The 105,022-nt window shown below is 64.8% G+C and carries 88 protein-coding genes, 1 tRNA gene, 1 pseudogene and 1 riboswitch; of the genes and pseudogenes, 62 read left to right on the forward strand and 28 right to left on the reverse strand.

The window, feature by feature from the left end:
- The 7 genes from A39O_RS32190 to A39O_RS42085 form a co-directional block, all read left to right on the forward strand.
- On the forward strand, positions 1-873 hold an 873-nt coding region (locus A39O_RS32190), incomplete at its 5' end, for an IS91 family transposase (RefSeq protein WP_020503789.1).
- A 425-nt stretch (positions 874-1,298) separates the two neighbouring features.
- Complete coding sequence (locus tag A39O_RS37930; protein ID WP_211211543.1) at positions 1,299-2,054, forward strand: hypothetical protein; 756 nt, start codon at positions 1,299-1,301, stop codon at positions 2,052-2,054.
- Between the two features lie 236 nt (positions 2,055-2,290).
- On the forward strand, positions 2,291-2,734 hold the full coding sequence (locus A39O_RS37935) for a PIN domain-containing protein (RefSeq protein WP_083924536.1): 444 nt from the start codon (positions 2,291-2,293) through the stop codon (positions 2,732-2,734).
- Positions 2,735-3,137: 403 nt separating this feature from the next.
- The gene (locus A39O_RS0106010; protein WP_020503791.1) at positions 3,138-4,109 is read left to right on the forward strand and encodes an Rpn family recombination-promoting nuclease/putative transposase; all 972 of its coding nucleotides are present in this window, start codon (positions 3,138-3,140) and stop codon (positions 4,107-4,109) included.
- Positions 4,110-4,279: 170 nt separating this feature from the next.
- Positions 4,280-4,465, forward strand: a complete 186-nt coding sequence (locus tag A39O_RS37940) for a type II toxin-antitoxin system HicA family toxin (RefSeq protein ID WP_083924537.1) — start codon at positions 4,280-4,282, stop codon at positions 4,463-4,465.
- A gap of 9 nt (positions 4,466-4,474) precedes the next feature.
- Positions 4,475-4,687, forward strand: a complete 213-nt coding sequence (locus A39O_RS32195; protein ID WP_040527267.1) for a type II toxin-antitoxin system HicB family antitoxin — start codon at positions 4,475-4,477, stop codon at positions 4,685-4,687.
- Positions 4,688-4,890: 203 nt separating this feature from the next.
- Entirely contained in the window at positions 4,891-5,061 is a 171-nt protein-coding gene (locus A39O_RS42085) for a hypothetical protein (RefSeq protein ID WP_211211544.1), read from the forward strand.
- 293 nt (positions 5,062-5,354) lie between these two features.
- Here A39O_RS42085 and A39O_RS0106035 read toward each other — a convergent pair whose 3' ends face one another.
- A complete protein-coding gene (locus A39O_RS0106035) occupies positions 5,355-6,596 on the reverse strand; it encodes an anion transporter (protein ID WP_020503794.1) in 1,242 nt (413 codons plus the stop codon).
- Between the two features lie 627 nt (positions 6,597-7,223).
- Here A39O_RS0106035 and A39O_RS0106040 point away from each other — a divergent pair.
- The 17 genes from A39O_RS0106040 (at position 7,224) to cobJ (ending at position 28,699) form a co-directional block, all read left to right on the forward strand.
- Positions 7,224-8,105 (forward strand): RnfABCDGE type electron transport complex subunit B, encoded by an 882-nt coding sequence (locus A39O_RS0106040; protein ID WP_020503795.1) that lies wholly within the window; start codon positions 7,224-7,226, stop codon positions 8,103-8,105.
- Between the two features lie 349 nt (positions 8,106-8,454).
- On the forward strand, positions 8,455-13,374 hold the full coding sequence (locus A39O_RS0106045) for a 2-oxoacid:acceptor oxidoreductase family protein (RefSeq protein ID WP_020503796.1): 4,920 nt from the start codon (positions 8,455-8,457) through the stop codon (positions 13,372-13,374).
- Positions 13,375-13,376: 2 nt separating this feature from the next.
- On the forward strand, positions 13,377-14,837 hold the full coding sequence (gene rsxC, locus A39O_RS0106050; RefSeq protein WP_020503797.1) for an electron transport complex subunit RsxC: 1,461 nt from the start codon (positions 13,377-13,379) through the stop codon (positions 14,835-14,837).
- A 6-nt stretch (positions 14,838-14,843) separates the two neighbouring features.
- Positions 14,844-15,893 (forward strand): RnfABCDGE type electron transport complex subunit D, encoded by a 1,050-nt coding sequence (locus tag A39O_RS0106055; protein ID WP_020503798.1) that lies wholly within the window; start codon positions 14,844-14,846, stop codon positions 15,891-15,893.
- Positions 15,894-16,050: 157 nt separating this feature from the next.
- Positions 16,051-16,758: an FMN-binding protein gene (locus A39O_RS0106060; protein WP_020503799.1), complete on the forward strand. Its 708-nt coding sequence runs from the start codon at positions 16,051-16,053 to the stop codon at positions 16,756-16,758.
- Positions 16,759-16,762: 4 nt separating this feature from the next.
- Positions 16,763-17,425, forward strand: coding sequence for an electron transport complex subunit RsxE (gene rsxE / locus A39O_RS0106065; protein ID WP_020503800.1), 663 nt, complete (start codon positions 16,763-16,765; stop codon positions 17,423-17,425).
- The gene (locus A39O_RS0106070; protein WP_020503801.1) at positions 17,415-18,005 is read left to right on the forward strand and encodes an electron transport complex protein RnfA; all 591 of its coding nucleotides are present in this window, start codon (positions 17,415-17,417) and stop codon (positions 18,003-18,005) included. The genes rsxE and A39O_RS0106070 overlap by 11 nt, the downstream gene beginning before the upstream one ends.
- Positions 17,998-18,174, forward strand: coding sequence for a hypothetical protein (locus A39O_RS41610; protein WP_020503802.1), 177 nt, complete (start codon positions 17,998-18,000; stop codon positions 18,172-18,174). The genes A39O_RS0106070 and A39O_RS41610 overlap by 8 nt, the downstream gene beginning before the upstream one ends.
- 204 nt (positions 18,175-18,378) lie before the next feature.
- A complete protein-coding gene (locus A39O_RS0106080; protein ID WP_020503803.1) occupies positions 18,379-19,239 on the forward strand; it encodes a ferredoxin reductase domain-containing protein in 861 nt (286 codons plus the stop codon).
- 80 nt (positions 19,240-19,319) lie between these two features.
- Positions 19,320-19,542, forward strand: a riboswitch (cobalamin riboswitch).
- A 296-nt stretch (positions 19,543-19,838) separates the two neighbouring features.
- The gene (gene cobM / locus A39O_RS0106090; protein ID WP_020503805.1) at positions 19,839-20,669 is read left to right on the forward strand and encodes a precorrin-4 C(11)-methyltransferase; all 831 of its coding nucleotides are present in this window, start codon (positions 19,839-19,841) and stop codon (positions 20,667-20,669) included.
- Between the two features lie 154 nt (positions 20,670-20,823).
- Positions 20,824-21,633, forward strand: coding sequence for a sirohydrochlorin chelatase (locus A39O_RS0106095; protein ID WP_020503806.1), 810 nt, complete (start codon positions 20,824-20,826; stop codon positions 21,631-21,633).
- Between the two features lie 23 nt (positions 21,634-21,656).
- Complete coding sequence (locus A39O_RS37950; RefSeq protein WP_083924538.1) at positions 21,657-22,028, forward strand: four helix bundle protein; 372 nt, start codon at positions 21,657-21,659, stop codon at positions 22,026-22,028.
- A 156-nt stretch (positions 22,029-22,184) separates the two neighbouring features.
- A complete protein-coding gene (locus tag A39O_RS0106105; RefSeq protein WP_020503808.1) occupies positions 22,185-22,889 on the forward strand; it encodes a precorrin-8X methylmutase in 705 nt (234 codons plus the stop codon).
- On the forward strand, positions 22,886-24,028 hold the full coding sequence (locus A39O_RS0106110; protein ID WP_020503809.1) for a cobalt-precorrin-5B (C(1))-methyltransferase: 1,143 nt from the start codon (positions 22,886-22,888) through the stop codon (positions 24,026-24,028). The genes A39O_RS0106105 and A39O_RS0106110 overlap by 4 nt, the downstream gene beginning before the upstream one ends.
- The gene (gene cbiE, locus A39O_RS32205; RefSeq protein WP_020503810.1) at positions 24,021-25,349 is read left to right on the forward strand and encodes a precorrin-6y C5,15-methyltransferase (decarboxylating) subunit CbiE; all 1,329 of its coding nucleotides are present in this window, start codon (positions 24,021-24,023) and stop codon (positions 25,347-25,349) included. Before A39O_RS0106110 ends, cbiE begins: the two co-directional genes overlap by 8 nt.
- 304 nt (positions 25,350-25,653) lie before the next feature.
- Positions 25,654-27,747, forward strand: a complete 2,094-nt coding sequence (gene cobI / locus A39O_RS42570; protein ID WP_245561790.1) for a precorrin-2 C(20)-methyltransferase — start codon at positions 25,654-25,656, stop codon at positions 27,745-27,747.
- Entirely contained in the window at positions 27,740-28,699 is a 960-nt protein-coding gene (gene cobJ / locus A39O_RS32215; RefSeq protein WP_020503813.1) for a precorrin-3B C(17)-methyltransferase, read from the forward strand. The genes cobI and cobJ overlap by 8 nt, the downstream gene beginning before the upstream one ends.
- A gap of 118 nt (positions 28,700-28,817) precedes the next feature.
- On the opposite strand, the gene A39O_RS0106135 is transcribed toward cobJ, so the two are convergent.
- Positions 28,818-30,146 (reverse strand): hypothetical protein, encoded by a 1,329-nt coding sequence (locus tag A39O_RS0106135; protein ID WP_157639706.1) that lies wholly within the window; start codon positions 30,144-30,146, stop codon positions 28,818-28,820.
- Between the two features lie 568 nt (positions 30,147-30,714).
- Here A39O_RS0106135 and A39O_RS0106140 point away from each other — a divergent pair.
- On the forward strand, positions 30,715-32,403 hold the full coding sequence (locus A39O_RS0106140) for an alpha-keto acid decarboxylase family protein (protein ID WP_020503815.1): 1,689 nt from the start codon (positions 30,715-30,717) through the stop codon (positions 32,401-32,403).
- A 292-nt stretch (positions 32,404-32,695) separates the two neighbouring features.
- Here A39O_RS0106140 and A39O_RS42105 read toward each other — a convergent pair whose 3' ends face one another.
- Complete coding sequence (locus tag A39O_RS42105) at positions 32,696-36,802, reverse strand: thrombospondin type 3 repeat-containing protein (RefSeq protein WP_211211545.1); 4,107 nt, start codon at positions 36,800-36,802, stop codon at positions 32,696-32,698.
- A gap of 555 nt (positions 36,803-37,357) precedes the next feature.
- Positions 37,358-38,356, reverse strand: coding sequence for a GNAT family N-acetyltransferase (locus A39O_RS32230; protein WP_020503817.1), 999 nt, complete (start codon positions 38,354-38,356; stop codon positions 37,358-37,360).
- A gap of 603 nt (positions 38,357-38,959) precedes the next feature.
- Here A39O_RS32230 and A39O_RS0106160 point away from each other — a divergent pair.
- A complete protein-coding gene (locus tag A39O_RS0106160; RefSeq protein ID WP_020503818.1) occupies positions 38,960-39,451 on the forward strand; it encodes an SRPBCC family protein in 492 nt (163 codons plus the stop codon).
- Positions 39,452-39,673: 222 nt separating this feature from the next.
- Positions 39,674-40,135 carry a PAS domain-containing protein gene (locus A39O_RS0106165; protein ID WP_020503819.1) on the forward strand — a complete coding sequence of 154 codons (462 nt, stop codon included), beginning with the start codon at positions 39,674-39,676 and terminating at the stop codon, positions 40,133-40,135.
- Between the two features lies 1 nt (position 40,136).
- Here A39O_RS0106165 and A39O_RS0106170 read toward each other — a convergent pair whose 3' ends face one another.
- Complete coding sequence (locus tag A39O_RS0106170) at positions 40,137-41,933, reverse strand: ABC transporter transmembrane domain-containing protein (RefSeq protein WP_020503820.1); 1,797 nt, start codon at positions 41,931-41,933, stop codon at positions 40,137-40,139.
- A gap of 282 nt (positions 41,934-42,215) precedes the next feature.
- Here A39O_RS0106170 and A39O_RS0106175 point away from each other — a divergent pair, with 282 nt between their 5' ends.
- From A39O_RS0106175 to A39O_RS0106195, 5 genes are read left to right on the forward strand one after another with little or no spacing between them, the layout of a single operon-like run.
- Complete coding sequence (locus A39O_RS0106175) at positions 42,216-42,581, forward strand: NifB/NifX family molybdenum-iron cluster-binding protein (protein ID WP_020503821.1); 366 nt, start codon at positions 42,216-42,218, stop codon at positions 42,579-42,581.
- Entirely contained in the window at positions 42,581-43,441 is an 861-nt protein-coding gene (locus A39O_RS0106180) for an ATP-binding protein (protein WP_020503822.1), read from the forward strand. The genes A39O_RS0106175 and A39O_RS0106180 overlap by 1 nt, the downstream gene beginning before the upstream one ends.
- A complete protein-coding gene (locus A39O_RS0106185) occupies positions 43,438-44,340 on the forward strand; it encodes an ATP-binding protein (protein WP_245561793.1) in 903 nt (300 codons plus the stop codon). The genes A39O_RS0106180 and A39O_RS0106185 overlap by 4 nt, the downstream gene beginning before the upstream one ends.
- Positions 44,337-44,633 carry a metal-sulfur cluster assembly factor gene (locus A39O_RS32235; protein WP_020503824.1) on the forward strand — a complete coding sequence of 99 codons (297 nt, stop codon included), beginning with the start codon at positions 44,337-44,339 and terminating at the stop codon, positions 44,631-44,633. The genes A39O_RS0106185 and A39O_RS32235 overlap by 4 nt, the downstream gene beginning before the upstream one ends.
- A 1-nt stretch (position 44,634) precedes the next feature.
- Positions 44,635-45,018 carry a NifB/NifX family molybdenum-iron cluster-binding protein gene (locus A39O_RS0106195; RefSeq protein WP_020503825.1) on the forward strand — a complete coding sequence of 128 codons (384 nt, stop codon included), beginning with the start codon at positions 44,635-44,637 and terminating at the stop codon, positions 45,016-45,018.
- A gap of 164 nt (positions 45,019-45,182) precedes the next feature.
- Here A39O_RS0106195 and A39O_RS0106200 read toward each other — a convergent pair whose 3' ends face one another.
- Complete coding sequence (locus A39O_RS0106200) at positions 45,183-46,208, reverse strand: hypothetical protein (protein ID WP_020503826.1); 1,026 nt, start codon at positions 46,206-46,208, stop codon at positions 45,183-45,185.
- A 533-nt stretch (positions 46,209-46,741) separates the two neighbouring features.
- Here A39O_RS0106200 and A39O_RS0106205 point away from each other — a divergent pair.
- Positions 46,742-46,826, forward strand: a tRNA-Leu gene (locus tag A39O_RS0106205).
- Between the two features lie 215 nt (positions 46,827-47,041).
- On the opposite strand, the gene A39O_RS43100 is transcribed toward A39O_RS0106205, so the two are convergent.
- Positions 47,042-47,164, reverse strand: a complete 123-nt coding sequence (locus A39O_RS43100) for a site-specific integrase (RefSeq protein WP_020503827.1) — start codon at positions 47,162-47,164, stop codon at positions 47,042-47,044.
- Between the two features lie 61 nt (positions 47,165-47,225).
- Between A39O_RS43100 and A39O_RS37960 the strand changes: the two genes are divergently transcribed.
- The 4 genes from A39O_RS37960 to A39O_RS43470 all read left to right on the forward strand — a co-directional run bounded on the left by A39O_RS37960 (position 47,226) and on the right by A39O_RS43470 (position 48,723).
- A complete protein-coding gene (locus tag A39O_RS37960) occupies positions 47,226-47,435 on the forward strand; it encodes a DUF3368 domain-containing protein (RefSeq protein WP_083924539.1) in 210 nt (69 codons plus the stop codon).
- Complete coding sequence (locus A39O_RS32240; RefSeq protein WP_020503829.1) at positions 47,432-47,734, forward strand: helix-turn-helix domain-containing protein; 303 nt, start codon at positions 47,432-47,434, stop codon at positions 47,732-47,734. The genes A39O_RS37960 and A39O_RS32240 overlap by 4 nt, the downstream gene beginning before the upstream one ends.
- On the forward strand, positions 47,731-48,150 hold the full coding sequence (locus A39O_RS0106225) for a hypothetical protein (protein WP_020503830.1): 420 nt from the start codon (positions 47,731-47,733) through the stop codon (positions 48,148-48,150). Before A39O_RS32240 ends, A39O_RS0106225 begins: the two co-directional genes overlap by 4 nt.
- Positions 48,151-48,522: 372 nt before the next feature.
- A complete protein-coding gene (locus tag A39O_RS43470) occupies positions 48,523-48,723 on the forward strand; it encodes a hypothetical protein (RefSeq protein ID WP_407635628.1) in 201 nt (66 codons plus the stop codon).
- Between the two features lie 338 nt (positions 48,724-49,061).
- Here A39O_RS43470 and A39O_RS0106240 read toward each other — a convergent pair whose 3' ends face one another.
- From A39O_RS0106240 to A39O_RS0106255, 3 genes are all read right to left on the reverse strand, one after another.
- Positions 49,062-50,873 (reverse strand): vWA domain-containing protein, encoded by a 1,812-nt coding sequence (locus A39O_RS0106240; RefSeq protein WP_020503833.1) that lies wholly within the window; start codon positions 50,871-50,873, stop codon positions 49,062-49,064.
- A 3-nt stretch (positions 50,874-50,876) separates the two neighbouring features.
- A complete protein-coding gene (locus tag A39O_RS0106245; protein WP_020503834.1) occupies positions 50,877-51,947 on the reverse strand; it encodes an ATP-binding protein in 1,071 nt (356 codons plus the stop codon).
- A 432-nt stretch (positions 51,948-52,379) separates the two neighbouring features.
- On the reverse strand, positions 52,380-52,619 hold the full coding sequence (locus A39O_RS0106255) for a UPF0175 family protein (RefSeq protein WP_020503836.1): 240 nt from the start codon (positions 52,617-52,619) through the stop codon (positions 52,380-52,382).
- Between the two features lie 130 nt (positions 52,620-52,749).
- On the opposite strand from A39O_RS0106255, the gene A39O_RS36290 reads away from it, so the two are divergent.
- From A39O_RS36290 to A39O_RS36295, 3 genes and pseudogenes are all read left to right on the forward strand, one after another.
- Positions 52,750-54,144, forward strand: coding sequence for a toll/interleukin-1 receptor domain-containing protein (locus A39O_RS36290; RefSeq protein WP_020503837.1), 1,395 nt, complete (start codon positions 52,750-52,752; stop codon positions 54,142-54,144).
- 152 nt (positions 54,145-54,296) lie between these two features.
- Positions 54,297-55,997 (forward strand): annotated as a pseudogene (locus A39O_RS32250) (WD40 repeat domain-containing protein); the annotation flags it as partial.
- Between the two features lie 159 nt (positions 55,998-56,156).
- Positions 56,157-58,535: an AAA family ATPase gene (locus A39O_RS36295; RefSeq protein WP_169338410.1), complete on the forward strand. Its 2,379-nt coding sequence runs from the start codon at positions 56,157-56,159 to the stop codon at positions 58,533-58,535.
- Positions 58,536-58,691: 156 nt separating this feature from the next.
- Here A39O_RS36295 and A39O_RS0106270 read toward each other — a convergent pair whose 3' ends face one another.
- Positions 58,692-59,255 carry a hypothetical protein gene (locus tag A39O_RS0106270; protein WP_020503840.1) on the reverse strand — a complete coding sequence of 188 codons (564 nt, stop codon included), beginning with the start codon at positions 59,253-59,255 and terminating at the stop codon, positions 58,692-58,694.
- A gap of 578 nt (positions 59,256-59,833) precedes the next feature.
- Between A39O_RS0106270 and A39O_RS0106275 the strand changes: the two genes are divergently transcribed.
- The 4 genes from A39O_RS0106275 (at position 59,834) to A39O_RS0106290 (ending at position 65,937) form a co-directional block, all read left to right on the forward strand.
- Entirely contained in the window at positions 59,834-60,157 is a 324-nt protein-coding gene (locus A39O_RS0106275; protein WP_020503841.1) for a helix-turn-helix domain-containing protein, read from the forward strand.
- Positions 60,147-61,415 carry a type II toxin-antitoxin system HipA family toxin gene (locus A39O_RS0106280; RefSeq protein ID WP_020503842.1) on the forward strand — a complete coding sequence of 423 codons (1,269 nt, stop codon included), beginning with the start codon at positions 60,147-60,149 and terminating at the stop codon, positions 61,413-61,415. The genes A39O_RS0106275 and A39O_RS0106280 overlap by 11 nt, the downstream gene beginning before the upstream one ends.
- A 125-nt stretch (positions 61,416-61,540) precedes the next feature.
- Positions 61,541-63,508 (forward strand): DUF262 domain-containing protein, encoded by a 1,968-nt coding sequence (locus tag A39O_RS0106285; protein ID WP_157639712.1) that lies wholly within the window; start codon positions 61,541-61,543, stop codon positions 63,506-63,508.
- Entirely contained in the window at positions 63,505-65,937 is a 2,433-nt protein-coding gene (locus tag A39O_RS0106290; RefSeq protein WP_020503844.1) for a DUF262 domain-containing protein, read from the forward strand. The genes A39O_RS0106285 and A39O_RS0106290 overlap by 4 nt, the downstream gene beginning before the upstream one ends.
- A gap of 392 nt (positions 65,938-66,329) precedes the next feature.
- Here A39O_RS0106290 and A39O_RS0106295 read toward each other — a convergent pair whose 3' ends face one another.
- Positions 66,330-67,778: an NAD-dependent succinate-semialdehyde dehydrogenase gene (locus tag A39O_RS0106295; protein ID WP_020503845.1), complete on the reverse strand. Its 1,449-nt coding sequence runs from the start codon at positions 67,776-67,778 to the stop codon at positions 66,330-66,332.
- A gap of 212 nt (positions 67,779-67,990) precedes the next feature.
- On the opposite strand from A39O_RS0106295, the gene A39O_RS32260 reads away from it, so the two are divergent.
- The 4 genes from A39O_RS32260 to A39O_RS32270 all read left to right on the forward strand — a co-directional run bounded on the left by A39O_RS32260 (position 67,991) and on the right by A39O_RS32270 (position 75,199).
- A complete protein-coding gene (locus A39O_RS32260; protein WP_020503846.1) occupies positions 67,991-68,191 on the forward strand; it encodes a Txe/YoeB family addiction module toxin in 201 nt (66 codons plus the stop codon).
- A complete protein-coding gene (locus tag A39O_RS36300) occupies positions 68,191-71,553 on the forward strand; it encodes an EAL domain-containing protein (RefSeq protein ID WP_020503847.1) in 3,363 nt (1,120 codons plus the stop codon). The genes A39O_RS32260 and A39O_RS36300 overlap by 1 nt, the downstream gene beginning before the upstream one ends.
- 668 nt (positions 71,554-72,221) lie before the next feature.
- On the forward strand, positions 72,222-73,430 hold the full coding sequence (locus A39O_RS0106320; protein ID WP_020503849.1) for a lysozyme inhibitor LprI family protein: 1,209 nt from the start codon (positions 72,222-72,224) through the stop codon (positions 73,428-73,430).
- A gap of 5 nt (positions 73,431-73,435) precedes the next feature.
- Positions 73,436-75,199: an ABC transporter ATP-binding protein/permease gene (locus tag A39O_RS32270; protein WP_157639717.1), complete on the forward strand. Its 1,764-nt coding sequence runs from the start codon at positions 73,436-73,438 to the stop codon at positions 75,197-75,199.
- Positions 75,200-75,239: 40 nt separating this feature from the next.
- Here the strand turns inward: A39O_RS32270 and A39O_RS32275 are convergent, their stop codons facing one another.
- Positions 75,240-76,340, reverse strand: coding sequence for a linear amide C-N hydrolase (locus A39O_RS32275; RefSeq protein ID WP_020503851.1), 1,101 nt, complete (start codon positions 76,338-76,340; stop codon positions 75,240-75,242).
- 354 nt (positions 76,341-76,694) lie between these two features.
- Here A39O_RS32275 and A39O_RS0106335 point away from each other — a divergent pair, with 354 nt between their 5' ends.
- Positions 76,695-78,764, forward strand: a complete 2,070-nt coding sequence (locus A39O_RS0106335) for a thioredoxin domain-containing protein (protein ID WP_020503852.1) — start codon at positions 76,695-76,697, stop codon at positions 78,762-78,764.
- On the opposite strand, the gene A39O_RS0106340 is transcribed toward A39O_RS0106335, so the two are convergent.
- Positions 78,752-79,087 carry a TusE/DsrC/DsvC family sulfur relay protein gene (locus A39O_RS0106340; RefSeq protein ID WP_020503853.1) on the reverse strand — a complete coding sequence of 112 codons (336 nt, stop codon included), beginning with the start codon at positions 79,085-79,087 and terminating at the stop codon, positions 78,752-78,754. The genes A39O_RS0106335 and A39O_RS0106340 overlap by 13 nt on opposite strands.
- 451 nt (positions 79,088-79,538) lie before the next feature.
- Positions 79,539-80,807: a glycerophosphodiester phosphodiesterase family protein gene (locus tag A39O_RS0106345; RefSeq protein ID WP_026199208.1), complete on the reverse strand. Its 1,269-nt coding sequence runs from the start codon at positions 80,805-80,807 to the stop codon at positions 79,539-79,541.
- Between the two features lie 200 nt (positions 80,808-81,007).
- Here A39O_RS0106345 and A39O_RS0106350 point away from each other — a divergent pair, with 200 nt between their 5' ends.
- On the forward strand, positions 81,008-81,448 hold the full coding sequence (locus tag A39O_RS0106350; protein ID WP_157639719.1) for a hypothetical protein: 441 nt from the start codon (positions 81,008-81,010) through the stop codon (positions 81,446-81,448).
- A 172-nt stretch (positions 81,449-81,620) separates the two neighbouring features.
- Here the strand turns inward: A39O_RS0106350 and A39O_RS0106355 are convergent, their stop codons facing one another.
- Positions 81,621-82,874, reverse strand: coding sequence for a vWA domain-containing protein (locus tag A39O_RS0106355; RefSeq protein ID WP_020503856.1), 1,254 nt, complete (start codon positions 82,872-82,874; stop codon positions 81,621-81,623).
- Between the two features lie 218 nt (positions 82,875-83,092).
- Positions 83,093-84,136: an AAA family ATPase gene (locus A39O_RS0106360; RefSeq protein ID WP_020503857.1), complete on the reverse strand. Its 1,044-nt coding sequence runs from the start codon at positions 84,134-84,136 to the stop codon at positions 83,093-83,095.
- A 274-nt stretch (positions 84,137-84,410) separates the two neighbouring features.
- Here A39O_RS0106360 and A39O_RS0106365 point away from each other — a divergent pair, with 274 nt between their 5' ends.
- The 10 genes from A39O_RS0106365 (at position 84,411) to A39O_RS0106410 (ending at position 92,695) form a co-directional block, all read left to right on the forward strand.
- Positions 84,411-84,608 (forward strand): Alvin_2107 family globule sulfur oxidation protein, encoded by a 198-nt coding sequence (locus A39O_RS0106365; protein WP_020503858.1) that lies wholly within the window; start codon positions 84,411-84,413, stop codon positions 84,606-84,608.
- Between the two features lie 99 nt (positions 84,609-84,707).
- Positions 84,708-85,610 (forward strand): isocitrate lyase/PEP mutase family protein, encoded by a 903-nt coding sequence (locus A39O_RS0106370; RefSeq protein WP_020503859.1) that lies wholly within the window; start codon positions 84,708-84,710, stop codon positions 85,608-85,610.
- A 23-nt stretch (positions 85,611-85,633) separates the two neighbouring features.
- Complete coding sequence (locus A39O_RS0106375; RefSeq protein ID WP_020503860.1) at positions 85,634-85,948, forward strand: sel1 repeat family protein; 315 nt, start codon at positions 85,634-85,636, stop codon at positions 85,946-85,948.
- A 148-nt stretch (positions 85,949-86,096) separates the two neighbouring features.
- Positions 86,097-87,407, forward strand: a complete 1,311-nt coding sequence (locus A39O_RS0106380; protein ID WP_020503861.1) for an MFS transporter — start codon at positions 86,097-86,099, stop codon at positions 87,405-87,407.
- An 87-nt stretch (positions 87,408-87,494) separates the two neighbouring features.
- Positions 87,495-88,226, forward strand: a complete 732-nt coding sequence (locus A39O_RS32280) for an HsdM family class I SAM-dependent methyltransferase (RefSeq protein WP_020503862.1) — start codon at positions 87,495-87,497, stop codon at positions 88,224-88,226.
- A 567-nt stretch (positions 88,227-88,793) separates the two neighbouring features.
- On the forward strand, positions 88,794-89,816 hold the full coding sequence (locus A39O_RS0106390; protein ID WP_157639721.1) for a restriction endonuclease subunit S: 1,023 nt from the start codon (positions 88,794-88,796) through the stop codon (positions 89,814-89,816).
- Between the two features lie 167 nt (positions 89,817-89,983).
- Complete coding sequence (locus A39O_RS0106395) at positions 89,984-90,514, forward strand: REP-associated tyrosine transposase (protein WP_020503864.1); 531 nt, start codon at positions 89,984-89,986, stop codon at positions 90,512-90,514.
- Between the two features lie 93 nt (positions 90,515-90,607).
- Complete coding sequence (locus A39O_RS0106400; protein WP_020503865.1) at positions 90,608-90,955, forward strand: HVO_A0114 family putative DNA-binding protein; 348 nt, start codon at positions 90,608-90,610, stop codon at positions 90,953-90,955.
- 38 nt (positions 90,956-90,993) lie between these two features.
- Positions 90,994-92,055, forward strand: a complete 1,062-nt coding sequence (locus A39O_RS0106405; RefSeq protein ID WP_020503866.1) for a type I restriction-modification enzyme R subunit C-terminal domain-containing protein — start codon at positions 90,994-90,996, stop codon at positions 92,053-92,055.
- 199 nt (positions 92,056-92,254) lie between these two features.
- The gene (locus A39O_RS0106410) at positions 92,255-92,695 is read left to right on the forward strand and encodes a hypothetical protein (RefSeq protein ID WP_020503867.1); all 441 of its coding nucleotides are present in this window, start codon (positions 92,255-92,257) and stop codon (positions 92,693-92,695) included.
- A gap of 210 nt (positions 92,696-92,905) precedes the next feature.
- Here the strand turns inward: A39O_RS0106410 and A39O_RS40460 are convergent, their stop codons facing one another.
- The 8 genes from A39O_RS40460 to rsxA all read right to left on the reverse strand — a co-directional run bounded on the left by A39O_RS40460 (position 92,906) and on the right by rsxA (position 99,114).
- The gene (locus tag A39O_RS40460; RefSeq protein ID WP_157639725.1) at positions 92,906-93,313 is read right to left on the reverse strand and encodes a hypothetical protein; all 408 of its coding nucleotides are present in this window, start codon (positions 93,311-93,313) and stop codon (positions 92,906-92,908) included.
- Positions 93,314-93,573: 260 nt separating this feature from the next.
- On the reverse strand, positions 93,574-93,837 hold the full coding sequence (locus A39O_RS0106415) for an RnfH family protein (protein ID WP_020503868.1): 264 nt from the start codon (positions 93,835-93,837) through the stop codon (positions 93,574-93,576).
- A 42-nt stretch (positions 93,838-93,879) separates the two neighbouring features.
- Entirely contained in the window at positions 93,880-94,584 is a 705-nt protein-coding gene (locus tag A39O_RS0106420; protein WP_020503869.1) for an electron transport complex subunit E, read from the reverse strand.
- Positions 94,585-94,740: 156 nt separating this feature from the next.
- Positions 94,741-95,367, reverse strand: a complete 627-nt coding sequence (gene rsxG, locus A39O_RS0106425; RefSeq protein WP_020503870.1) for an electron transport complex subunit RsxG — start codon at positions 95,365-95,367, stop codon at positions 94,741-94,743.
- A complete protein-coding gene (locus A39O_RS0106430; RefSeq protein ID WP_020503871.1) occupies positions 95,364-96,455 on the reverse strand; it encodes an RnfABCDGE type electron transport complex subunit D in 1,092 nt (363 codons plus the stop codon). The genes rsxG and A39O_RS0106430 overlap by 4 nt, the downstream gene beginning before the upstream one ends.
- A 1-nt stretch (position 96,456) precedes the next feature.
- Entirely contained in the window at positions 96,457-97,938 is a 1,482-nt protein-coding gene (rsxC, locus tag A39O_RS0106435) for an electron transport complex subunit RsxC (protein WP_020503872.1), read from the reverse strand.
- An 18-nt stretch (positions 97,939-97,956) separates the two neighbouring features.
- Positions 97,957-98,490: an RnfABCDGE type electron transport complex subunit B gene (locus A39O_RS0106440; RefSeq protein ID WP_020503873.1), complete on the reverse strand. Its 534-nt coding sequence runs from the start codon at positions 98,488-98,490 to the stop codon at positions 97,957-97,959.
- A gap of 48 nt (positions 98,491-98,538) precedes the next feature.
- Complete coding sequence (gene rsxA, locus A39O_RS0106445; protein WP_020503874.1) at positions 98,539-99,114, reverse strand: electron transport complex subunit RsxA; 576 nt, start codon at positions 99,112-99,114, stop codon at positions 98,539-98,541.
- A 434-nt stretch (positions 99,115-99,548) separates the two neighbouring features.
- Between rsxA and nifL the strand changes: the two genes are divergently transcribed.
- Positions 99,549-101,189: a nitrogen fixation negative regulator NifL gene (gene nifL / locus A39O_RS0106450; RefSeq protein WP_026199209.1), complete on the forward strand. Its 1,641-nt coding sequence runs from the start codon at positions 99,549-99,551 to the stop codon at positions 101,187-101,189.
- A 217-nt stretch (positions 101,190-101,406) separates the two neighbouring features.
- Entirely contained in the window at positions 101,407-103,035 is a 1,629-nt protein-coding gene (gene nifA, locus A39O_RS0106455) for a nif-specific transcriptional activator NifA (protein ID WP_020503876.1), read from the forward strand.
- A 105-nt stretch (positions 103,036-103,140) separates the two neighbouring features.
- On the opposite strand, the gene A39O_RS0106460 is transcribed toward nifA, so the two are convergent.
- The 3 genes from A39O_RS0106460 to A39O_RS0106465 all read right to left on the reverse strand — a co-directional run bounded on the left by A39O_RS0106460 (position 103,141) and on the right by A39O_RS0106465 (position 104,727).
- Entirely contained in the window at positions 103,141-103,407 is a 267-nt protein-coding gene (locus A39O_RS0106460; protein WP_020503877.1) for a hypothetical protein, read from the reverse strand.
- A gap of 40 nt (positions 103,408-103,447) precedes the next feature.
- Positions 103,448-103,702 (reverse strand): hypothetical protein, encoded by a 255-nt coding sequence (locus tag A39O_RS40465; protein ID WP_157639727.1) that lies wholly within the window; start codon positions 103,700-103,702, stop codon positions 103,448-103,450.
- Positions 103,703-103,872: 170 nt separating this feature from the next.
- Positions 103,873-104,727, reverse strand: a complete 855-nt coding sequence (locus tag A39O_RS0106465; RefSeq protein WP_083924546.1) for a class I SAM-dependent methyltransferase — start codon at positions 104,725-104,727, stop codon at positions 103,873-103,875.
- Positions 104,728-105,022: the final 295 nt, after the last annotated feature.

The following is a 105,022-nucleotide window of genomic DNA, read 5'->3' on the forward strand; positions in this document are numbered from 1 at the left end:
CTGGTCTTCACCCTGCCCGACACCCTCAACGGCTGGGTCGAGGTCCACCCCGAGGTGATCTACGACCTGCTGTTCGAGACCGTGTGGGCGACCTTATCCACCTTCGGCGCGGACCCCAAGCGGCTGAACGGGCAGTTGGGAATGACCGCCATGCTGCACACCTGGGGCCAGACCCTGACGCGCCATGTCCACCTGCACTGCCTGGTGCCGGGCGGAGCCTTCGGGGCTGACGGCACCTGGCATCCGGCCAAGAGCACCTACCTGTTCCCGGTGCGGGCGCTGTCGCGCCACTTCCGTGGGGGATTGGTGAGCCGACTGCGCCGGGCGGGCAAGGAGGGGCGACTGGCGCGGATCACACCGCACGAGGTCGACCGGGTCCTCAACGCCCTCATGCAACCCGAGTGGGTGGTCTATTCCAAACCCTGTCTGGCCCGCACCGAGACGGTGATCGATTATCTTGGCCGCTACAGCCATCGCATCGCCCTGTCCGACCGTCGGCTACTGGGCTTCGATGAAGACGACGCCACGGTGGACGTGCGCTACAAGGACTACCGTGACGACAATCGCAACAAGGTGATGACCTTGAGCGGGGAGGAACTCATCCGCCGCTTCCTGCTGCATGTCCTCCCAAAAGGGTTCATGCGCGTACGGCATTTCGGCTTCCTGGCCAACCGCTGCCGGGTGCGCTGTCTGGCGCTGATCCGCACGGCACTCGCCGCCCCGGCACCGGAACCTGCCGCAGCACCGGCGGTCAGCGCACCCTTTGACGGCTATCCGTGTCCCACCTGCCGTACCGGACGGCTGCATGTGACCCTGCGCCTGGCCCCACAGCGGCGTGGGTCGGGGGTGATGAACGTGCCTGCCCCAGCCTAAGCACTACGGCGCATCCGTCACGCTGGACAGGCCGCGCGCGGCCTGCGCTCGCGCTCGCCCCCACGCTGGAAAATGGTCTACAATCGTCCCAACATCGCCCTCGCGTCAGCCCCGCGGCCCCCCTCGGATGCCCGCTTTGCGCCGCTCCGACCGTTGCCCACATGCTGAAAGACCGCCCGGCACCGGCCGGCGACCCTGGGCTCGGGGATACAATTCCCTATATATAAAGAACGCCGCACCCGTAGCGGGCACCGTGCCAGGATCGGATTAGTCCAACAAACGTTTATCCGTCGTGCGCGCCAGGCGCCGTGCCACGACCGGAGATCAGTGCGGCGCGCACGACGGATAAACGCTTAGTCGTTATCTTGAGTATTTGCATCCTAATCCAATGTCGAACACGTTAGTCGAAAAAGGAACCGTGGCAAGTGCCTATCAATAGACCATATCGAAGAAACTGCCGCCAGTTTGTTGATGGAAGCTACACCGAAGGCGGACGATCGGAGTACATGATTCACCCAAAATATGCAACAGCACCAGAACACTATGTTCGTGCTTTTCTAATCCTTCAAAAAGATCTACAAGAGCTATTTGATTTTATTGAACCTGCGGATAACAACCTTTCGTGCTATTCCTACAGAATACATTCCCTTCTGATTCGGACTTGTATTGAAGTAGAGGCAAACTGCAAGGCTATCCTCCAGGAGAACGGTTATGCTAGAGCTGGCGATTGGAACATGGGAGACTATAAAAAGATTGATAAAACACACTTCCTGTCGGCATACGCAGTGAAAGTACCCACTTGGAGCGGATCAAGAGAAATGTGGGTTCCATTTGCGGCTTGGGCAAATCACGGCTCGTTACCTTGGTATAAAGCATACAACGCTACCAAGCACGACCGTCATACAGAATTTCCTAATGCCACTTTCGAGCGCTTAATAGAAGCGATTTGTGGTCTACTTGTTCTTCTGTCTGCACAGTTTGAAACAAACGATTTTTCTCCGGGACCTACACTTATTGCTTTAGATTGGCCGGCCGATGGGATGAAAAGCGGTATTGGCAGTTTTTTCCGGGTCCGTTTCCCCCAAAACTGGTCAATGGCGCTACGGTACGATTTTGATTGGCAGAATTTACGCGGTGAGGAAGACCCATTTCAAAACGTCGATTATGAGAATATCGCCTAACAAATTGATATCAAGAAGAAAAGTTTTCAGACTTCTGCCAGTAGTTGTCTAATAAAGGGGGATGGTGTCAGGTCTCGCTTTGTAGCATTCCGGAGAGTTCTGAGTTCCAGGGGCAGTTTACTTATCTCCCCGCTGGCTACAGATACCGAATTGAGTAAACTGTCCCCGGAATTCGTCCCCGGAATTCGTTAGGCGTCACGTCTCCATAGCTAATTTGCGAAACAATGGGTTGTTTGATGCGAATATATTTGGATGTATGCGCTTTTAATCGGCCGTTCGATGATCAGAAGCACATCCGCGTACGCCTCGAGGCCGAAGCAAAATTGTATGTTCAAGGAAAGATTAAGGCGGGCGAAGTTGAGTTGGTGTGGTCATATATGCTTGATCTTGAAAATGATCAAAATCCATTTAAGGAAAAGAGGTTAGCGATTGAAGAGTGGCGTAAATACTCGATCACTTACATTGATGAGTCAGACGAAATTATAGACAAGGCAAATGAGTTGGTAAGAATAGGAGTAAAGCCGAAAGATGCATTGCATGTTGCATCAGCAATCGCAGGTGAAGCAGGTTATTTTATGACAACTGATGATAAGTTAGTCAAGAAAATGGCAACCGAGTCACAAATTGTAGCAATCAATCCCGTAGGTTTAGCAGCAATCATTGATGAACGCACTAACTGATACAGAGATTAGGGTCCAGGGAGTCAAAGCGCTGATTGATGCGCTAGGCGAGGTCATGGCTGAGAAATTCATTGCCCTGCTAAGTAGAGAACCGTTTGATTACACGGAGTGGCAGCGCGATTTGTGGCCTCAGATGAGCGTTGAAGAACTTAGCAAGTTAGCAATGGCAAGGCGCGGTCAGGCTAAGATCTCTGGCAGTTAACGGGGGATGGGATCACGTCTCGCTTTGTAGCATTCCGGAGAGTTCCGAGATCCAGGGGCAGTTTACTCATCTCTTGGCTGGCTAAGGCGCCTGAATTGAGTAAACTTTCCCCCAGAACTCGCCGCCGCTGCATTCCGCCGGGCGTGGTGCTGCCGGACCGCGCCCCTTGTCGCCTCGGCGACGGCTGCCTACATTGCCACCATGCGCCATCCCATCGATCCCAAGGTTGACTGCGTCTTTAAGGCCCTGCTGGGGGCAGAGTCCAATCGTGACTTGCTGATCCATTTCCTCAACGCCATCCTCGGTGCGGAGCTGCCCCGGCCCATTACCGCGGTGGAGATCCAGAATCCCTATAACGAAAAAGAATTTCTCGACGACAAGCTCACCGTGGTCGACGTCAAGGCCCGCGACGCAACCGGGCAGTTGTATCAGGTCGAGATCCAACTCCTCAATCACCGCGACCTGCCGGCGCGCATCCTCTACGGTTGGGCCGACCTTTATAGCGCGCAGATCAAGGCGGGCGAGAGCTACCGCAAGCTGCGCCCCACCTATGCGATCTGGCTGTTGGGTCAGACGCTGTTGCCGGATGCCCCGGAGTATGCCCATGAGTTCCGGTTGCGCGACCTGCACGGTCGCGTCTTTCTGGACCACGGCGGTATCTGGCTGCTGGAACTGAGCAAATTCGCCGCCGACGCGGTCGAAACCGAGCAGCAGCGCTGGCTGAAGTTCTTTAACGAGGCGGAGTGTCTGGATGAGGACGCCCTGCCGGCCTGGATGCAGACCCAAGAGATGAGGCGAGCCATGAACACCCTGAAGGCTTTCTCCGAGAAAGAGCACGCCTACCATGCCTACCAGGCGCGGCAGGATTATCTGCGCGAACAGCAGAGCATCCAACTCGAGTTCGACGATCTACGTGCGGAGGTCGAGCAGGCGCGGGCGGACGCTGAGCACGAGCGAGCGGCGAAGGAGCAGGAGTGCGCGGCTAAGGAGCGAGCGCAGGCGGATGCGGAGCAGGAGCGGGCGGAAAAAGCACAGGAGCGAGCGGCCAAGGAGCAAGAGCGGGCGGCCAAAGAGCAGGAGCGGGCCGCCAAGGACGAAGCGTTGGCCGAGATCGAGCGGCTGAAGCGCTTGCTCGCCGACCAGCCGGAACCGTCCGACCCCGAGACGCGGTAGTGATCGTGGCCCGTCGTCAATTCCTAGTTCCGCAGAAAGCCCGGTCGCCTCAATAGCGAGGCGCGCCACGATCGTTTTCTCCGGTCTGCAAGTTTTGAGTAGGCGCGCCCGCTTTAGGCGGATCGTTATTCTCCTGGCCCCTTATTCTCCTTTCTCGCTATGCGGTAAGAATGAAAGTCAAAGACCTCATTGCCCGAATCGAGGCTGACGGCTGGGTACAGGTTCGCCAGAAAGGTAGCCATCGTCAGTTTCATCATCCAAAGAAATCGGGAACCGTCACGATTTCCGGCAAGTCAAGTGTTGATGTCCCACCCGGTACACTGAACAACGTATTGAAACAGGCCGGGATCAAGTGAGGCGCTTACATGCGTTACATGGTTGTCATTGAAAGGGGTGGCAGTAGTTTCGGGGCATACGTCCCTGATCTTCCTGGCTGTATCGCGGCGGGGGAAACAGCGGAAGAGGTACTTCTGCTGATTCACGAAGCCATCGAGTTTCATCTTGAAGGCATCAAAGAAGAAGGCGCGCCAGTGCCCCAGCCACTTTCTTACAGCGAATTTATCGAAGTTGAAGCCTAACCTTGGGCTCAAAAGCGAGCGAGCGCCACGGGCGTCGTGCTAATTCGAGGAACCGGATGCGGGAAAGCTGCACGTCCGGGATTGCGCTGGGGGCGCCGGGCAACCGGCGTTCCTACGGCGGAGGCGCCTTGGCTTCACGGCTCCGTGGAGGCAGGCGTACCCATTTGGTTTTAGGTTCAAGCGCCCGAAGATCGGCTTCCAAGATGCACACTCTGGATTTCAGTTCCTGGGAGGCGGTGATTACGACATTGCTCGGGTTGGTAGTCGTTACCGTCATGATGGTGGGTATCCGCCTGCTGGTCATGGAGACGGTGCAGCAGCGCCGTAATCGCGAGAACCGTCAGAACCGACGAATTGGTGGTCTCGCTGCGTGACTTCATTCGCAAGGTGCTTGACCTGGAGCCCGTGCCAACGCAGTTGGCGATCCCGAAGCAGGGGCCGACTCGCCCCGGTGGCGGAAAGGGCAAGGGGGACACAGGGGGTGGTGACCGGGCCGGCACGAAGCAGGACGGCAAGGGGGGCGGTGGCGGTGGCGCCGCCGGGGGAGGACTGGGCCTGGGACTGGGTGGCGGCCTGGCGCAGGACGCGGAGGGCGATCCAGGGCGCGAGGCCGAGTCGAGTCCCTGGCGTGGGTAACATGATCGCCCCATGCCCAGCGGGCGTCTGATCACCGCACCCCAAGCCACAGGCTGACCGCGGCCACCGCGAGGGTGCACAGGGTTACCGGCACGCCGATGCGCGCATGGCGCCGCCAATCGATCGGGATGCCGCGCCGCTGCGCGGCCTGGACCACGATGATGTTGGCGATGCTGCCGACGATGAACAGATTGCCGGCCAGGGTGCTGGAGAGCGCCAGCAGGGTGCCGCCCAACGGGTGGGTGGCGGTCGGCAGCAGCAGCATGACGGCCGGGACGTTGGAGACCAGATTGCTCAGCAGAAAGCCGGCGGCGAACAACGGCGCCGGGTCCCGCAGGTCGATGCCGACGGCGGCGAGTTCAGTCACCGCCTGTGCCGGGAGACCGGTCGCCTGAAGCGCATGGTTGACGACGAACAGCCCCATGAAGAGCACCAGGAGTTCCCAGTCGACCAGCCCGAGCATACGCCGGGAGTGCAGCTGCCGGCTGGTCAAGAGGAATCCGGCTCCGGCGAGCGCCAGCAGGTCGCGCGGCCAGGGCACGAACAGGAAGGCGGCGAACAAGAGCGCGGCGACCGCCAGCCCTTTGGCACTCTGCCAAGGGTCGAGCCGTCGGCCGGGCTCGGCCTGCGGCTCCGTGGCGGCAACGGCCGTGAGCAGTCCGTCGGGCAGTGCCCAGCGCCCGCGGGTGAGAACCAGGATCAGGCCCCAGGTGACGGCTAACCCCAGGCCGGTCGGCAGGGCGGCTTGGGCGAGATAGTCGGCGAATGACAGGTGCAGTGTTTCCCCGATCAGCATGTTCTGGGGGTTGCCGATCAGCGTCGCCGCCGAGCCGATGTTGGCGGCACAGGCGAGCGCCAGCAGGAAGGGTACCGGGTCCAGTCGCCGCGCGAGACAGAGTTCCGCCAATACCGGGGCCATGGCCAGGCACACGATGTCGTTGCTGAAGACGGCCGAAAGTCCGCCTGCCACCGCGATCAGTGCGCCGAGAAGCAGCGGCGGCTGCACCGGCAAAGCGCCCAGGCGCCGCGTCGCCCAGTCATAGAAGCCGCCCAGCCGCAGTTGGGCGGACACCACCATGAACGAGAACAACAACGCCAGCGTCGGCGTGTGGATCGCCGCGCGCGCCGCCTCCTCGGTCACCGCCCCGCTCGCCACCAGGACGATGGCCCCGAGCAACGCGACCCCGGTCCGATCGAGCTTCAGGAATGGCAGTCCGCCCAGGATCATCCCGAGATAGACCAGCAGGAACACGGTGAGGACAAGGGGAGTCATGACGCGGCGGTCGGCGATGAAGAAGCGCGGAGTTTACTCCCGCGCTACGCATACCGGACTCGCGGTAGCGACTAAACCGCGCCCAGCACGGTATGCGATGTTGTTGGATGGGATCGGCACCGGCAGACTCGACGATTGCCGGAACTGGCGCGGTTTACAGTTTCGGAAAAAATAACTCTTAAACCGCGTCGCTACCGAAATTAATGAACTCCCCAAGGCCGAACACATCATGGAAATTTCGGATTTTGCGCAGGACGCGGTTTAAGAGGCGTCGATTGAGATTAATAAGCACTCTCGAATATAAGCGCACAGTGGATTTTTCGGTTCCGGACTCGGCGCCGTGTGATCGTTGTTGGCGATAAACCATGTAAGAAAAATGGTTGACATTTCGACCATCCATTGATCTCTAGGGTTCATCGGGCCGCGACGGATAGCTTCTGCTGATTTCTATACTCACCATTAACGAAAAGGACAATTTTGGTGTTGATAAAACATTACCATCCCGAGTCATTCAGTTACCGACTTGGCTGACGTTCCCAGCGCCCGGTTATCAGGCCCGTCCCGCGGGTCGGCGCAGGTGACGTAGCGTCCGGCGGTTCACCGTGATCGGGTCATACTCAAGCCTCTATGGAACCCATTCTGATTGAACCTATCCTGACCGCCGTCGGTTTCATGACCGTCCTTGGTCTGACCCTGGCGGGCATCCTGGTTGTCGCCAACAAGCGACTCTATGTCTTTGAAGATCCTCGCATCGATCAAGTGGAGGACTTGCTGCCCAGGGCCAACTGCGGGGCCTGCGGCAGTCCGGGTTGCCGGCAGTTCGCCGAGTCCGTGATCCGCGGCGATGCCGCCCCCGGTGCCTGCACGGTCAACGCCGGGTCCATGAATCAGCTCATCGCCGACTTCTTGGGTGTCGCCGTGGGTTTTGCAGAGCGGCAGGTCGCGCGTCTCGCCTGTGCCGGCGGCAGCCACGTGGCCTACACCAAGGCGTCCTACCGCGGCGTCAAGTCCTGCCGGGGCGCGGCCCTGGTGTCGGGTGGCGGCAAAGGCTGCTCCTGGGGTTGTCTGGGGTTTGGCGACTGCATGACGGTCTGTGATTTCGGCGCCATCAAACTCGATAGCTTCAGTCTGCCGATCGTGGATACACAGAAATGCACGGCCTGCGGCGACTGTGTCGAGGTCTGCCCTAAGAATCTGCTGAGTCTGCACCCGGTCAGCCATCGCCTCTGGGTCTCCTGTCTCAGTCATGGTGTCGGCGACGTGGCCGAGGCGGACTGCGACGTGGTGTGCACCGCCTGCGGGCGTTGTGCTCAGGATTCGCCCGAGGGTCTGATCGAAATCAAGGACAATCTGGCGGTGATCGACTACTCGAAGAACGCCCTCGCGTCCCATGTGGCGATCGAACGTTGCCCGACGGGAGCGATCGTCTGGCTTGAGGCGGACGGCTCCAAGCTCAAGGGGCGGGATGCGAAGAAGGTCATCCGTAAAGCCGCCTTGCCGACGGCCTGATCGACGGTCTGTATTGATCAAGTGCCCGGCGATGCCCCCGGCGTCATCCTGTTGGTGTCGTTTGGCGGGCCGAGGTGGATGCGCAACATGATCGGATCGGACTGCCGGTCATGCGCCCCCTGTGGGTGCGCCTTTCGAGGAAGCGGCCGGCGTCTGCGCAGACGTTGCCCGTATCCCCCCAGTTTGCTCAATTCGGATGGTTGCGGCGCCGTTGACAACGCAAGCGCGGTGCTTGCGGCCGGTCGACACGCGACCGCGACAGAGATCCTTGGCGCATTTGGCGCCTTGACTTTTTTATCAGTTGAAGGCTGGCAATCGATCGCCGACAGCCCACCACACGAGAAGCCCCATGTCCGCTAAGAAAGACGAAAAACAGTTCAAATACCCCGGTATTCGTATGGCGATGGACGGCAACACGGCCGTGATCATGTGCGAGCGGGAGGCGTCGGACGCCGCGGGGGCCTATCCGATCACGCCATCGACTCAGATGGGTGAATACTGGGCCGAGGAGGTGGCAGCCGGCCACATCAACATTTCCGGCAATCCGCTGATCTTCGTCGAACCTGAATCCGAGCACGCCGCAGCTGCGGTGACTGCCGGCATGTCGATGACCGGCCTGCGGGCGGTGAATTTCTCTTCCGCGCAGGGCGTGGCCTTCATGCACGAGTCGCTCTATGGGGCGGTCGGCAAGCGGCTGCCCTATGTGCTCAATATCGGCGCCCGCGCCATCACCAAGGCGTCACTGAACGTCCACTGCGGCCACGATGATTACCACTGTATCGACGATACCGGCTTCTTTCAGGTCTTCGGCAAGAGCGCCCAGGAGGCCGCGGACCTGAGTGTGATCGCGCGTAAGGTGGCGGAACTCTCGCTCACCCCCGCCGCGGTCGGCCAGGACGGCTTTCTGACCACCCACCTGATCGAGCCGCTGCGTGTCCCGGAGCGTGAACTGATCGCCGAATACCTGGGTCGTCCGGACGACATTATTCCTTGTCCCACCCCGGCGCAGAAGATGATCTACGGAGAAACCCGGCGGCGCGTCCCCATGCTGTGGGACGTGGACAATCCGGCGCTGTCCAGCCCGGTGCAGAACCAGGATGCTTATATGCAGGCGGTGGCCGCCCAGCGTCCCTATTTCTTCGATCACATCGAGGCGATCGCCGATCGGGCGATGGACGAATACTACAATCTCACCGGTCGGCGCTACCGGCGGGCCAGCGGCTATTCCATCGATGACGCCGAGTATCTGATTCTGGGTCAGGGCAGTATGGTGACCCAGGCCGAGGCGGTCACGGACTATCTGCGCGACACCCGCAAGCTCAAGGTCGGCGTGGTGAATCTCACCATGTGGCGCCCCTTCCCGGGCGACCTGATCGCCCGTCTGCTCCAGGGCAAACGCGGGGTGGCGGTGCTCGAACGGACCGATCAGCCGTTGGCTGAAGATTTGCCGATCATGCGCGAGGTTCGCGCGGCACTCGCCAAAAGCCTGGAAAACGCCGCCGTCGGCAAGGGCGAAGCACTCCCCTATCCGGCGTATCCCACCTACAAGCAGGGCGATATGCCCAGACTCTATTCCGGCTGCTACGGCCTGGGGTCGCGCGATCTGCAGCCGGAGGGTCTGATCGCCGCGGTGGAGAATATGCTGCCGAACGGCAAGCGCCGCAGCTTCTATTATCTATCGGTCGATTTCGTGCGCGAGGCGGCCAATCCCAAGGATGAAATTCGCATCCATCGGCTCACCGATGCCTATCCCGGCATCGGCGATCTGGCCCTGCGCGGCAGCGAGAATCCCAATCTGTTGCCCAAGGGTGCGATCACGGTGCGGATGCACTCGGTCGGCGGCTGGGGCGCCGTGACCACGGGTAAAAACCTGGCCATGACGCTCTATGAACTGCTCGGTTTCGACATACGGGCCAATCCCAAATACGGTTCGGAAAAGAAGGGTCAGCCGACCACCTACTTCCTGTCCGCCGCTCCGGAGGAAATCCGGCTCAATTGCGAATACACCTATGTCGATGTGGTGATGTCGCCTGACCCCAATGTGTTCACCCATTCGAACCCGCTTTCCGGGCTCGATAAAGGCGGCTCATTCATCGTTCAGTCGAGCCTCGACAATCCCGAGCAGGTGTGGGCGAGTTTTCCGCCGCAGGCCCGCAAATTCATGATCGATAACGGGATCCGCGTCTTCTATATCGACGGGTTCAAGATCGCCCGTGAAGAGGCGTCCGATGTCGAGATGCAGTACCGCATGCAGGGCAATGCCTTCCAGGGTGCCTTCTTTGCGGCCTCGCCCCTGATGGAGCGGTCCGGACTCACCGAGGAGGGCCTGTTCACGGCGATCGGCGATCAATTGCGCGAGAAGTTCGGCGGTAAGGGCGAGCGGGTGGTGCAGGACAACCTGCGCATCGTGCGCCGCGGCTTCGACGAGATCATCGAGATCAAAGACAAGCCGGTCATCGCCGGTCAACTCATCTCGCGCAAGACACCGGGGCTGCCGGTCATGCTGAAGACGCTGCCCGAGGGCGATGGCGGCATCACCGACGTGCATCGGTTCTGGGAGCAGACCGGCGTCTTCTATGCCACCGGCCGCGGCAGCGACAATCTGGTCGACCCGCAGATGGCCGTGTCGCTGATGCCGGCCTCCACCGGCGTCTACCGTGACATGACGCAGATCCGGTTCGACTATCCGAAATACCTGCCGGAAAACTGCACCGCCTGCGGCAACTGTTTCTCCGTGTGCCCGGACAGTGCCATCCCGGGCCTGGTGAACACCATCTCCGATATCTTCGCTACCGCCATCAACCGGGTCGAGCGGACCCTGCCCACCCAGCACCTGCGCCGTGAAACCCGCGCCGTGGAGAAGCGCCTGCGTGAACTGATCGCGGGCGCCGGAGAAGCCGCGGACATGCGCACCCTGATGGATCGGGCGGTGCTCGAGACCCTGGCGGCCTTCAGCGGTGAGCCGGAGCAGAAGCCGGTCCTGGAAAAGGAAATGGGCCTGATGATGGCCGCGCTGGGCGATTACCAGTTTGCCGTCACCAAGCCGTATTGGACCAATCGTGAGAAGAAGCAGTCGGGCACCGGCGGGCTCTTCAGCATCACCGTGAATCCCTATACTTGCAAAGGCTGCATGGAGTGCATCGAGGTCTGCGGCGACGGCGCCCTGATCGCCGAGCCCCAGACCCCCGACAGCATCGTGCAGATGCAGGCCCGCTGGAAGACCTGGCTGGCGCTGCCGACCACCGACCCGTCGTTCATCCGCATCGACGATCTGGACGGCAAGGTGGGTGCCCTGGAGACCTTGTTGCTCGATAAGGGCAATTATCAATCCATGGTCTCGGGTGACGGGTCCTGCATGGGCTGCGGCGAGAAGACGGTCATCCATCTGTTCACCGCCACGGTTGCCGCCCTGATGCAGCCGCGGGTCAAGGCCCATCTGGCCGAGCTCGACGACCTCATCAACCGGCTGGAAACCCATGTGCGGCTCAAGCTCGCCGCCGGGGTCAACCTGAGCGACAGCGCCGCCATCGTGCGGGCGCTCGACAGCAGCAAGCATACCGACCTCACGCTGTCGGATCTCTCCGCTCAACTCGACCGCAGCGGTCAGCCGGTCGATACGGAATGGCTGCGCTGGGTCACCGGACTGCTCGATAAACTGCGGCATCTCAAGACCCAATACACCAAGCCGCAGCCGCGTTCGACCATGGGGATCGTGAACTCCACCGGCTGTACCTCGGTGTGGGGTTCCACCTGGCCCTACAATCCCTATCCCTTCCCCTGGACCAATCACCTGTTCCAGGACTCGCCGTCCATCGCGCTCGGGCTCTTCGAGGGCCACATGTGCAAGATGGCCGAGGGCTTCAAGGCGGTGCGGATGGCGCGGCTGGAGCTGGAAGGCAAGTACAACGAGGCCGAGCATCACAAGTTCTTCACCTATTACGATTGGAAGCAGTTCAGCGAAGAGGAGTGGCGGCTGTGTCCGCCGGTGGTCGCGGTGGGCGGTGACGGGGCCATGTACGACATCGGGTTCCAGAACCTCTCGCGCGTCCTCGCCTCGTCCCATCCGGTGAAGGTCCTGGTGCTCGATACCCAGGTCTATTCCAATACCGGTGGTCAGTCCTGTACCTCCGGCTTCATTGGCCAGGTGGCGGACATGGCGCCCTACGGCAAGGTCGGGCGGGGCAAGACCGAGATCCGCAAGGAGGTCGCGCTGATCGGTGCGGCGCATCGCGGGTGCTTTGTCCTGTCCAGTGCGACCTCGCATATGACCCATTTGCTGGAGGGCTATATCGACGGTCTGAACAGTCGTCATCCGACCCTGTTCAATGTCTATAGTTCCTGCCAGCCGGAACACGGGATCGGTGACGATATGTCCACCCGTCAGGCGCGGATGGCCGTGGAGTCGCGGGCGTATCCGCTGTTCCGTTTCGACCCGGACGCGGGAACCACCTTCGAGGAGTGCTGTTCGGTCGAGGGTAATCCGAACATAGACCAGGACTGGATCTCCTGGACCCTGAAGTACACCGACGACAAGGGCGCACCGGCCGAAATGACCGTACCCTTCACCTTCGCCGACTTCGCGATGAGCGAGGGGCGCTTCCGCAAGCACTTCCGCAAGGCGCCGCCCGAGACCTGGAACGACTCCATGGTGCCCTTGGCGGAGTTCCTGGATCTGTCCGAAGACGAACGGGACGGGCTCTTCCCCTACATCTGGGGAGTGGACGGCAAGAACCGGCTGATGCGCGTCCTGGTGTCCGCGGAACTGGTGCGCTCGACCGAGGAACGCCGGGGCTACTGGTCGCAGTTGCGCGGCATCTGCGGCCAACTCAATCAGGTCGACGTGGAACAGATCCGCAATCAGGCGAAGGCCGAAATGGCCCAGAAACTCACCAGCAGCCTGCTTGCAATGGCCGGCGGGGACATGGGGGCCTTGGTTGCACTCGGCGGCAACGGCGGCAACGGCGGCATCGGCATCCAGGCCGACAGTGCCGGTGCCGGCGCCGGTACCGGTACCGGGCAATGGTCGCCGGTGTGGATCGACACCCCGGAGTGCACGGCCTGCGACGAGTGCATCAACATCAACCCGAAGATCTTCAAGTACAACGGGGCCAAGCAAGCCGAGGTGGCGGACGCCCGCGGCGGACCCTTCAAGGATATCGTCAAGGCGGCCGAGAAGTGCACCGCCGGGTGCATTCATCCGGGAACGCCCTTCAACCCGGCCGAGGCCGGGGTCGATAAACTGATCAAGCGGGCGGAGAAATACCAGTAGCCATGAGCAACGGCACCTCACAAGACCCGCCGAAAGGGGCGGGCGGCACTTGGCGGCCAATGATCGCGCGCATGCTCGCCGGTCTGCGCCCGGCCTCCGCCCGCCCCGGCGGCCATGGGTCCGGGCTGCTGCGGATCTTCCGCAAGCGCAAGACCTTCCCCCACGGGATCTATCCCGTGGAGCACAAAGAATGGACGGCGGACAAGCCGATCCGGCGTCTGCCGTTCGCGCCGGTGCTGGTCCTGCCGCTGGCCCAGCATCGGGGGGCGCCGTCGCAGCCATTGGTGCAGGTCGGTCAAGAGGTGGTGCGGGGCGAGCCGATCGCCCGCGCCGCGGGGTTCGTCTCGGTGCCCATGCACGCGCCGGCCACCGGGGTGATTCAGGCGATCGACCTGGCGCCGACCCCGGAAGGCCCCAAGACGATGGCCATCTTTCTCAAGGTCTATCAGGCGGACCCGCAGCAGGTACTGTTCGACACCGGCCACGACATCGATTCCATGACCAACGAGGAGGTCGTGGCGGCGGTGCAGGAGGCTGGTCTGGTGGGTCTGGGCGGCGCCGCTTTCCCCAGTCATGTGAAGCTCATGCCGCCCAAGGACGCGGTGATCGATACGGTGATCGTCAACGGGTGCGAGTGCGAGCCCTATCTCACCTGTGACCACCGGGTGATGCTGGAGCAGACCGACGCCCTGGTGCGCGGCATCCGGTTGATCATGCGGGTCACGGGGGCCAAGCGGGCCATCATCGGGGTGGAAGACAACAAGCTGAACGCGGTGGATCAAATCCGCGCCAAGCTGCCCGCCAATCTGCCGATCACCGCCGAGGCGGTCGAAAGCAAATACCCGCAGGGTGCCGAGAAGATGCTCATCAAGAGTCTGCTCGGCAAGGAGGTGCCGGTCGGCGGCCTGCCCGCCCATGTGGGCGTGGCGGTGTTCAATGTCGGCACCCTGGCCCAGATCGGCGATCTGCTGCCCAAGGGCCGCGGCCTGATCGAGCGGGTGGTGACGGTGAGCGGGCCGGCGGTGACCAATCCCGGCAACTTCATGGTACCGATCGGCACGCCGGTGCGTTTCCTGCTGAACCATGTCGGGACCAAGCCAACCCTGGGTCAGGTGATTCTGGGCGGGGCCATGATGGGGATGTCCGTGTCCTCGATCGATGTTCCGGTCACCAAGGGTGTTTCCGGGATTGTGGCCCTGGAGCGCGACGAGGACGATCCGGCGCGGCGTCAGGTCTATCCCTGCATCAAGTGCGGCGAATGTCTCAAGGCCTGTCCGATCAACCTCAATCCATCCATGCTGGGTGAGTTGGCGCAGGCGCGCGAGTATGGGCTCATGGCTCAGGGCTACAATCTGGATCAGTGTTTCGAGTGCGGCAGTTGCGCCTATGTCTGTCCATCGAACATCCCGCTGACTCAGTATTTCCGTATCGCCAAGTCGATCAACCGGGAGAGGAAGAACTAAGCCGCCATGGTTAAAGGCATCGAGATCCGCACCTCCCCGCACCTCAAGCGGGCGCTCAATGTGCAGCAGATCATGCGCAGCGTGGTGTACGCCATGCTGCCGATCTGTGCCTTCGCCATCTGGCAGTTCGGGCTCAGCGCCGCCCTGCTGTTGGCGACGACCACCGGTGCCGCGGTGGCCACCGAAGCCTGGTTCTCGCGCCTGCGCGGGGCGGGCAATACGGTGGCCGACTGGTCGGCGGTCATCACCGGCATCCTGCTCGGACTCACCCTGCCGCCCGGCTTTCCGTTGTGGATGGCCGCGGTGGCGGCTTTCGTGGGTATCGGGCTCGGCAAGGCACTGTTCGGCGGCTTGGGCTACAACGTGATGAATCCGGCCCTGATCGGCCGGGCCTTCGTCCAGGCCGCGTTTCCGGTGGCCATCACCACCTGGACCCCGGCCTTCGCCCCGAGCCGCTTCGTTGAACTGATCCCGACCACGCTGACCGCACCCTTCATGCGGCCGGAGTCGGTGACTGACTGGATCGCCGGGCTGGGCGTCGATTCCTGGACCGGTGCCACCCCCCTGGCGATGCAGAAGTTCCAGCATGTCGAAACACCGGCCTGGGACACCTTCGCCGGGTTGGTGTCCGGTTCGGCGGGCGAGACCTCGGCCCTGCTGATCCTGGTATGCGGTCTGTGGCTGGCCTGGCGCGGCTGTCTGGACTGGCGCATCCCGGCCAGCGTGCTGGCGGGCGCCGCGCTCACCGCGCTGCCGTTCTGGCTGGTCGATCCCGGCCTCTATCCCTCGCCCTGGTTCGTCCTCTCGTCCGGCGGTCTGATGCTCGCCGCCTGGTTCATGGCCAGCGACATGGTGGCCTCGCCGGTGACACCCTGGGGGGCGATCATCTACGGTGTGTTCATTGGTGCGCTGACGGTGATCATCCGGCTCTTCGGCGGCTTGGTGGAGGGGGTGATGTATGCCATTTTGCTCGGCAATGCCGCCGGTCCGCTGATCTCGGCCTGGACTCAGCCGCGGGTCTATGGGGCGGTGAAAAAGGCGCGCGCCAAGTCCTGATCCCCGGCCGCGGGTGCGCCCGCGGCTCGCGATGGGGCCGCACCGTCCGGTACCGCGCGGTGCCGGGATGCAGCCACCGTCGTCAGGGTGGATCAGCGTGGTCGCCGCACCGCGCGGGCGACCGGACGTTCTCAGGATCAACAGGTTTTTTCCGACTATGACCAATGACGTACAAGTCGAGGCACCGCAGGCCCCGCCGGATGCAACGCCGACCTTCGCCATGCTGCGCACACTGGGGGGGATCTCGCTGATCTCCGGACTGCTGGTGGTGCTGGCCTATCAATTCACGCTGCCGATCATCGCGGAGAATCAGCGCGTGCGGACCGAGCAGGCGGTCTTCCGGGTCGTTCCGGGCGCCGTCACCAAGCGCGACTTCGTCCTGACCGACGCGGGGTTGGCACCGGCGGGGGAGGGTGTTCAGGGCGAACTGATCTATGCCGCTTATGATGCGGCCGACCAACTCAAGGGCGTCGCGATCACCGGTGTTGGCAACGGCTACGCCGGGCCGGTGACCGTGCTGTTCAATTACGACCCCGCCTGCCAGTGCATCGTCGGCAGCAAGATATTGCAAATGACCGAGACTCCGGGATTCGGCGACAAGATGGAGACCGATCCGGCGTTTCTGGAGAATCTGAAGGCCCTGGATGCCAAGCTCAATGCCGATGGGACGGCGCTCATCAACCCCATTGTGACCGTCAAGAACGGCAGCAAGACTCACCCCTGGCAGATCGACGCCATCAGCGGCGCAACCCTCTCCTCCAATGCCATGGGGAAGGCGGCCAATACCGCCGCACAACGGGCAGCGCCAGCGATCCAGCGGGATCTCGCGAAGCTCACCGCGGCCAACCACACCGGGCAGGACTGACATCATGGCCGAATTGCCGAAACACCAGGAAGATCTGAGTCTGGATACCTTCGTTCGGGGTCTTTGGAAGGAGAACCCGGTCTTCGTCATGCTGCTCGGGATGTGCCCGACATTGGCCGTGTCCAACTCGGCCATCAATGCCATCTCGATGGGGCTCGCGACGACCTTCGTACTTGCCGGCTCGGGGGCGCTGATTTCCTGGCTGCGGAATTGGATTCCCAAGCAGGTGCGGATCGCGAGCTATATCGTGATCATCGCGACCTTCGTGACGATCGTGGATTACGCTATTCAAGCCATCAGTCTGGACCTCTATGCCGCGCTGGGCGCGTTCATCCAGCTGATCGTAGTCAACTGCATCATCCTGGGCCGCGCCGAGGCCTATGCCTCGCAGCAGCGTTTGGTGCCGACTCTGGTGAACAGTCTGGGAATCGGTGCCGGCTTCACCATCGCCCTGTTCGCGCTGGGGTCGGTGCGTGAAATCCTGGGCAGCGGGACACTCTTCGGTCTGCACCTGTTCGGCGCTGGATTCCAGCCCTGGGTGGTGATGGTCCTGCCCCCCGGCGGCTTCTTCGTACTGGGTGCCTGGCTCTTGTTGTTCAATTGGATCAAGCAACGCGGCGAGCGTCGCGCCGATGCCCCGACTGGAGTTCCCGCCAATGCACGCTGAGTCGCTCCCGTCGATCTTCCTCAACGCCGCGATCGTCAACAATTTCGTATTGGCAATGTTTCTCGGCATCTGCCCCTTTCTGGGTGTCTCGTCGAAGAAAGAGACGTCCTGGAACATGGGGTTGGCGGTCATCTTCGTGCTCCTGGTCAGCTCCGCCGCGGCGTTCGGAATCAACTGGCTGCTGGTCAATCTGGAGCTCGAATTCCTGCGGCTGATTTGCTACATCGCGGTCATCGCCTCGACCGTGCAACTCGTCGAGATGTTCGTCAAGCGCTATAGCCCCGCGCTGTTCCGGTCGTTGGGTATCTTCCTGCCGCTCATCACCACCAATTGCGCGGTCCTCGGTCTGGCCCTGTTTCAGACCCAGAAGGAATACGACTTCATCCAGAGTTTGGTCTACGCCTTGGGTGCCGGGGCCGGATTCACCCTGGCCCTGATGCTGATGGCCGGGCTGCGCGAACGCCTGGCCCTGGCGCGGGTGCCGGACGTGAGTCAGGGTGCGGCCCTGACTCTGATGCTCGCGGGGCTGCTGTCGCTGGCTTTCATGGGGTTCGCCGGGTTGGGAGGCTCCCATGGTTAAGGCGCTCACCGCATCTCTGGTGATTTTCGCCGTCATGCTGGGCTGGCTTTGGGTGCAGGCGGCCTATGCCCGCTTTGCGCGGCGCTACCCGGAATTAGGCCCCTTCCGCGGCGATGGCGGGTGCGGCGGCGGCTGCTCCTGCGGTAAGGGCAACTGCGAGCGGGATTGAGGACTCGGGATCAGCCGTCGGGCCTCGATCAAGATTTCGGCCACTTGGGCTCGCCGGGTGCGTAGTCAGGCCATCTTGGCCTGACACTGTCAGGGCTGGAAGCCCTGACTACGCACGCCGCTGGCCGGGATTACGATCAAGGCCAGCCGTCGACTGGTCCGCGGAATCAACATTTTCGGTAAGAACTTCCATTTGGAGCACTGCATGAGCGAACTGCCGGCCGATATCGGCCCCACCACTGAGGCGATCATTAAAGAAAGTAAGCGCATCACCCCGGCCGCTGCCGATGAAGTGCGCCATCTGTCGGTCCAGGTACTGGATCCGGCCTTCCAGTTCGTTGAGGGTCAGAGTATCGGGGTGGTCGTCCCCGGTCCTCATCCATTCGGCAACCCCTATCATGTACGGCGCTATTCGATCGCCAATGCGCGCAGCGTGCCGCAGGATTCGGGCGTCGCCCTGGACCTCCTGGTGCGCCGCTGCTTCTCTATCGACGAGGTGAGCGGTGAGCGTTACCCCGGCATCGCCTCCAATTATCTCTGCGATGCCAAGCCCGGCGACCGCTTGACGATCAGCGGGCCCTATCTCAGCCCATTCAAGATGCCGCTGGATAGCAACGCCAATCTGCTGATGATCGGCACCGGGACCGGCATCGCCCCCTTCCGCGCCTTCGCTCAGCTCATCTACGAACGCCGCGGCGGTTGGCAGGGTCAGGTCCGCCTCTATTACGGCGGCCGGACCGGACTCGACCTCATGTACGCCAACGATGAGGCAACCGATCTCGCCGACTATTACGACGAGGCCACCTTCAAAGCCTTCAAGTCGCTGGCCCAGCGTCCGCTGATGCGCTCCTCCGATGCCCTGGAGCAGGGACTGGCGGAGCACGCGGCCGAAGCCTGGGCACTGATTCAGGACCCCAAGACCCATGTTTTCGTCGCCGGACTCGGGCGCATCGCCACCGTCCTGGACAAGGTCATGGCGGACCAGGCCGGCTCGGCCGACGCCTGGAAGGCATGCAAGCAAACGCTGATCGACGAGAAGCGTTGGTCGGAGTTGGTCTACAACTGAGCCGGCGGCGCAGGGTTGTCCGGCGCATGCCGGACACCGGAGAAATTCCGCGGCTTGCCACGCCCCCTGCCGCGGGCTTATCCTGCGGCGTCGCTTTGGGTGCCCCGCGATGCGACCGCATCAAGGGGTGAAACGGGAAGTCCGGTGAGGTCGTGCGCCACTGTGTGCTCGATCGATTCCGGCGCAGCCCCCGCTGCTGTGAGCCTGACGGGACCGTCCTATGCCACTGCGCCGATGCGCGGGAAGGCGACGGAACCCCGGATGACGGCGAGCCAGAAGACCGGCCCGACGCGTGAACTGGTGTGAGCCCCGGGGTGGAGCTTGAGCCGATCGGGCCATCCGGACCGCCGCGCGGTGCGGGCTTGGCCCTGTTAGCCGCGACGACCGTCGCCGGTGTTCCCTTAGGCGGGAACAGGCGGGCGGACATCGACCATCCCCTGACTCGCACCTCGTGTTGCCCGCACGCTACGAGGTCAATCGCTATGCACAGGGTCGGTTTCCGGCTGTTCCAAATGGTCAAGGGTATCGAGCCCTTCCTCGACCGCGCACCGGTGCGGCCCCTCGTCGATCTTCCCGCGCGCGCCTGAGGTCACCCCGACATGGGTCGCGTATGGTTCGTCGGCGCCGGACCGGGAGATCCGGACCTGATCACGGTCAAGGGCCGGCGCCTGGTGGAACAAGCCGGAGCCATTCTCTATGCCGGCTCATTGGTCGATGCGGCGGCGACCCGCTATGCACCTGTCGGCTGTTTGTTGGAAGACTCCAAGTCGATGACCTTGGAACAGATCAGCGCCTGGCTGATCGCTGCCGCCGGCCGCTGCGACACCGTGGTGCGTCTGCAGACCGGCGATCCGGGGCTCTACGGTGCATTGACCGAGATGGTGCGTCCGCTGGACGCGGCGGGCATCCCCTGGCAGGTGGTGCCGGGGGTCACCTCGGCGATGGCCTCCGCGGCGGCGGCGGGGGAGAGCCTGACCCTGCCCGAGGTCACCCAGACGGTGATCCTCACGCGGGTAGCCGGCCGGACGCCGATGCCGGCCGGGGAAGATCTGGAGGCGCTGGCCGCGCACCGCGCCACCCTGTGCATCTATCTGTCCGCGACCCTGCTGCCGCAGGTGCAGCGGGCGCTACGTGCCGCCGGCTGGCCGGCGGAGGCGCCGATCCTGGTCGTGCAGAAGGCGAGTTGGCCGGACGCCGAGCAGATCGTCCGCGGCCGGCTGGATGATATCGATCAGCGCTGTCGCGCGGCCGGTGTCGACGCTCAGGCGATGATCATCGCGAGCCCGACGCTGGGCGCCCGCGAGTGGGCGGAATTGACGGCATCGAAGCTCTATGACCCGAGCTTCGGGCACCGTTTCCGGCGCGCCGCGGAACCGGGTTTGGCGGCCGAAATCGGCGAAGGATCATCATCCGCCAATGAAATTCAATGACTCCTTGGCGAGGGTCCCCGTGGGAGCGGCCTCCGGCCGCGATTGGACCTCGCGAGAACCCGAACATCACAGTTTGCCACTGCACCGCATCGCGGCCGGAGGCCGCTCCCACAGGGCTTCTATGCGGCTTTCGCTTTAATTGATCGATCTTCGTATGAACGACACCACAGTCTTGCTGGTCGGCCACGGGTCCCGTTTCCATGGGGGTAACGCGGAGACCTTGGAGTTCGCCGATCAGTGGCGGGCACGCCATCCGGACTGGCGTATCGTCACCTGCTTCATTGAATATGACGCGGTGCTGCTGGACGCCGGGCTGGATCAGGCCGCACGCGGTGCCCGCCGGGTGCAGGTTGTGCCCTTTATTCTCAACGCGGCCGGGCATGTCAAGATGGAGATTCCGGCGGCCATCGCAGCCGCTCGGGAACGGCATCCGGACGTCAGCTTCGAGTACGGGCGCCACCTCGGCATGGGACGCGACATCCTGGCCGTGCTTCAGGACCGGCTCGATGGACTGATGGCCGACCTCGCCATGCCCGACCCCCGCACCACCGGTGTCATTCTCCTCGGGCGGGGCTCCTCGGACGCGGGCGCCAACGGCGAACTGGCCAAGATGGCGCGCTGGGTCTTCGAGGATAACGATCACGATCTGGTGGACCTGGCCTTTACCGGCATCACCTGGCCGCGGCTGGAAAGCGTCGTCCAGCGTCAGGTGCGTCTGGGAATGACCCAGATCGCGATCGTGCCGGTCTATCTGTTTGCCGGGCGCCTGACCGAGCGGATCGCCGCCCAGATCGTGCGGCTGCGCGCCCTGTATCCGGGCATCGCTTTTGCCCTGGCGGAACACTTCGGATTCGATGAGCGTCTCTTCAGCCTGCTGGACGCCCGGGTGCTTGGCCTGGAACTGCCGGCGGGAGGAACCCTGGAGTGTGACGGGTGCAAGTATCGGGAAAAGTATGAATTATGAATTATGAATTATGAAGGGGAAGTATGAGTGATGGGGGTGGAGGGGCGGGGGATTTGCGGGGGAGGACCAAAGCCTTTGCCTTGCGGGTGATTCGACTTTATACAGCGTTGCCGCGGCGGGTGGATGCGCAGGTGATTGGTAAACAGGTACTGCGGTCCGGAACATCGGTTGGTGCAAATTACCGCGAGGCTTGGCGTGCCCGTTCCCGTGCGGAGTTCGTGTCAAAGCTCGGCGACTGCCTCAAGGAGCTTGATGAAACCGCCTATTGGCTGGAACTGCTCGGAGAATCCGGAATTGTCCCCGCGGACCGCCTTGACAACCTTCACGACGAATGTAACCAACTTATTGCAATATTCACTACAATCGCCAAAAAAACAAAAGAAAAAACAAATTAGGAAGTTAAGATGGGGCTCAGGTGGATACAAGATGCGCTTGCTTTGGCGTCTTCACGACGAGCCCCCAACATATCGCAATAGACGAAAGGTCCCATTCTTCACCCTTCATCATGCTCTTTTTCATAATTCATACTTCATACTTCATAATTTAAGAAGATGCTTCCAAGCCACCCAGTCACCGAGCAGAATACCCTCGCCGGACGCACGATCGAGCAGGCATCCTTCGCCATCATCGATGCGGAGGCCGGTCCTCATTCCTATGATCCCGAAGAGTGGGCGGTCGTGCGGCGGATGATTCATGCCAGCGCGGATTTCGAGATGAACGGGCTGACGGTCTTTCATCCGCAGGCGGTCACCGCCGGGTTGGCGGCGTTGCGGCAGGGCGGACAGCCATTGGTCGCGGATGTGGGAATGATCCTCGCGGGGCTCGCGTCGACCCGGCTTCAGCGCTTCGGTGTGCGGCCTCATCAGTTCATTGCCGATACGGACGTGAGCGACGCGGCCCAGACCGCGGGGACCACTCGCGCCGTGCAGGCGATGCGCAAGGCGCAGCGGCTGGGGTTGCTGGACGGCGCCATCATCGGGATCGGCAATGCCCCGACGGCCTTGATCGAACTCCTGCGGCTGATCGAAGAGGAGGGGGTGCGTCCGGCCCTGGTGATCGGCATGCCCGTGGGTTTCGTGGCGGCGGCCGAGTCCAAGGCGCTGCTGGCGGCTGTCAGCCTGGTGCCCTGGATCACGGTGCAGGGGCGCAAAGGCGGCTCGACCCTGGTGGTCGCGGCCATTCATGCCCTGCTGGCGCTGGCCGAGTCTGACGGCGGCGCCGCGTCCGGAACGCAGCCGACGGCATCGCCCTCTTGAGTGTCGGTCATGCGACAACGTCCGGGTCGCGCAAGACCGAGCCGCGCCGCCGCGGTGATCGAACCGGCTTCACGACCGGTGCCAACGCGGCGGCAGCGGCCACCGCCGCCACCCTGGGATTGGTGCTGGGCCGGGTGCCGGAGCGCGTGGACTGTCTGTTGCCCAACGGCCGGCGGGCGGTCTTCGCGATCTGCGACGGCCGGGTGGCGGGCGACCTGGCCCATGCGGTCTCGATCAAAGACGCGGGGGATGACCCGGATGCCACGAATGGCGCGCATCTTACCGCCGATGTGCGTCGGATCGCGGGCGGCGGGGCGGAGATTCTGCTCCATGGCGGTGCGGGCATCGGCGTCGTGACCCGGCCGGGTCTGGGGCTGGCGGTCGGAACGGCGGCCATCAACCCGGTGCCGCGGCGCAACATCGTCGAGAACGTCCGGGCAGCCGGTGAACCGCTGCTGGCGCTGGGCGACGGACTGGAGGTGACCATCTCGGTTCCGGGCGGCGCGGCGATGGCAGTCAAGACACTGAACGCCCGCCTCGGCATTCTGGGTGGGATCTCCATCCTCGGCACCACCGGGATCGTGCGGCCCTATTCGACCGCCGCGTTCCGCGCGAGTCTGGTGCAGGCGGTCCGGGTGGCCGCCGCGCAGGGTCAGACCACGCTGGTCCTCACCACCGGCGGGCGTACCGAGCAGGCCGCGATGGGCGCCTTTCCTGCACTGTCGGAGGTCTGTTTCGTGCAGATGGGCGACTTCGTGAAGGCCGCCTTCACCGCCGCGGTGCGGCACCGGATGCAGCAGGTGATCGTCGGCGCCATGGTCGGCAAGCTGACCAAGATCGCCCAGGGTCTGCCGGTGACGCACGCCTGGCGAGCCCCGCTGGACCGCGACCTGATCGGCGCGGTCGCCGCCGAGGTCGGGGCGCCGCCGGATTTGGTCGCCCAGATCCGCACGGCCGCGACCGCCCGGTTCGCCGCCGAGCGTCTGGCGGCGATCGGCCTGGCCGCGGCCCTGCACCAGGCACTCGCCCGGCGGGCGATGGCCAGCCTGCGGCGGCTGTACCCCGGTCCCCATCGGCTGACCGTGCTCGCCTGCGACTTTGACGGCCAACCCATTGCGACCGTGACGGAAGATGACTGAACCCTGCACCTTGATCGGCATTCTGGACGACGGTTGGCCCGGTCTGGCGGACACGGCGCGCGCCCGGCTGGCGGGTGCGGGCTGTGTGATCGGCGCCGCCCGCACCCTGGGTCTGGTCGCTTCCCAGCTGGCTCCCGGAGCGCGGCAACGGGCGATGGACGGCGCCCTGGCTCAGGTTCCGGCCTGGGTGCGCGAGGCCCAGGCGCAAGGGTTGCGGGTTGTGGTACTCGCGACCGGCGATCCCTTGTGTCATGGCATCGCCGGCCGGCTGACGGCCGCCCTGGGGGCGGCGGCCATCGAGGTGTTGCCGGCCCCCTCGACGGTGCAACTCGCCTTCGCCCGTTTTCAGCGTCCCTGGCAGGACGCCCGGATCAGTTCCTGCCACGGCGCGGCATCCGGTGACTGGGTCCTGGGCGATACCCCGGCGCATGGTCTGTACCGGGTGCTGCGGGCGGTGGCCCGGCATCCGGTGGTGGCGGTCTTCACCAGCCCGGCGAACGGGCCGGACCGGATCGCGCGGGCGCTGCTGACCCTGGGCTATGGAGACGAGATCCGGCTGTCGGTCGCCGCCCGGCTTGCGCGACCGGACGAGGTGCTGTTCCCGGATCTGACGCTTGCACAGGCCGCCGGGCAGCGTTTCCCTGAGCCCAACGTGCTGATTTGCGAGCGTGCCGAGCACACCACGACGGACGCTGCGGTCTGCGGTCTGGATGACCGCCGGTACGCCCGACAGGGCGGCGGCGACGGTGACGGCGATCAGACCGGTTTGATCACCAAGCTGGAGGTCCGCGCCGTGACGCTCGCGCGGCTGGCGCTGCGCCCGGACAGCGTCGTCTGGGACATCGGTGCCGGCTCCGGTTCAGTCGGATTGGAAGCCAGCCGTATCGCCTATGACGGCCATTGCTGGGCGATCGAGAAAAGCGCGGCCCAGGCGGCGGACGCCCGCGCCAACGCGCGGCGGCTGCGCGCCGGCAATTACAGCTTGTTCGAGGGTCGGGCCCCGGACGGACTCGCCGCCTGGCCGGACCCGGATGCCGTCTTTATCGGCGGGTCCGGCGGCGCCTTGGCTGAACTCATCCAACTCCTGTCGGGCCGTCTGCGGCCAGGCGGGCGACTGGTCATGAACTTCATCGCGCTGGAGAACCTGACCACCGCGATTGCCGCGCTGGACGCCGTCGGCCTGACCTGGGATCTGACCCAGCTCGGCGTCGCCCGCAGCCAGCCCATCCTCGGCCTGCACCGGCTCGCCGCGCTCAACCCGGTGTGGATCCTCTCGGCTTCAAGAGGAGTGGTGCGGTCATCAGTCAAGCAAGTCCTTTAGGGATTGCTTTTCGCGTCGTTGTCGTTGTCGTAATCGTAATCGAGGTTATCGTAGTGCCCCGGATTCTCTCGCACCCTAAATTGCATCTGGCCTTGATCATCGTTCCGGCCAGCGACGGCCTGTCCGCAACTGGAGGTCGAGGCTTTAGCCGGTGGCGATTCCCGAGATCTCAAAGAAAATCAGTGGTGCCTGCACGCCGGACCGGCTAAAGCCTCGACCTCCAGTCGCCGGAGCGATGACCAATGCCTTGCATCGCTTCTCGGATTGCGATAACTCCGATTACGACAACGACAACGACAAAGCAATGAATGAACCTGCCGCACCGCACCGCGGCCGTTTGATCGGCTGCTCACTGGGTCCCGGCGATCCGGACCTCATCACCCGCCGCGCCTGGACCGCCTTGCAGTCGGACGCCCGCTGGATCTATCCGGTGACCGGTCCCGGCGCGGATTCCTATGCCCTGGCGATCGTGCGCCGGGCCGGACTGCCGGTGCCGCCGGATGCGCTGGCGCTGCACTTCCCGATGACCAGCGACCCCGCGATCCTGGCCCTGGCGTGGGCGCGCGCCGGGGCCCAGTGTGCCGAACTGCTGGCCGCCGGGCGGGATCTGTTATTTCTGGTGGAAGGCGACGCTTCGACTTACTCGACCTTCGGCCATCTGGCGCGGGCGGTCCGCGGGCTGGCGTCCGAGCCGGGATTCGGCCGGGTGGAGGAGGGCGTCGAGGTCGCGGTGATTCCCGGTGTGTCTTCCTACCACGCGGCGGCGGCGCGGATCGGCGCCCCGCTGGTGGAGGAAGACGACACCCTGGCCATCATGCCCGCCGCTTACGGCATCGCGGTCATCGATCGGCTGATCGATACCTTTGACACCCTGGTGCTGCTCAAGGTCAAGCCGCTGCTCGATCCCTTGCTCGACCTGCTGGAGCGGCGCGGACTGATCGATCACGCCTGCTTCGTCGAAAAGGTCGGCGCCCCGGATGAACGGGTGGTGCGGGCGGTCGCGACGCTGCGCGGCGCATCAGTCGCTTATCTCTCACTGCTGTTGGTGCGCAATCCGGGACGGGTTCGCGACATGCCGAAACGTGGTGGGAGCCTGCCGTCCTCATCGGCGGAGGACGCGGCGCTGCGTATTGCCGCCGAGGCGGAAGCGAGCGACGCTGTGCTGACTGAACACGGGGCGGGACGCCCCGTCTCCATTCACGGGGCGGGACGCCCCGTCTCCATTGCGGTCCTGGCGATCACCCGCGCGGGGATCCGGCTGGCGGGAACCCTGGTACAGTGTCTGCCGGGCGCTCATCTGTATGCACCGGAGGCCCTGACCGCGGCGGCCGCGGCGGCGGCACCCGGCGCCTGCACCTGCTATCGCGGCCCGACCCGCGACCTGCTGCCGACCCTGTTCGCCAACGGCAGCGCGATCGTCGCCATCTTTTCGATCGGCGTGCTGGTCCGGCTGATCGCCCCGCACCTGCGCGACAAGTACCAGGACCCGGCGGTGGTGGCGCTGGATGAAACCGGACGTTTCGTCATCCCGGTACTCAGCGGTCATCTGGGCGGGGCCAATGCCTTGGCGGGGCGCATCGCCGCCGCCCTGGGGGCCGCGCCGGTCCTGACCACCGCCTCGGATTGCGCCCAAACGCTCGCGGTTGACCTGCTGGGGCGCGAATTGGGCTGGACCCTGGACGCCAGTCCCCAAGACCTGCTGCGGGCGAGCGCGGCGATGGTCAACGCGGAGCCGGTCGCCCTGGTGCAGGAGGCGGGGAGCGCCGACTGGTGGACCGGCCATGCCAATGGGCGGGTGGGTCCCTTGCCCGCCAACCTGCATTGCGCGCGATCCTTGGCGACGCTGGACCTGGATCGCTATCGGGCGCTGCTCTGGATCAGCGACCGCCCGCTGCCGCTGTCCGCTTTCGCCGGGTTCCAGGGTGCCCTGGTCAGCTACCGTCCAGGGGGCGGGTTGAAGCCTGGGGCCCCTGATCAACGTCCGGCTCCGAACCCGGCGCTGCGCCTGGCCCTGGGCCTGGGCTGCGACCGGGGCACATCGGCAGCCACCCTGGAGCGCGCCGTTGCCGAGGCACTGGCCGCCGTCGGCGCCGCTCCGGCGCAGGTCGCGGCGGTGGCGAGCATCGAGCTGAAAGCGGACGAGGCGGGGCTGGCTGAACTCGCCGCGAATCACGGCTGGCAGATCCTGTTCTACAGCGCGGCTCAGCTCGCGGCCATCCCCGTGCCCAACCCATCGGAAACGGTGCGTCGGCACACCGGCACGCCCTCGGTGAGTGCAGCGGCGGCTCTCCTGGCGGCGGGACCCGGCGGCGGGTCCCTGCTGCTCGAAAAACACAAGGTGCTGGACGCCCAGGGCAAACATGCCACGGTGTCCATCGCGAGGATCTCCGATGACTGACAGTCCCGCCCGCGGCAAGCTTTTCCTGGTGGGCATCGGCCCCGGCGGTCTGGACCACATGACCACCCGCGCCCGCGCCGCCATCGCGCAGGCCGATACCCTCATCGGCCACGCGACCTATCTGCGTCTGGTGGCCGCACTGGTGACGAATCAGGAGGTGGTCAAGAGCACCATGACGCAGGAACTGGACCGGGCGGTGCTGGCGGTCGAACTGGCGCAGGCGGGCCGGACCGTGGCGCTGATCTCATCCGGCGACAGCGGGGTCTACGGCATGGCCGGCCTGACCTTTGAAGTCCTGTTCCAGGCCGGCTGGACCCCGGACACCGGCGTCCCGGTCGAGATCGTCCCCGGCGCCACCGCGCTCACCAGTTGTGCGGCGCTGGCGGGGGCTCCGCTGAGCCATGACTTCTGCGCCATTTCGTTGTCCGACTTGCTGACGCCCTGGCCGGTGATCGCCCGGCGGCTCAATGCGGCGGCGGCGGCCGATTTCGTGGTCGCACTCTACAACCCCAAGAGCGGACGGCGCGCTCGCCAAGTCATCGAAGCCCAACGGCTGTTCCTCTGCCATCGGTGCCCGACCACCCCGGTCGCGCTGGTGCACGCGGCCTACCGGCCGCAGCAGCGCGTTGAACTCACCACCCTGGCGGACCTGGGCGCCGGCGAAATCGGCATGTTGACCACGATTCTGATCGGCAACAGCCAGACCCGGGTCCACCACGGACTGATGGTCACGCCCCGCGGCTACGCGCAGAAATATGACCTGCAAGCGGGCACGACCAAAGCCGGCGAACGGGGCGGGCACCCCTTGACCAGTGGGCTCGCAGGCTGGCTCGCCGAGGTGCGCGCCAGTGGGGAGACAGTGACGGATCTGGCGAAGCGGTACGGTCTGCCGGAACCCTATATGGCCGCTGCTCTTGCAGCGTCCGATCCTGAGGCTCCGAGCCCCGGATAAGCGCCGGGGCCGAGATCGGGCGCCAGCCCCTCTTCGCCGGCTGGCATAGGTTAACGCATTCCAGCGTCAGTGCGATCGGCCGCGTTCCTTCCCAATGATTTTCTCGCTTGCCGGTTACTCAGGTTACCCACCAGGTATTGGATGCGGCGCGCAGTTTAAGGGACTGATACTGCCTTGTCATCTGCACGGTTTTCTTACCCTCGATGGTCCATTGCCCAAGGGCCTGAATTGTTATGATATTTCGTGAAGCGTCCACCTTCTTGAAAATATACAATTCACCCTCCAGACACCAACTGCTGGTGAGTCGCAACGTGAATGGACCTGCCGATGCATCAAGCAGGATCAAGCCCCCGCTATCCTGCATCAGGGTCAATCCATTGTCGGCCGTAGAATAACTGGCCACGCCCGCCTGCAAACCGCCGTAGGTGCGGGTGCCGCCGAATTCCCGGATACGACTTCCGTAGGTTTCGAACCGCCCCGCACCAGTGGTCATGACAGTGGCCGGTTGACCCAGCAAATCTCCTGACTCCGCCTGCATGTAGCAACCGAAAGCTCTGACTCTTGCATTATAAGACTGGCTCTCGTTTCTCACGCAGTTGATCGCATTGAGTCCGCTGCCCGTGTTATCGTTTCTGCAGATGCTCCAAATCCCGCTTAAATTGACCCGATCGTCTGTTTGCGGGCCAAGATAAATACCAATCACATCCTGATCCGGATCGCTCACGTTTGGATATCCGTAACCGGTTCCAACAAAGCCCCCGGATAACCACAGCCTGGTTGCGTGGGCAGGGAGATGATAGCCGCAATGATAAGTGCCGGTGTTAGTTCCCACCAGGGCCACATAGCTGTTATTGACCCAAAGCAGCCCGCCCCCGCTCACACGGATGCCGACACCCTCCGTGATCACATTGAGATCATAAAAAAACGCATTGGCAACCCAAAACTTCAGGTCTACCGCGGCCCCTGAGCCCTCGACATACAGTGTGACTCTCGACAGCTCAAAGTTCTCAACGCGTTCGTAACCACTTGGACTCCCGACCAGTGCCGCACCCTCTCCACTGTAGCGGAACGTAATCTCCGAAATGCCCGCATTTCTCGTGAACCCCAGGAATACGTCACCCCCCAGCCGGATTTCCACCGCTTTGCGGTGCGCGCCGACGAGGCTGACCCATTCTGGAAGAAGGATCGGGGCGCCGGCGGTACTTAAGTCGTAAACTCCGGGAAGAACAAAGACCGTATACGGAGAAGCCGCCGACGCGCCGGCAGCAGCAACTGCAAGTGCTTCTTGAATCGTGGGAAACTCACCCCCGTCACCAACCGTGAGAAGTTTGGATGTTGTTTCAGCCATCGCCACCGGGGAGACGGCACTACCGGCGATCACCGCGGCGGCACCGACGGCCAAGTTGGTGAATGCTTTGCGTCTGTTGAAATCACAGGTTTCGTTCACAATACCCTCCGAGCCCAAGCACAGCCTACGCACAATCTCGCTCTGGACATCCAGTCATGCTTTATGCAATCCTGTTTCCAGTAAACAATCACAAAGCGCTTAAAGCCATCAAAAATACGTGGTTATACGAAAATAGCTGTACGTTTGCGAATGATGTAATGCAATATATAAAAAGCAGTTAGGTCCTGCGTGCGACAAGCGTTGCTGTTGAAATGTTATAGGAACACCCCCAAGTTTCTGAAGCTTATTCTAGACGGTCATTTCCTGATGTCAACATGAGTGTCGTGCGCGGCACACGGCTTCCTGGTTAAACAATTTCATAGCGTGCCAGTAGGATCCAGGCGACCTCGGTCATCAACCGGGCCAACTCGCTACTCGCGCTGCCGTCGGTCCGCTACAGATCGCGACCTGACCGCAGAGTCTGACGTACTACGTACGGGCCGATCACTGCCGAGTGAAGCGATGATCGCGGCCATCGTGTCGCGCCAGATGGCCGGCAACACCAAACTGGAGAAGTTGTAAGTTATTGGTGAACGGTTCCTAAACACAACAACGAGGATACCCCCTCATGAAAGCCAGCCCGACCGCATCCCGCTCCCCGGCGAGCACCCACGACGATTGGCCGCGGATCGGCGATTATCTGCTGCTCCGACTCAAGGAAGCGGGGGTCGACCACTGTTTCGGTGTCCCCGGCGACTATGTGCTGCGGTTCTATGACCGGCTTTGCCGCTCGGACATTCGGCACATCGGCACCACCCGCGAGGACACGGCCGCCTTTGCCGCGGATGGCTATGCCCGCTCGCGCGGGCTTGGTGCGCTCGCCGTCACTTACGGCGTGGGTGCGCTCAATGTGGTCAACGCGGTGGCGGGCGCCAACGCGGAGTCCTCCCCGGTGGTCGTCATCAGCGGCGCGCCGGGGGTGGCGGAGCAGCGCGACGACCCGCAACTGCATCACCGCTTCGGCCCCTTCCGCTTTCAGCGCGAAATCTTCGAGCGCATCACCTGCGCCTGCGCCGTTCTGGACGACCCCTACACCGCCCTGCGCGAGATCGACCGCACGCTGGATGCCGCCCGCCGCTACAGCCGGCCGGTCTATATCGAGTTGCCGCGCGACCGCGTGGACACGCCCGCCTTTCCGATTCCCCACGAGCCGGAGGAGGAAGCCGGCAGCGATCCTGAGGCCCTGGCCGAGGCGGTCGCCGAGACCCTGGCCCTGGTCGGCCGCGCCCAGGCCCCGGTGATTCTCGCCGGGGTGGAACTCCACCGCCGCGGACTCCAGGACCTGCTGGCGGGCTTCGTCCTCAAGGCGCATCTGCCGGTCGCCGCGACCCTCACCGGCAAGTCGGTGGTGGCCGAGCGTCAACCAGGCTATCTGGGCGTTTATGAGGGCGCTATGGGTCCGGAGGGCGCCCGCCGCGTGGTGGAGGAGGCCGACCTGCTGCTGCTCCTGGGCGTCACTCCCAACGATATCGACCTGGGCATCAACACCGCGCGCCTGGACCCGGCGCGCACGGTGCGGGCAGGCCAGGAGGAGATCTGGGTCCATCGCCACCGCTATCCGCATGTCCATCTACGCGACTTCCTCGCGGCCCTGACCGACGCCGTCGTGCCGCATCCCGGCCCCTTGCCGGACGTGCCCGGACCGGTGGGCGCACCTGACTTTCCGCAACCCGGCCAGCCGATGACCATGGCGAGGATGATGGCCCGGCTCAACGACTTCCTCACACCGGACATGCAGGTGGTGGCGGACTCGGGCGACTGTCTGTTCGCCTCGGTGGACCTGCGGGTGCATGCACGCAGTGAGTTTCTCGCCTCCGCCTACTACACCACCATGGGCTTTGCGGTGCCCGCCGCGCTGGGTGCCCAGGTCGCTAACCCGGGGCGGCGCCCGCTGGTACTGGTGGGGGACGGCGCCTTCCAGATGACCGGCACCGAGCTCTCCACCGCCGCCCGGCTGGGGCTGGACCCCATCGTCATCATCGGCAACAACCGCGGCTACACCACCGAGCGGTTCATCCTGGAAGGACCTTTCAACGACATCGCCGACTGGCGCTTCCATCGACTGGGCGAGTTGTTCGGTCCACTGCGCGGCTTCTCGGCCCCCACGGAAGACGCCTTCGACGCGGCCCTGGGTGCCGCGCTCGCCTTCCGCGACGGCCCGTCGGTGATCGAAGTGGCGTTGCGCCCGGACGACTGCTCCGCGGCACTGACCCGGCTGTCCGAGCGCTTGCGGGACGTGGTGCAGCAGAGCGCGTAAGGCGGGTGTCGTCCGGGCCGGCAGCGTGTGGGCGGCGAGGCTGATGGTGGATGCGCTGCGCTTATCCACCCTACAACATCGGCCTACAAAAAACGGCGCCGTTGTAGGGTGGATAAGGCGCGCCGCTCGATGTTCGGGACCCGGCACGGCGGTCGCGCGCGCCGCATCCACCAGCGGTCGCGCGCTGCCGCCCAAATTTGGAATTGCTGACCGCCGACCGTGCAGATCGCGCGGCGGCCGGATTGATGACCAAAGCAACCGCCCCGCGGGTCCCCGCGGGGCGGGCGGGGACCTACCAGCGCCCAGGCAACGGCAGATCGCCGGCGGCGCCGAAGGGGGCACTGATGGCGTCCCCGCTGGTCACGCTGCCGCTGGCGTCAAGGTCCAGATAGAAGCGCTGGGTACTGGGGCGATAGACGCCGATCTCGTCGGGGCCGTCGCCGTTCCAGTCACCGGCCAGGGGCTGGTCACCGGGTAACCCATAGGGCTGGGTGGTGCGGTCGCCGGTGTTCCAGCCGCGGCTGCCGTTGGCGTCCAGGTAAAAGACGCGGGTGCCGGGGCGCCAGACGCCGATTTCGTCGCGGCGGTCGCCGTTCCAGTCGCCGGTCACTGGCTGGTCGCCGAGGGCGCCGAAGGCGGCGGTGGTGACATCGGCGGCGGTGGGGCTGAGGCTGCCGTCCAGATCCAGGGTGAAGGTGCGGGCGGCCGGGTGATAGAGACCGATCTCGGCGGCGCCGTCGCCGTCCCAGTCACCACTCACCGGCAGATCCGCGGCGGTGCCGAAGGGATCGGAGGCGCTCCACAGGCCCCAGCCGTCCAGGTCCAGATAGAAGCGTCCGTCGCTCGGGCGGTAGGCGCCCAGATCATCAAGCCCGTCGCCGTTCCAGTCGCCGCGCACGGGCAGGTCGCCGGTCTGACCATAGGGGCCATCGAGCCAGTCGTCGGCGGTCTCGCTGCGGCTGCCGTCGAGGTCGAGCAGGAAGGTCTGGGTGGCAGGGCGGTAGACGCCGATCAGGGCGGGCGGGACGCGGCGGGCATCCAGCGGCGCGGGGTCGACCCAGTCGGGGAAGCCGTCGTTGTCGTCGTCGACATCGGCGTTGTTGCCGACGCGGTCGAGGTCGCTGTCGACCCATTCGGCGGTGTCACGGGGGAAGGCGTCCTGGCCGTTGGGTACGTCGTCGCCATCCAGGTCGGCGTCGCAGACATCCCCCAGCCCATCCGCATCCAGGTTGGCCTGGTCGGGGTTGGCGGTGGTCGGGCAGTTGTCGCTGCCGTCGGGGATGCCGTCGGCGTCGCGATCACCCAACAGGCTGGTCAGGCGCAGGCCCCAGGGGTCGGTGCCGGGGGGGTTGAGCGTGTTGTCGAACACCAGGAGGTGCCGGGCCTGGGCGCCGAGGATGACCCGCTGCTCCGTTCCCCAGGTCTGGTCGCCGGTCACCGGGCAGGTTCCCGCGGCCTTGGTGTCCAGGCTCAGGGTGACCTCGCCGACGTTGTCGATGTCAAAACAGTGGTAGCTGAGCACGCTGGCGGTGGTGTCGGGGGCGAGCAGGAGACTGACCCGGTCGTCGGCTTGCTGGGCGGCGGGGAGGCTCTCCAGGAGGCCCTGGTCGGCGCTGAAGTCGCGCAGTCCACTGAGGCGCACCCCCCAGTCCTCGGTGGCGAGCCCGCTGTTCCTGATCAGCAGGCGGTTAGCGCCCGCGCCAAGCCGACTGGCCGGCAGCACCAACTGGTAGTCGGGCGTCCAGGCGGCGTTGGTGCCCTTGGGCAGGCTGACCAGGGCGGTGCCGTTGAGCAGCAGGGCCAGTTCGCCATCGCGGTCGCTGTCGTAGCCGCTCAAGCCCAGCAGGTAACCGGCGTTGGACTGCGGCAGGTGCAGTTCAAACCCGGCGCCGTGGCTACGGTCCCCGCCGCTGAGGGTCTTGAGATTGCCGAAAGCGGCGCCGGGGCTGAAGAGCCCGAGCCCGGTGACGCCCCAGGGGTCCCCGGCGGAGCGCTGGCGGATTTCGAGGCGGTTCTCGCCGCTGATCTGGGCGGCGGCGGGCAGCCACCACAGGCCGTCGGTCCCCCGCGCGGCGTTGGCGGTGGGGGGGAGATAGCCGAGCAGTCGGTCGTTGAGCCACAGGGCCAGTTCGGTGGCGCTGTCCACGTCGTAGCCCGCGACATGCAGCAGGCGGTCGCCGCCGTCACTGGTAAAGGTGGCGGCGAGCCGGCTGCGGTAGGCATTATCGCCCCAGCCGAAGCCGTGTGCGGCGCTCTGGATGCTGTTGAGCGGCAGGGCGATGAGCGCGCCTTTGTTGGTCTGGTCCAGCGGGGCGCCATCGGTGGTGTCGGGCACGCGGTCGTTGTCGTCGTCAGGGTCGCAGGCGTCGCCCTGCGGGTCGCGGTCGAAGTTGGCCTGATCCGCGTTGGCGAGTTGCGGACAATTGTCGGTGGCGTCGGGGATGCCGTCGGTGTCGGCGTCGGGGTTGGTATCTTGAATGCGTAGGATCACCAGTCCGTTACTGCCTTCGGCGCTATAGGCATAGCCCTCCACGACTGCGATGTTCGAGGCAACCGATGGGGTATCCCTGCTCCCCACCCAAACCGGGGTGGCCGGGTTGCGGACATCGATGACCTGCAGACCGTTGGTTCCATCCGCGACATAGGCGTAGCCACCCACGACCGCGACCGCGCTTGCCTCTCCGGCGGTGTCGAAGCTCCCTACCCGCACCGGGGCGGTGGGACTGCTGATGTCAATGATCTGCAGGCCGGCGGAGCCCTCCGCGACGTAGGCATAGTTCCCCGCGACCACGATATCTTCGGGGTATCCCGTGGATACCAAGCTCCCCACCCGTACCGGAGCGGCGGGATTCTGGACATCAATGACCTGAAAACCGGCCTGGGCGTCCGCAATATAAACATAGCCCTCCGCGGCCACGAAGTCATAGTTCCACATCAAGGTGTCGTAGCTCCCCACCCGTACCGGAGCGGCGGGATTGTGGACATCAATGACCTGCACGCCGAAGCTGCTTGAGACATAGGCATAGCCCCCCGCGACCGCGACCTTATAGGCATACTCTGTGTCGTAGCTCCCCACCTGTACCGGAGCGGCGGGATTGTGGACATCAATGACCTGAAAAGACTCGTAGTCCACACCATAGGCATAGCCCCCCGCGACCGTGACGTCGACGGCCGAGACCGCGGTGTTGTAACTCCCCACCTGTACCGGAGCGGCGGGATTGTGGGCGTCAATGACCTTAAAACCGCGCTCGCTATCCCCCGTCACATAGACATAATTCCCTGCGACCGCAACGGTGATGACAGCCCCAGCGCTGTCGTAGCCTCCCACCCATACCGGAGCGGCGGGGTTGCTGGTGCTGATGATCTGCATGCCTTTGTAGTTGTCCACGACATAGGCATAGTCCCCCGCGACCGTGACACCGTTGGCCGAGCCCGCGGTGTCGTAGCCCCCCACCCGAACCGGAGCGGCGGGGTTGCGGATGTCGATGACCTGCAGGCCGGCATCTACGTGCGCGACATAGGCATAGCCCCCCGCGACGGCGACCCTAGAGGCATACCCGTCGGTGTCGAGACCCCCCACCCGCAGCGGTGCGGCGGGGTTGCGGATGTCGATGACCTGCAGGCCGTTGGATGAGTCCGCGACATAGGCATAGCCTCCCGCGACCGTGACGTCGAGGGCCGAGCCCGCGGTGTCGTAGCCCCCCACCCACAGCGGAGCGGCCGGGTTGCTGATGCTGATGATCTGCAGGCCGTTGGAGGCGTCCGCGACATAGGCATAGCCCCCCGCGACCGTGACGCCGACGACGGCCAAGCCCGCGGTGTCGTAGCCCCCCACCCGCACCGGAGCGGCGGGGTTGCGGATATCGATGACTTGCAGACCGGAGTCCCTGTCCGCGACATAGGCATAGTTCCCCGCGACCGTGACCTTGAGGGCCAAGCCCGCGGTGTCGTAGCCCCCCACCCGCAGCGGGGCGGCGGGGTTGCGGATGTCGATGACTTGCAGACCGGAGTCCCCGTCCGCGACATAGGCATAGTCCCCCGCGACGGCGACGCCCCAGGCATACCCGGCGGTATCGAGGCCCCCCACCTGAACCGGGGCGGCGGGGTTGCTGAGGTCGATAATATCGAGCCCGGTGGGGCCGGCGGTGACATATGCGTAGTGTCCATCCACCGCCACCGCCCCGTAAGGCCCCGAGCCCCATTGACCGACCTGAGTCAGGGTCACCCCGGCGAAGAGGTCCACGACGCCGCAGAGAGCCAGCAGACCCAGGAGCAGTGCCAGGACGCGCGGCCGACCGCGGCACCGGCTGCGACCGGGGACCGGACCAGACCGGGCCGCGGGCAGCGGGCTGTCTGTCGAACGCTGATCGGAGGGAACGTGCAAGCGGATGCCTAACATGGGGAACTCCTTCTCTGTGTCCATTGTGTCTTTGTGTGAGCCATTGCCGAATGCAAGCTCAAGCGATCAGCGCGCGCTGAATACCCCCGATTTCTATCCAAATACACTTTGCATTTCAACAAATCGATTTAGTCAGATATTGCTCGACTCTTCCGATACTCAAATCAACTATTTGTTTTATAGAGGTTTTTATGAACTGTAGAGAAATGTGAAGCGACCAGTGGGCGCCGCTCCAATAACACGCTTCGCGTTGCCAATCGGGTGCATCGCGGCGCGTTGGTGAGCAACTGCGGGCGGTTTGCAGAGGTGGAGTCGTGGATGGTCAGCAGCGGCGGACGGTCCGCATAGCGGATACGGCAAGGCCGCAACCCGTAGGGTCCGCTGTGCGGACCGACGCCCGTGCAGCTCGCGCGGTGGCCGGGTGGGTAGGGTCTTTCGGTAGGATGGGCAGAGCGTGAGCGATGCCCATCCTCAAGCGTTGCGGTGGCCGGATGGGCATCGCTCGCGCTCTGCCCATCCTACACGCTTGCGCGACCACCGCCCCCTTCCTGTCGTCTATCCCGATTCGGACGTGAGTTCCTCCCAACTCGGATAGTCCAGCCCGGGTATCCGCGGGGTGTCGACCCGAAAACCGCGGTGACGGGCGTAGCCCTCGAAGACGGTGATCTTGTAGGCGAGTCCCTCGGGCATCCCGAGATCCGACCAGTGCAGGCGCCGCTCCCAATCCGCGGGGCCGCGGATCAAAGGCCAACCGCTGACCGCAAGCCACAAGGCGAAGGTCGGGGCGACCCAGGCACGCGGTTCCTTGTGCCCCTCGGACGCCGGTTCGGCGAGCGCATGTTCCTGCCACACCAGCGTGTCGCCCTGCCGCCGCGCCGCGATGAGCGCGTGGTCGTCTGCCGCGTCACCGAGTAGGAAGGCCATGCGCGCCTGCTCGATATGCAGACGATAGGGCGGATCGTCGAAATAGCGCACCAGGCTCAATCCGTGTTTCCAGTTGGCGACCCAGAATCCTTGCCGGAGATAAAACCGGACGGCCCGCTGCCACAGCCAGTCGGTCTCCAGGCGCAGACCGCCAAGCCCCAGGCGGCGGGCGATGCGCTCCAGCGCGGCGGTCACCCGTGCGCCATGACCGCTGCCGCGCGCCTCGCGGAAGAGATAGAGACTTGCGATCCAGAGGTTGGGTTGGCCCCAGCCCGGATCACGAATGCTCAGTGCCACCGTCCCCAGCAATCGGCCATCGACGATCATCCAATAGGGGAGATAATCGAGCAGGTCCGTCGGATCGCCGATGCGCTCACCGCGGGCCAATCCCCGCCGGGCCCAGTCGCTCATCGCCTGATCGGACAGCGACCGGGGGTCCGGCGCGTCGTCCAGTCGATACTCCAGAAAGCTGCAAAGTTCGCAGGCCCGCCACAACCGACGTTCTGATGGCGCTGTCGGGTCCACTGGTTTGAACAGCGGCAAGCGGGTCAGGCATGCGACCAGCGCGGCGCGCAGCGCATCCTCCGAGTTACGGGCGTCGATCGTTGGAGACAGAGACACGTGCTCCATGAACCTGCCTGCAAAAGAACGGTTAGGGCTGGGTTGAACGCGACTCCGCGACTCCGCGTCTGCGCCGATTCGCGGTGGTTGGTACCTATAATGGGTTCAGGATAACGTGTCGGGCAACCGATGGCTACTTGCTTCGCCCTGGAGTCCAAGGCTTTCGTCTTGGTGATTGCGTTTCGGCCGGTGTTCGGGCCTCCCCCGCACTGGAGGTCGAGGCTTAGCCGGACGAGGGTTGTCCGGAGATGAATGGCCCCCGTGGGAGCGGCGTCCCGCCGCGATGCGGTGCCGCGGTGACCTCGAACGCTGCGGTGACACGCCCGGCCCCATCGTGGCGGGACGCCACTCCCACGGGGTCGCTACGCGACTTTCACGGTCAAGCCTCGACCTCCAGTCTTATTGCGGCCGGAACGACGATCGTGCCCCTGACGCGTGTCGTCGCGGGCAGGCTCACTCACCGGCGACCTGAAGTGCCCGCGGGGTCCGAGATACGTTACACTCTGGCGCGGATGCCGCTCGGGGCCGACGCCGCTCGACCGGTTGAACTGCTGCTCGGTTGTACCGCGATTCTACGGTACGCCAAGCGCCACTGCACCTCGCCGAGGACTGATGCCCGTGGTCAAGGCCCGCGCCGATATCCTGATCGAACGCTCGCCGGAGCACGTATTCGCTTACGTTGCCCGCGACTTCTTCTTGAACTATCCCCGGTGGTCCCCGGAGGTCAAGCGGCTCGAGGTGTTGACGGCAGGTCCGCTGCGGGTCGGCAGTCGGGCGCGCCAGCTGCGCACCGACCAGGGCCGCGAAAGTGAGTCCACCTTTCGGGTCACGGACCTGGATGCGCCGACCCGTATCGCGTTTGCCGAGACCACGAACCTGTTCCGCATCAGTTACCGGCTGGCGCCGGTCGACGGACACACCCACCTCGTTTTCGACTTCGAATTGACCCGCCTGGAATTCTACATGCGTCCTTTTGAAAAGCTGATCCGGGTCACCATTCAGGAGGGCGCGGAGCGCGTCGTGCGCAACATCAAAGGATTGGTCGAGCGCCAGTCGGCGGAGCCGGACGGGGTGATGGGTGCGGCTGGATCGCCGCACGGGTAATCACGAGTCAATGAGATGTTAAACAACGAATACAATCGTTGTCGTTGTCGTTGTCGTAATCGGAGAAGCGATGCAATTTAGGGTGCGAAAGAGTCCGGGGCGCTGCGATAATCTCGATTACGATTACGACAACGACAACGACAACGACAACGGTGCTGGAACAATCACTCTGAATAGACTTATTTAACTGACTGAGCCGTTCACTACCGACAGGAGTAAAACATGGACTTCACAGCCGAAAAAGACCAGGGCACGATCCCCTTCGTGCTGTCCCAGATCCTCGATACCGTCGTCAATGGCGTTACCTTGTCGGACCCGGATCAGCCGGACAATCCCATCGTTTACGCCAATGCGGCCTTCGAGTTGATCACGGGTTATGACCACGACGAGATTCTGGGCCGCAACTGCCGTTTCCTTCAGGGTGCGGACCGCGATCAGCCCGAGATCGAGCGCATCCGCGTGGGGATTCGCGATCAGCAATCGGTCACCGTCACCCTGCGCAACTATCGAAAGGATGGCTCGCTGTTCTATAACCGGTTCACCATTCGTCCGCTGTTCGACCCCCAGGGGCGGCTTATCTATTACCTCGGCATCCAGTACGATGTGACCGATCAGGTCGAAGCGCAGGAAGAATTGCAGCGGCTCAATGCCCAACTCGAGGCGATGGGCGAGCGGCTGGATTAGGTCAAGCCTCGGCCAGCGTCTGATCCCGAAACTGCAAGGACGCCAGCCGCGCGTAGAGCCCGCCTTGCTGCATCAGCTCATCGTGAGTGCCGTCCGCCGCGACCTGACCGTGATCCAGGACCAGAATGCGGTCGACCTTGCGCACCGTCGCCAGGCGGTGGGCGATGACGATGCTGGTGCGTCCTTTCATCAACTCTTCCAGGGCCAGTTGCACCAGCCGTTCGCTCTCGGCATCCAATGCGCTGGTCGCCTCGTCCAGCAGGAGCAGGGCCGGGTCGCGCAGGATCGCCCGCGCGATGGCGATGCGCTGGCGCTGTCCGCCGGACAGCCGCACGCCGCGCTCGCCGAGGAAGCTGTTGAACCCGTCCGGCAGCCGGTCCAGAAACTCGCTGGCATGGGCTGCATCGGCGGCGCTGCGGACCTGTTCGTCCGACACGCGATCCAAGCCGTAGCGAATGTTCTCCCAGGCATCGGCACCGAAGATCACCGGGTCCTGCGGGACCACGGCGATCTGTCGGCGCAGGTCGGACGGGTCCAGTTCGCGCAGGTCGACTCCATCGAAGCGGACGGCGCCCTGGGTCGGGTCGTAGAAACGCAGCAACAGTTGGAACAGGGTCGTTTTGCCGGCACCGGAGGGGCCGACCAGGGCGACCTTGGCGCCGGGGGCGATGGTGATCGACAGATCTTTGAGCACGCGCAGGTCGGGATTGGCTGGATACGCAAAGCCGAGATCCTCGAACGCGATCCGGCCCTGCACCGGCTGGGGCAGGGCACGCGGCTGCGCCGGCGGCTCGATCAGCGTCGGCGTGGCGAGCAGTTCCATCAGCCGTTCGCTGGCGCCGGCGCCGCGCAGCAGTTCAGCGGCCAATTCACTCAGGCTCCCGACCGAACTGGCGACCAGCACGGCATAGAAAAGGAACGCGGACAGTTCGCCGCCGCTCAACCGCCCCGCCAGCACCTCACGGCCGCCGACCCACAGCACCACGCCGATGGCGCCGAAGGTGAGGGCGACCGCGATGGCGGCCAGTGCGGCGCTCAGGCGGGCACGCTTCACGGCCGTGCCGAAGGCCGACTCCACGCGTTCTTTGTAGCGCGCCCGATCGATCGGCTCGTGACAGAAGGACTGGACGGTGCGGATGGCGTGCATCACCTCGTCCACGTAAGCCCCCACGTCGGCGATGCGGTCCTGGCTGGCGCGGGAGAGGCGGCGCAGGCGGTAACCGACCAGCCACAACGGCAGGATCACCAGCGGCGTGCCGAGCATGACCAGCCCGGTCAGCCAGGGGCTGGTCAGGGCCAGCATGATCAGACCACCCAGCACCAGCAGCGTGGTGCGCAGGGCCGAGGCCAGGGTGGAGCCGACCACGGTCTGGAGCAGGGTGGTATCGGAGGTCAACCGCGAGATGACCTCACCGGTGCGGGTGGTCTCGAAAAAGCCCACGTCCAGGCTCAAGACCCGGGTGAACACGGCGGTGCGCACGTCGGCAATGACCCGTTCGCCGATCCAGCTCAGCAGATAGGAGCGGACCATGATCGCGCCCGCCATGGCCAGCACCACGGTAAGGAAGAGCAGCAGGGCGTCGTTCAGCGCCGCCTCGGAGCCGGTCTTGAGTCCGGAGTCGACCACTTCCCGGATCACCTGACCAAACGCGAGCACGGCCCCCGCGGCAACCAGCAGGGCCAGGGCGGCGATCATCAGGCGCCCCAGGTAGGGCCGTACGAAGCGGAGCAGCCGCAACAGCGGACCGAGATTGCGGGTCGTCGGCCGCCGGGGCGGTGCGGACGGGGCAGGGCGCATGGAACAACCTTACTGCATTGTAAAATAGATGGTTAGAGACCCCTTATTTTACATTAACCTACAAAAATTATCCAGATTTGCGGAAATGTCCTCCGACGAACCGGCATCTCAGCGGATGGGCAGTGTCCGGCGCTGTCCGTCCGTCGTATTTCACCGCAATCGGGCCAGGATCGCGTTGCGTATTTTCACGGCCCGAGCCCGCGTTCTCTTGTAACCTGCCGATACTTTATTGCAGCGCGTGGTCTTATGACCGACGGCTGCTCAGTGATATCGGGAGCTTCCATGAAACTCGTCATCTCCATCGCCGGCGACAACCTGCAATCGCCGTTCGACGCCCGCTTCGGGCGCGCCGCCGCCTTCTGTCTGGTCGACAGCGACACCGGGGCCTGGACTGCCCACGCCAACCCGGCACTGGAGGCGGCGGGCGGGGCCGGGGTCCAGGCGGCACAGTTCGTCGCCGGTCTGGGTGCGCGGGCGGTCGTCAGCGGGGCCTATGGTCCCAAGGCCTATGCCAGTCTGTCCGCCGCGGGGATCGCCATGCATCTTGCGCCCGGCAACGCGCCGCGCACCGCCGCCGACGTGCTGGCGCAGTTCCAGGCCGGTGCCTTGAACCAGGCCCAGGCCGCCACCCAGGACGGCCGCCACTGATGCGGATCGTCGTTGCCAGCGGCAAGGGCGGCACCGGTAAGACCACGGTCGCGACCAGCCTGGCGCTGGTTGGAGGGGAGTCGGTGCGCTGTCTGGATTGCGACGTGGAGGCGCCCAATGCCGCGCTCTTCCTCCATCCGGTGCTGGACCGGCGCCAGGAGGTCGGCATCCCGCTGCCGCGCGTCGACACCGCGCTCTGCACCCACTGCGGCAAATGCGCCGAGGTCTGCCAGTATCACGCCATTGCCGTGCTCGGCCAGACCACGCTGGTGTTCCCGGAACTCTGCCACGGCTGCGGCAGTTGCACCCGGCTCTGCCCGGAGGCCGCTATCACCGAACACCTGCATGTCACCGGTGTGCTGGAGGGCGGTCTGACCGCCGACGGGTTGGAGTTCGCGCGGGGGCTGCTGCAGGTCGGCGAGCCGATGGCCGTGCCCGTCATCCGCGAACTGAAACGCTGGCCGCCGCTGCGCCGGCCCGCACTCGAGATCTGGGATGCGCCCCCCGGCGCCTCCTGTCCGGTGGTGGAGACGCTGCGCGGTGCGGATTTCGCGCTGCTTGTCACCGAGCCGACCCCCTTCGGTCTGCACGATCTGAAACAGGTCGTCGGCATCGCCCGCGCGCTGGAGATCCCCGCGGGGGTGGTCGTCAATCGCGACGGCATCGGCGATCAGGGGGTCGATGCTTACTGCGCGGATCAGGGCTTACCGATTCTGCTGCGCATCCCGATGGAACGGCGCATTGCCGAGGGGCTGGCGCGCGGCCGGTCGCTGCTGGAGACCGCGCCGGATTATCGGCCGGCCTTCCAGGCATTGCTGGCGGCCATCCAGGACCGGGTGAACACGGAGTACGCACCATGATGAAACAACTGATCGTCCTGAGCGGCAAGGGCGGTACCGGCAAGACCAGCGTCACCGCCGCCTTTGCGCACCTGGCCGCGGGGGGGCGGCTGGCCGGTCAGGTGGTGATCGCCGACGCCGATGTCGATGCCGCCAACCTGGAACTGGTGCTGCAACCCCAGGTGCTGGAAACCCAGCCGTTCCAGGGCGGGCAGGTGGCCGTGATCGATCAGGACACCTGCCTGGTGTGCGGCGGCTGTGCGGATGTCTGTCGGTTCGATGCGATCATCGAGCGCGACGGCCAGTACCTGGTCGACCCCATCGCCTGTGACGGGTGTGCCGCCTGTGTTTATCAATGTCCGACCGAGAGCATCCACATGGAGCCGCAGGTGGCGGGCAAGTCCTATGTCTCGGAAAGCCGTTACGGGCCGCTCTATCACGCCAACCTGGACCCCGGGCAGGAAAACTCCGGCAAGCTGGTGACCCTGGTCAAACAGCGTGCCCGGTTGCGCGCGCTGGACGATGACCGGCAACTGGTGCTGGTGGACGGGCCGCCCGGTATCGGCTGTCCGGTCATCGCGGCGGCGTCCGGCGCCGACCTGGCGCTCATCGTCGCCGAGCCGACCGCGGCCGGTGTGCACGACATGCAGCGGGTGCTGGGTACCTTGCGCCATTTCGGCGTCCCGGCGCTGGTCTGCATCAACAAGGCGGACATCTACCCGGAGGGCGCCGCGGCGATCGAGACCTCCTGCCGCGCGGACGGCGTGGCGACCGTCGGCCGGATTCCCTTCGATGCGACCGTGGCCACTGCCATGGTGGCCGGGGAAGCCGTGACCGCCTTTCGGCCCGCGGCCCCGGCCAGTCTTGCCATTGCCGCGGTCTGGGAGCGTGTCCTTGCGTCCCTGGAAGCGCCGGCATGAAGGAAACCGCCTTGGAACAGGCCGTGCTCGCGCGGCTGCAGTCGGTCATTGATCCCGAAACCAACACCGATGTGGTGCGGATGCGCCTGGTGGAGGGTGTGCGGGCCGATCCGGACGGGCGGGTGCATTACACCTTTCGCCCATCGTCCTTTGTCTGTCCGTTGGCCGTCTCCCTGGCCGTGGACATCAAGAAAGCCGTGGCCCAAGTGCCCGGCGTGACCTCGCAAGCCATCACCGTCAGCGGTTATGTGCAGGCAGAGGTTTTGCAACACTCGATTAATCAGGAACTTTGATATGAGAATCGCAGTCACCGCGGAAAGCAACGACGGGCTCGACAGCCTGGTCGCCCAGCATTTTGGCCACGCGGCCTTCTTTGTGCTGGTGGACATGGATAACGGTGTGATGACCGCCACCGAGTCGCTGGCCAACCCCTTTGCCGAGGCGCACGAGCCCGGCCAGATCCCCGATTTCATCAAGGCGCAGAACGCCAATGTGATTCTGAGCGGCGGCATGGGCGGACGTGCCATCGGGTTCTTCGAGCAGGCCGGCATCCAGGCCGCGACCGGTGCGCGCGGCACGGTCCGCGAAGCGCTGGAACACTTCCTGGGCGGCCAACTGACCGCCGCGGCCCCCTGCGCGGAAAGCGTGGAGCACGGGCACAAACACAGTCACGACTAGTCGACTGCGCATGCGTTCAAGATCCGTATGGGCGACTGTAGGGGCGACTTCAGTCGCCCCCTGCGTCGGTAGATCCTTTCCCGGCAATCAGCTCAGTTGCGGGGTCATTCCGGCAGGATGCCGGAATCCAATCGCGCCGGGCGCGGTTTAGTTGACCCCGAGCTTCAGGTTCGGCGATTGGGTTGCCGAAATGTGAGAACGGTCCGTGCGAAGATCCAGACCACGAGTGCGACGCTGAACATCTCTGCCGTTTCTTCCGCGAGCAGGCTGACCCGCGCTATCACTTCGCCCTGCTTGATCACTCCAATAGTGACCAAATGCGCGTGCAGATTCTCAATGCCGATCGACCCGCCGAGAAAAAGGCCGCCGGCGAAGATCAAGATGGCGAAATCCCGAGTCGATAGAACCTTCCAGAATCCGCGGGCGAGCACCAGCCCGATGGCGAGCGCGAGGGGGAAGAAAACGAGTGTCCAGGGTCGGATCCGCCAATTGCCGATTTCGATGATGCCGCGTGTTCCGTCTTGGCTCCAGCTATGGGCAGCAACCAAGTAACCGACGTGCTCATGGATCGTGAGAAGCTCGTCCATCGCCATGTAGAGCAAGATGGTTCCGGCGAAAGGCCAGGCCCAGGTCCACATGCGTTCCTGGCGCGGTATCACACGATAACCGGCGAACGCTAGCCCACTGGCTAAACCAAGCTGCATACTCGAAAAAAGGGCAGGTAAATTGAACTCGTCATCGAATCCAAAGAGTGCGCGCAAATAGCCATAATACGCGAGTCCGCGGCCATGTGTCAGCCAAAACGCTGTCGCTAAAAGTAGTTGACAGCACAGGAGAACAAAAAATAACCCACGCGCCTTCGCGTTCCCATCGGCGGTATCCCACCAGTGCTGGAGATCGCGGCGCCTCAGGTAGGTGCTCATACCAATCATTGCGAGGAGTTGCAGGCCGGCATTAACGAGCGCCGCGTGATAGATGACAAAGGTGTTGACCTGCATTGCTCCGACAACGTTTATCGGTGCGGTTAACACTGCGAGTACGACCGCGGAAACTACTGCCACCAACAATGCCATCAGGGTGCAGCGAATCAACACGCGCATCCATGTCGCGTCTTCGTCGGTGTTGATCGACTGGCGGCGTTCGCCGGCAATAAGCGACGCCTGGCCATGGCTGTCTGCAGCAAGGCTCATGGAAGGTCCTCAGGTATCGCTGTCAGGGAGCAGCGGTTATATTTTGTTACGATATTATGGCGGTGGTGGCGATCCTCAAGCAGTCGACTATTAGCGAGGTCAAGATCTTATGCCCACCGCACATGCCAAGGCACCTTGAAAGGTGCCGCTGATCCCGCATCGCGTGCCGCGGCATTCCCCGTCTCAGCGCCGCCTGAGCCTCAGTCGGCGCGACCGTTTGCCAAGCCAGTACACGTTACTCCGCCACCGGCGGCAACACTGATCGCGTCGAACATTGGTACCTGGCGGACCAGATCGGTCTTGCGCGGTGCGCGGGTCGAGCCCCGGTCGGCGATCACTCGCGCCACACCCACCCTCTTTGCGGATCACAAGTGGGGCTCGCGCAACGTCCATCCGGTGTAGAATAGCGGGGCAGGCGGGCACTGCTGTGCCTGAGGATCGATCGGTCACTGCCCCAAGCCGTGACTTTTACCTGATCCCGCCCGAATCGGAGCCCGCCCGCGAGCGGCGGCCCCTAGAGGGACAACGACTCAGCGCGGATGGCGGAATTGGTAGACGCCCTGGATTTAGGTTCCAGTGGGGCAACCCGTGGGGGTTCGAGTCCCCCTCCGCGCACCATTCAATATCAAGCCTTTACACCGTTTTTTCGGGTGACTAGCCTGGCTCTCCGGTGGCAACGTGACGTAGACGTGACGCATCGAAGCGGGCCACCGTCGATCGCAAGTTCTCCGGAGCCAAGTGCGCGCACCGCTCTGTCATCATGATCGTGCTGTGACCGAGAAGGTCACGGATCTCTCCGCCATGGGCGCGCCGTCGGTTACCAACCACGCGGCTCAGGTGTGTCGCAGGTCGTGGGGATGGAAATCCGTGATCCCAGCATCACGACACGCCCGGGCGAAGGCGTCGCGGATATCCACGACCCGCTGCCCCTGATCGATGAACTGATTCGCAGCCACAGTTCACCGGCCGGGAAGGCGGCGCTGAGGAGCCTTAGGTTGTTGGGGGCCACGGCGATTCTTGACGACGGCGAAGCCCGTAAGGCCGCTCGCACGCTCGGCATCTGTCTGGACGGGAACGCTCGGCCTCGTGATTGCCGGTGCCAGGTCCGGCCAGATCAGCTCGGCGACCCAGGTCATTCGTGAACTGCGAGCCGCAGGGTTGCGGCTCGATGATCGGGCGATCACCGATGCGCTGGCCCGCTTTTTGGGTGAAACCTGGATTCCGTGATCGGACAGCGGCTCTTACGCGCCCGCAAGGCGGCCGGTCCCTCGTTGCGCGAGCTGGCGGAACGGACCTGCGTGAGCCACACGGCCATCAGTAAGTTTGAGAAAGGGCTGCTGACGCCATCCTCTGGCCAGTGGCTATGTCGCCTGTTCAAAGAGCGGGGCTGGCGCAAACATGAGCCTGGCGCACTCTATCCGCCCGAGGAGACGATCCTCTTCAAACAGTTGGTCTTCCATGCCTTAGGCGAAGACTTGGTCGATGAGTCGAAAGCGGCCGAGCTTTTAGGGCGACCAAGCTGTTGATCCTCGACTACTGCTATGCCGAGGCCGCTGCGGATGGCTGGCAGCCGAAGCGCTACGACAACCTACGGATACTGGTTTCGACCAAGAGTCTGGTCCGCGCCAAGGAGATCGACGGACTCGACGGCGGCATCTTCACCCATTGTCTGTGCGAGGCACTGACCGATGAACAGCATCGGCGGCCCTGTGGGGCGGATGCGTTGGTCGATGCCGACGGCGCTATCTACTCCGACCGTTTGCTCCGCTGGCTGAAATCGCGTATCCCGATTGTCGGGCGGCAATATGTGCACGACGCGTCCTTTCACTTTCCGGAGCCGATCGGCGATTCGGGTCAGGACCAGCCGTTTCTGATCGCCCGTGTTCCTGTCCTGACATCGGCTGCCTCCCTCGGCTCCCCGAACGAATTGCTGTTGTTTTAACCGATGCCATCAATGCGGGCGACGACTGTGTGCTTTTTGGTGAAGGCGGCATCGGTAAGACAACCTATCTTCTGGATCTCTCGCGTGCGATGCTGGATGCCGAGCGTTCGCGGATTCCACTCGATATCGATGCAGCGCCGTGGGCGTACAGTAATATTGGGATCTTCGACTATTTGGCGACCGGTCTCCCAGCCACGAAGTATCGCGGGCCTTGATCACGGTTCCGGCCACGGGACATCGTAGGGTGGACAAGCGCAGCGCAGTCCACCAGCGGCGGCGCGGGATTCGGTGGACTGCGCTAGCGCTTGTCCACCCTACGGCCGGAACGATGATCAAGGCCGTATCGCGTGATAGTCCAGGCATTGCTCAATCTTGCCGACGCAGGTACTCTTACCCTCGCGATCAACGGATGGAACGAACGTTCGCGCCCGCGCGAGCGAGCCGACGGCTACCGCCTTACGGGAGTTATTGGCTGCGTTAGAATGCCGAAGGTGGGAATATGGCCGTCCCGCGGATGAGCCGCGACACCGTGATTCGGAGAATGGTGCACCTTGGACAGATGCATTGACCTGAGCGGAGGGTTGTGTGGATTACCGGATACCGTATCGTGCCTGGTGGCTTCTCGCTTCTCTCGCTCCCACGCTCCCGCATGGGACTGTCGAGCGGGCGCTCCGCGTCCCGTTTGCTCCCCCGGGAACGCAAGCGTTCGCACCGGCTCCACCGCCGACGCGTGGGAGCCGCAGGCATAGAACCCGACCAACCAGCATGGAGGTCGTGCCCGAACCGCCCACGGCGTTGGGCCTTGGCGGATCGCTTCGTCCCCGCCTACGACCCCGGCCCGAACGCGACCTTGCCATAGACCTCGACGAGCGGCAGCACGGTGTCGAGTACGGTCAGCGGTACGTCCGCGTTCATTTCACTGCAAACACCTCCCCCTTGGGCGCGAACGGCAGGCGCCGGCCCTCCGGCAGCAAGAAGGCGTGGTCGAAGGCAATGTCCACCGCGTCTTCGCAATCCCCATCCGTAATCACCAATAGCGGGCCCTGCCGGGGAAACTCCCCGCGCTCGGCGAGGCGGCGGAGGCAATCGACTCCCGGTTGCAGCACCGTGCCGCCCCGACCTTTCAGCGTAAAGCGCTCCAGCAGGCGTTCCGGCTCCACCCAACCGCTGTCATACGCGGCGGCATCGCAACACACCAGGCGGACCGCATACACGTCACGGGCGAGACTGTAGCTGGCGATGGCGCCCAGCGCCTTGCCCAGCAGTTGCGGCGGCATCGACCCGGAGGTGTCGAGCACCACGCCAAAGATCCGGCTCTTGCGCTCTTCCTCCGGCGGTTTGAGAGGTGACGGTCGGGGGATGCCGGGGGTGGCGGACTGACGGCGCGAGGGTCGGGCGTAGCTGCGGCGCAGTTCCGGCGGCGGAAACCGCTCGTCGAACCAGTCCGCCAGCCGCACATCCCAGGGGATCGGCGGCTGGCTGAGGCTGCGGATCTCCTCGATCAGCCCCGCCGGGACGGTGCCGCGCCCGCCGCCGAACAGACACCGCTCCAGCCCTTGCGCCAGGGCACGGCGGCAGTATTCCTCGGCATCCACAAAAGGCCCGTCCCGCGCTTCGCCCAACATATCCGGCTGACCGGGGCCGCGCAGTGTGGCGAGCTTGCGGGCGCGGCGCAGATCGCGGGCCAGCAGATCGTAGACCTCCTCCGCACTGTGCTTGGCCAAGGCGGCATCGTGCAACAGGCCCAAAGCGGGCGGTGTACCGACACCCATGTCGATCAGCCAGGCGTTGACCAGGAAATCGCAGGCGACATTCCACAGCAACGGATCGCGTCCGCGCCGCCGGGAGCCGTGGTTCAACCCGGCATGCAGCAGCTCGTGGGCGAACACAAAGAGCGCCTCCGGATGGCTCAGCCGTGCCGCCGGATTCATCCAAATCCGCCGCGCGCCCACATCGATTGCCGCCACCTGGATGTCGTAGTGCCGGCACTGCGCCAGGTCTTCCTCCAGATCGAAACCGGCGGCCAGGGCGCCCAGCAAGGGGTAGCTATCCATCAACCGGCGCTTGGCCCGCTGGGCCGGGCTGTCGGCCACGGTGACCCGACCGGCGGCGGTCTCCCGCCCCCCGACCACCCGCAAGGCGCGGCCCACGCCTTGGGCGATGCCCTCCGCCAGCAAGGCGGGCCAGTCCGGCGGCTTGCGCCAACGGTCGCCGCCCGTGCCGTCGAGCCCCACGAACAGCGGCCGGTCCCCGCACCACGATCGCTGCCATTGCGCCAGGGACGGCTCGACGCCATCGGCACACCACCGGCTGAAAAAGGTGTCCTCACCCCCGGCAGGAACCACGACCGGCCCATGCCACAAGACCTCCGGCGCTTGCCCCAGTTTCAACTCTTCGCAGAACCGCTCGGCACTGAGCAGGCAGGCGGTCTCCCAGAGGTCCTGCGGTGGACGTCCGCGCACCATGCCGAAGCCCAGACAGACCGCGGCGATGCCGATCACCCGTGCCCATTCCTCGGGTGCCGCACGGCGGGTCGGATGCAGATACACCGACCCCTTGGGCGTGACGGCCAGCCAGCCTTTATCAGCGACAAACAGGTGGGTCTTGTCGGGGATGAAATGGATCTCCCCGAGCAGGGGCAACAGCACCGCTTTCTCCCGCAGCAAGGCGATCCCGGCATCGCGGGCCGCTTGCGCCGGGTCGGGGCGTCGCGGGCGGGCCATGGCTCAGGCCTTGGCCTTATCGTGTCCGGCCAGACGCGGCAGGTCGCGGGCCACTTCCACCAGGAACCAGGTCGGCAGGCGTCGCCCCTCGTCATCTTCCGCCAGCACCGACTGGGCGATTTCCACACTGATGCGGGCCAGCTCCTTGAGCCGGTCTTTCGCGCGCATCGCCAACTGCTGGTGCTCGCCCCGCCGGTCGGCCTCGTCCTGCGGCAACTCCTTACGCAACAGTCCGCGCAGCGACTGCGCCAGGAAATACAGGATATCGCGATCACCCGGCGCATCCGGCCAATGCGCGTCGCCCTTGAGGATCGCGGCGAGGGTATGCTTTTGCTGAATTTGTTTCAGGAACCCCTTGAACTGGCCGGCGTGGGGTGGACTGAGCAAACCGAACGCCAGGGCCTCCAGCAAGGTGTTGTCCATGGTGCCGCTGAACGAATGCAGCGCGTCCGACAGCATGTGCCAGGAGCGCGGTGTGGAAAACGGCTCCTCATGCTTCGGCGGCTCGCTCCACAGATGATCCGGCCGCAGTTGCAGGTATTCGACCACCCAGGGATGAATACCGCCCTGATTGATCGCCCAGTCCAGCCACTGCCGATGATCGGCGCGCAAATGGATATGGGCGAGGCGGTTGATCAGCGCGGAGGGCATCGGCTTGACGATGGCCGCGTCCTTGGCGCGGTTGCCGGCCCCGATCACCAGGGTGCCCTGCGGCAACCGATACTCGCCCACCCGTTGATCCAGGATCAGCGAATAAAAGGCCTTTTGGATTTCATGGCTGGCGGCATTGAGCTCGTCCAGGAACAGCACGAAGGGCTCCCGGCGCACGATATTGGCGGGCGGAAAAAAGCGCGAACAATCGCCGTCGATCTGCGGCACCCCCAGCAAGTCCTCGGGGGCCAGTTGGCTGCCCAACAAGGACACGCATTCCAGCCCCAGTTCCTTGGCGAAGCGGTTGACCAAGGCGGTCTTGCCGATGCCCGGCGCGCCCCACAAGAACACCGGGCGCACCACGGCGACATTCAGCAGGAACTCGAAGGCTTGGTTGAGGGTGAGTTGGATGGCGGGGTTCATCTGAGGATCGAAAATGGCGCGACGGTGGTGAATTTCAACCAGGAGATTCTGGTTGATGGTGATAACGCGGGCCTTGATCGTAATCCCGGCCGGCGGCGTGCGTAGTCAGGGCTTCCAGCCCTGACCGTGTCAGGCCAGGATGGCCTGACTACGCACCCGGCGAGACCAAGTGGCCGGCATCTTGATCGAGGCCATCACGGGCCTTGATCATCGTTCCGGCCGGCCGCGGACGGGTCCGCACAGCGGACCCTACGGTGACACTGTGACCTGTAGGGTCCGCTGTGCGGACCGACGACGGTGCAGATCGCGCGGTGGGCGGGTTTATGTCCAAGGCCGTCCTGGCGTGGCGCAGAGGTCGAGCCTGCCAATGGCGGCCAGGTTCGTGATCGCCGTCGTGTCGCTGATATGCATCTCGGCCGCGTCACGCATGGGTTAAAGACCGGAGCGCAGCGTTGCCGGATCGTCGTCCAGGCTGTGCTCCGGATAGCTCAGATCCACGCCCTCTGTACTCAGCAGGCGCTGAAACTCGACCTCCGACAGCCGGGTCACCTTGCAGCCGTGGCCGACCGTGATCCGGCCGTGCCGATAGAGCGCGACGGCAAGCTCCCGCAGCAGGACATCCTCGGTGAGACCCGGATCGGCGATGGCTTCCTCAGGGATGGATAATTGCATTGGCCATTCTCCAAGCGTCGATGTGGTTGATGCGATTATGGACCCTGGCGACCTTACCGGGTTCGCGCGCGAGTGTCGGACGTCATCGTCTGAGGCATAATCGGCTCGCGATCCGACAAAGGAACCGGCCATGCCCAGCTTCGATTGTTTTCTGTCCCACAACAGCAAGGACAAGCCCGCCGTGCGGGCGCTCAAACTGGCCCTGGAGGGGCAGGGCCTGCGCTGCTGGCTGGACGAGGAGCAGTTGCGCCCAGGTCTGCCCTGGCAGAGCCTGTTGGAGCAGGGGATCAAGGGCGCCGCGAGCGTCGCGGTCTGTGTGGCCGCGGACGGCATCGGGCCTTGGGAGGACGAGGAGATGCGGGCAGCACTGACCTTGGCCGTGCGCGACGGCCGGCCGGTCATTCCGGTGGTCCTACCGGGGGCGCCGGTGCAGCCGGAACTGCCGCTGTTCCTGACCAACCGCACCTGGGTGGACCTGCGCGGCGGGCTCGACGGCGAGGGCCTCGCGCGGCTGGTTTGGGGCATCACCGGCCGGCGCCCCGCACCAGGGACCGACGCTGCCGCAACGACCGCTCCCGCCGACGGCCCCGCGGCCGGTCCGCCGCCGCTGCCCAGCGACAGCGTCTTCCTGGACGAGGTCTTCGAGCTTCTCTACAGCTACCCGACCCTGATCCTGCTCGCGCAGAAGGATCGGGAACTCAACGGATCACTGGCGGCGCTGCACGAGCGGGCGAGGGAACACTGCGGTCCCGAGCGGGCGCTGCGCCTGGCCCCGCCCCAGGGTCCGGAGGCCACCGAGGCCGAATTTTTCGCCACCCTGGGCCGCCGCGCCGGGATGCAGCCGCCGCCCCAGGACGCCGGCGCTTTCGAGTCCCGCCTGGAGGACCGGCTCGCCGCCGGTGAGCGGCTGTTCCTGCTGATCAGCGGCCTGGACTCCTGCGCCGACGCCGGCCGCTCGCGGCTCGCGGCCTGCCTGCGTGGACTCTCCGACTTCCACGGTGAGGCCCTGCGCGTCGTGCTGGTGGGCGGCGAGGGGCTCGCCGGGCTCAAGTACGCCCAGGGCGACCTGTCCCTCCTGAGCCACGCCGAGCCCAGACACTGGCCCGAGTGGAACACCGGCGACCTGATGGACCAGGCCCGGCGCTCCACCCCGCCCCTGGACCTGTCCGCGGAGGACGCCCTGGCGATCCTGACGGCGATCGGCGGCCACCCGCGCCTGATCCTGGACGCCCTGCGGCTCCGGGCCAAGGGCCGGCCGCTGCCCGAGTGTACCCAGCGGCTTGAACACTCCAGCCAGATCGAGGCCCAGTTCAGCGCCATCGCCCAGGACCCGGACCAGTGCCAGGACCTCAAGGATTGGCTGGCCCGGTCCGACCTGGGGGTCTTCCGGATCTGGATCAGCGACCCGCTGTTGCGCCGGCTCTACTGGCTGAACCTGCTGCGCGCCGAGGGCTCGGCGGATCAGGAGCGGCTGGTCTGGCGTTGCCCGGCGCTGGTTCGGGCTGGGCTGCGGGTGCTCTCGTGAGCCGGGCGGGGAGGGTTTGGCGGCGGCTGGGGTTTGGCTGGTGGGGGCTCTTGCTCTTGTGCCTGGCCCGCGGACTGGCGGCTGGGGATTATCCGCCGCTGGTGGCGGAGGGGGAGGTGATCGATGATCCGGAGGGGGTCATTGCCGGGATCATGCCGCGGGCGGGAGTCGATGCGATCGCCTTCAGCCCCGACGGGCGCCTGCTCGCCAGCGCCTCGGGGAACACGGTCAGCCTTTGGGACCCGACCACAGGGGCGGCAGTGCGTACCCTGGAGGGGCACGGGGGTCCGGTCAACGCGGTCGCTTTCAGCCCCGACGGGCGCCTGCTTGCCAGCGCCTCGTGGGACAAGACGGTGCGCTTGTGGGACCCAGCCACCGGGGCGGCTGTGCGCACCCTGGAGGGGCACGGGGATGGGGTCTATGGGGTCGCCTTCAGCCCCGACGGACGCCTGCTCGCCAGCGCCTCGCAAGACAAGACGGTGCGCCTGTGGGACCCGGCTACGGGAGCGGCTGTGCGCACCCTGGAAGGGCACGGGAATGGGGCCAGCGCGGTCGCTTTCAGTCCAGACGGGCGCCTACTCGCCAGCGCGTCGAAGGATAAGACCGTGCGCCTTTGGAGCTCGGACACGGGGGCGGCAGTGCGCACCCTCGATGGTCACTGGATGGGGGCCACGGCGATCGCCTTCAGCCCTGACGGGCGTCTGCTCGCCAGCGCCTCGGCGGACAAGACGGTGCGCCTGGTGGACCCGGCAACGGGGGCGACAGTACGCACCCTGGAGGGCCACGGGAATTGGGTCAGCGCGGTCGCCTTCAGCCCCGACGGGCGCCTGCTCGCCAGCGCCTCGAAGGACAACACGGTGCGCCTGTGGAGTCCGGCCACCGGGGCGGCCGTGCGTACCCTGGAGGGGCACGGAGATTGGGTCAGCGCGGTCGCCTTCAGCCCCGACGGGCGCCTGCTCGCCAGTGCCTCGGGGGACAAGACCGTCCGCCTGTGGGACCCGGCTACGGGGGGTGCAGTGCGCACCCTGGAGGGGCACGGGGATAGGGCCAACAAGGTCGCTTTCAGCCCCGACGGGCGCCTGCTCGCCAGCGCCTTGGGGGACGGGACGGTGCGGCTGTGGGACCCCTCAGCGGGGGCAGCGGTGCGCACCCTGGAAGGGGGCGCGTTCGCCTTCAGCCCCGATGGGCGCCTGCTCGCCAGCGTCTCGGAGGACATTACGGTGCGCCTGTGGGACCCGGCCACCGGAGCGGTCGTGCGCACCCTGGAGAGGCAAGGTTATACGGTCTACGGGGTGGCCTTCAGCCCCGACGGGCGCCTGCTCGCCAGCGCCTTGGGGAACGACACGGTGCGCCTGTCGGATCCGGCCACGGGGGCGGCCTTGCGTACCCTGGAGGGGCACGGGAGTTTGGTCTTCGCGGTGGCCTTCAGCCCCGACGGTCGCCTGCTCGCCAGTGCCTTGGGGGACAAAACCGTCCGCCTGTGGGACCCGGCTTCGGGGGGCGCAGTGCGCACTTTGGAGGGGCACGGGGATGGGGTTATAGCGGTCGCCTTCAGCCCCGACGGTCGCCTGCTCGCCAGCGCCTCTTGGGACAATACGGTGCGCCTGTGGGACCCGGCTACGGGGGCGGCCGTGCGTATCCTGGAGGGGCACGGAGATTGGGTCAACGCGGTCACCTTCAGCCCCGACGGGCGCCTGCTCGCCAGCGCCTCGAAGGACAACACGGTGCGCCTGTGGAGTCCGGCCACCGGGGCGGCCGTGCGTACCCTGGAGGGGCACGCGGATTAGGTCAGCGCGGTCGCCTTCAGCCCCGACGGGCGCCTGCTCGCCAGCGCTTCCTATAACAAGACTGTCCGCCTGTGGGACCCGGAAACGGGAATCAGCAAACTGATCCTGGCCAGCGGTCACGATGGGGCCTGGGTTGCCTGCCGACCCGCCGAGGGACGCTGTTGGCGGCATGACGACGACGGCTCGCTCTTGGTTCGCAAAGGGGTCAACGGCCTCCTGACCCCGGTGCCCCCGCCGGCTGGCACCGAGCCCGCCCACCTGGAGTTCTACGCGCTCGCAACGCCCGATCCGCCTCTGACCACCGGCGACGGCGGCTCCACCGAGGTCACAGTCCGCATCGTCAACCACGGCTCGGCCCCTGCCTATTGGCTGCGCATCCACCAAACGCGCGACTTCGGCGACCCCTTGCTCTATACCCCGCCGCCGGTCGTTCCGCGTCTCGACCCCGGCCAGTCGGTCGACCTGACCGGCCAGGTCTCCTATCTCGCCGCCTGGACCGACCCGCAAGCCCACGCGGGCCGGCTCAGGCTCCAACTGGACCACGCCCACGGCACCGCGGGAACCGTCGAGGCCCCGATCCGCGCAACGGCCCCGCAAATCGCCGTCGCGGCCGAGCCCGAACTGGTGCCGGGCGACGCCCCGGCACTCTCGGTGAAGCTCCAAAACAAAGGCGGTCAGGACCTGGAGCAGGCGGAGGTGCGCGCCCAGTTGACCGGTCTCGACGCGGACCTCCCGCGCCTAAGCCAACCCCTGGTCAAGGCGGGCGCCGATCTGCCGCTCTCCTTCGCGCTGCCCAAGGGCGCCCGGGTGGACAAGGACAGCCGTCTGACCCTGGTCGTCGATGAGCGCGCCTATCCGCCCCACGACTGGACCTTCGCCGACCGGCCGATCCGTCTGCCCACCCCGCCCTGGCAGCTCTACGCCGGGCTCGCCGCGCTGGTCCTGACCCTGTCCGTGCTGCTCTGGTCGCTGCGCCAATACACCCATCCGCTGACCCGCCGGCTGGCCGCGGACCCGGCCGCCCTGGCCGGGCTCGGGCTCGCGCAGTTGGAGCGGGCGCGCACCCTGCTGCGGCGCACCCGCCGGCTCGGCGCTGTGCTCGCGGCCGGCGGGGTGCAGGGGCGCTGGCTGGACCGGGCGATCCAGTTCCGCGGCGAGTCGCCGGAGGCTCAGGTGCGCTGGCTGGCCGAGCGGCTGGGGGCTAACTGGCAGCGGCTTGAAGGGGTGGGGGAGGGCGGGACCATGGAGCAGTTCGAGTTGGCGCTCGGGGACGGCTTCCCACTGAACCTGAGCGCCTGCCGGGTTGCCTTCCCGCCCGCCGACTGGCCGGCGCAGGACGTGCTGACGCTGCTGGGCACCGGCGGCGATCGGCCCTGTCTCGTGCTCGGGCGCGACCCGGACCAGTGCGCGGATCTCAGCCGCCGCTGCCGCTCCCCCGAGACCTGGTGGGTGGCGCCGCAGGACGGTGAACTCTCCGCCCTGCTGCTGGCCGCGGAGCCGGTGGACGCCTTCGCGCGCCTGATCGCCCGCTATGTGAAGGTTGCGCGCATCTCGCCGTACCAGACGAGCCTCGGCGTGCGCAAGGAGTCCGGCTTCTTCGGCCGCACCCGCATCCTGTCGGATATCCTCAACCGCGGGGACCTGGCCAATTATCTGGTGGTTGGCGGGCGCCAGCTCGGCAAGTCGAGCCTGCTGCTGGCCCTAAAACGCCGCCTCGCAGGGCGGAAGGACATCGACTGCCGCTATCTGTCCTTGGGCCAGGCTACCACCAACCCCAAACTCGCCGAAGAACTGGACGTGCCGGCGGCAACGCCCCTGCCGGACCTGCTGCGCCAGTTGGCGCAGGTACTGCCCGGCACCCGGCGGGTGCTGCTGCTGGACGAGTCGGACGCCTTCGTAGCCGCGGACGCCGCCCGCGGCTATGCCTGTCTCAACGGCTTCCGGTCCTTGAGCGACGAGGGCCGATGTCACTTCATCCTGGCCGGCTTCTGGAGCCTGTACCGCTCCGCCAGCTTCGACTATCAGTCGCCGATCAAGAACTTCGCCGAGACCATCCAGATCGGCGCGCTGGAGCCGGAGGCGTGCCGGGACCTGGTGACCAAGCCGATGGCGGCCCTGGGGCTGACCTATGCCGACGCGGGGATGGTCGAGCGCATCCTGGAACGCACCGGCGGGCGGGCCAACCTGATCGCCATCCTGTGCGACCAGATGCTCCAGGGGCTCGGGCTCGCACAGCGGGTGCTGACCGAACCGGACCTGGAGCGTGCCCTGGTCAGCCGGTCGCTGCGCAGCGCACTGGAGGGTTGGGGGGAACTGACCGCGGACCCGGCGGCGGCGCGGTTGGATCGGGTGATCGTTTACGGTCTGATCGGGCAGGAGCACTTCCCCTTAGCCGCTGTGCTGGACCTGCTCGGCGGGCTCGGGTACCAGGCCGCGCCGGAGGCCATCAAGGAGTCACTGACCCGGCTGGAACTGGCCTTTCTGATCGGCCGCGACGCGGCCGGCTACCGCTGGCAGGTCCCGCTGTGGCGTGACCTGGTGCTGGCAGAGGAGCCGGAGCGGATGCTGCGGCAGGAGGTTGAGCAAGCTATTTCAAGCAATTAGTGTATGCAGAGTCACAAACCCACGCCGAGATATCAAAATAAAGAAGGCGTTGTTCCAGTCCCTTCTCGACCGCCAACCGCCGAATGCAGTTGCAGTTGCGTTCGCAAGCCAGTGGCTTGCAGCCCTGGCTAATCGGACACCCGCGTCGATGCCGTCCTAACTGGCCCGACGGACCCCGATGTTCGCGGGCTGGAGAGACTTCCGAATGAATTCGATGGGTTCGCCGACCAACCGGTCGCGGCGAAGGCGGGCCAGATCGCTTTCGCTGAGGCGGGAGACGAGATCCCTTACGCTGGATATTCCCGCTGGTTGTATGAGCCGCTCGAGCGTTTCCTTGGGTCGGAACCTGGCGGAAATTCTGTCGGTCTCGCTCAGACTCGACCCGATGATCCTTTCCAAAACCTCCGGTGCAGAAAACAGAATCGCCTCGGTTTCGGGAATTGCCAGTGTGACCAGATACGGGGTCGCCCCGGCGGCCGAGCGCAGCAAGTCGTTTAGCGTCGTTTTCTGCTCGTTCGCCAGCGCATCGCTGGTGGTATCGGAGTCGACCACCAGTGCGGTCGGGGTCTGACGCGCGCCTAGTATCGTCCGGCTCAAAGAGACAGCCGAAGACCTGCCATCGGCTGCGACAACGGCAATCCCATCGCTGAATTCGGCTGGGATGAGTCGGCGGATCAGGTCGGCGTCCGCTTCACCTTCGACGACGATGTATGCATTCATGGGAGTTTCTCGTTGGCCTTGGTCATAACCCGGCCGCCGCGCGATCTGCACGGTCGTCGGTCCGCACAGCGGACCCTACAGGCCACGGTGTTACCGTAGGGTCCGCTGTGCGGACCGTCCGCAGCCGGCCGGAACGATGATCAAGGCCCTTTCTTCCGCCTGCGCATCGGGGGCTTTGAAGGCACGCTCCGACCCGGTTTCAACGCTTCGTTTCTCGTTTCCATGCTCCGGCGTGGGAATGCCGGGCGGGCGCTCAGCGTCCGGTCTTGGCGCTGGACGCCGAATAGTGTCGGTAAAACCGCCGCCCGGTTCAAGGACCAAAGTCGGCACTACAGCCGTTTTCGCGCGCCATGATCTCGCTTGCTCAGGCACTTACCCTACCATCAAGCGCGAAAATGGCCCCAAAATGGCGGCATCCCAGGTCGAATAGCCGAAGTCGGGCTGGAAGCCGCATCCGCGCGCGGCCATAACGGGTGCAGAGACGCCGGACTCATCGTGCTGAAGGTGGCGCGCGTCTATTATATAATCAGTTAACGCCCTAACCGTTGCTTTAATAACCAGTGGCTCTCAGTCCCCGCATGCTCTCTCCCGCCGCCCGCCAGGCCCTACGCCTCCTGGGCGGTCTGATCGAGGAAGGCCGCATCCGCAAGGGCTGGTCCCGGGAAGCGCTTGCGCAGCGGATCGGCGTGGGGACCATCACCGTCCGACGGATCACCCGCGGCGAGCCGGGCGTGGCCATCGGCACCTATTTCGAGGCCGCCGCCTTGGTGGATATCCCCCTGTTCGGACAGGAATCGCCCCGGGAGCTGGAACGGGAGCTGTCCCGCCAACAGGAAAAGCTGACGCTGCTGCCTTCCCGGGTCCGTCGCCCGGCCACGGAGCCCGTGGACGATGACTTCTGAGCGCGGGATCCACGCCGATCGGGCCTATGTCTGGGTCTGGCTGCCGGGGGCGCTCGCGCCGGTGGTCGCGGGCGTGCTGAGCCGGGATGCGCGGGGCGGCTATGGCTTCACTTATGGGCGATCCTACCTGCGGCGCGACGCTGCGATCAGCCTCTTCCCGGACGAACTGCCGCTGCAACCGGGCGGGCAGCGCCGCCGCGACGATGACCTCCACGCCTGTCTGCGGGACGCGGCGCCCGACGCCTGGGGACGCCGCGTCATCATCAATCGGCTGACCGGACGCCGCGGCCAGGATGTCGCGCTGGTCGAGTTCGACGAACTGACCTACCTGTTGGAGTCGGGTTCCGACCGGATCGGGGCCCTGGATTTCCAGGCATCGCCATCCGACTACCAGCCGCGCGAATCCACCGAGGCCAGTCTGGACGCGTTGCTGGATGCGGCCCTGCATCTGGAGCGCGGCGAACCCCTGTCCCCGGCCCTGAGCCTGGCCCTCCAGCATGGCACCTCGGTCGGCGGCGCCCGCCCCAAGGCGCTGCTGACCAGCGGCACCCGCAAGTACATCGCCAAGTTCTCTACCAGCACTGACGTTCACAACGTGGTCAAGGCGGAATATCTCGCCATGCGTCTCGCCAGCCTGGCGGGTCTGGACATCGCCCCGGTCGCGCTGACGCGCTCGCTGGGCCGCGAAGTGCTCCTGATCGAGCGTTTCGACCGCGTGCGCCAGGGCGACGGCTGGCAGCGGCGCGCCATGCTGTCCGCGCTGACCCTGCTCGGACTGCGCGAAATGGAGGCGCGCTATGCCAGCTATGAGGACCTGGCCCACCGTATCCGCCGGGACTTCGCCGATGCGCGCGCGACCCTCGCCGAGCTTTACGGCCGCATGGTCTTCAATGTGCTGTGCGGCAACACGGACGACCATGCACGTAACCACGCCGCCTTCTGGGACGGCCGCACCTATCGGCTCACCCCGGCCTACGACATTTGCCCGCAGGTGCGCACCGGCGGGGAGGCGAGCCAAGCGATGCTGTTGACGGGCGAGCGGCGCGACAGCCGGCTTGTCACCTGCCTCGCCGCGGCGCCCGCCTTTGGGCTCGGCGCCGCGCAGGCCCGCGCCTTGATCGACCACCAGCGCGATGTTGTCAGTCGCCAGTGGCACTCCGTTTGCGACGAGGCCGAGCTTGGCACGACCGAGCGACAGGCGTTATGGCAGCGGCAGTTTCTCAATCCGTATTGCCTGGAGGGCTATTCGGACGGATAGTGGCGGGGGAAAAAAGCGCGAGCAATCGTCGGCGATGCCACCCGTGCTCTCCTGGTGCGAACGCATCCTCACTGCCGACAGCCTGGACGCGGTGTTGCACTGAGGGGGCGCGGCGGCATGTCCTGATGACCGCCCGCGGTCTCGTGAATGAGTGTGTCGCCGTAGCAGATGAGCATCGGCATGGGCCAGGAATCGCCCTGTCAACAACCCATCAAATCGGACTGATCCTGGACATGACGGCCACATCGACGCTGCAACTCCGTTCGATCTTTGATCTCCTGAAGGACAAGTTCTCTGTCCCATCCTACCAGCGTGGCTATCGCTGGACGGCGCGACAGGTTGAGGCGCTGCTGGACGATCTGGCCGCGTTCCAGTTGGCGTCGCGACGGACCGACCCGACGAACTTCTATTGCCTGCAGCCGGTAGTCGTCGTCCGCCGCGGCCCGAACGAATGGGAACTCGTCGATGGCCAACAGCGGCTGACCACGATTTACCTGATCCTCCGGGCGTTGCAGAACGTTGCGGCGATATTTGGCCGCGGTTGCTATGAGATTTCCTATCAAACGCGCCCTGGCAGTGCCGAGTTTCTCAGCCAGCCTACCGCCGAGGGTGCCCAGCGGTGCATCGACTATCACCACATGTACGAGGCTTACCAGGCCATCGAGCGCTGGTTTGCCGGGCGGGACGGCGGGCTGCGGTTGCGGCTGCTGGAATGCCTCACAGGCCCTGATGGCGACGCGCCGAACGTGCGCGTCATCTGGTATGAGCTCGGCGAGCATCAGGACCCGGTACAGGCGTTCGTGAGGCTGAACGTGGGCCGCATCCCGCTGACGAGCGCCGAGCTGATCCGCGCGCAACTGCTGCGGTCTGACCGTGAACCACAATTGGAGCAGCGCGACGCGCAGCAGATCCCGCAGGACTGGGACCTGATCGAGCGCCGCTTGCAAGAGGATGCCTACTGGTTCTTTTTGCAGAACAAGGGTTCGGCTCTGCCGACGCGCATCGAGTACCTGTTCGATGTTTTCATTCGCATGAAGCGCGCGCACACGGAGGGCGACCTGGCCAATGATCCGCTGGCGACGTTTCTGGCGTTCCAGGCACTGCTGGATGCCAAGCCGGACGAGGTGTGGCCCTTGTGGCAGGAGTTCAAAACGCTCACTCAGACACTGGAAGACTGGTATGAGGAGCGCGTCCTGTACCACCTTGTCGGTTTTCTCGTCGCCACGGTCACCCCGGACAAGACGGCAGACGCCCGGTCGCGCCAGGCCGAGGCCCGGGTTCTGTTTGATCTCTTGCTGGAACGCAGGAAGTCCACCGCCACGGCATTCGACCGACATCTCCGGCGGTTGGCCTGGCGGCGCTTTGCCGGCCCACGCGCCGCCGAGCTTCCCGCTGACGGCCTCACGGCGCCTGAACTGGCACGGCGAATCACCGAGCGCATCGACACGCTCAGCTACGGTTCGGTGTCGGTCCGCCCGGTCTTGCTCTTGTTCAATATCGCGGGCCTCCTGGAGCAGACGGCGTCCACCCAGCGGTTCCAGTTCGACGGGTTCAAGAACAACACCTGGGACATCGAACATGTCCGGTCGGTGGCCGAATACATACCCATAGCCGCCGCCGATCGTCGGCGTTGGCTGACGCATGCTCGCGACTTCGTGGTGAGCCCGGTGGCGACCGCGCGTAATCGGGCAGAGTCGGAGGCGCTCGCAAAAAAGATTGCGGCACTGATCGCCGCGCCCTCACCCGAAGAACAGGCGTTCAAGGCGGTATTTGATCGTGTTCGCACACTCAGCGGTGAGGCCGATGGGCGAGAGGACGACGCGCTGTCCAACCTGGCGCTGCTGGACTTGGGCACCAACCGGTCTTATCAGAACGCAATCTTTCCCGTGAAGCGCATGCGTATCATCGATCTCGACAAGCAGGGTCAGTTTATCCCTCCTGCTACGCGCAACGTCTTCCTGAAGTACTACTCGCCGCATGCGGCGCAACTGATGCTTTGGGATCGTGCCGACCGTAAGGCCTATAGCGACGCAATCACTGCTACCTTGCAGCAATTTTTCGCGCCGCTGGTGGACCGCAAGGAGGTCGTATGAAGACAGGGCACACCAGTTTCCGCGCGCTGTTCGGCGATGGCCGGCGTGTGGAGATTCCGGTCATCCAGCGCGACTACGCGCAAGGGCGCTCGGATGAGCACAGCCGCGAAGTACGCGGGCGCTTCCTCGACGCCCTCGCCGAGGCGCTGGACCCCACGGCAAAGAGCACCGCCGCTGTGGATCTGGACTTCGTCTATGGCAGATGGAACGCGCGCGCGAAGACGCTTGAGCCGCTCGATGGACAGCAGCGGCTGACGACACTTTTCCTGCTGCACTGGTATCTGGCTTGTCTGGACGGCGCGTTCGACGAGTTCCGGTCGTGGATGACGCTGCCGGGCGGTGGTTCATGCTTTACCTACCGCACACGGCCGGCGGCGCGTGAGTTCTTCGATGCGCTCGTGTTGGCACCGGTGCCGCCGGCGGCCCTCGGCGACGAGCCGCAAGCGTTGTCCCTCTGGTTGACCGATGCCGTTTGGTTCGTCCGGAACTGGCTCCGGGATCCGACAGTCCGTGGCTGCCTCACGATGTTCGACGCGATCCACCAGCGCCTACACACCGCCAAGGGCGCCTGGTCGCGGCTCGTCTGCGAGACCTCGCCAGCCATCACCTTCCACCTGCTGCTGCTCGAAAACTTCAATCTCTCGGATGACCTGTACGTAAAGATGAACGCACGGGGCAAGGCACTGACCTCGTTCGAGGTGTTCAAGGCGGAGATCGAACGCTTTGTGGGCGAGGCATTCCCCAACGAGCCCTGGCCAACCGAGCAGGGCATCACTTGGCGCCAGTTTATCAGCCGACAGTTCGACATCGCGTGGACCGATTTCATGTGGCGCCAGCGCGGGGAAACCACTGAGATCGACACCCGGTTCATGCACCTCATCCGCGCCGTGGCCGTCGTGCACTGCGTCAGCCACAGCGAGGACGCGCTGGTCTCCGGACAGATCGAGCAGATCCTTGCCAGGCCAGAGCCCGGCCTGGCGTTCTACAAGGAATTGGGCTGCCTGGACCGCGGCTTCGTCGTGCAACTGGCCAGCCTCATGGAAACACTCGCCGGACACCCGGCAGCGCCGACCTTTCTGCCTCAGACCCGCTATATGAACGAGGCGGCCGTCTTTCAGCGCGTGCTGCTCGCCCGCAGCGCGAACCAGGACGAGGGTCTCACATTGTTCGACTGGGTGCTGTTCTGCGCCTGGTGCACTTTCCTGCTGCGTAACCCGACAGATATCGGCAGCGCGGCGGCGCAGAGCGCGTTCCACGACTGGGTCCGCATCCTGACCAATCTCGCCTACAACACGGAAATCGACCGTCATGATCGCCTGATTCCGGCACTGCGCCGCACCTGGCAGTTGTCTGAGATCGCCCAGCCCGGCGGTGCCGATTTCCTCGTGCAGGTCGCCGCCGGCGGCCTGGGTGAGCGCCTCGGCTTTAATGTGCAGCAGCAGCGCGAAGAGCGATTGAAGGCACTGCTGATCTTGCGCGATGCCCGGTGGCGACCCCTGATTGAACGCGCCGAGACGCATCCGTACTTCCGCGGCAGTATCGAGTTCCTGCTGCACTGGGCTGGGTTAGTGGATCGTGTCGCGCCGACCAATCAGTGCGACTGGGACGACACGGAGGACGGCGTGTTGCGCGCGTCGTTTGAGGATTGGTACGCGCGCACCTGCGCCGTGTTCCCTGAGACCAACAAGGGCTGGCTCGCGCCCTTTCCGGAGTTCCTGTGGGAGCGGGCACTGCTGGCCACGGGAGACTACCTCCTGCCAAAGGGGAGCAACCTGAGCTTGCTCGACGACAGTGACCGCGATGCCAGTTGGCGTCGACTACTCCGGGCCGACACGCGGGTGACTGACCGCGAGGAGCGGCGCGACCTAGTGCGCCGTGTGCTCGCCCAAGTGGACCCCAAGGATGCCATTGGTTCGCTGCGGGTCATTGTCGCCGCGGGTGTGCAGGGCGTAGACGACTCTCCGGTGCTTGGCATGCGCGGTTGTCTCGTCGCCCAACCGAGCCTCATCGCTTACTGCAAACGGCGCATGTTGCGGCTGGATGAGGATTCCGTCTTCTTATTGAAGAAAACACAGCGCAACGGCTATCACGTCGATCTCTATGTCTATTGCCTATACCTTCGGCTTAACGCCCGGCGCACGGAACTTGATCCGCGGGTCAGACTGAAGTTGATCGAGCAGACCGACACCCACGCACATTCACAGCTTCGCCTGCGCGCATACGGCTTGGGCCTCAGGCTAACAGCGGAGAAACATGGCACGGTGATGCAGTTGCGCATTCATAAGACCGTTCCCGATCCTGATCTCGCTGCCCGATTGCCGTCATGGACTGTCGATGGTCCCACACGGCTTAGTCTAAGCCTGCCGCCCGACGCCGCAGAGGGTGCGATCTTCGATGTTTGCGGGGCCCTAGCAGCCTGTCGGACTTAGCCCCTAGGATAAGAGCATGAGTCAATATAAAGGTTTTTTGTTGCTCCACAATCTAACGTAAGGTGATTTCCGCGAAACATCCAACCCGTAGGAGCCCGCTTGCGGGCGACGGGTGGGGGCACAATGACGCGATTCCGGCAGGTCACGTCGCCCGCAAGCGGGCTCCTACGGAGCTTGATTCTTGATAGCGTCTTATTCGGAAATCGCCTAAAGTCCGACAGGCTGCTAGGGCTTACTCCATAGCCCGGCTCCCGGCTGCGTTCGATGGAGGCTCGGACGAAGGGATTTTAGCGATGCCGACCAGCGCCCGACAGGCAGGTCCCGCGGGTGCCTGCCTGTTGGATCGGATAAGAATCGACATCCCGGAGTCCTTTGCTCCTCCAGCGGCCCGCCTAAAGACCCACGCAGAGATACTTGGCCTCCAAATACTCGTCCAGGCCCTGCCGTCCCCCCTCGCGGCCAAACCCTGACTGTTTGATCCCGCCAAAGGGCGCCACCGCGGTGGAAATGAGCCCGGTATTGAGTCCGACCATCCCGTACTCCAGGGCCTCCGCGACACGGAAGGCGCGTCCCAGGTCGCGCGTATAGAAATAGGCGGCCAGACCGAATTCGGTCGCGTTGGCCAGCGCGATGGCTTCGGCCTCGGTGTCAAAACGAAAGATCGGCGCCAGCGGGCCGAAGGTCTCCTCGCGGGCCGCCCGCATTCCCGGTTGCATCCCCACCATCACGGTCGGCTGGAAGAAGGTCCCGCCCAGGGCGTGGCGGTGCCCGCCGGTCAGGATCCGCGCACCGCCGGCGACGGCGTCGGCGATCTGCGCCTCCACCTTGACGAGTGCTGCCGCGTTGATCAGCGGTCCCTGGACCACGCCGGTTTCGACCCCGGCGCCGACCTTGAGCCCCGCGACCTGTTCGGCGAGGCGCGCGGCGAAGGCGTCATGGATGCCGGACTGCGCCAGCAGGCGGTTGGCACAGACGCAGGTCTGACCGCTGTTGCGGTATTTGGATTCGATGGCGCCGGCCACCGCGCGCTCCAGGTCCGCATCGTCGAAGACGATGAAGGGGGCGTTGCCGCCCAGTTCCAATGACAAGCGCTTTACTGTCTCTGCACACTGGCGCATGAGCAGCCGCCCAACCGCGGTGGAGCCGGTGAAGCTCAGCTTGCGCACGGTGGGATTGGCGGTCAGTTCGGCGCCGATGGCCGCGGGCGCCCCGGTGACCAGATTGAGCACGCCGGCCGGCAGCCCCGCGCGCTCGCCGAGCACCGCCAGCGCCAGCGCCGAGAGCGGGGTGTCTTCCGCCGGTTTGACCACCAGGGTGCAGCCGGCGGCGAGTGCCGCGGCGGCCTTGCGGGCGATCATGGCCGCCGGGAAGTTCCAGGGCGTGATGGCCGCGCAGACCCCGATGGGCTGTTTCATGACCAGGAGGCGCCGGTCCGCCTGATGGGGCGGGATCAACTCACCGTAAACCCGCCGACCCTCTTCGGCGAACCACGCGAAATAGGACGCTGCATAGGCGATCTCCCCGCGGGCCTCGGCGAGCGGCTTGCCTTGCTCGGCGGTCATGATCCGCGCCAGATCGTCCTGGGCGGCGAGCAGCAGGTCATGCCAGCGGTGCAGGATCGTCGCGCGCTCGGCCGCGGTCCGCGCCCGCCAGGCCGGCCAGGCGCGGTCCGCGGCCGCGATGGCGCGTCGGGTCTCGGCGGCGCCCATGGCGGGGACCTGGCCGATGGTCATGCCGGTGGCGGGATCGGTGACGGCGAAGGTGCCGCCGGCGTCGGCCTGGGTCCAGCGACCGTCGATCAGTGTCTGGTCGCGCAGCAGAGTGGGGTCATTCAGTTGCATGGGATCGTGCTCGCCGGGTTGGACTGACCGACAGTATGGGCCGCTCGGTGGTCCCGCGCCCGCTCAGGAGGGTGACGGGAGAGTGCCCGTCCATAGTCCAGCGTCGCAGCAAACGACGCGGGTGGCGCCGTGCCGGTGACTGGCGAATGCCTGTCCGGTGTTTCGACCCTATACTGCACAGAACTCCTGTCCAACAACGCTCTGGTCTCCCCATGATCGAAACCACGGCCAAACGTTTGCTGGAACTGGTGCAGGCGGTGTTGCGGGATCCGTTCTCCGGCATTGGTAAACCGGAGCCGCTCAAGTATCCGGGCGGCGACGTCTTGTCTCGGCGCGTCACTCAGGAACATCGGTGCGTTTATCTGGTGAAGCAGGATCGCGTTGCGTTCCTCCAAGGTCGATACCATTACTGATGTCGCTCGATAAGGTCATCCAACACCTGGCTCGCGGTCTGCGCGGCGTCCTGTTGTCCGCGCGACGGGGACCAGGCGGCGGAGCCCCTGGAGTTAACGGTCACCACCTCGTCGTTGCACTGGCGCTGGCCTACGTGCTGCTGGGTGCCGCCGGCCTCTTGCTTGCCATCCCCCCCGGCTACGCCAGTCCGGTGTTTCCCGCCGCGGGGCTCGCGGTGGCCGCCGCCCTGCAGTTCGGACCGCGGGCCTTACCTGGGGTCTGGCTGGGTTCCGCTGTGTTGAACCTGGGTCACGCATGGTTCGGCGGCACCCTGACCCCGACCACCGCCGCCCTGGCGCTGTGCATCGGCGTAGGGGCCAGTCTGCAGGCCGGGGCCGGGGCCTGGCTGGTCCGCCGCTGGCAAAGCTCGACCTGGGAGGCCTTGGAGCGGGAGCAGGACACCTTTCGCTTCCTGCTGTTGAGCGGCGCGCTTGCCGGAGTGCTGTCGCCGACGATCGGCGTTGCCGCACTCACCGCCGCCGGCGTCATCGCTGTCCCCAGCGCATCCTACACCTGGTGGAACTGGTACCTGGGTGATGTCCTGGGGATCATGGTGTTCGCCCCCCTCGCACTGTGTTTTCTCAACCGCCAGGACCCGCTCTGGCGGGAACGGCTGCGGCGTACCGTCCTGCCGGTCCTGCTGACCCTGGGCCTGGCCATCGCCGCGTTCTTCGGCGTCGCCCGTTGGGAAGTGCAGACCCAAGCCAACGATCTGCGCGACGACAGCGTGCATCTTGCGCAGGCGATTGGCGGGCGCCTCATCAGCCATCGCGAGATTCTCGCCTCACTCAGTCATTTCATCGAGGCGACACCCGATTTCAGCTTCGCCCAGTTCGAGCGCTTCACGCGGATCACCCTGCAAGCCAACCCCGACATCTTCGCGCTCAGCTTCAATGATCTGGTCAGCGATGGGCAGCGGCCGGACTACGAAAAGCGCATCAGCGCCCTGTCGCCCCTCGGACCGTTCCAGATCACTGAACGCGATGCCGAGCGGCGCCTGGTGCGGGCCGGAACCCGCCCCGAATACGTCGCGGTGCGCTATATCGTCCCGTTGGCCAAGAACCAGCCGGCGGTGGGCTTCGACATCCATTCCGAACCGATCCGCCGTGCCGCGATCGAACGCGCGCGACGCACGAACGCCATGGCCGTGACTGCCCCCATCCTGCTGGTGCAGGAGCAGGAAAAGCGCGTCGGCCTGCTGGAACTCCTGCCCATCGCCGCCGCGACCGACGGCGCATCCCCCGAGCCGCTTGCGCATCTTGGTTTCGTCGTTGCCGTGGTCAAGGTCGATGAGATGATCGAGATCGCCACCCGCGGCGTGATTCCCGAAGGGTTGACCTTTTGCCTGACCGACATGGCGGCCGCCGCGGAATCGGGTCTGCTGTTCTGCTCCGGACGCCGGGTCGCCGGTCCTTCCGCCATTGCGGACACCCCCGCCAATTGGAGCACGCGGCTGGGCATGGGGGATCGTGATTGGCGTTTGGCGGTCACGGTCACTGAGAACTACCGCCAGGCGCACCGACCCTGGCTGGCCTGGGCCGTGGGTGTCGTCGGGCTCTTATTCGCGACGCTGCTGCAGGTGCTGATGCTGGGGATGACCGGCCGCACCGCCATCATCGAGCGCAAGAACGCCGTGCTCCTGCAGGCTGAAAAGGTGTTCGATAACAGCGGTGAGGCCATCGTCGTCACCGATGCCCGTGGTGTCGTGCTGTCGACCAATCCGGCCTTCACGCAGGTGACGGGGTATAGCGCCGAGGAAGCCCGCGGTCAGACCTTGCGGCTCCTGCAGTCCGGCAGACAGTCACCCGAGTTCTATCGCGACATGTGGCAACGCCTGTTGCGTGAGGGGCAATGGCAGGGCGAGATCTGGAACCGCCGAAAATCCGGCGACATCTACCCTGAATGGCTGACCATCTCGGCCGTACGCAACGAGGCCGGTGAGACCGTGCAGTACGTGGGCTCCTTCACCGATATCACCGCACCCAAGGCCGCGCAGGAGCGGATCGAGTTCCTCGCCTACCACGACGCCTTGACTCAGTTGCCCAACCGGGTGCTGGCCATGGAGCGGATCGGGCGGGCCATCGCGCACGGCCGGCGCCATGCGAGCCGGATGGCGCTGCTGCTCATGGACTTGGATAAGTTCAAACTGGTGAACGACACCTACGGCCATAGTGTCGGCGACAGCCTGTTGCAGGCGGTGGCGGAGCGGCTCCGCCAGACCCCGTGCCGGGACGATACCCTGTGCCGCCTGTCCGGGGACGAATTCCTCATCGTGCTGTACGAGGCCGGTGATCAGCAGGCGATTGCCGATCAGTGCGAGGCGATTCTGCGCGACCTGGCTCAGCCCTTTGTGCTCGCCGAGCGGCAGTTGACGACCTCGTCGTCGATCGGCGTGGCCGTTTTCCCCGCGGACGGCGACACCACTGAAACGCTGCTGCGCAATGCCGACACCGCGCTCTACGAAGCCAAGAAGGGCGGCCGCGACACCTATCGATTTTTCGATGAGCAGATGAACCTGAACGTCGTCCATTACGTCAGGACCAAGGAGGCGCTGGAACGGGCATTGGAGCACGACGCGTTCGAGTTGTACTACCAACCGCAGTTGCGCCTGGGCCGCGCGGGGGAGTCTGATCAGCCGGTTGCCGCGGAGGCATTGATTCGTTGGCACCACCCGGAACGCGGTCTGATCATGCCGGGTGACTTCATCGCCGTCGCCGAGGAGAGCGGCCTGATCGTGCCGATCGGCGCCTGGGCGCTGCGTCAGGCGTGCCGACAGGCCGCGGTCTGGATTGCCGCGGATCTACCCCTGCGGCTGGTGGCGGTCAATTTGTCGGCGGTGCAGTTTCACAGCGGCAACATCTACGAGTTGGTCCTGTCCGCGTTGGATGAAGCGGGTCTCGACCCCGGCTGTCTGGAGCTGGAACTCACCGAGAGCATCCTGCTCGACGACGTCGAGCGCGTCCTGACCGCGGTGCGTCGGCTCAAGGAGCATGGCGTGCGTCTGTCCATCGACGACTTCGGCACCGGCTACTCCAGCCTGGCTTACCTCAAACGCTTCAAGGTCGACAAGCTCAAGATCGACCGCTCCTTCGTCAGCAACATCCTGCAGAGCGAGGAGGACCGCGCCATCGTCCTGGCCATGATTCAGATCGCCCGCAGTCTCAACCTGACGACGGTCGCGGAGGGTGTCGACCATATCGACCTGGCCGCAGCGCTCAGGGATATGGGCTGTGACGAGGTGCAGGGATACCTCTATGCCGAACCGCTACGACCGTCGGAATTGGAGCAGTGGCTGGAGCGCGGGGGCCGGATCACGAAGTGAAACAAGTGCAATAAGCGGAACGCCTTTGGCGTTTCGGTCGCTGGGCCTCGATCAAGATTCCGGCCACTTGGGCTCGCCGGGTGCGTAGTCAGGCCATCCTGGCCTGACACTGTCAGGGCTGGAAGCCCTGACGACGCACGCCGCTGGCCGGGATTACGATCAAGGCCGGTCGTTGGTTGTCGTGATTGAATTGCTTCTCCGACAACGACAACGACAACGATTGTATGCGTTGTTAAACAAACTCTTGATTTCTTACCTGGCCCCCTCGGGTCGCCGGGGCGCGCCTTGAGGGTCGGCGGCGGCTGCCAGTTCCGTCAAAGCGGCCCGCAGACCGATGGCCTCCACCCCCGCGGCCAGGGGGAAGCGGTCTTCGCCGGGATAGATCACCCCTGGCGCGGCCCGATCAAGGCGACCGACGCCTGGCGGGCAAGCGCGTGCTCGATGGTCTGGAGTGCGTGGCGGGGGAACATCCTTGCAATTCTAAAGCAGTGTTTTCGATTTACAAGGACGAACGTCAGGCGCAGGGCGTCTCCTCTTGGCCGAAGAATCGTGCGCACCCTTGTGCAGCGCGCTCTTGCGAACCCTCAGGTCACCGTTACCCTGCAACGATCGGGGGCGCATACTCGCGGTCTGCCCATTGACTCTGCTGAATAACGATTCGGGTTGCCATGAAAAATAAGGTGATCGGCCAATTAGCGGTCGCGCTCTCCGGCGTTGTGTATTACGGATTGGTCGCTGCGGAATGCGCGAGCGTCGACCGCGCATCCAGTGCCTGCCGTTATCCCGCGGGCGACGCCTGGTGCGCCAGGCACGGCGACGGCAATCGTTATGCCTATAAAGACGGTTGTGTCGACGAGAACAACACCGCCGACACCAACAGCGCGCCGCGCTCACCGGCTCCGGCCAAGTCCTGGAGTCCGGTGGTCGACTGGGACTGCGGGAAGGCGAGAACCGCCGTCGAGCGCCTGATCTGCGCCAACCCGGATGTGCGTGCCCAGGATGGCAGGATGGGGGCGCTCTACGCCGACTTGCAGGCGAGCGGCCGGTTGCCCGAACGGCTGCAAAAAGCCTGGCTGCTCGGCCAACGCAACGCCTGCGACAATGCGGACTGTCTGCGCGCGGTCTATGCCGAGCGGATTCGTTACCTCGAATCGCTGGCGGTTGCGACCGCGGCCGCCGGTGTCCCTGCCGTCGCGCCGGTGGCCGGTTCGCCGGATGCCGCCCGCGAGCCGGCGCGCCGCCCGCCGCCGCCAACCACTGCTGAAACGGCCACGATGCAGCCGCCGGAACCGATTCCGGAGCCGATTCCGGAGCCGGAACCCATTGCCGAAACGGCACTGACATCGTCTGGACCAAGCTCTCAGACGGGTATACCGATGCTTCCGTTGCCGGAAGCGCCGACCCCGGCAGCGGGAGGAGCCCCGACCGGCGATGCTCCGCACGGGGCGTCCCCGGGCGCCTCCGTCAAGAGCGGCGCTGGCGTCCTGCTGGGTTTGGCGGTGTTGGCCATCGCGTTCGGTCTGTTCGTGTGGCGGGACCGCCGGCGGGTCGACGCGTCCTCGCGTCGCGGTCTCGCGGTGTTCGCCCGGCGAGTGCAGGCCGGGTGGGGACTCCGACGCGGGGGTTGGCGGGGGCTGCGCAGGCTCACTTCAGCGCCCGCCGATGCTTCCGCCGGAACTTTCGGGGCGATGCCGATCAGGGCATCGGCATCGGTCGACGTGCCGCTGTCTGATGACCTCATCGCCCGTCTGCGCGCCCTGGCCCGGCCCGGCGAGCCGCTGTCGGTGGTGGTCGCACGCGCCGTCGCGGCACTGGAAGTGACCTCCACGCCGCCCCCGACCGCTGCCGTTCCGGTGCGACCGGAAACCGGGGTTTGACCACGATGGCCCCAACTGCCGCTCGGCAACCTGCTAAACCCCGCGCTTTCGGCGAACTCGTGCGGCAACTGTGGACCATCTCCAAGGCGTTCTTCGGTTCGGAGGTCCGATATAAGGCGCTTGGCTTCACCATGGTTCTGCTCGCCCTGGCCCTGTCCGTCGGCGGCGTGCAGGTGCTCATGAGCTATGTGGCGAGGTATTTCATGACGGCCATCGCCATTAAAGACGTGTCGGCCTATTGGCAATGGCTGTGGTGGTATCTCGGGACCTTTGCGCTTGCCGTCCCGCTGGGGGTTTACTACCGGTGGACGGAAGAGCGTCTGGCCGTGCTCTGGCGGGAATGGATGGCGCGGCACCTGATCAAACGCTATTTCAACAACCGCGCTTACTACCGGCTGCGCAGCGCATCCAACATCGATAATCCGGATCAGCGGATCAGCGAGGATGTGCGCAACTTCACCAGCACCTCGTTATCCTTCCTGCTCATCATGCTGAATGCAGTGGTGACTTTGATTGCGTTCATCGGCGTGCTGTGGGCGATCTCAGCCAGCCTGGTCGGGGTGCTGTTCGTTTATGCCGTGGCGGGCACCGGCATCAGCATTCTCATCGGCCGCCGCCTGATCGGTCTCAATTACTCGCAATATCAGAAAGAGGCCGATTTCCGCTATGGTCTGGTGCGGGTTCGGGACAACGCCGAATCCATCGCTTTCTATCGCGGGGAGGCGCGGGAGCGCCGTGATCTGGTGGGGCGTCTGGGCGCGGCGGTCCTGAATATGCTGAGCATCATCGGCTGGAATCGCAACCTGGCGTTCTTCGTCAACAGCTACAACTATGCCGCCATCATCCTGCCGGTGGTGATCGTGGCGCCGATGTTCATGCGCGGGGAGGTGGAGTTCGGCGTGGTCACTCAATCGGCCGGCGCCTTTGCGCAAGTGCTGGCGGCCGTGTCGCTGATCATCACGCAGTTTGAACGGTTGAGCGCTTACCTGGCCGGCGTCCGGCGGCTTGGCACCCTGTGGGACGATCTGGATGAATTCGATGCGGAAGAAGACCAGGCGGCCCCGGCCGGTCCCCCGGAAGGGGCTGACGACGGCCGCAAAGTGAAGTTGGACAAACTGACGGTCCGCACGCCGGATCATGCAAAGACATTGGTCAGCCAGTTGTCCTTCGAACTGTGCCGCAATCAGAGCCTGCTGATCATGGGTGCCAGCGGCACCGGCAAGAGTTCCGTGCTGCGCACCATCGCCGGGCTCTGGCCGAGCGGCGCCGGGTCGCTCGAACGCCCGCCGTTGCGCGAGATCATGTTCCTGCCGCAACGCCCCTATATGATCGACGGCAATCTGCGCGATCAGTTGCTCTATCCCTATCCTGATCGCGACCTCAGCGACGAACAGATCATCGCGGTGGCCGATAAGGTGAATCTCGCGGACGTGCTGGATCGCGTCGACCGCGATCTGGAACGCGTGCTCGACTGGACCAACGTCCTGTCGATGGGTGAACAGCAGCGCGTGGCCTTCGCGCGACTGTTTCTGCGCAATCCCGGTTTCGCCTTCCTTGACGAGGCCACCAGCGCACTGGATGAAGACAATCAGGAACGCTTCTACCAACTGCTCAAGGAATCGCGCATCGCCTTCATCAGCGTCGGACACCGCACCACCTTGATCCAATACCACGACCGTGTCCTGCAACTGGACCGTTCGGGAAGTTGGGAAATCACCGAGCGGGGCGAGCGGCCGGCGCTTGCGAGCAACGGAAGTGCCATCGTGTGAGTCCTGGCGAACTCAACAGGATCGCCGGTCAGCGCATCACTTAGTTCCCTGTAACCGGTGTCACATCCTGAGCCTGCATGGCCGTCGGCATGGGAACGTGCCGGATCTCCTTGCCGCCGAAATCGACTTTGTTCAGCGCGATCGTGCGGACCGTCAGGTCACCGTAGGTGCGAAAGAAGGCGATCTGGTTCTTGAGGTCATAGACCGTTACCCACTGGGTCGTGTCGTAGTCGATGGTCGGGTTGCCCCCGGTCTTGGACGGGATTTTCTCCGCCACCACCCCGTGGGGGATGTCCACCGCGTTGAGGATGTGGAACGCCAGGTTCGCGCCCTCGGCCGCGGTCGCCACGGGGGTTGACGCGTAGACGAGGGCGGTGGCTTTCACAAAGCGGCTGGGCGGCGTGTAGTCCCCCGGCAGCCCGAGAAGTCCCGTGCCCTGGCCGAGCGGCGTGACTTCGACCGAGCCCAGTTTGAGGGCATCGACGTTGATGTTCGTCAGGTCGATGTGGTTACGCAGGTTCGTCTGGTGCCAGTCGAAGGGCGGGGAATTGGTGAGGACGCCGATGGGGTTATCATTGATGTGCAACTTGCCGTTGAGATATTCGACCACGATGGAGTTCCCCTGCGCGTCGGTGATGGCCCAGTGGAGCGGCAGCGGACCGGCCTGCGGCAGAACGAGTTCGTAAACGGTGATCTTGGGTAAGGCCTCGCGCACCTCGGCGACCGTCGCGAATTGACTCAGGAGCCAGTTGGCAAGCTCGACGTTGGAGACCGCGTGCTTGCCCTTGCCCGGGAACGGTTGGTACTGGGCGAAACCAGGGAGGAAGAGCGCGCCAACCGACAGACCGGCCTCATTCATGCCATCGGCCGCGACGTCCAGGCCAAGGGCATTGATGCCGAGGAAGCCGTGCTTCGCCGTCCAGGTCATGCCGGGCTTGAGGTCGGGGGCGGTGGCTGTCAGGTGGTGGCCGCGCGGCACCAGCATCACCTGGCTCTTGAGGTCCATCGCGAACTCCATCGAGCGGCCGACGATCCAGGCCCCGTCTTGAGACTGGAGGCGGAAGGTCGTACAGGCCGCGGCGGGCGCGGGCGGCAGAGCGAACGCGGCGGCGGTCAGCGCGGCGAGCAGGGGGCGGGTCAACGATCGGACGGGCATGGCGGTGTCTCCTGGGTTAGCGCCGGGGTGAGTCAACACTGGGAAATCATGACAGATCCCCGGCGCATTGCGAGCGTCGTTCGCGCGGCCGCCGCGCCGCCCGGCATCGGCACCAGGGTCAGGACCTTGCGGGGTGCCGTGATAAGCGGTCGGCGTCCATGCCGCGCTTGGCTTGAACCGGCACGTTCATCCGAATTCGACCGATCCCCCGCACCTGGAAAGCCGCTTCCGGCGCACCCACCTCTACGCTGACGCGGTGAACCTGCGCCTCGGAGCGGGCAGTCAGACCGGGCGTCGATGCAGGTCCAACGGCCACCACCTCAGTCACAGGCACCCTTCATGTCCAACCCACCGTCCGCGGGTCCCGCCAACCGGCTTGCCGAGGCTACCAGCCCTTATCTTCGGCAGCATGCCCACAACCCGGTCGATTGGTGGCCCTGGTGTCCGGAGGCGCTGGCCTTGGCGCGGGAGCAGGATCGGCCGATCCTGCTATCCATCGGCTATTCGGCCTGCCATTGGTGCCATGTGATGGCCCACGAGTCATTCGAGGACCAGGCCACCGCGGAGTTGATGAATCGCCTGTTCGTGAACATCAAGGTCGACCGCGAGGAGCGGCCCGATTTGGACCGGGTCTACCAGACCGCGCATCAATTGATGGCCCGGCGCTCCGGCGGCTGGCCGTTGACGGTCTTCCTGACCCCGGAGACCCACCTGCCCATCTTTGCCGGGACCTATTTTCCGCGCGAGCCGCGGCACGGCCTGCCCGCGTTCAGCCAGCTGCTGAACGGGGTGGCGCGCGCCTGGCGCGAGCAACAAGCGGCGATCAGCGCCCAGGCCGCGGATTTGACGGAGGCCCTCGGCCGGTTGGAGCCCGCGGCTGACACGGCGCTGCCGGGGGCGGACGTGCTGGACGCCGCACTGACGCAGCTCGCGGGCAGCTTCGATGAGCAAGACGGCGGGTTCGGCCGCGCGCCCAAGTTTCCTCACGCCACCAATCTGGAGTTTCTGCTGCAGCATCACGCCCGCACCATCGCCGCGGGCGAGCCTGACGGGCGTTCGCTGCGGATGGCCGTCGTCACCCTGGAGCGCATGATTCGCGGCGGGATCAACGACCAGCTCGGTGGCGGTTTCTGCCGGTATTCGGTCGATGACCGCTGGGAGATCCCACACTTCGAGAAGATGCTCTACGACAACGGCCCGCTGCTCGCGCTGTGCTGTGATGCCTATGCCGGCACCGGCGACAGCCTGTTCCGCGAGGCGGCCGAGGCCACGGCGAACTGGCTGATGCGCGAGATGCAGTCACCGCAGGGCGGCTATTACTCCAGCCTGGATGCGGACAGCGAGGGCCATGAGGGGCGTTACTATGTCTGGGATCGGGAGCAGGTGAGGGCCTTGCTCACCCCGGCCGAGTATGAACCCTTCGCGATCGTCTATGGACTCGATCAGCCGGCCAACTTCGAGGGCCAGTGGCATCTGCACGGGTATCAGACGCCGGTCGAGGCGGCGCGGCGCCTGGGGCTGCCGCCGGCACAGGTCGCGGCCCTGCTTGCCGGTGCCCGCGCCACGCTCTTCGCCGAGCGTGAGCGGCGGGTGCGCCCCGACCGCGACGAGAAGGTGCTGACCGCCTGGAATGCACTGACCATCAAGGCGATGGCCCGGGCCGGGCGGGTGCTGGAGCGGCCGGACTATCTGGAGTCCGCGCAGGCCGCCCTGGGCTTCATCCGTCGCACCCTGTGGCGGAACGGACGCCTGCTCGCGACCTGTAAAGACGGCACCGCCCACCTGAACGCCTATCTGGACGACTATGCGAACCTGCTGGATGCCTTGCTGGAACTGCTCCAGACCCGGTGGTCCAGGGCCGATCTTGATTTCGCGGTGGACTTGGCTGAGGTCCTGCTCGACCAGTTCCATGATACCCAGGCCGGCGGTTTCTGGTTCACCGGACGCGACCACGAGCCGCTGATCCATCGCCCCAAACCCCTGGGAGACGAGTCGCTGCCCTCCGGCAACGGCATCGCCGCTCACGCCTTGCAGCGGCTGGGGCACCTGCTCGGCGAACCGCGTTATCTGGACGCCGCGACCGGGACCCTCAAACTGGCGGCCGAGGCGATCCGTGGTCTGCCCTATGCCCACGCCACCTTATTGTTGGCGCTGGACGAGTCGCTCGACCCACCCGAGCTGCTGGTGATCCGCGCCGAATCCGACCTGCTGGATGACTGGCAGACCGCCGCGCAGCAGGGCTATCAGCCGCGGCGGATGGTGCTTGCCATCCCGAATACCGAGACCGACCTGCCCGGCGCCCTGGCCGGCCTGGTGCCGGGCGCCGGACCCCGCGCCTATCGCTGTCGCGGCACCCACTGCGAGCCGCCGCTGACGGAGAGCGCCGCACTGTCCGGTCAGCAGCCGTGACAGTAGTAGTCGGGCAACCCGGCAATGCGGCAGGCCTGCCGACAGCCGCCGTCGGGGAACAGGGACTCCAGGTGTCTGCGGGTGCAGGGGACGTGCTCCGTGATCGCGGTGCCGATGCTCTTGATCACCACCCGCGGTGACGGGGGGATCTCGTGGGTGGCGTAATAGTCACGCAGGAACGCGATCACGCGCCAATGACAGTCGGTGAGTTTCAGTCCCTCCTCGGCGGCCAGGGTCAGCGCCAGGTCACGGTCCCAATCATCGAAGCGGGCCAGGTACCCCTTCTTGTTCAGATGGCGTCCGGCGACTTGCAGGTTGAGCATCGGTTTGTCCTCCGCCCTTGGATGGGCTGGTTGTTGTTGATTCACTGATCCTGGTAGTGGGGCAGTCCGTGCCGCGCCGACGCTCGGCCGACGATCACTCAGAAAATCAGTTATTGCTTGTTTACTAACGCGATTCGCTATCCATGTCGGATCACATCGGCCCTCATCATGGCCTATTTTTTTGATCCTGTAACCGAATGCAGATCAATTCGCCTAAAAAAACCTCAGCAAGCGGCTGCCGGCCTTGATCACGGTTCCGGCCACGCGGCCTTGTAGGGTGGACAAGCGCAGCGCAGTCCACCCGCGGCGCACGGGGTTCGGTGGACTGCGCTAGCGCTTGTCCACCCTACGGCCGGAACGATGATCGAGGTCCGGCCGACGTCGCCCTGGCGGACTCTGATCCTGTGTCGCCGGTGATCGAGCGCGGCACGCCGCCGCCCGCCAACCGGCCTCAGCGAGGCAGGCCCATACAGTTGGCGTAGTAGGTCACGGTGGCCGGCCAGTCGGCGAAGACACCCATCACGCCCACGTCCTTGGCCAGTACATGCAGGACTTTCATGACATCACCTTCACGGGAGATGGCGGAGTCGAACGTCTGGTAGTAGAAACCGTTGTTGCCGTCGGCCAACAAACCGGAACGCTCCAGGGTCCAGGTGATGATTTTGAGTCCGGCCGCCTTGGCGTCCATGGCATACTGGGAGGGCACGATCTGCTCGCCGGCGGTGGTCAGCAAGGCGAAGGTGGGCGGCGCGACGATGTTGAATCCCTCGGCCTTGTACCCGAGCAGATCGGCGGCGCTGGGCAGTGCCTCGACCGTCTCCGCGTCATCCAGGTAGACGGCTTGTCTGCCGAATGCGGGTTCCTGGGCGATCCAGTAACGGATATCGCGGATGTCGAAGGATTGGGGATAGACGTTGCGTGGGGGTACGCCGGCGGCACGGTATTCGTCGATCATCTGCTGCGCATAATCCTCCTGCGTGTAGCCCTCATAGGGCATGGTCACGCTGGCGCTCTTCAACTCCGGTGTCATTTTCACGTGCAGGACTTTGAACAGTTCGATGCTCTCGGCATGGGTGAGCAGGGTGCCGCTGGTCGGACCCGCGTAGAGGTCGGTGCGGAAACTGGGGGTTCCGCCCAGATATTCGCGCGCTGTCTGGGCTGCGGGGTTGAAGGCGTCCATCTTGCCCCTGAGTGACTTGAACTCGGCAAGGGTGATATCGCTGGTGCAGCACAGGGCCGAGGCCGGCGTATCGATGGTGCCGTCGTACTTGAAGGTTGCGGCGGTGAACGGCTTGGAGCACTTTTCGGCAAGCGGGGTGTCCAGAATATTGGTGGTCGTGTGCAGATCGCACTGGGAGTGACGGCAGACCAGTTCCTTGTCTGCGGTGAAGGTCACGTCGCACTCGATGATCCCGGCGCCCATGCGTGCCGCGGCCACATAGGACTCCAGGGTGTGTTCAGGGAATTGCAGGGCGGCACCGCGGTGGCCGATGGAGAACGCCGTCTTGCGCAGGTCGCTGTTGGCGCATGAGCGCAGTTTGTTCTTGAGTGGGCCGTCGGCCATGTCGTCCACCAGAAAACCGGGGCGCGGACCCAGGTGAATCGTATTGCCGATACCCTTGTATTCATTGAACTGACCGGCTGACCAAGCCGCCTGAGCAAGGCCGGCAGCCGCCAAGCCGACCAGCAGTGTCAGGATCGTCGTCGTGCTGCGAAACATCGGGAATTCCTCGTTCTGGTGAAGGGAGTGGGTGGGCAAAACGTCGGCCTTGGCCGTGCGCTTCACGGGCGCCGCCGGGTAGGTGAATGTCTGATGTTTTAGCACGATACGATTACGAAAAAGCGACAGTCATGCGACGGTCTTGCGCGACTGCCTGTCGATTTCGGTTGCCGGGGGTACTGGTGCTATTGATGCGATTGATGCGATTGATCGTTACGGCGATGGTGACCGTGGTCGGAATCGGCTGCGCGGCGTTGCTGTGGGCCGCGGAGCCCGCGCTCGACGCGCGGGCCGCCGCGGCCGGGCGCCAACAGGCGGCGGGCGGCTGGTTACAGCTCGAACAGGATCAGCGGGCGGTGCGCCGTCAGGCCGAACCCATGACACCACCGCAGTCGCAGCAACTTGAGATCCAGGCGCAGCAGGAACGGCTGGAACTGCGGGGGACACTTCAGGATCAGCAGCGAGAGCTAGACCAGGCCGCGCGCGCTCGATCGCGTGCCGCCGATCCCGGCACATCGCCGCCGGGGCAGGGCGCACGCGCGCTGGGGCTGCAGATGCGCCAGGCAAGGGAACTGGACGCGCTGCGCTTGCGCCGCGGACTGGACCGCGGGTTTCGGGCGCCGCCGACGCCGGGGCAGTAGTGTCAGGGGGGTGGATGCGGCGCGCGCGACCGCCGTGCCAAATCCCGAGCAGCGTGCGGCGCGCCTTATCCACCCTACAACGACAACTTTTAAACCGCGTCTCCACCGACGTTGGTGAAATCACCAAGGTTGAACATACGATGAAAATTTCGCATGTCGCGCTGGACGCGGTTTAGTTCAATTGAATCCGCTGTCCCCAGGGCACCTTTGACTGACCCTTGACCAGCCAGATGACCGGGTAAGGGGGTTCCTGCTTGGGGAATTCGCCCTCGGCGTCGGTGAAGTAGATCAGCAAATCGGGCTGGATACCGGCCTTGGCGACCCACTGGAAGACCGGGACGAAGCTGGTCCCGCCGCTGCCCTGGAGCGCGGTCGGGCGAATGACCTGCTCCCAGGGCTCGTAGCGGAAGGGCGCGCCCGCGCACAAGGCAGCGTCGCAGGGCAGCAGGGTCACGCGGGCACGCACCTGGCCTTTCAGGGCGTCGATCTCATCGATGAACTCTTCCAGTTCCTGATCTTTGATGGAGCCGGAGGTGTCGATGGCGATGATCAGGTCCAACTGCTGGCTGCGCAGGCTGGGAAGGATGAAGTCGCCCTCCCGGCGCGACGGACGGGCATAGCTGAAGTCGTCTCGGGCGGTGGCGCTCAGGTAGCGCGCGAGCAGCATCCGCCAGGGTAATTGCGGCTGAAGCAGATGGTCGATCATCCGCGCGAGCTCGCCGCCGAGTTTGCCGGCCTGCATGGCCTGCTGTGCGGCACCGGCCAGGCGCTGCTGCCACTGCACCGCGAGGGTGTCCTGTTCGTCGGGTGTCAGCGGTTGGGGGGCGCCGGCTCCGCCGCCCGGTTCGGGCTGGGCGTTGCGTGCGCCGCCTTGATCCGGCTCGCCCGCGGCGGGCTGCTGTTGCGGTGGCCGCTGGTCCAGGTCTTTTTCGGTCAAACCGCTCTGCCGGCCGCGGTCTTGCTGGTGTTGATCGTCCTGATCGTAGGCGTGGGTGTCGAGCGTCTCGGACTGATCCTGTTCGGCGATCAGCGGATAGATTTCCTCCGCCGTCATTCCCTTGTACATCGGCATGACCAAGGCCCCCGGCGGCGGCGTCAGTCCGTCGGCGATCAGCAGCGGGTTCACGGCGTAGTCGCAGGCCAGATCCCAGCGGTGACGCACGCGATGCCGACGGCGGGCGAAGTGGGAGAGGGCACAATGCAGGGCCTCATGGGCGAGGATGAACTGGGTCTGATCCAGGGTCAGTGCCGCGATGTACTCGGGATTGTAATAGAAAGCGCGGGCATCGGTGGCGGTGGTCTTGCACCAGTCCGTGGCGGCGGCGTGCATCGGCAGGCGCAGCACCAGCGCTCCCAGGAACGGCTTGTCCAGGATCAGCCGCGTGCGGGCCGCAGCTAGCTTGGTTTCAATGGGGGTTGGTGGCATAGCGATCAGTGACGGATCGGAAAAAAGTTAAACAACCGATACACTCGTTGTCGTTGTCTTCTCGTTCCCACGCTCCAGCGTGGGAATGCCGTCCGGCCGCTCCAGCGGCCAGTGGCATCACGCGACGCCGGTGTTCCTGCGCCGGAGCGTGGGGGCCAGATTATCGAAAACTCGATTACGACAACGACAACGAGAAAGACCGGGGCGCCAACGGCGTTTCACTCAAACAGCATGACATCCGCCACCGCCTGCGCCCAGTCGGCGAAGGCCGGCACCTCGAACACCCGGTTGCCGATCGCCCGGTGCAGGTCGGACACCAGCATGACGCCCAGTTCGCGGGCCGGGAATCGATTGGCATAGCGCAGTATGTTGCCGATGGTCTGATCGCGGCGGTCGCTGTCCTGGGCGCGGATGGCGCGGCCGACCAGGGCGGCGGCCACCGCATACTGGAGGTCGATCTCGCGCGGCACCGGCACCGGGTCGCCGTTGACGATGGCGTCCAGGTCCGGCATCTGGTCCAGGCTGTTGATGAAGGCCGTGAGTTCGATGCCGGCGGCGGGTCCGACACAGGCCTGCAAGGTCCCTTGCAGCAGTTCCGGGTGGTCCTCGAACTTCTTGAGACCGCGATGGGCGAATTCCCAGGAGCGGGGCGAGGGGAAGGCCACCGGGTTGTGAGCCGGATCGAAATCGAACAGCAACTCCGGGCGAAAGCGCAGGAAGGCGATCACCCGTTCGTCGATCCCGCTACGATAGGCCCAGGCTACCCAGTCGTCCAAGTGGGTTTCGACCTCGAAGTGCGAGAAGCGGTTGGCCAGCGGTGCCGGCATGCTGTAAGTCACGCCGCGATCACCCTGGCGGTTGCCGGCGGCGAAGATCGCCCAATGCGCCGGCACCTGGTACTCGCCCAGACGGCGGTCGAGGATCAGTTGGTAGGCGGCGGCCGATACCGCCGGCGGGGCCGAGGTGATCTCATCGAGGAACAGGATGCCGGTCGGGCCGTGGCGCGCGGCATCGGGCAGCAGCGCCGGGATCGCCCACTCCACCCGGTTCTCCACCCGGAAGGGGATGCCGCGCAGATCGCTCGGCTCCATCTGCGACAGGCGGATGTCGATCAGCGGCACCTGATGGCGCCCGGCGATCTGGGCCACCATCTGGGATTTGCCGACGCCCGGCGGACCCCACAACATGACGGGTGTGTGGTGACCCTCGGGGGTGCTCGCAAACTCGCGCTCCAGGACGCGAAGCAACAGGGCTGGACGCATGGCGGGTCTGGTTCCTCGTGGGTACGGGGGTCGGACAGGTTGTTCACCGCGTCGCGCCGACGCGGGGGCGGGCAGTCGCCACGCCTGGAGAAACATGGGTTTGGTGCTCGGACTTCACAAGCGGACAGGACACCAACCGCCGCGGGCGGCGGTCAGTGTCTTGTCATCCATAAGAAAACCGCTGTATTCTAATCACCCTTCTCGTCCCCGCGCCCGCTCGGAGGACTGGCGGCGATCACAGGGGATTCCAAAACAAAATGCCCGGAGACCGGAAATGAACCAGTTCTACTACGACGCCGTCACCAAGATGGAAGAAATGGGCGTCGATGACGAATATATCCAGGGGTGGCAGTGTGGTTTTCTCCAGAACCCCAAGCGCGAAGAGCAGCGCCTGACCGAGGCCTACGAGGCCGGTTACACCGACGGGGAAGAGAAGTCCACCGACAACTTCGGCGAGTGGGTCGCGGACTGAACCGGAAAAGGCGGGAGTACCCGCCTTTTCTGCTGTTCTGAAGACACTTGATATCCCGGGAATCGAGCGTCGTCCGACGCTTGACCCGCTTGGTCTCCGATGCCGTCATCGACTCCCGACCTGCCGTCCCCGGCCAGCCCGCCCGCGCGTCTGCGCGGCTTGCTCGCGGGCGACGCCTTCCTGACTATGCCCTGCTGTTTCGACGCGCTGTCGGCGCGGCTGATCGAGCAGGCGGGTTTTCCACTGACCTTCATGAGCGGGTTTGCCGTCTCGGCGGCGCGGCTGGGTCTACCCGACACCGGCCTCATCACCGTCACTGAAATGTTGGATCAGGGCCGTGCCATCTGCCAGGCGGTTGCGCTTCCGGTCATCGGTGACGGCGACACCGGCCACGGCAACCCGGCGAACGTGCGGCGGACCCTGGAACAGTTCGGTCTGGCCGGCTTTGCCGGGGTCATGATCGAGGATCAACTCGCCCCGAAGCGTTGCGGTCATACCGGCGTCAAAGAGGTCGTCGGGCGGCCTGCCGCGCTGGCCCGCATCCGCGCCGCGGTGGATGCCCGGGACGCCGGAGCCGGCTGCCTGATCCTGGCCCGCACCGATGCACGCAGCGCGCTGGGACTGGACGAGGCCATCTGGCGGATGCAGGCCTTTGCCGACCTGGGTGCCGACATCCTGTTCCTGGAAGCACCGCGCGATATCGCCGAGATGGCGCGGTTCTGCCGTGAGGTCCCCGGAATCAAAATGGCGAACATGCTCGAGGGCGGGATCACGCCGATACTCCCGCCGACGCGCCTGGCCGACCTGGGCTATCGCATTGCCGCCTATCCGCTGACACTGCTCGCCGCGGCCGTCGCGGCCATGCGCGACGCCTTGGGCGACCTGGCCGCCGGGCGCACCCCGCCGCGCCTCACCGACTTCGCGACCCTGCGTGCTATGCTCGGGTTCGATGACTACGACCGGCTGCTCGCCGCCTATGCGGACCCCGACGGCGCGGTTTGACCCGCAACCCGGAGCGGCCTGCCATGGGTGACAAGAGCTATCTCAAAGACCTGATCCTGCTGCGAAATGATCCTTCCAAAGTGCCGCTGATCCGGGATCGGGCGCGGGCCGGGGAGATGGACGCCCAGTACGCCATGGGGCTCATCTACGCCGAGGGCCGCGGCGTGGAGATCGATCTGGCGCAGTCGCACTATTGGCTGTCGCTGGCCGTGGCCCAGGGTGACCGCGACGCCGAACAGTTGCGCATCATCGTCGGCAGCCAAATGACCGATGAAGAGTACGCGATCTCCAAACGGCTGCGCGCGGGACCGCTGTTGGGTGCGGTGAGGGCCGATTAGGCGATTGCCGACGGGTGTGGGCGACGGTGACTTGGATCCACGCGCGCAGCCCGCCCGGGCCGCATCCGCTCCTGTACCATAGAACGCAACCCCTGGCGGGCATCGCTCCGGTCGCAGCCCGCCGCACACACGCATCCAGGACCACACCATGACGATCGACCCCGCGCAATGGCGGCGCTTCCAGCGCCTGCGGTGGAGTACCTACGCCATCCTGATCCTGGCCTATATGCTGGTGTACTTCCACCGCATGGCCCCAGGGGTCGTGACCAGTGAGCTGATGGCCACCTTCCAGACCAGCGGGGCGGCCCTGGGTTCGCTGGCGGCCATGTATTACTACATCTATACCGCCATGCAGATTCCCGCCGGGGTGCTGGCGGACACCCTGGGGGCACGCATCAGCGTCACCCTGGGATGCCTGATCGCCGGGGTCGGGTCGATCCTGTTCGGGTTGGCCGAGACCTTCGCGGTTGCGTCCAGCGGCCGGTTCCTGGTGGGGCTCGGCGTCTCGGTGGTCTTCGTCGGTCTGATGCGCTCCAACACCCAATGGTTCTCTGAACGCAATTTCGGGTTTCTCAGCGGCATCACCCTGCTGCTCGGGAATCTGGGCTCCATCCTGGCAGCCGGGCCCCTGGCGTTGCTGCTGGATGTCACTTCCTGGCGCGGGGTCTTCGTCGGCATCGGCGTGCTGTCGCTTTTGAATGCGCTGCTCACCTGGCTATTCGTGCGCAGCCGGCCGGAGGACGCGGGCTTGCCCTCGGTGCGGGAATTGGAGGGTCTGGTCTCGCACCCGGAGCGCCACCGTCACTGGGTGATCGATCTGCACGGGGTCTTCGTCACCCGTGCGGTCTGGCCCAGCTTCTTCCTCATGTTCGGAATCACCGGCAGTTTCTTCGCCTTCGCCGGGCTTTGGGGCGTACCGCTGATGCGTGACACCTTCGGGCTGGACCGCACCGCCGCCTCGCTCTATACCACCGCGGCCCTGGCCGGATTCGCCCTGGGATGTCTGGCGATGGGGTCGCTGTCGGACTGGTTGGGGCGCCGCAAGCCGGTGCTGATCGGCACCACCGTACTCTCGGTGCTGGCCTGGCTGGCGCTGATTCTCCTGCCTTGGGGTCCGGGCTGGAGCGGTTTCCTGCTCTATGCCGTACTCGGGTTCTCCGGCGGGGGCTTCGTGGTGGGCTATGCCGCGGCCAAGGAAGTGGTTGCGCCCGGCGTCGCCGGCATGGCCATCGCGCTCGTCAACACCGGGCTCTTTCTGGGTGCGGCCATCATGCAGCCGGCCTTCGGCTGGGCCATGGATCTCACCTGGGACGGCACCCTGGTCGACGGCGTGCGCCGTTATGCCCTCGGCGACTACCACAACGGGCTCTGGCTCTCCGCCGGCTTCGCCCTGCTGGGTCTGATCGCGGCGCTCTTTGTGCGGGAGACGCGCTGCCGTAATTTGACGGTGGCAGGCTGAGTCACAGGTCTTCACTCATGACTGCCGCCGCCGGTATAGTGGACCCAAGAATCCATCCACACGAAGATACGGCGGGGTCCGGAACAGGTGCTGACAGGTGACATCAGGAATCAGGTCGATCTGCTCGGCAAGATCGCCTCCGCCGGTCAGAACGGCCAGTTCCGCACCCCGCGCCATGCCATCGGTCTCATGGTCGAGATGATGGAGCCGCAGCCGCGGGACCGCATCTGCGACCCGGCCGCCGGCACCTGCGGCTTCCTGGTGGCCGCCGGGGAGTATCTGCGCGAACACCATCAGGCACTGTGGCGGATGCTGGTGGAGGAGCACAAACTCGATGCCGTGGTGAAACTCCCCTCCGGCGTCTTTCGCCCCTATGCCGGCGTCTCCACCGCCATCCTGTGTTTCACCAAGACCGGCGTCGGCGGCACCGATCAGGTCTGGTTCTACGACGTGCAGGCCGACGGCTACTCGCTCGACGACAAGCGCAACCCGCTGCTGCCGGCCGAAAAGCTCGGTCCGACCCCCCGCGAGCCGCTGACGGATGAGGACCACGTCAAGAACAACCTGCCCGACGTCCTGCGGCGCTGGCGGGAGCGTGACGGAACCGAGCGCGAGCGCCCGCGCACGGCGCAGAGCTTCTGCGTACCCAAGGCCGAGATCGCCGCCGGCGGAACCTATGACCTGTCGCTCAATCGCTACCGGGAGGTGGAGCATGTGCAGGTGGAGCATGATGCGCCGGCCGATATCATTCGGGAGTTGCGGGAGATTGAGGCGGAGATTTCGACCGGGTTGACGCGGCTGGAGGAGATGCTGAAATGAGCGATCTATGCTCTCATTCCCAAGCGCCAGCCTCATCTTCTCGTTCCCACGCTCCAGCGTGGGAATGCAGTCCAGCCGCTCCAGCGGCCCGTCATTCGCATTCTGCCCGGCATCTGCTGAATGAGACGCGACGCTGGAGCGTCGGCACTTGCTCCCACGCTGGAGCGTGGGAGCCAGAAGCGGGTGTGAGCCGCCGTTCTCGTTCCCACGCGCCAACCTCATCTTCTCGTTCCCACGCTCCAGCGTGGGAATGCAGTGCGGCCGCTCCAGCGGCCCGTCATTCGCGTTCTGTTCGGCGTCTGCTGAATGAGACGCGACGCTGGAGCGTCGGGACTTGCTCCCACGCTGGAGCGTGGGAGCCAGAAGCGGGTGTGAGCCGCCGTTCTCATTCCCACGCGCCAGCCTCATCTTCTCGTTCCCACGCTCCAGCTTGGGAATGCAGTCCAGCCGCTCCAGCGGCCCGTCATTCGCATTCTGCCCGGCATCTGCGGGATAAGACGCGACGCTGGAGCGTCGGGACTTGCTCTCACGCTGGAGCGTGGGAGTGAGAAGAGAGGGGATGCTAGGATGAAGAAGGTACCGCTAGGTGAGGTGAAGCCGTCGTGCGTTCCGAGTCTGAATCCGGAGGATTTTGAACTTTGGAGCATCCCTGCATTTGATAGTGGTCAACCAGAATGGCTAGTTGGTTCCGAGATCGGTTCTGCAAAGAAGTGCGTTGAACCGGAGGATGTTCTTCTTTCGCGCATCGTGCCCCACATTCGCCGCTCCTGGGTAGTTGGCCCCAAGTACGGTGCGCGTCAAATCGCTTCGGGCGAATGGATAATATTCCGAGGCTCGCGATTTTTCCCACCCTACCTGCGCCATGTCTTGATTTCAAATGATTTCCATGCCTGTTTTATGCAGACAGTTGCTGGTGTTGGGGCATCGCTTCTAAGGGCACGGCCTGAAGGCGTCAAGGAAATCGAAATCCCGCTCCCGTCTCTTCCCGAGCAAAAGCGCATCGCGGCAATCCTCGATCAGGCGGACAGCTTACGCTGCCTGCGAAAGCGTGCCATCGACCGCTTGAACAGCCTCGGGCAGGCGATTTTCTCTGAAATGTTTGGCGATCCTGCGACCAATCAAAGAAATTGGCCTATTGGGAGGATCGACGACCTGACCGCGTCAACTCAATACGGAACCAGTGGCAAGGCAGGCGATGCCGGTGCCTTTCCGATTCTACGCATGGGAAACATCAAGGAATCCGGCGCCTTCGATTATTCAAGGCTCAAGTATATTGACTTGCTTGCTCCGGACGTTGAAAAGTATACAGTGCGAGACGGCGATATTCTATTCAACCGAACAAACAGCCCCGACTTGGTCGGAAAAACAGGTGTGTATCGCGGAGACAAGGAATACGCATTTGCGGGCTATCTGGTAAGGCTGCGAACCAACGACCAAGCCGTTCCGGAATACATCGGAACATACTTGAACAGCCCCGTTGGTAAGAAGACTCTGCGTGGCATGTGCAAGGCCATTATCGGGATGGCAAACATCAACGCAAAGGAGTTGCGCACAATCCCCATACCTCTTGTCCCAATAGACCTGCTCTAGCTCCCACGCTCCAGCGTGGGAGCAAGTGGCGACGCTCCAGCGTCGCGTCATGAGAGACGAGACGCAATGCATACGGGCCGCTGGAGCGGCCGGACTGCATTCCCACGCTGGAGCGTGGGAACGAGAAGTGGGTGGGAACGAGAAGACGAAAAGAACGAGGTACGATCATGGGCCGCGACCGCTATAAGTTCGGCGATTCCGCCGCGCCGCATTTTCTGACCTGCACCGCTCTGCAGTGGCTGCCGCTGTTCGCCCAACCGGCCAATGCCAAAATTCTTCTCGACTCGTTGCAATACCTGCAAGCGGAAGGCGGTCTGACAATCTACGGCTATGTGATTCTGGAGAACCACTGCCACCTGCTCGGCCGCTCGCGCGATATCGGCAAGACCATGGCGAGCTTCAAGTCCTTTACCGCTGGGCAGATCGTCAAGCGTTTGACCGAGCGTCATTCGCCGGTGCTGGAGTTGCTCGCTTTCCATAAGGCACGGCACAAGACGGATCGGGAGCATCAGGTGTGGCAGGAGGGGTCGCATCCGGAGCAGGTCGAGGGCGAGGCGATGATGTTGCAGAAGCTGGAATACATCCATAATAATCCGGTCGCGCGGGGGTATGTGGATGATCCGCTGCATTGGCGGTATTCGAGCGCGCGGAATTATGCCGGGCAGGCGGGGTTGATCGAGGTTGCGACGCAGTGGTGATGGCCGTTGGGTTGACGAAGGACGCCCAACAATCAACTGGTTCGGTGCGTGCCCAGTCGGCTTGCTCTGGTTCCCGCGCTCCAGCGGCGCGTCATGAAGGATGAGACGCAATGCATACGGGCCGCTGGAACGGCCGGACTGCATTCCCACGCTGGAGCGTGGGAACGAGAAGACCGGGGCGAAACCCTTCACTTCGACACCCCTGGCGCCTTCTTCAGCAAGTTGACCGAGCGCCGATGGGCCTTGCTGCGGCTCCTGCAGGGGACGGAGGAGATGTCGGAGCGCGAGTTGGCGCGCCGAGCCGCTCGCGACGTGAAGCGCGTCCATGAAGACGTTGCCGCCCTCGCGGATTTGGGTCTGGTGGAACGGACGGAACGCGGCGGCATCGTCTGTCCCTTCGCCGACATCCATGTGGACATGCACCTGCGCGAGGCGGTGTAGGGCCAAGATCGCCGACTTATAATTCTGATAGCTTCCCTATGTGCTCCGGCTCCCACGCTCCAGCGTCGAGGCGCGATGCATATGGGCCGCTGGAGCGGCCAGACTGCATTCCCACGCTGGAGCGTGGGAACGAGAAGACCCTCGACAACTTCATTGTCCGGCCCAAGCGCCGATACGTCGAGAAGTACCAGGACAAGACGGCTTGGGATCGGCTGCCGCGCGAGGCGCGCGCCGAGCTGGCCGAGCATCTGGCTGGACTGCCGAGCGCCTTGGTGGATGACGACCTGGCGGCCAAACAGTTCGATCTGCTCGTGCTGATGACGCAACTCGCCGTGCTGCGTGCGGAGCGCGGCTTCGACAGCCTGCAGATGCGTATCCGGGGGATTGCGGCTCAGCTCGAAGCGCTTGGTAATGTGCCCATGGTGAAGGCGCAGTTGGAGTTCATTGCCGAGGTACAGACCGATGACTATTGGCAGGACATTACAGCGGCGCTGCTGGAGCACCTGCGGCGCCGGCTGCGCGACCTGGTCAAACTGATCGAACCGCAGGAGCGCACGATTGTTTACAGCGACTTCGAGGATGAGATCGGTGAGGCGGTGGGGGTGTCCTTTCCGCACGTCGGCTACGGCACCGACAAGTCCCGATTCCTGCTGAAGGCCAGACACTTTCTGGCTCAGCACGGGGATCATCTCGCCATCATCAAGCTGCGGCGCAACGAGCAGCTCACCCCCTTGGATCTCACCGAACTGGAGCGCATCTTCGTGCATGAGGGGATCGCGGGCGATGAGGACCTCGATCGCATTCGCGGAGAGGGCGGCATCGGCCTGTTCATCCGCTCACTGGTGGGTCTGGAGCGCGAGGCGGCCAAGGACGCTCTGGCGGGGTTCATGGTTGGACGGACCCTGACCGCCAATCAGATCGAATTCATCGATCTGATCCTGAATCACCTCACCGAGCACGGGGTCATGAACCCGAAGCGGCTTTACGAGAGCCCCTTTACCGACTTAGACGATCAGGGGGTGGCCGGCGTCTTTTCGATGGAGGACGCACGGGTGCTGATCGATGTCTTGAGGGATGTGGGGAGCCGGGCGGCGGCTTGAGGGCTGTGGGAGCGGCGTCCCGCCGCGATGCGGTGTCGCGGTGATCTCGAACGCCGCGACTGCGCGCCGGGCCCCATCGCGGCGGGACGCCGCTCCCACAAGGTCCCGGCCGGACGTTCGGGGAAGGACCCAGGGTGCGACGTTCGGGTGCTGACAGGAACGTTGATCACGGCCCCTCTTAACTTGATGTAATCGGAAAATGGCAAACCACAACACTGACTATTCAAAGATTGAACCCTCGCATTTCTTCGGGAGTCCTGAAGAGAAGACGAAGTTCAACTGGTTCGCTTTCGAGCTGGCGTCGGAGATCGATCGCGCGGTTCCGAACCAGTTGAAGCGCTATCTGTCAACCAAGGGTTATACCAAGAAGATGTTCAATAAGTCCTGTATAACACTTGCAGTGTTACTGCAGGAAGTCGTTCTGAAAAAACTGAGAAACGAGATTCCGGACATGGAGATCAGCTATACCGCAGTGGAACGCGCATTCCCGAGACTCAATGACGCGACCATCAATAGGCTATTGGATTGCACCGGTAAGGCGTGGGATAATTTGTTGAGCATCTGCGTGTCATGCCCATCGGCCTGTGTGTCGAACAAGGACGCCTATTGTGCCATGTTTGATGACAAAACTTACGACTGAAGATGACCGGACGATGAATGGTCCTCGTGGGAGCGGCGTCCCGCCGCGATGCGGTGCCGCGGTGATCTCGAACGCCGCGGCTGCGCGCCGGGCCCCATCGCGGCGGGACGCCGATCCCACGGGGTCGCTGCGCGACTTTCACGGTAAGCCTCAACCTCCGGTTTTCTTCCGGCCGGAACGATCATTCAGGCCGTCGAGCGGGTACGCCGTTTATCGCCTGTCTGAATCGCTATGGTACCGACAGTAGAGTTTAATGGCTGGCCACAACGAACCCGGCTCGCGGCTTGCCGGGGCATCCGCCAGGCAGACACCGAGTCCGGCGCCGTCGCCGATCGGGTCCGGCACCCAATGGGCACAGGTGCCGCAGGTGACGGGTGTTGCGGGCCTGAGCGTCGCATCCGGCAGTAGGTCCGGGTCTGAGAACGGCTCTGCCGTCTGCTCGGGTTCGATGCTCAGGGCGTCGGGGTACCAGGTGCGAACCTCATCGAAGGTCGCGGGCGGGGTGAATGAATGCGCTGCAACGGAACCATCGAGGTGACGCACCAGCCAGCATTGGCGGGCCGGCTCGGGTACTGGTTCCGCCGGGCTCGGTAAGCGGTGCTTGGCTAGCTTTCCCATCGTGCGATGGGGCTCAAGCAAAAGCGGTGGTCGGGGTCCGGTGTCATATCAACGGTTTCCGCGCGCAATCTGTATACAGGTGCGTATAGCAGAGAAACCGATGAATGTCGAGTGTCTTTTTTGGCTATCGAAGCTCGCGGCGCAGAGCGCAAGAGCGATGCGCGACACCGCGGAGCGGTGTCACGAGAGTTGGACATGGCTTTTGTCGGGGCGGGTTTGAAACCCGCCCCTACATCCGGTTATCGCGTTGGACGCCCCTATCAGTCGCGGTCGCGACGCTCCACGGTCTCGGGGTCGGCGATGATGGGGCGGTAGATCTCGACGCGGTTGCCGTCGGCCAGCTTGGCGTCCAGGCGGGTGATCTTGCCGAAGATGCCGACTTGATTGCGGTCGAGATCGATCTCCGGGAATTGATTGAGCAGGCCGGATCGCACGATAGCCTCGCGCACCGTGCTGCCGTCCGGCATGTCCAGCTTGAGCCAGGTCTGTTTGAATTTGTCCGCGTACGCGATGCCGACGTGCATTGAATAAACTCCACTCCAGTGTTGCGGTCCAGTGTTGCGGGATCAGCTCAGGACCGGCTCCGCGCTTGCTTGCCGCCGGCGATTCGCGGCGGCCCGTGCGTCGATCAGGCGCTTGCCGGCGAGCAGGAAGCCCAGGGCCAGGAAGCCGCCGGGCGGCAGGATGGCGAGCAAGAAACCCCGATAGTCCGGAATCAGGTGCAGTTCCAGGAAGCCGAATGAGGGTCCAAGCAATTGCGCGGCTCCGGCGAACAGGGTACCGCTGCCGATCACCTCGCGCACTCCGCCCAGGACCACCAGGACCAGGGTGAACCCAAGCCCGATGGCGAGCCCGTCCAGGGCGGAGGCGGCGGCTGGATTCTTCGAGGCGAAAGACTCGGCGCGCCCCAGGATGGCGCAGTTGACCACGATCAAGGCAATGAAGAGCCCAAGGACTTTGTGCAGTTCATGCGCATAGGCATTGAGACCCAGGTCCACCAGGGTGACCAGGGTGGCGATCAGCACGATATAGACGGGGATGCGAACCTCGGGCGTGATGACCCCGCGCAGCAGGGACACCAGCAGGTTGGACAGCACCAGTACCGCGGTGGTGGCAAGCCCCATGCCCAATCCATTGGTTGCGGTGCTGGTCACCGCCAGGGTCGGGCACAGGGCCAACGCCTGGGCCAAAATGACGTTGTTGCCCCACAGGCCGTCACGGGTGATCCGGCCCCAGTCGGTGGCGGGTTTCGGTTTGGCGGCATCGGTCATGGGAGACTCCTGGTATCGATCAGATCCGGTCTGCAACTGAATGGGGCAACGAACGCATATAGCCTTCGGACGTGATAACCGGACCTAGGGGCGGGTTTCAAACCCGCCCCTACACGAAGGTCTGTCTGGATATCAGGTGCGAACGCTTTATAACCTTTACCGCGGCGGCGCCAACAGCTCCGTTTGATTCGCGGCAAAGAATTCGAGTCCGCCCTTGATGGCGCGCACCACCGCCCGCGGGGTGATGGTGGCCCCGCTGAACTGATCGAAAGTGCCGCCGTCCTTCTTCACACCCCAGCGTTCAGCCGGCGGGTCGCCCAGAGAGCGGCCCTTGAAGGCCAGAATCCAGTCGTTCTTGGCGGCTTCGATCTTGTCGCCAAGTCCTGGGGTCTCCTTGTGGGCGAGGACCCGGGTGCCGAGCACCTGGCCTTGGGCATCCAGGGCCAGGATCAGGGTGATCTCACCCGCGTAGCCGTTGCCGATCACCTGGTAAGCCACCCCAGTGACCTGGCCCGCGCGCAGGGCGCGGTAGACCAGGACCGGGGCGCCGGCAGCGTCGGTCAGGGTGAGCGGGTCGGCCGCCAGGTCATTGTCGTGGATTTCGCTCGGCATGACCTGACTGAGCGAGGCGTTGAGGTCCTCGGCGTGACGCAGGGCGATGGGCTCACGGGTCACCCGGTCGGCCACCGCGAGCAGGGCGGCGGCCAGCAGGGTGAAACCGCCCAGTAACAGGGCCTGGTAAAGAATGCCGCGCGGCAGGCTGGCCTGGACTGCGGTGCTCATCGGGTCACCTCGGCGTCGGCATCGTCGGCGTATTCGATCGGGGCGCCCTTGCGGTCGCGTCCGTAGACGCGCGGTCGAACGTAGTGATCGATCAGGGGGGTACAGGTATTCATCAGGATGATCGCGAAGGCTACTCCCTCCGGATACGCGGCCCAGGTGCGGATGCTGTAGATCAGCACGCCCAGCCCCGCCCCGAAGATCAACTGCCCGCGCGGCGAGATCGGCGAGGTCACCGGATCGGTGGCGATGAAGAAGGCGGCGAGGAGCGTAGCCCCGCCGACCAGATGATAGAGTGCGTCGGGGTAGTGGCCCGGGTCATACAGGTTCATCAGGGTCGCGGCCAGGGCCAGCGTGGCGATGGTGGCGACGGGGATGTGCCAGGTGATGACCCGCTGTGAGAGCAGGAAGAGCCCGCCGAGCAGGAGCAGTAGGGCGGAGGTTTCGCCCATGCTGCCGGCCAGGGTGCCGACCGCGTCGGACCAGGGCTGATAGATGCCCGGCAGGATGTCGGGGAGGGGATGGCCCTGGCCGAGTTCAGTGCGGACTTGGCCGAGCAGTGTCGCCCCGGTCACCATGTCTGGACCGTCCAGGCCGAAGGTGATCGCCAGGCCCTCGCCGAAACCGGGAGCCTGCGGCGAGAACAGCGGTGCCGGGGCCACATACCGGGTCAACTCGGCCGGAAAGGAGATCAGCAGCGCCACCCGCGCGACCATCGCCGGATTGAACAGGTTCTGGCCGATGCCGCCGAACACCTGTTTGGCGACCACGATGGCGATCAGCCCGCCCAGGACGCCGATCCACCAGGGCGCCCAGGGCGGCAGACTCATGGCCAGGAGCCAGCCGGTGAGCAGGGCCGAGCCGTCCAGCAGGCTGGGCCGCAACGGCTTCTCCGCCGCCCGCAGACAGGCGGCTTCCGCGACCAGGCAGGTGCCGACCGTGATCAGGAACAGGAAGATCGCCGGCCAGCCGAACTGCCACAGGCTGAACAGGGTGGCGGGGAGCAGGGCGAGGACCACCAGCACCATGATCCGCGAGACGCTGGTCCGCTCATGGGCGTAGGGTCCCGCGATCGGGGTGTCGCTATACATCTCAGGCCTCGGCCCGGCGGTCCGCCGGTGTCTGGGCCGGCGGCTTGCCGGCGGATTCCCGTTTACGCGCGGCCATGGCCTCGCGCTTCGCCTGCTGGATCGCCTCGATGCGCGCGGTGCGCTGTTCGATCAGGCGCTTGGTCTCGGCCTGCTTTTGCTTGGCGCGTCCGCGGGCGGCCATCTCGCCTTTCGCGTAGTTGAAGAACTGAACCAACGGGATGTGGGCTGGACAGACGTAGGAACAGGACCCGCAGCCGATGCAGTCCATCAGCCCCAGGCGCACCGTGCCGTCGAGGTCTCCGGCGCGGGCATGGGCGGCCATCTGCAGCGGCAACAGGCCGCAGGGGCAGGCGGCGACACAGTTGGCACAGCGGATACAGGGGGCCGCCGCCTGCGCATTGACTTCCTCGGCGGTCAGGGCCAGGACCCCGTTGCTGCCCTTGACGATCGGCACCCGAGTGCCGGGCAGTGGATTGCCCATCATGGGGCCGCCGCTGATCAGGCGCGTGGGTTCCTCCCGGAAGCCGCCGCAATAGTCGATCAGATGCTGCACCGGCGTCCCCAGGGGCACCCGCAGGTTGCGCGGCCGGGTGATGGCGCCGCCGCTGACGGTGACCAGGCGCGACACCAGCGGCCAGCCCAGGCGCAGCGCCTGGTGGACCGCGAAGGCAGTGGCCGGGTTATGGACCACCACGCCGATGTCGGCGGTGAGTCCGCGGGCTGGGGTCTCGCGGCCGGTGAGGGTCTGCACCAGATGCTTTTCCGAACCCATGGGGTAGCGCATGGGCAGGCCGGCCACCCGCACCGCGGGACTGTCCGCGGCCGCCCCGGTCATGGCCGCCTGGGCCTGGGGCTTGTTGTTCTCGATGGCGATGATGATCTGCGTCACCCCCAGGGCATGGGCCATGATGCGGGCGCCGTCGAGGACCTGCGCGGTGTGCTCGCGCATCAGCCGGTCATCGCAGGTCAGATAGGGCTCGCACTCGGCGCCGTTGATGACCAGGGTGTGGAGCCGGTATTTCTTGCGCAGATTGAGCTTGACCGCAGAAGGGAAGGTGGCGCCGCCCATCCCGACGATGCCCGCCGCGGCGACCCGGGCCGCGATCTCATCGGGGTCCAGGGCGAAGGGGTCGGGCACGCCTTCGATGCCCTCCAGCCACTGATCTTTGCCATCGGGTTGCAGGGTGATGGTCCGTACCGAGAGGCCGGAGACATGGTGCGCCGGGAAGCTGCCGATCCCCATGACGCGCCCGGAGGTCGGGGCGTGCACCGGGGCGGAGATGGGTCCCTGGCCGATGCCCAGCAGCTCACCCTTGGCCACCTGCTGACCGCGGCGCACGGCGGGGGTGGCCGCGTTGCCGATATGCTGCTGCAAGGGAACATGCAGCAGGGGCGCCAGGGGCAGGTCTTCGATGGCCTGGTCGGCCGCCAGATGTTTGCGGTCTTCCGGATGAACGCCGCCGCGGATGTTGAAGAGTTTCATCTTATTCGCTCATCCAGATCAAGCGCTTAGCTGGGCCGGATTGGGCCAGAACCAGGTCTGCAGGGTCGCCGCCACCGGCCGCATCTCGATGCATTCGGTGGGGCAGACCTCGAAGCATTTGCCGCAACCGATACAGGCATCGGCGAAAACGCTGTGGATCATGTTATTCGCCCCCATGATCGCGTCCGATGGGCAGCGCTTGAAGCATTTGCAGCACCCGATGCACAGGTTCTCGTTGATGTGAGCGACGGTCGGGGCCTGCTCGGCGACGCCCGCCAGGTTGACCGCTTGTCCGAGCAGGCTGGCGAGTTCCTCGACCACCGCCCGACCGCCGGGGACGCAGATGGTAACGGCGGCCGTCCCGCTGGCGATCGCCTCCGCGGCCGGGCCGCAGCCTGGGTAGCCACATTGTCCGCATTGAGAACCGGGTAATAGGGCGGCGACTTTGTCGGTGAGCGGATTCCCCTCGACCCGCAGGTAGCGGGAGGCGAGGCCGAGCAGCCCACCTAGGGTCAGGCCGAGAAGTGCGATACTGCCGATGGCGATGATCACGATTGCGTTTCTCCGGGGCCGTCCGCGATCAGGCGGCGGCCATGTTGGTCACGCCAGACCCGCGAAGCCCATGAACCCGAGGGACAAGAGACCCGCGACGATGAAGGCGATTGGCAACCCCGCGAAGGCCGCGGGTACCTGGGCTAGGGCCAGACGCTCGCGCAGCCCGGCAAAGAGAACCATGACCAGGGTGAAGCCCAGGGCCGAGCCAAACCCGTACACAACACTCTGAAACAACCCTTGCCCCTCCTGGGATGTTAACAAGGCAATGCCGAGCACAGCGCAGTTGGTGGTGATCAGCGGCAGGTAGATGCCCAGAACCTGGTATAAGGCGGGTGAGACCTTGCGGATGACCATTTCGGTGAAGGTCACCACGGCGGCGATCACCAGAATGAAGGTCAGAATACGCAGGTAACCGATTTGAAGGGGCTCCAGTAACCAATGGTCCAACAGCCAGCCCGCCAGTGTGGCCATGGTGAGGACGAAGGTCGTGGCCAGCCCCATGCCCAGGGCGGAGTCGATTTTGTTCGAGACACCCATGAAGGAACAGAGCCCGAGAAACTTCACGAGCAACACATTGTTGACCAGCGCGGTCCCTAAGATCAGCAGCAGGTACTCGCCCATTCCCGAATCCACCGTCATACTTAGCTTGGGACTCCAAATGCAATCGCGATGCCAGAATAACGGGGGGCGCGGCGGCGGTGTACCGAAGTGCTCCGGCAGGCGTGCGATTCCGATACTGACCGCACAAAGGATCAGGGCTTTAGCGTTACGATGGCGGCGGGAAGCGGGGGCCGTCCACGCGGGACGGCGACCCGAGCCGACTCCAAGCTGTGGTCGACACGACAACCCGACCGCGGCGCGACGGTGGAATTGTCGTAAGATCGACAAGACGTCCGCCGCGCGGGTCGGGGACCGGGGGCGCGGATGCCGATCAGGCGATTGCCGGAGCACTCAACCGGCCGTGCCATCCGGTTTTGGTCGGACGGCGCCGCTCGGGTATGCTTCGTGCAGTATTTCGCAACCTACAGACCTCATGACCCTGACTGGAGATCGCCGTGTCGGCTCGACCAAACCCGGAGTCCGCGGACCACGTCGTTGTGAATGCCTTGAGTGAGTTCCTCGCCTCGCCCCCGGCGGGTACGCCGGGGGAGATCATCGAGGCGCTAACCCTGATGGCCGGGAATGCGGCGGACCCGCTGCCGCCGCGGCTCTTTTTCGAGGCCGTGGAACAGGCGCCCTCCGCCATTTCGATCACCGACGCACGGGCGCGCATCCTCTACGTCAACCGGGCCTTCGAGCTGTTGACCGGCTACACCCGCGAGGAGGTGATCGGTGAGAACGAGTCGATCCTGTCGAACAAGGCGACGCCGGAGAACATCTATCAGCACCTGTGGCGGACCATCCAGGGCAAGCAAACCTGGACCGGTACCCTGGTGAACCGCACCCGTCAGGGTGGGGACTATCTGGCCGAGTTGACCATCGCCCCGGTGTTGGATCAGGGCGGCGGACTCAAGTATTTCCTGGGGATGCACCGGGACGTGACCAAGGTGCACGAACTCGAGGGCGAACTGCGCCGCCAGAAGATGCGCATCGAGACCGTGCTGGATGCCGCGCCGGTGGTGGTGGTGCTGCTCGATGCCGAAGGGCGGGTACTGCTGGAGAATCAGGCGTGCAAGAAGCTCTACAGTGAGCTGAGCGGCCGCGAGCCGGGGGAGGCGTTCAGCGCGGCCCTGCGTGAGCAAGTGGGTCTGGACCCGTTGGTCGAGTGTCTGAGCGGGCGCGCGTTCAAAGATTTGGAGATCAGTATCGCGGCACCGGGTTCGAGCGGTCCCCGCTGGTTCTCCTGCTCGGGGACCCCGGCGGACGAACTGGACCCCAGTGCCCGCGGTTTCTTCGGACGGCAAAAGAAGGGCGAGCGGCGCATGCTGCTGCTGGCCAACGAGGTGACCGCGCGTCGTCGGGAGATCGAGCGTGCCCACCTGGAGAACCTGCGCGCCCGCCTGGCGGAACAGCAGTTGACGCACAGCTTGCATGAGACCATGGCCGCGTCCATCTACCAGATTCAGGCGCCGATGAACGTCATCCAGGCCGCCGCGGCCCTGGCGCGCAGCGGCAGCGCGAGCCTGGAGACCCTGGCGGAGATGCTGGAGGATATCAGCCGGTCCGGCACCAAGGCGCTGGACACGCTGAAGGCGGCTTTGCCCGAGGGTCCGCGTGAACCGGGTGTCATGGTCAACGTCAACGAACTGCTGCGCCAGGTTCTGGAGTTGGAAACCGACCGCTTGCTGGCGGCCGGCATCGTGGTGGATTGGCGACCATCGCACCTGCTGCCGGAACTGCCCGGTCATAAAGATTCGTTGCGGTCGCTATTCAAGCATCTGATTGATAATGCGATTCAGGCGGTGAATGAGTCCGGCCGTCCGCAACGCGATTTGTTGTTGGCGACCCGCAGCGTCGACGGCGCCGTGGAGGTCGCGGTCCAGGACAATGGTCGCGGTATCCCGTTCGAGGATCGCTTTCGGGTTTTCGAGCCCTTCTATATCGGTTGGCGCAATCGGCGTGGCCGGGCCGGGATGGGGCTGCCCATGGCGCAGGAGATCGTCAATGCCCATGGCGGCTACATCGAGGTGGACCCGGACTATCAGGACGGTTGCCGTATCCACCTGACCTTGAGCGCTGTACCGGCAGACCAGTAAGGCGCTGAAATGTGAGTCACCGTTCGTGAAAAGCAGCGGGGTTCGTGGTGCGGACCGAAACCGCGACTGACTTCGCTCGTCACTGTTATAGCCGTCGAATATGATGACCGGACGTAGGGGAGGGTTTAAAACCCGCCCCTACACCAAAGCTCTGTCTGGATATCAGGTGCGAAGGCTATAACCAACCACTAACCACCAGCTACTCGCCATTTAGCTAATGAACCCTGACCCCCTGGATTCAGTCGATGCCGCGGACGCCGCCCGACTGGACCTGCTCGACGCCCAGTTGGATGCGCTTTATGAGGTCAGCAGCGTCCTGAGCCGCTCGCTCGACCTGCGACAGACCTTGCGTGAGGTATTGCGGGTGCTGCATGACCGCGGCCGGCTGTGCTATGGCCTGGTCAGTCTGCTCGACGAAGAGAGCGGCGACCTGATGATCAGCGCCTTGCACAACAGCGATGACGCCGATCCTTTCGAATCAGTGACCTATCGTCCAGGTGAAGGCGTCATCGGGCGCATCCTGGAGCAGAACCAGTCGTGCGTGCTGCCGCGGGTCGGCGATGAGCCGCGCTTCCTGGACCGACTCAACCTCTACCGGCCCGACCTGCCGTTCATCGGCGTGCCCATCCGTATCGGCGAGGGGCGGGCGGTCGGCGTCTTTGCCGCGCAGCCGCCGGTGGTCGACGACCTGCTGGATCAGCGCGCCCGCTTCCTGGAAATGGTCGCCAATCTGATCGGTCAGGTCATCCGCCTGGCCCGCAAGGTCGAGGCCGATCAGGCGGCGCTGCGCGAAGAGCGCGACAAACTGCGCCGCGAGGTCAAGGGCGCGCACGGATTCGACAGCATCATCGGTCGGACTCAGGCCATGCGCATCGTTTTCGATCAGGTGCGCCAGGTCGCCAAGTGGACCACCACCGTGCTGATTCGCGGCGAGTCCGGTACCGGCAAGGAGCTGATCGCCAACGCCATCCATTACAACTCACCGCGCGCGCGCGGCGCCTTCGTGAAGCTCAACTGCGCGGCCCTGCCCGACAACCTGCTGGAATCCGAACTCTTCGGTCATGAGAAAGGCGCCTTCACCGGCGCGGTCAACATGCGCAAGGGGCGCTTCGAGCAGGCCGACGGCGGCACCCTGTTTCTGGATGAGATCGGCGAGATCAGCCCTGCCTTTCAGGCCAAACTGCTGCGGGTCTTGCAGGAGGGCGAATTCGAGCGGGTCGGCGGGGGCCGCACCATGAAGGTCGACGTGCGCATCATCGCCGCCACCAACCGCGATCTGGAGGCCGAGGTGCGCGCCGGTGAGTTCCGCGAGGACCTCTATTACCGGCTCAACGTCATGCCCATCCGCATGCCGGCCCTGCGCGAGCGCATCGAAGACGTGCCGGATCTGGCCCGTTTTCTGGTCACCAAGGTCGCGCGCCTGCAGGGGCGGGACCTGCAGATCACCGACAGCGCGCTGCGCATCCTGATGCGCCACGACTGGCCAGGCAATGTGCGCGAATTGGAAAACTGCATGGAACGGGCGGCCGTCATGAGCGAGGACGGCACCATCGACCGCGACGTGATCGAACTCACCGGGCTCGACGTGAGCACCTGGGACGGCCGCTCCGTGAACGGCGCCGGAGCGGCACCAGCCCCCGCCTTACGCTCCACTGCCATCGATGGGGCCGAGGCCGTTCCCAAGGTCGATCTGGATGACCCCGACTTGGACGAGCGCGAGCGGGTCATCGCCGCGCTGGAAGAGGCCGGCTGGGTGCAGGCCAAGGCCGCGCGCCTGCTCAACATGACGCCGCGCCAGATCGCCTACCGCATTCAGACCTTGAATATCAAAGTGCGGCAGTTCTGATCCTGGCCGCGCGGGGTTGCTGCGGATCGGCAAGACCGCGGCCCGCTCCAGCGACCGGTTAGGGTGCAAGCGCGCGGGATCGCTCCCAGGCCGGTGCGTGTCGATTCAGAAGCTGCGGAGGCCCGACAGGATGCTGCGGGCGGTCCATACGGTCTCGTTCACATCGTGGACCGTGTTGACGGCACCGCGGCGCTTGACGGTCTCCGTATGGACATTGCGCTCCTGCACGGCGGCTTGCTTGTTGAACTGCTTGAATTCGGCGTCCGAAACTACGCCATCGCCATTGTAATCCGACACCTGCTGGGCGTTCATGGTGGCGGCACAGCCGGTGAGCGCGAGTGCTGCAGGAAGCAATGCGAGATAGACTTTCATTCCCCAATCTCCTGTGATACACAGAACGACTTGTTCGCGATCAGTAACCATCGTAGCGGCCGCGGTAGCAGGGTCCCCCGCCACAGCGTCCGTAGTAATAAGGACTATAACCATAGCCATATCCGCCCCATCCGTAGGGGGTGGCGGGGACCGGGGTCACCGGGGTCTGTCGCTCCAGCGCCTCCACATTGGCGGTTCCCTGCACGGTGCCGCCTGGGCCTTGTACCCCGGGCGCGACACATGCCGTGAGCCCTAATACACACAGTAACAGTAGCAGGCCAATCGACCGTTTCATCGTAATGTCGCTCCACCGAGCGGGACTCGGCAAGATAAGGTTCGGCCACGGAGCCGTTTCGCGCCCTCCTGTGCAATGCGGCCGGACGACGCACGCGGGAAGCTGATACTCAAAAAAGAGTAGTATATGGTTGAGACTAGGGCAAGCCGCTATGTCGAGGTCGAGGGAGATCAGGGCGCGTTCGGCGGCCGACGCGCGCAGACAAAGATCACCGCCGCTCGCAGATCATCGTCATCGGCCGCTACAAACTCCGGAGCCAACAGCGGGCGTGCTCGGCGCACCTCCGCCTCCGGGAAGGTCTGCTCAATCGAGACACAGACCTCTGCGAAACCGCAGTCCGCGAGCAGGCGCCGGTAGTTGCCAACGCGCAACCGGTTCGGGCCGCCGAGATTGCCGAACTGTAACTGCCAGACCCAGGTCGGCGTCTGCAGGAACGCGAGTGGCGAGCGCTCGTAGCGATCGTGACTGCCAAGGTCCACGCAATGGGCCATCCAGCCACCTGGATTGAGCAGGTCGTACATGGCATGCAACCCGGCCCGCAGGTCGGCCACATGCTCCAACACCGAGGTCGAGACGATGAGGTCAAAGTGACCGATCCGCTCCGCACGGGCCGCCTCGATGGGCAGATTGGGCAGGTAACGCAGCAGCGGCCCCGGCGCACCTGCAACCCGGACCTGATCGAACCGCTCCCGCGATAATCCGGCCGGCAGCGCCGCGGCCAGCGCCATGTACATTTCGGTGATCGCCGTGGTCCTCGCGCGCAGTTCGTCGCACGCGTCGATTGCGAGCACTTCCCGCGCCCCGGCTGCCATACAGAGCAGCCCCACACCGAGATGCTCGCCGGGCCCGAGTTCCAGTACCCGTAGACCGTCGAAGTGATCGAGTCGCCCGCGGAGCAGGCGTTGGTAGGTGGTGAAGTTGTCAAGCACATGGCCGGCGTATCGGGCACCGACCAGATCGCCTGTACCCGTGCTCGCTCGCGCGCGCAGCCATCGCCGCAGCCGTCGATACCAGACGGTTCCCATCTATAGTGGACCCCATGTCCAGGACAGTTTTCCCCCGAATTTAAGTTGTCGTGCCGACGTTCATCGCAGCGGTTTGGCGCTGCCCCAGCCACCGCGGAGCGGTCGTTAAGACGGCATCCGCGCAGCGATTAAGAAAAGATCTGTTGCTGTTGCGCCGCAGGCGTTCTCAGCCAGCTCCGGCGGCCGTGCGGCGCAGTGTGGGCAAAGGGTGAATGAGTGTGGGCAAGGTGGGGGCAACGCGCCCACGGCGCGTTGTCCCCGGCTTGTCCACACGGTCGCTACTGCGACATTCACG

Source organism: Lamprocystis purpurea DSM 4197 (genome assembly GCF_000379525.1).
Taxonomy (GTDB): Bacteria; Pseudomonadota; Gammaproteobacteria; order Chromatiales; family Chromatiaceae; genus Thiodictyon; species Thiodictyon purpureum.

What these genes read in the sequence shown, in the direction of transcription:
- A39O_RS0106395 (WP_020503864.1), top strand. Translation starts at nt 89,984, where the DNA reads ATGGGCCGCGACCGCTATAAGTTCGGCGATTCCGCCGCGCCGCATTTT.
- A39O_RS0106400 (WP_020503865.1), top strand. Translation starts at nt 90,608, where the DNA reads ATGAAGGATGAGACGCAATGCATACGGGCCGCTGGAACGGCCGGACTG.
- A39O_RS0106140 (WP_020503815.1), top strand. Translation starts at nt 30,715, where the DNA reads ATGAAAGCCAGCCCGACCGCATCCCGCTCCCCGGCGAGCACCCACGAC.
- A39O_RS0106095 (WP_020503806.1), top strand. Translation starts at nt 20,824, where the DNA reads ATGAACGACACCACAGTCTTGCTGGTCGGCCACGGGTCCCGTTTCCAT.
- rsxE (WP_020503800.1), top strand. Translation starts at nt 16,763, where the DNA reads ATGGCCGAATTGCCGAAACACCAGGAAGATCTGAGTCTGGATACCTTC.
- A39O_RS0106195 (WP_020503825.1), top strand. Translation starts at nt 44,635, where the DNA reads ATGAGAATCGCAGTCACCGCGGAAAGCAACGACGGGCTCGACAGCCTG.
- rsxC (WP_020503872.1), bottom strand. Translation starts at nt 97,938, where the DNA reads ATGAAACTCTTCAACATCCGCGGCGGCGTTCATCCGGAAGACCGCAAA.
- A39O_RS0106460 (WP_020503877.1), bottom strand. Translation starts at nt 103,407, where the DNA reads ATGAAAGTCTATCTCGCATTGCTTCCTGCAGCACTCGCGCTCACCGGC.
- A39O_RS0106320 (WP_020503849.1), top strand. Translation starts at nt 72,222, where the DNA reads ATGAAAAATAAGGTGATCGGCCAATTAGCGGTCGCGCTCTCCGGCGTT.
- A39O_RS0106390 (WP_157639721.1), top strand. Translation starts at nt 88,794, where the DNA reads ATGAAGAAGGTACCGCTAGGTGAGGTGAAGCCGTCGTGCGTTCCGAGT.
- A39O_RS0106160 (WP_020503818.1), top strand. Translation starts at nt 38,960, where the DNA reads ATGCCCGTGGTCAAGGCCCGCGCCGATATCCTGATCGAACGCTCGCCG.
- A39O_RS32270 (WP_157639717.1), top strand. Translation starts at nt 73,436, where the DNA reads ATGGCCCCAACTGCCGCTCGGCAACCTGCTAAACCCCGCGCTTTCGGC.
- A39O_RS42105 (WP_211211545.1), bottom strand. Translation starts at nt 36,802, where the DNA reads ATGTTAGGCATCCGCTTGCACGTTCCCTCCGATCAGCGTTCGACAGAC.
- A39O_RS0106180 (WP_020503822.1), top strand. Translation starts at nt 42,581, where the DNA reads ATGCGGATCGTCGTTGCCAGCGGCAAGGGCGGCACCGGTAAGACCACG.
- A39O_RS0106290 (WP_020503844.1), top strand. Translation starts at nt 63,505, where the DNA reads ATGAAGACAGGGCACACCAGTTTCCGCGCGCTGTTCGGCGATGGCCGG.
- A39O_RS0106465 (WP_083924546.1), bottom strand. Translation starts at nt 104,727, where the DNA reads ATGGGAACCGTCTGGTATCGACGGCTGCGGCGATGGCTGCGCGCGCGA.
- A39O_RS0106170 (WP_020503820.1), bottom strand. Translation starts at nt 41,933, where the DNA reads ATGCGCCCTGCCCCGTCCGCACCGCCCCGGCGGCCGACGACCCGCAAT.
- A39O_RS0106275 (WP_020503841.1), top strand. Translation starts at nt 59,834, where the DNA reads ATGCTCTCTCCCGCCGCCCGCCAGGCCCTACGCCTCCTGGGCGGTCTG.
- A39O_RS0106430 (WP_020503871.1), bottom strand. Translation starts at nt 96,455, where the DNA reads ATGTATAGCGACACCCCGATCGCGGGACCCTACGCCCATGAGCGGACC.
- A39O_RS0106340 (WP_020503853.1), bottom strand. Translation starts at nt 79,087, where the DNA reads ATGCTCAACCTGCAAGTCGCCGGACGCCATCTGAACAAGAAGGGGTAC.
- A39O_RS0106375 (WP_020503860.1), top strand. Translation starts at nt 85,634, where the DNA reads ATGGGTGACAAGAGCTATCTCAAAGACCTGATCCTGCTGCGAAATGAT.
- cobI (WP_245561790.1), top strand. Translation starts at nt 25,654, where the DNA reads ATGAATGAACCTGCCGCACCGCACCGCGGCCGTTTGATCGGCTGCTCA.
- A39O_RS0106040 (WP_020503795.1), top strand. Translation starts at nt 7,224, where the DNA reads ATGGAACCCATTCTGATTGAACCTATCCTGACCGCCGTCGGTTTCATG.
- A39O_RS0106060 (WP_020503799.1), top strand. Translation starts at nt 16,051, where the DNA reads ATGACCAATGACGTACAAGTCGAGGCACCGCAGGCCCCGCCGGATGCA.
- A39O_RS0106175 (WP_020503821.1), top strand. Translation starts at nt 42,216, where the DNA reads ATGAAACTCGTCATCTCCATCGCCGGCGACAACCTGCAATCGCCGTTC.
- A39O_RS36300 (WP_020503847.1), top strand. Translation starts at nt 68,191, where the DNA reads ATGTCGCTCGATAAGGTCATCCAACACCTGGCTCGCGGTCTGCGCGGC.
- A39O_RS0106420 (WP_020503869.1), bottom strand. Translation starts at nt 94,584, where the DNA reads ATGACCGATGCCGCCAAACCGAAACCCGCCACCGACTGGGGCCGGATC.
- A39O_RS0106080 (WP_020503803.1), top strand. Translation starts at nt 18,379, where the DNA reads ATGAGCGAACTGCCGGCCGATATCGGCCCCACCACTGAGGCGATCATT.
- cbiE (WP_020503810.1), top strand. Translation starts at nt 24,021, where the DNA reads ATGACTGAACCCTGCACCTTGATCGGCATTCTGGACGACGGTTGGCCC.
- A39O_RS0106010 (WP_020503791.1), top strand. Translation starts at nt 3,138, where the DNA reads ATGCGCCATCCCATCGATCCCAAGGTTGACTGCGTCTTTAAGGCCCTG.
- A39O_RS32260 (WP_020503846.1), top strand. Translation starts at nt 67,991, where the DNA reads ATGATCGAAACCACGGCCAAACGTTTGCTGGAACTGGTGCAGGCGGTG.
- cobM (WP_020503805.1), top strand. Translation starts at nt 19,839, where the DNA reads ATGGGTCGCGTATGGTTCGTCGGCGCCGGACCGGGAGATCCGGACCTG.
- A39O_RS0106360 (WP_020503857.1), bottom strand. Translation starts at nt 84,136, where the DNA reads ATGCGTCCAGCCCTGTTGCTTCGCGTCCTGGAGCGCGAGTTTGCGAGC.
- A39O_RS36290 (WP_020503837.1), top strand. Translation starts at nt 52,750, where the DNA reads ATGCCCAGCTTCGATTGTTTTCTGTCCCACAACAGCAAGGACAAGCCC.
- A39O_RS0106105 (WP_020503808.1), top strand. Translation starts at nt 22,185, where the DNA reads ATGCTTCCAAGCCACCCAGTCACCGAGCAGAATACCCTCGCCGGACGC.
- A39O_RS0106245 (WP_020503834.1), bottom strand. Translation starts at nt 51,947, where the DNA reads ATGAACCCCGCCATCCAACTCACCCTCAACCAAGCCTTCGAGTTCCTG.
- rsxG (WP_020503870.1), bottom strand. Translation starts at nt 95,367, where the DNA reads ATGAGCACCGCAGTCCAGGCCAGCCTGCCGCGCGGCATTCTTTACCAG.
- A39O_RS0106280 (WP_020503842.1), top strand. Translation starts at nt 60,147, where the DNA reads ATGACTTCTGAGCGCGGGATCCACGCCGATCGGGCCTATGTCTGGGTC.
- A39O_RS37935 (WP_083924536.1), top strand. Translation starts at nt 2,291, where the DNA reads ATGCGAATATATTTGGATGTATGCGCTTTTAATCGGCCGTTCGATGAT.
- A39O_RS40460 (WP_157639725.1), bottom strand. Translation starts at nt 93,313, where the DNA reads ATGGGAAAGCTAGCCAAGCACCGCTTACCGAGCCCGGCGGAACCAGTA.
- A39O_RS0106295 (WP_020503845.1), bottom strand. Translation starts at nt 67,778, where the DNA reads ATGCAACTGAATGACCCCACTCTGCTGCGCGACCAGACACTGATCGAC.
- A39O_RS0106365 (WP_020503858.1), top strand. Translation starts at nt 84,411, where the DNA reads ATGAACCAGTTCTACTACGACGCCGTCACCAAGATGGAAGAAATGGGC.
- A39O_RS42085 (WP_211211544.1), top strand. Translation starts at nt 4,891, where the DNA reads ATGCACACTCTGGATTTCAGTTCCTGGGAGGCGGTGATTACGACATTG.
- A39O_RS0106240 (WP_020503833.1), bottom strand. Translation starts at nt 50,873, where the DNA reads ATGGCCCGCCCGCGACGCCCCGACCCGGCGCAAGCGGCCCGCGATGCC.
- A39O_RS0106415 (WP_020503868.1), bottom strand. Translation starts at nt 93,837, where the DNA reads ATGCACGTCGGCATCGCGTACGCGGACAAATTCAAACAGACCTGGCTC.
- A39O_RS0106270 (WP_020503840.1), bottom strand. Translation starts at nt 59,255, where the DNA reads ATGAATGCATACATCGTCGTCGAAGGTGAAGCGGACGCCGACCTGATC.
- A39O_RS0106045 (WP_020503796.1), top strand. Translation starts at nt 8,455, where the DNA reads ATGTCCGCTAAGAAAGACGAAAAACAGTTCAAATACCCCGGTATTCGT.
- A39O_RS32230 (WP_020503817.1), bottom strand. Translation starts at nt 38,356, where the DNA reads ATGGAGCACGTGTCTCTGTCTCCAACGATCGACGCCCGTAACTCGGAG.
- A39O_RS0106345 (WP_026199208.1), bottom strand. Translation starts at nt 80,807, where the DNA reads ATGTTTCGCAGCACGACGACGATCCTGACACTGCTGGTCGGCTTGGCG.
- A39O_RS0106335 (WP_020503852.1), top strand. Translation starts at nt 76,695, where the DNA reads ATGTCCAACCCACCGTCCGCGGGTCCCGCCAACCGGCTTGCCGAGGCT.
- A39O_RS0106255 (WP_020503836.1), bottom strand. Translation starts at nt 52,619, where the DNA reads ATGCAATTATCCATCCCTGAGGAAGCCATCGCCGATCCGGGTCTCACC.
- A39O_RS0106055 (WP_020503798.1), top strand. Translation starts at nt 14,844, where the DNA reads ATGGTTAAAGGCATCGAGATCCGCACCTCCCCGCACCTCAAGCGGGCG.
- nifA (WP_020503876.1), top strand. Translation starts at nt 101,407, where the DNA reads ATGAACCCTGACCCCCTGGATTCAGTCGATGCCGCGGACGCCGCCCGA.
- A39O_RS0106070 (WP_020503801.1), top strand. Translation starts at nt 17,415, where the DNA reads ATGCACGCTGAGTCGCTCCCGTCGATCTTCCTCAACGCCGCGATCGTC.
- A39O_RS0106370 (WP_020503859.1), top strand. Translation starts at nt 84,708, where the DNA reads ATGCCGTCATCGACTCCCGACCTGCCGTCCCCGGCCAGCCCGCCCGCG.
- cobJ (WP_020503813.1), top strand. Translation starts at nt 27,740, where the DNA reads ATGACTGACAGTCCCGCCCGCGGCAAGCTTTTCCTGGTGGGCATCGGC.
- A39O_RS0106035 (WP_020503794.1), bottom strand. Translation starts at nt 6,596, where the DNA reads ATGACTCCCCTTGTCCTCACCGTGTTCCTGCTGGTCTATCTCGGGATG.
- A39O_RS0106285 (WP_157639712.1), top strand. Translation starts at nt 61,541, where the DNA reads ATGACCGCCCGCGGTCTCGTGAATGAGTGTGTCGCCGTAGCAGATGAG.
- A39O_RS32235 (WP_020503824.1), top strand. Translation starts at nt 44,337, where the DNA reads ATGAAGGAAACCGCCTTGGAACAGGCCGTGCTCGCGCGGCTGCAGTCG.
- A39O_RS32195 (WP_040527267.1), top strand. Translation starts at nt 4,475, where the DNA reads ATGCGTTACATGGTTGTCATTGAAAGGGGTGGCAGTAGTTTCGGGGCA.
- A39O_RS0106165 (WP_020503819.1), top strand. Translation starts at nt 39,674, where the DNA reads ATGGACTTCACAGCCGAAAAAGACCAGGGCACGATCCCCTTCGTGCTG.
- A39O_RS37950 (WP_083924538.1), top strand. Translation starts at nt 21,657, where the DNA reads ATGAGTGATGGGGGTGGAGGGGCGGGGGATTTGCGGGGGAGGACCAAA.
- A39O_RS41610 (WP_020503802.1), top strand. Translation starts at nt 17,998, where the DNA reads ATGGTTAAGGCGCTCACCGCATCTCTGGTGATTTTCGCCGTCATGCTG.
- rsxC (WP_020503797.1), top strand. Translation starts at nt 13,377, where the DNA reads ATGAGCAACGGCACCTCACAAGACCCGCCGAAAGGGGCGGGCGGCACT.
- A39O_RS0106405 (WP_020503866.1), top strand. Translation starts at nt 90,994, where the DNA reads ATGTGCTCCGGCTCCCACGCTCCAGCGTCGAGGCGCGATGCATATGGG.
- A39O_RS0106185 (WP_245561793.1), top strand. Translation starts at nt 43,438, where the DNA reads ATGATGAAACAACTGATCGTCCTGAGCGGCAAGGGCGGTACCGGCAAG.
- rsxA (WP_020503874.1), bottom strand. Translation starts at nt 99,114, where the DNA reads ATGGGCGAGTACCTGCTGCTGATCTTAGGGACCGCGCTGGTCAACAAT.
- A39O_RS0106200 (WP_020503826.1), bottom strand. Translation starts at nt 46,208, where the DNA reads ATGAGCCTTGCTGCAGACAGCCATGGCCAGGCGTCGCTTATTGCCGGC.
- A39O_RS37940 (WP_083924537.1), top strand. Translation starts at nt 4,280, where the DNA reads ATGAAAGTCAAAGACCTCATTGCCCGAATCGAGGCTGACGGCTGGGTA.
- A39O_RS0106410 (WP_020503867.1), top strand. Translation starts at nt 92,255, where the DNA reads ATGGCAAACCACAACACTGACTATTCAAAGATTGAACCCTCGCATTTC.
- A39O_RS0106380 (WP_020503861.1), top strand. Translation starts at nt 86,097, where the DNA reads ATGACGATCGACCCCGCGCAATGGCGGCGCTTCCAGCGCCTGCGGTGG.
- A39O_RS40465 (WP_157639727.1), bottom strand. Translation starts at nt 103,702, where the DNA reads ATGAAACGGTCGATTGGCCTGCTACTGTTACTGTGTGTATTAGGGCTC.
- A39O_RS0106355 (WP_020503856.1), bottom strand. Translation starts at nt 82,874, where the DNA reads ATGCCACCAACCCCCATTGAAACCAAGCTAGCTGCGGCCCGCACGCGG.
- A39O_RS0106350 (WP_157639719.1), top strand. Translation starts at nt 81,008, where the DNA reads ATGCGATTGATCGTTACGGCGATGGTGACCGTGGTCGGAATCGGCTGC.